This window comes from Streptomyces sp. NPDC037290 (assembly GCF_055603245.1).
Map to the genome: position 1 here is coordinate 1,136,718 of NZ_JBVJVZ010000001.1, position 110,168 is coordinate 1,246,885.

The 110,168-nt window shown below is 72.4% G+C and carries 108 protein-coding genes, 3 pseudogenes and 1 riboswitch (1 of these 112 only partly in view); of the genes and pseudogenes, 53 read left to right on the forward strand and 58 right to left on the reverse strand.

The features are described from left to right. Window positions 1-54 precede the first annotated feature (54 nt). The 3 genes and pseudogenes from ACZ7HQ_RS05200 to ACZ7HQ_RS05210 all read right to left on the reverse strand — a co-directional run. Window positions 55-165, reverse strand: a pseudogene (locus ACZ7HQ_RS05200) (IS5/IS1182 family transposase); the annotation flags it as partial. A gap of 169 nt (window positions 166-334) precedes the next feature. Continuing rightward, window positions 335-856 (reverse strand): hypothetical protein, encoded by a 522-nt coding sequence (locus tag ACZ7HQ_RS05205; RefSeq protein WP_470984829.1) that lies wholly within the window; start codon window positions 854-856, stop codon window positions 335-337. A 37-nt stretch (window positions 857-893) separates the two neighbouring features. Continuing rightward, on the reverse strand, window positions 894-1,397 hold the full coding sequence (locus tag ACZ7HQ_RS05210; protein WP_470984832.1) for an HAD domain-containing protein: 504 nt from the start codon (window positions 1,395-1,397) through the stop codon (window positions 894-896). Between the two features lie 137 nt (window positions 1,398-1,534). Here ACZ7HQ_RS05210 and ACZ7HQ_RS05215 point away from each other — a divergent pair. Next, window positions 1,535-1,642 (forward strand): annotated as a pseudogene (locus ACZ7HQ_RS05215) (SigE family RNA polymerase sigma factor); the annotation flags it as partial. 186 nt (window positions 1,643-1,828) lie between these two features. Here ACZ7HQ_RS05215 and dapA read toward each other — a convergent pair. Beyond that, window positions 1,829-2,731 carry a 4-hydroxy-tetrahydrodipicolinate synthase gene (dapA, locus tag ACZ7HQ_RS05220; protein WP_470984835.1) on the reverse strand — a complete coding sequence of 301 codons (903 nt, stop codon included), beginning with the start codon at window positions 2,729-2,731 and terminating at the stop codon, window positions 1,829-1,831. Window positions 2,732-2,902: 171 nt separating this feature from the next. On the opposite strand from dapA, the gene ACZ7HQ_RS05225 reads away from it, so the two are divergent. The 5 genes from ACZ7HQ_RS05225 (at window position 2,903) to ACZ7HQ_RS05245 (ending at window position 6,184) form a co-directional block, all read left to right on the forward strand. Further along, window positions 2,903-3,115 (forward strand): hypothetical protein, encoded by a 213-nt coding sequence (locus ACZ7HQ_RS05225; RefSeq protein WP_470984837.1) that lies wholly within the window; start codon window positions 2,903-2,905, stop codon window positions 3,113-3,115. After that, window positions 3,112-3,807 (forward strand): hypothetical protein, encoded by a 696-nt coding sequence (locus ACZ7HQ_RS05230; protein ID WP_470984840.1) that lies wholly within the window; start codon window positions 3,112-3,114, stop codon window positions 3,805-3,807. The genes ACZ7HQ_RS05225 and ACZ7HQ_RS05230 overlap by 4 nt, the downstream gene beginning before the upstream one ends. Before the next feature lie 414 nt (window positions 3,808-4,221). After that, window positions 4,222-4,746, forward strand: a complete 525-nt coding sequence (locus ACZ7HQ_RS05235) for a DUF3618 domain-containing protein (protein WP_470984842.1) — start codon at window positions 4,222-4,224, stop codon at window positions 4,744-4,746. Window positions 4,747-4,829: 83 nt separating this feature from the next. Then, window positions 4,830-5,432 carry an ArsR/SmtB family transcription factor gene (locus tag ACZ7HQ_RS05240; RefSeq protein WP_470984845.1) on the forward strand — a complete coding sequence of 201 codons (603 nt, stop codon included), beginning with the start codon at window positions 4,830-4,832 and terminating at the stop codon, window positions 5,430-5,432. Window positions 5,433-5,446: 14 nt separating this feature from the next. Continuing rightward, the gene (locus tag ACZ7HQ_RS05245) at window positions 5,447-6,184 is read left to right on the forward strand and encodes an SRPBCC family protein (RefSeq protein WP_470984847.1); all 738 of its coding nucleotides are present in this window, start codon (window positions 5,447-5,449) and stop codon (window positions 6,182-6,184) included. A gap of 12 nt (window positions 6,185-6,196) precedes the next feature. On the opposite strand, the gene ACZ7HQ_RS05250 is transcribed toward ACZ7HQ_RS05245, so the two are convergent. Next, on the reverse strand, window positions 6,197-8,023 hold the full coding sequence (locus tag ACZ7HQ_RS05250) for an endonuclease/exonuclease/phosphatase family protein (protein WP_470984848.1): 1,827 nt from the start codon (window positions 8,021-8,023) through the stop codon (window positions 6,197-6,199). A gap of 265 nt (window positions 8,024-8,288) precedes the next feature. Between ACZ7HQ_RS05250 and ACZ7HQ_RS05255 the strand changes: the two genes are divergently transcribed. The 5 genes and pseudogenes from ACZ7HQ_RS05255 to ACZ7HQ_RS05275 all read left to right on the forward strand — a co-directional run bounded on the left by ACZ7HQ_RS05255 (window position 8,289) and on the right by ACZ7HQ_RS05275 (window position 12,472). Further along, window positions 8,289-9,716, forward strand: coding sequence for a hypothetical protein (locus ACZ7HQ_RS05255; RefSeq protein WP_470984851.1), 1,428 nt, complete (start codon window positions 8,289-8,291; stop codon window positions 9,714-9,716). A gap of 9 nt (window positions 9,717-9,725) precedes the next feature. Next, window positions 9,726-10,115 (forward strand): annotated as a pseudogene (locus ACZ7HQ_RS05260) (alkaline phosphatase PhoX); the annotation flags it as partial. Window positions 10,116-10,330: 215 nt separating this feature from the next. Then, the gene (locus ACZ7HQ_RS05265; protein ID WP_470984854.1) at window positions 10,331-11,128 is read left to right on the forward strand and encodes a hypothetical protein; all 798 of its coding nucleotides are present in this window, start codon (window positions 10,331-10,333) and stop codon (window positions 11,126-11,128) included. A 167-nt stretch (window positions 11,129-11,295) separates the two neighbouring features. Continuing rightward, on the forward strand, window positions 11,296-11,811 hold the full coding sequence (locus ACZ7HQ_RS05270; RefSeq protein ID WP_470984856.1) for a 2'-5' RNA ligase family protein: 516 nt from the start codon (window positions 11,296-11,298) through the stop codon (window positions 11,809-11,811). Between the two features lie 94 nt (window positions 11,812-11,905). After that, entirely contained in the window at window positions 11,906-12,472 is a 567-nt protein-coding gene (locus ACZ7HQ_RS05275) for a TetR/AcrR family transcriptional regulator (protein WP_470984859.1), read from the forward strand. 9 nt (window positions 12,473-12,481) lie between these two features. Here the strand turns inward: ACZ7HQ_RS05275 and ACZ7HQ_RS05280 are convergent, their stop codons facing one another. The 7 genes from ACZ7HQ_RS05280 to ACZ7HQ_RS05310 form a co-directional block, all read right to left on the reverse strand. Then, window positions 12,482-13,726 (reverse strand): TerD family protein, encoded by a 1,245-nt coding sequence (locus ACZ7HQ_RS05280; RefSeq protein WP_470985217.1) that lies wholly within the window; start codon window positions 13,724-13,726, stop codon window positions 12,482-12,484. Between the two features lie 111 nt (window positions 13,727-13,837). After that, a complete protein-coding gene (locus tag ACZ7HQ_RS05285) occupies window positions 13,838-14,827 on the reverse strand; it encodes a zinc-dependent alcohol dehydrogenase family protein (RefSeq protein WP_470984862.1) in 990 nt (329 codons plus the stop codon). Beyond that, window positions 14,824-15,651, reverse strand: coding sequence for a carbohydrate ABC transporter permease (locus ACZ7HQ_RS05290; RefSeq protein WP_470984865.1), 828 nt, complete (start codon window positions 15,649-15,651; stop codon window positions 14,824-14,826). The genes ACZ7HQ_RS05285 and ACZ7HQ_RS05290 overlap by 4 nt, the downstream gene beginning before the upstream one ends. Further along, window positions 15,648-16,586: a carbohydrate ABC transporter permease gene (locus ACZ7HQ_RS05295; protein WP_470984868.1), complete on the reverse strand. Its 939-nt coding sequence runs from the start codon at window positions 16,584-16,586 to the stop codon at window positions 15,648-15,650. Before ACZ7HQ_RS05295 ends, ACZ7HQ_RS05290 begins: the two co-directional genes overlap by 4 nt. Beyond that, the gene (locus ACZ7HQ_RS05300) at window positions 16,583-17,953 is read right to left on the reverse strand and encodes an ABC transporter substrate-binding protein (protein ID WP_470984871.1); all 1,371 of its coding nucleotides are present in this window, start codon (window positions 17,951-17,953) and stop codon (window positions 16,583-16,585) included. Before ACZ7HQ_RS05300 ends, ACZ7HQ_RS05295 begins: the two co-directional genes overlap by 4 nt. Window positions 17,954-18,031: 78 nt before the next feature. Next, window positions 18,032-18,802 (reverse strand): DeoR/GlpR family DNA-binding transcription regulator, encoded by a 771-nt coding sequence (locus ACZ7HQ_RS05305; protein ID WP_470984873.1) that lies wholly within the window; start codon window positions 18,800-18,802, stop codon window positions 18,032-18,034. Between the two features lie 323 nt (window positions 18,803-19,125). After that, a complete protein-coding gene (locus ACZ7HQ_RS05310) occupies window positions 19,126-19,935 on the reverse strand; it encodes an NAD-dependent epimerase/dehydratase family protein (RefSeq protein WP_470984875.1) in 810 nt (269 codons plus the stop codon). 226 nt (window positions 19,936-20,161) lie between these two features. Here ACZ7HQ_RS05310 and ACZ7HQ_RS05315 point away from each other — a divergent pair, with 226 nt between their 5' ends. The 6 genes from ACZ7HQ_RS05315 (at window position 20,162) to araD (ending at window position 26,744) form a co-directional block, all read left to right on the forward strand. Then, window positions 20,162-21,103: a 5-dehydro-4-deoxyglucarate dehydratase gene (locus ACZ7HQ_RS05315; protein WP_470984877.1), complete on the forward strand. Its 942-nt coding sequence runs from the start codon at window positions 20,162-20,164 to the stop codon at window positions 21,101-21,103. 237 nt (window positions 21,104-21,340) lie between these two features. Beyond that, entirely contained in the window at window positions 21,341-22,504 is a 1,164-nt protein-coding gene (locus ACZ7HQ_RS05320; protein WP_470984880.1) for a hypothetical protein, read from the forward strand. 191 nt (window positions 22,505-22,695) lie between these two features. Continuing rightward, a complete protein-coding gene (locus ACZ7HQ_RS05325) occupies window positions 22,696-23,307 on the forward strand; it encodes a TIGR03086 family metal-binding protein (protein WP_470984883.1) in 612 nt (203 codons plus the stop codon). Between the two features lie 133 nt (window positions 23,308-23,440). After that, window positions 23,441-24,106, forward strand: coding sequence for a GntR family transcriptional regulator (locus tag ACZ7HQ_RS05330; RefSeq protein ID WP_470984886.1), 666 nt, complete (start codon window positions 23,441-23,443; stop codon window positions 24,104-24,106). After that, a complete protein-coding gene (locus ACZ7HQ_RS05335) occupies window positions 24,103-25,014 on the forward strand; it encodes a dihydrodipicolinate synthase family protein (protein WP_470984888.1) in 912 nt (303 codons plus the stop codon). The genes ACZ7HQ_RS05330 and ACZ7HQ_RS05335 overlap by 4 nt, the downstream gene beginning before the upstream one ends. After that, window positions 25,011-26,744, forward strand: coding sequence for an L-arabinonate dehydratase (gene araD, locus ACZ7HQ_RS05340; protein WP_470984891.1), 1,734 nt, complete (start codon window positions 25,011-25,013; stop codon window positions 26,742-26,744). Before ACZ7HQ_RS05335 ends, araD begins: the two co-directional genes overlap by 4 nt. A gap of 137 nt (window positions 26,745-26,881) precedes the next feature. On the opposite strand, the gene ACZ7HQ_RS05345 is transcribed toward araD, so the two are convergent. Beyond that, window positions 26,882-27,184 carry a hypothetical protein gene (locus tag ACZ7HQ_RS05345; protein ID WP_470984893.1) on the reverse strand — a complete coding sequence of 101 codons (303 nt, stop codon included), beginning with the start codon at window positions 27,182-27,184 and terminating at the stop codon, window positions 26,882-26,884. Between the two features lie 134 nt (window positions 27,185-27,318). On the opposite strand from ACZ7HQ_RS05345, the gene ACZ7HQ_RS05350 reads away from it, so the two are divergent. Further along, window positions 27,319-28,116, forward strand: coding sequence for an HAD family acid phosphatase (locus ACZ7HQ_RS05350; RefSeq protein ID WP_470984896.1), 798 nt, complete (start codon window positions 27,319-27,321; stop codon window positions 28,114-28,116). 264 nt (window positions 28,117-28,380) lie between these two features. Further along, the gene (locus ACZ7HQ_RS05355; RefSeq protein WP_470984899.1) at window positions 28,381-29,832 is read left to right on the forward strand and encodes an NCS2 family permease; all 1,452 of its coding nucleotides are present in this window, start codon (window positions 28,381-28,383) and stop codon (window positions 29,830-29,832) included. Window positions 29,833-29,838: 6 nt separating this feature from the next. Here the strand turns inward: ACZ7HQ_RS05355 and ACZ7HQ_RS05360 are convergent, their stop codons facing one another. The 6 genes from ACZ7HQ_RS05360 to ACZ7HQ_RS05385 all read right to left on the reverse strand — a co-directional run bounded on the left by ACZ7HQ_RS05360 (window position 29,839) and on the right by ACZ7HQ_RS05385 (window position 35,596). Continuing rightward, window positions 29,839-31,293, reverse strand: coding sequence for a peptidoglycan D,D-transpeptidase FtsI family protein (locus ACZ7HQ_RS05360; RefSeq protein ID WP_470984901.1), 1,455 nt, complete (start codon window positions 31,291-31,293; stop codon window positions 29,839-29,841). Window positions 31,294-31,347: 54 nt separating this feature from the next. Continuing rightward, the gene (locus ACZ7HQ_RS05365; RefSeq protein ID WP_470985220.1) at window positions 31,348-32,007 is read right to left on the reverse strand and encodes a response regulator; all 660 of its coding nucleotides are present in this window, start codon (window positions 32,005-32,007) and stop codon (window positions 31,348-31,350) included. Between the two features lie 17 nt (window positions 32,008-32,024). After that, window positions 32,025-33,269 (reverse strand): sensor histidine kinase, encoded by a 1,245-nt coding sequence (locus ACZ7HQ_RS05370; RefSeq protein WP_470984904.1) that lies wholly within the window; start codon window positions 33,267-33,269, stop codon window positions 32,025-32,027. Then, complete coding sequence (locus ACZ7HQ_RS05375; RefSeq protein WP_470984906.1) at window positions 33,266-34,243, reverse strand: hypothetical protein; 978 nt, start codon at window positions 34,241-34,243, stop codon at window positions 33,266-33,268. Before ACZ7HQ_RS05375 ends, ACZ7HQ_RS05370 begins: the two co-directional genes overlap by 4 nt. Window positions 34,244-34,327: 84 nt before the next feature. Then, entirely contained in the window at window positions 34,328-34,798 is a 471-nt protein-coding gene (locus ACZ7HQ_RS05380) for a GNAT family N-acetyltransferase (protein ID WP_470984908.1), read from the reverse strand. A 24-nt stretch (window positions 34,799-34,822) separates the two neighbouring features. Continuing rightward, complete coding sequence (locus tag ACZ7HQ_RS05385; protein WP_470984910.1) at window positions 34,823-35,596, reverse strand: IclR family transcriptional regulator; 774 nt, start codon at window positions 35,594-35,596, stop codon at window positions 34,823-34,825. Between the two features lie 156 nt (window positions 35,597-35,752). Between ACZ7HQ_RS05385 and ACZ7HQ_RS05390 the strand changes: the two genes are divergently transcribed. Together ACZ7HQ_RS05390 and ACZ7HQ_RS05395 are read left to right on the forward strand one after the other, a co-directional pair. Then, complete coding sequence (locus tag ACZ7HQ_RS05390) at window positions 35,753-37,282, forward strand: aldehyde dehydrogenase (NADP(+)) (RefSeq protein WP_470984913.1); 1,530 nt, start codon at window positions 35,753-35,755, stop codon at window positions 37,280-37,282. Window positions 37,283-37,332: 50 nt separating this feature from the next. Continuing rightward, window positions 37,333-37,941 carry a DUF1349 domain-containing protein gene (locus ACZ7HQ_RS05395; RefSeq protein WP_470984916.1) on the forward strand — a complete coding sequence of 203 codons (609 nt, stop codon included), beginning with the start codon at window positions 37,333-37,335 and terminating at the stop codon, window positions 37,939-37,941. On the opposite strand, the gene ACZ7HQ_RS05400 is transcribed toward ACZ7HQ_RS05395, so the two are convergent. Further along, window positions 37,901-39,289 carry an MFS transporter gene (locus tag ACZ7HQ_RS05400; protein WP_470984919.1) on the reverse strand — a complete coding sequence of 463 codons (1,389 nt, stop codon included), beginning with the start codon at window positions 39,287-39,289 and terminating at the stop codon, window positions 37,901-37,903. The genes ACZ7HQ_RS05395 and ACZ7HQ_RS05400 overlap by 41 nt on opposite strands. A 70-nt stretch (window positions 39,290-39,359) precedes the next feature. Here ACZ7HQ_RS05400 and ACZ7HQ_RS05405 point away from each other — a divergent pair, with 70 nt between their 5' ends. The 4 genes from ACZ7HQ_RS05405 to ACZ7HQ_RS05420 all read left to right on the forward strand — a co-directional run bounded on the left by ACZ7HQ_RS05405 (window position 39,360) and on the right by ACZ7HQ_RS05420 (window position 42,802). Beyond that, window positions 39,360-40,340 (forward strand): GlxA family transcriptional regulator, encoded by a 981-nt coding sequence (locus ACZ7HQ_RS05405; RefSeq protein WP_470985222.1) that lies wholly within the window; start codon window positions 39,360-39,362, stop codon window positions 40,338-40,340. Next, complete coding sequence (locus ACZ7HQ_RS05410) at window positions 40,337-40,843, forward strand: GNAT family N-acetyltransferase (protein WP_470984921.1); 507 nt, start codon at window positions 40,337-40,339, stop codon at window positions 40,841-40,843. Before ACZ7HQ_RS05405 ends, ACZ7HQ_RS05410 begins: the two co-directional genes overlap by 4 nt. Window positions 40,844-40,916: 73 nt before the next feature. After that, on the forward strand, window positions 40,917-41,645 hold the full coding sequence (locus ACZ7HQ_RS05415; RefSeq protein WP_470985224.1) for a DsbA family oxidoreductase: 729 nt from the start codon (window positions 40,917-40,919) through the stop codon (window positions 41,643-41,645). A 95-nt stretch (window positions 41,646-41,740) separates the two neighbouring features. After that, window positions 41,741-42,802: an aminotransferase class V-fold PLP-dependent enzyme gene (locus ACZ7HQ_RS05420; RefSeq protein WP_470984924.1), complete on the forward strand. Its 1,062-nt coding sequence runs from the start codon at window positions 41,741-41,743 to the stop codon at window positions 42,800-42,802. Between the two features lie 66 nt (window positions 42,803-42,868). On the opposite strand, the gene thpD is transcribed toward ACZ7HQ_RS05420, so the two are convergent. The 6 genes from thpD to ACZ7HQ_RS05450 form a co-directional block, all read right to left on the reverse strand. Further along, window positions 42,869-43,762 carry an ectoine hydroxylase gene (gene thpD / locus ACZ7HQ_RS05425; protein WP_470984927.1) on the reverse strand — a complete coding sequence of 298 codons (894 nt, stop codon included), beginning with the start codon at window positions 43,760-43,762 and terminating at the stop codon, window positions 42,869-42,871. Window positions 43,763-43,768: 6 nt separating this feature from the next. Then, window positions 43,769-44,173, reverse strand: a complete 405-nt coding sequence (locus tag ACZ7HQ_RS05430; RefSeq protein ID WP_208031533.1) for an ectoine synthase — start codon at window positions 44,171-44,173, stop codon at window positions 43,769-43,771. A gap of 33 nt (window positions 44,174-44,206) precedes the next feature. Next, entirely contained in the window at window positions 44,207-45,478 is a 1,272-nt protein-coding gene (ectB, locus tag ACZ7HQ_RS05435; protein ID WP_470984930.1) for a diaminobutyrate--2-oxoglutarate transaminase, read from the reverse strand. A gap of 13 nt (window positions 45,479-45,491) precedes the next feature. Next, entirely contained in the window at window positions 45,492-46,010 is a 519-nt protein-coding gene (ectA, locus tag ACZ7HQ_RS05440) for a diaminobutyrate acetyltransferase (protein WP_470984932.1), read from the reverse strand. Between the two features lie 255 nt (window positions 46,011-46,265). Next, window positions 46,266-46,805, reverse strand: a complete 540-nt coding sequence (locus ACZ7HQ_RS05445; RefSeq protein ID WP_470984935.1) for a DinB family protein — start codon at window positions 46,803-46,805, stop codon at window positions 46,266-46,268. A 57-nt stretch (window positions 46,806-46,862) separates the two neighbouring features. Further along, window positions 46,863-47,906 carry a pyridoxal-phosphate-dependent aminotransferase family protein gene (locus ACZ7HQ_RS05450; protein ID WP_470984938.1) on the reverse strand — a complete coding sequence of 348 codons (1,044 nt, stop codon included), beginning with the start codon at window positions 47,904-47,906 and terminating at the stop codon, window positions 46,863-46,865. A gap of 138 nt (window positions 47,907-48,044) precedes the next feature. On the opposite strand from ACZ7HQ_RS05450, the gene ACZ7HQ_RS05455 reads away from it, so the two are divergent. The 5 genes from ACZ7HQ_RS05455 to ACZ7HQ_RS05475 all read left to right on the forward strand — a co-directional run bounded on the left by ACZ7HQ_RS05455 (window position 48,045) and on the right by ACZ7HQ_RS05475 (window position 52,724). Beyond that, window positions 48,045-48,893, forward strand: a complete 849-nt coding sequence (locus ACZ7HQ_RS05455) for a transporter substrate-binding domain-containing protein (RefSeq protein WP_470984941.1) — start codon at window positions 48,045-48,047, stop codon at window positions 48,891-48,893. Beyond that, window positions 48,890-49,723, forward strand: coding sequence for an amino acid ABC transporter permease (locus ACZ7HQ_RS05460; RefSeq protein WP_470984943.1), 834 nt, complete (start codon window positions 48,890-48,892; stop codon window positions 49,721-49,723). Before ACZ7HQ_RS05455 ends, ACZ7HQ_RS05460 begins: the two co-directional genes overlap by 4 nt. Beyond that, window positions 49,720-50,493: an amino acid ABC transporter ATP-binding protein gene (locus ACZ7HQ_RS05465; RefSeq protein WP_470984946.1), complete on the forward strand. Its 774-nt coding sequence runs from the start codon at window positions 49,720-49,722 to the stop codon at window positions 50,491-50,493. The genes ACZ7HQ_RS05460 and ACZ7HQ_RS05465 overlap by 4 nt, the downstream gene beginning before the upstream one ends. A gap of 42 nt (window positions 50,494-50,535) precedes the next feature. Beyond that, complete coding sequence (locus ACZ7HQ_RS05470) at window positions 50,536-51,627, forward strand: amidohydrolase family protein (protein ID WP_470984949.1); 1,092 nt, start codon at window positions 50,536-50,538, stop codon at window positions 51,625-51,627. A 143-nt stretch (window positions 51,628-51,770) separates the two neighbouring features. Beyond that, window positions 51,771-52,724, forward strand: coding sequence for an SCO1860 family LAETG-anchored protein (locus ACZ7HQ_RS05475; protein WP_470984951.1), 954 nt, complete (start codon window positions 51,771-51,773; stop codon window positions 52,722-52,724). Between the two features lie 238 nt (window positions 52,725-52,962). Here the strand turns inward: ACZ7HQ_RS05475 and cobC are convergent, their stop codons facing one another. From cobC to cobM, 6 genes are read right to left on the reverse strand one after another with little or no spacing between them, the layout of a single operon-like run. After that, on the reverse strand, window positions 52,963-54,027 hold the full coding sequence (cobC, locus tag ACZ7HQ_RS05480; RefSeq protein ID WP_470984954.1) for an Rv2231c family pyridoxal phosphate-dependent protein CobC: 1,065 nt from the start codon (window positions 54,025-54,027) through the stop codon (window positions 52,963-52,965). Beyond that, window positions 54,017-54,934 (reverse strand): sirohydrochlorin chelatase, encoded by a 918-nt coding sequence (locus ACZ7HQ_RS05485; protein WP_470984956.1) that lies wholly within the window; start codon window positions 54,932-54,934, stop codon window positions 54,017-54,019. Before ACZ7HQ_RS05485 ends, cobC begins: the two co-directional genes overlap by 11 nt. Beyond that, window positions 54,931-55,518 carry a precorrin-8X methylmutase gene (locus ACZ7HQ_RS05490; RefSeq protein WP_470984958.1) on the reverse strand — a complete coding sequence of 196 codons (588 nt, stop codon included), beginning with the start codon at window positions 55,516-55,518 and terminating at the stop codon, window positions 54,931-54,933. Before ACZ7HQ_RS05490 ends, ACZ7HQ_RS05485 begins: the two co-directional genes overlap by 4 nt. Then, a complete protein-coding gene (gene cobJ / locus ACZ7HQ_RS05495; protein ID WP_470984959.1) occupies window positions 55,515-57,206 on the reverse strand; it encodes a precorrin-3B C(17)-methyltransferase in 1,692 nt (563 codons plus the stop codon). Before cobJ ends, ACZ7HQ_RS05490 begins: the two co-directional genes overlap by 4 nt. Continuing rightward, window positions 57,203-58,546 (reverse strand): precorrin-6y C5,15-methyltransferase (decarboxylating) subunit CbiE, encoded by a 1,344-nt coding sequence (gene cbiE / locus ACZ7HQ_RS05500; RefSeq protein ID WP_470984962.1) that lies wholly within the window; start codon window positions 58,544-58,546, stop codon window positions 57,203-57,205. Before cbiE ends, cobJ begins: the two co-directional genes overlap by 4 nt. Beyond that, window positions 58,543-59,361, reverse strand: coding sequence for a precorrin-4 C(11)-methyltransferase (gene cobM, locus ACZ7HQ_RS05505; protein ID WP_470984964.1), 819 nt, complete (start codon window positions 59,359-59,361; stop codon window positions 58,543-58,545). Before cobM ends, cbiE begins: the two co-directional genes overlap by 4 nt. Before the next feature lie 118 nt (window positions 59,362-59,479). On the opposite strand from cobM, the gene ACZ7HQ_RS05510 reads away from it, so the two are divergent. Further along, a complete protein-coding gene (locus ACZ7HQ_RS05510) occupies window positions 59,480-60,214 on the forward strand; it encodes a ZIP family metal transporter (RefSeq protein ID WP_470984965.1) in 735 nt (244 codons plus the stop codon). A 125-nt stretch (window positions 60,215-60,339) separates the two neighbouring features. On the opposite strand, the gene cobI is transcribed toward ACZ7HQ_RS05510, so the two are convergent. The 10 genes from cobI to ACZ7HQ_RS05560 all read right to left on the reverse strand — a co-directional run bounded on the left by cobI (window position 60,340) and on the right by ACZ7HQ_RS05560 (window position 73,913). Further along, on the reverse strand, window positions 60,340-61,071 hold the full coding sequence (cobI, locus tag ACZ7HQ_RS05515; RefSeq protein ID WP_470984968.1) for a precorrin-2 C(20)-methyltransferase: 732 nt from the start codon (window positions 61,069-61,071) through the stop codon (window positions 60,340-60,342). Continuing rightward, on the reverse strand, window positions 61,068-62,417 hold the full coding sequence (locus ACZ7HQ_RS05520; RefSeq protein ID WP_470984970.1) for a cobyrinate a,c-diamide synthase: 1,350 nt from the start codon (window positions 62,415-62,417) through the stop codon (window positions 61,068-61,070). The genes cobI and ACZ7HQ_RS05520 overlap by 4 nt, the downstream gene beginning before the upstream one ends. Beyond that, window positions 62,411-63,010, reverse strand: coding sequence for a cob(I)yrinic acid a,c-diamide adenosyltransferase (gene cobO / locus ACZ7HQ_RS05525; RefSeq protein ID WP_470984972.1), 600 nt, complete (start codon window positions 63,008-63,010; stop codon window positions 62,411-62,413). The genes ACZ7HQ_RS05520 and cobO overlap by 7 nt, the downstream gene beginning before the upstream one ends. Continuing rightward, complete coding sequence (locus tag ACZ7HQ_RS05530; RefSeq protein ID WP_470984974.1) at window positions 63,010-65,022, reverse strand: putative cobaltochelatase; 2,013 nt, start codon at window positions 65,020-65,022, stop codon at window positions 63,010-63,012. The genes cobO and ACZ7HQ_RS05530 overlap by 1 nt, the downstream gene beginning before the upstream one ends. Continuing rightward, window positions 65,019-68,672: a cobaltochelatase subunit CobN gene (gene cobN / locus ACZ7HQ_RS05535; protein WP_470984977.1), complete on the reverse strand. Its 3,654-nt coding sequence runs from the start codon at window positions 68,670-68,672 to the stop codon at window positions 65,019-65,021. Before cobN ends, ACZ7HQ_RS05530 begins: the two co-directional genes overlap by 4 nt. Next, window positions 68,669-70,177: a cobyric acid synthase gene (locus tag ACZ7HQ_RS05540; RefSeq protein ID WP_470984979.1), complete on the reverse strand. Its 1,509-nt coding sequence runs from the start codon at window positions 70,175-70,177 to the stop codon at window positions 68,669-68,671. The genes cobN and ACZ7HQ_RS05540 overlap by 4 nt, the downstream gene beginning before the upstream one ends. Then, on the reverse strand, window positions 70,174-71,118 hold the full coding sequence (locus tag ACZ7HQ_RS05545) for a cobalamin biosynthesis protein (RefSeq protein ID WP_470984982.1): 945 nt from the start codon (window positions 71,116-71,118) through the stop codon (window positions 70,174-70,176). The genes ACZ7HQ_RS05540 and ACZ7HQ_RS05545 overlap by 4 nt, the downstream gene beginning before the upstream one ends. 106 nt (window positions 71,119-71,224) lie before the next feature. Continuing rightward, window positions 71,225-71,365, reverse strand: a riboswitch (cobalamin riboswitch). A 139-nt stretch (window positions 71,366-71,504) separates the two neighbouring features. Beyond that, window positions 71,505-71,732, reverse strand: a complete 228-nt coding sequence (locus ACZ7HQ_RS05550) for a hypothetical protein (RefSeq protein WP_470984985.1) — start codon at window positions 71,730-71,732, stop codon at window positions 71,505-71,507. A gap of 34 nt (window positions 71,733-71,766) precedes the next feature. Beyond that, window positions 71,767-73,014 carry an inorganic phosphate transporter gene (locus tag ACZ7HQ_RS05555; RefSeq protein ID WP_470984987.1) on the reverse strand — a complete coding sequence of 416 codons (1,248 nt, stop codon included), beginning with the start codon at window positions 73,012-73,014 and terminating at the stop codon, window positions 71,767-71,769. Between the two features lie 143 nt (window positions 73,015-73,157). Further along, window positions 73,158-73,913 (reverse strand): lysozyme, encoded by a 756-nt coding sequence (locus ACZ7HQ_RS05560; RefSeq protein ID WP_470984989.1) that lies wholly within the window; start codon window positions 73,911-73,913, stop codon window positions 73,158-73,160. Window positions 73,914-74,102: 189 nt separating this feature from the next. Here ACZ7HQ_RS05560 and ACZ7HQ_RS05565 point away from each other — a divergent pair, with 189 nt between their 5' ends. The 3 genes from ACZ7HQ_RS05565 to ACZ7HQ_RS05575 all read left to right on the forward strand — a co-directional run bounded on the left by ACZ7HQ_RS05565 (window position 74,103) and on the right by ACZ7HQ_RS05575 (window position 77,821). Continuing rightward, window positions 74,103-74,765: a class II aldolase/adducin family protein gene (locus ACZ7HQ_RS05565; RefSeq protein ID WP_470984990.1), complete on the forward strand. Its 663-nt coding sequence runs from the start codon at window positions 74,103-74,105 to the stop codon at window positions 74,763-74,765. Window positions 74,766-74,910: 145 nt separating this feature from the next. Next, window positions 74,911-76,038 (forward strand): alpha/beta hydrolase, encoded by a 1,128-nt coding sequence (locus tag ACZ7HQ_RS05570; protein ID WP_470984992.1) that lies wholly within the window; start codon window positions 74,911-74,913, stop codon window positions 76,036-76,038. A gap of 334 nt (window positions 76,039-76,372) precedes the next feature. Then, complete coding sequence (locus tag ACZ7HQ_RS05575) at window positions 76,373-77,821, forward strand: hypothetical protein (protein ID WP_470984994.1); 1,449 nt, start codon at window positions 76,373-76,375, stop codon at window positions 77,819-77,821. A gap of 13 nt (window positions 77,822-77,834) precedes the next feature. Here ACZ7HQ_RS05575 and ACZ7HQ_RS05580 read toward each other — a convergent pair whose 3' ends face one another. After that, a complete protein-coding gene (locus ACZ7HQ_RS05580) occupies window positions 77,835-78,248 on the reverse strand; it encodes a VOC family protein (protein ID WP_470984996.1) in 414 nt (137 codons plus the stop codon). Between the two features lie 228 nt (window positions 78,249-78,476). Here ACZ7HQ_RS05580 and ACZ7HQ_RS05585 point away from each other — a divergent pair, with 228 nt between their 5' ends. The 4 genes from ACZ7HQ_RS05585 (at window position 78,477) to ACZ7HQ_RS05600 (ending at window position 82,363) form a co-directional block, all read left to right on the forward strand. Then, entirely contained in the window at window positions 78,477-79,160 is a 684-nt protein-coding gene (locus ACZ7HQ_RS05585) for a hypothetical protein (RefSeq protein WP_470984999.1), read from the forward strand. 118 nt (window positions 79,161-79,278) lie between these two features. After that, entirely contained in the window at window positions 79,279-80,877 is a 1,599-nt protein-coding gene (gene abc-f / locus ACZ7HQ_RS05590) for a ribosomal protection-like ABC-F family protein (RefSeq protein ID WP_470985000.1), read from the forward strand. A gap of 323 nt (window positions 80,878-81,200) precedes the next feature. Continuing rightward, a complete protein-coding gene (locus ACZ7HQ_RS05595) occupies window positions 81,201-81,422 on the forward strand; it encodes a helix-turn-helix domain-containing protein (protein WP_004002281.1) in 222 nt (73 codons plus the stop codon). A gap of 137 nt (window positions 81,423-81,559) precedes the next feature. After that, window positions 81,560-82,363, forward strand: a complete 804-nt coding sequence (locus ACZ7HQ_RS05600; protein ID WP_470985002.1) for an enoyl-CoA hydratase/isomerase family protein — start codon at window positions 81,560-81,562, stop codon at window positions 82,361-82,363. A 34-nt stretch (window positions 82,364-82,397) separates the two neighbouring features. On the opposite strand, the gene ACZ7HQ_RS05605 is transcribed toward ACZ7HQ_RS05600, so the two are convergent. Continuing rightward, window positions 82,398-83,117: a nucleopolyhedrovirus P10 family protein gene (locus ACZ7HQ_RS05605; RefSeq protein ID WP_470985003.1), complete on the reverse strand. Its 720-nt coding sequence runs from the start codon at window positions 83,115-83,117 to the stop codon at window positions 82,398-82,400. Window positions 83,118-83,217: 100 nt separating this feature from the next. Between ACZ7HQ_RS05605 and ACZ7HQ_RS05610 the strand changes: the two genes are divergently transcribed. The 5 genes from ACZ7HQ_RS05610 to amaP are packed head-to-tail and all read left to right on the forward strand — an operon-like array spanning window position 83,218 to window position 85,497. After that, window positions 83,218-83,691, forward strand: coding sequence for an Asp23/Gls24 family envelope stress response protein (locus tag ACZ7HQ_RS05610; RefSeq protein ID WP_470985005.1), 474 nt, complete (start codon window positions 83,218-83,220; stop codon window positions 83,689-83,691). 48 nt (window positions 83,692-83,739) lie between these two features. Continuing rightward, window positions 83,740-83,934: a hypothetical protein gene (locus tag ACZ7HQ_RS05615; RefSeq protein WP_470985007.1), complete on the forward strand. Its 195-nt coding sequence runs from the start codon at window positions 83,740-83,742 to the stop codon at window positions 83,932-83,934. After that, window positions 83,931-84,296, forward strand: a complete 366-nt coding sequence (locus tag ACZ7HQ_RS05620) for an Asp23/Gls24 family envelope stress response protein (RefSeq protein WP_470985009.1) — start codon at window positions 83,931-83,933, stop codon at window positions 84,294-84,296. Before ACZ7HQ_RS05615 ends, ACZ7HQ_RS05620 begins: the two co-directional genes overlap by 4 nt. Continuing rightward, entirely contained in the window at window positions 84,296-84,910 is a 615-nt protein-coding gene (locus tag ACZ7HQ_RS05625) for a DUF6286 domain-containing protein (protein WP_470985011.1), read from the forward strand. Before ACZ7HQ_RS05620 ends, ACZ7HQ_RS05625 begins: the two co-directional genes overlap by 1 nt. Window positions 84,911-84,915: 5 nt before the next feature. Next, a complete protein-coding gene (gene amaP / locus ACZ7HQ_RS05630) occupies window positions 84,916-85,497 on the forward strand; it encodes an alkaline shock response membrane anchor protein AmaP (RefSeq protein WP_470985013.1) in 582 nt (193 codons plus the stop codon). Window positions 85,498-85,509: 12 nt separating this feature from the next. Here amaP and ACZ7HQ_RS05635 read toward each other — a convergent pair whose 3' ends face one another. The 6 genes from ACZ7HQ_RS05635 to ACZ7HQ_RS05660 form a co-directional block, all read right to left on the reverse strand. Then, complete coding sequence (locus tag ACZ7HQ_RS05635) at window positions 85,510-86,265, reverse strand: SDR family oxidoreductase (RefSeq protein WP_470985016.1); 756 nt, start codon at window positions 86,263-86,265, stop codon at window positions 85,510-85,512. 4 nt (window positions 86,266-86,269) lie between these two features. Continuing rightward, the gene (locus ACZ7HQ_RS05640) at window positions 86,270-88,054 is read right to left on the reverse strand and encodes a glycoside hydrolase family 15 protein (protein ID WP_470985018.1); all 1,785 of its coding nucleotides are present in this window, start codon (window positions 88,052-88,054) and stop codon (window positions 86,270-86,272) included. Between the two features lie 88 nt (window positions 88,055-88,142). Beyond that, window positions 88,143-88,940, reverse strand: a complete 798-nt coding sequence (locus ACZ7HQ_RS05645; RefSeq protein ID WP_470985021.1) for an SURF1 family cytochrome oxidase biogenesis protein — start codon at window positions 88,938-88,940, stop codon at window positions 88,143-88,145. Between the two features lie 49 nt (window positions 88,941-88,989). After that, entirely contained in the window at window positions 88,990-89,223 is a 234-nt protein-coding gene (locus ACZ7HQ_RS05650; RefSeq protein WP_470985024.1) for a hypothetical protein, read from the reverse strand. Between the two features lie 79 nt (window positions 89,224-89,302). Further along, window positions 89,303-90,295: a DEDDh family exonuclease gene (locus ACZ7HQ_RS05655; RefSeq protein ID WP_470985026.1), complete on the reverse strand. Its 993-nt coding sequence runs from the start codon at window positions 90,293-90,295 to the stop codon at window positions 89,303-89,305. Between the two features lie 118 nt (window positions 90,296-90,413). Beyond that, the gene (locus tag ACZ7HQ_RS05660; RefSeq protein WP_470985029.1) at window positions 90,414-91,079 is read right to left on the reverse strand and encodes a TetR/AcrR family transcriptional regulator; all 666 of its coding nucleotides are present in this window, start codon (window positions 91,077-91,079) and stop codon (window positions 90,414-90,416) included. Window positions 91,080-91,194: 115 nt separating this feature from the next. Here ACZ7HQ_RS05660 and ACZ7HQ_RS05665 point away from each other — a divergent pair, with 115 nt between their 5' ends. The 6 genes from ACZ7HQ_RS05665 (at window position 91,195) to ACZ7HQ_RS05690 (ending at window position 97,302) form a co-directional block, all read left to right on the forward strand. After that, window positions 91,195-91,998, forward strand: coding sequence for an acetoacetate decarboxylase family protein (locus ACZ7HQ_RS05665; protein WP_470985030.1), 804 nt, complete (start codon window positions 91,195-91,197; stop codon window positions 91,996-91,998). Beyond that, on the forward strand, window positions 91,998-92,882 hold the full coding sequence (locus tag ACZ7HQ_RS05670) for an SDR family NAD(P)-dependent oxidoreductase (protein ID WP_470985032.1): 885 nt from the start codon (window positions 91,998-92,000) through the stop codon (window positions 92,880-92,882). Before ACZ7HQ_RS05665 ends, ACZ7HQ_RS05670 begins: the two co-directional genes overlap by 1 nt. Before the next feature lie 12 nt (window positions 92,883-92,894). Beyond that, window positions 92,895-94,178 carry an amidohydrolase family protein gene (locus tag ACZ7HQ_RS05675; RefSeq protein WP_470985034.1) on the forward strand — a complete coding sequence of 428 codons (1,284 nt, stop codon included), beginning with the start codon at window positions 92,895-92,897 and terminating at the stop codon, window positions 94,176-94,178. Continuing rightward, complete coding sequence (locus tag ACZ7HQ_RS05680) at window positions 94,175-95,404, forward strand: amidohydrolase family protein (protein WP_470985037.1); 1,230 nt, start codon at window positions 94,175-94,177, stop codon at window positions 95,402-95,404. Before ACZ7HQ_RS05675 ends, ACZ7HQ_RS05680 begins: the two co-directional genes overlap by 4 nt. A 25-nt stretch (window positions 95,405-95,429) precedes the next feature. Continuing rightward, window positions 95,430-96,140: a VIT1/CCC1 transporter family protein gene (locus ACZ7HQ_RS05685; RefSeq protein ID WP_470985039.1), complete on the forward strand. Its 711-nt coding sequence runs from the start codon at window positions 95,430-95,432 to the stop codon at window positions 96,138-96,140. A 112-nt stretch (window positions 96,141-96,252) separates the two neighbouring features. Beyond that, complete coding sequence (locus tag ACZ7HQ_RS05690; protein WP_470985041.1) at window positions 96,253-97,302, forward strand: zinc-dependent alcohol dehydrogenase family protein; 1,050 nt, start codon at window positions 96,253-96,255, stop codon at window positions 97,300-97,302. On the opposite strand, the gene ACZ7HQ_RS05695 is transcribed toward ACZ7HQ_RS05690, so the two are convergent. The 3 genes from ACZ7HQ_RS05695 to ACZ7HQ_RS05705 form a co-directional block, all read right to left on the reverse strand. After that, the gene (locus ACZ7HQ_RS05695; RefSeq protein ID WP_470985043.1) at window positions 97,303-98,307 is read right to left on the reverse strand and encodes a CopD family protein; all 1,005 of its coding nucleotides are present in this window, start codon (window positions 98,305-98,307) and stop codon (window positions 97,303-97,305) included. Window positions 98,308-98,406: 99 nt separating this feature from the next. After that, window positions 98,407-99,783, reverse strand: a complete 1,377-nt coding sequence (locus tag ACZ7HQ_RS05700; protein ID WP_470985046.1) for a CoA transferase — start codon at window positions 99,781-99,783, stop codon at window positions 98,407-98,409. 47 nt (window positions 99,784-99,830) lie between these two features. Then, entirely contained in the window at window positions 99,831-101,363 is a 1,533-nt protein-coding gene (locus tag ACZ7HQ_RS05705; RefSeq protein WP_470985048.1) for a S8 family peptidase, read from the reverse strand. A gap of 260 nt (window positions 101,364-101,623) precedes the next feature. Here ACZ7HQ_RS05705 and ACZ7HQ_RS05710 point away from each other — a divergent pair, with 260 nt between their 5' ends. From ACZ7HQ_RS05710 to moaA, 3 genes are all read left to right on the forward strand, one after another. Continuing rightward, window positions 101,624-101,980, forward strand: a complete 357-nt coding sequence (locus ACZ7HQ_RS05710) for a DUF485 domain-containing protein (protein ID WP_470985050.1) — start codon at window positions 101,624-101,626, stop codon at window positions 101,978-101,980. Then, a complete protein-coding gene (locus ACZ7HQ_RS05715) occupies window positions 101,977-103,602 on the forward strand; it encodes a solute symporter family protein (protein ID WP_470985052.1) in 1,626 nt (541 codons plus the stop codon). Before ACZ7HQ_RS05710 ends, ACZ7HQ_RS05715 begins: the two co-directional genes overlap by 4 nt. Before the next feature lie 183 nt (window positions 103,603-103,785). Then, complete coding sequence (gene moaA, locus ACZ7HQ_RS05720; protein ID WP_470985055.1) at window positions 103,786-104,775, forward strand: GTP 3',8-cyclase MoaA; 990 nt, start codon at window positions 103,786-103,788, stop codon at window positions 104,773-104,775. On the opposite strand, the gene ACZ7HQ_RS05725 is transcribed toward moaA, so the two are convergent. Continuing rightward, the gene (locus tag ACZ7HQ_RS05725) at window positions 104,772-104,984 is read right to left on the reverse strand and encodes a hypothetical protein (RefSeq protein ID WP_470985057.1); all 213 of its coding nucleotides are present in this window, start codon (window positions 104,982-104,984) and stop codon (window positions 104,772-104,774) included. The two genes, moaA and ACZ7HQ_RS05725, sit on opposite strands and share 4 nt — an antisense overlap. Before the next feature lie 224 nt (window positions 104,985-105,208). Continuing rightward, the gene (locus ACZ7HQ_RS05730; RefSeq protein WP_470985059.1) at window positions 105,209-105,604 is read right to left on the reverse strand and encodes a DUF3099 domain-containing protein; all 396 of its coding nucleotides are present in this window, start codon (window positions 105,602-105,604) and stop codon (window positions 105,209-105,211) included. A gap of 205 nt (window positions 105,605-105,809) precedes the next feature. On the opposite strand from ACZ7HQ_RS05730, the gene ACZ7HQ_RS05735 reads away from it, so the two are divergent. Continuing rightward, window positions 105,810-106,097 carry a GlsB/YeaQ/YmgE family stress response membrane protein gene (locus tag ACZ7HQ_RS05735; RefSeq protein ID WP_470985061.1) on the forward strand — a complete coding sequence of 96 codons (288 nt, stop codon included), beginning with the start codon at window positions 105,810-105,812 and terminating at the stop codon, window positions 106,095-106,097. A 69-nt stretch (window positions 106,098-106,166) separates the two neighbouring features. On the opposite strand, the gene tyrS is transcribed toward ACZ7HQ_RS05735, so the two are convergent. The 3 genes in view from tyrS to ACZ7HQ_RS05750 are tightly spaced (at most 56 nt apart) and all read right to left on the reverse strand, a layout consistent with a single transcriptional unit that may run on beyond the window. After that, a complete protein-coding gene (tyrS, locus tag ACZ7HQ_RS05740; protein WP_470985063.1) occupies window positions 106,167-107,435 on the reverse strand; it encodes a tyrosine--tRNA ligase in 1,269 nt (422 codons plus the stop codon). Window positions 107,436-107,491: 56 nt separating this feature from the next. Continuing rightward, window positions 107,492-108,886: a metallopeptidase TldD-related protein gene (locus ACZ7HQ_RS05745; RefSeq protein ID WP_470985066.1), complete on the reverse strand. Its 1,395-nt coding sequence runs from the start codon at window positions 108,884-108,886 to the stop codon at window positions 107,492-107,494. Then, on the reverse strand, window positions 108,883-110,168 hold the 3' portion of the coding sequence (locus ACZ7HQ_RS05750) for a TldD/PmbA family protein (protein ID WP_470985069.1). It continues 238 nt past the right edge of the window; only the last 1,286 of its 1,524 coding nucleotides appear in the window; the start codon falls outside the window, past its right edge — the gene reads right to left on this strand; its stop codon occupies window positions 108,883-108,885. Before ACZ7HQ_RS05750 ends, ACZ7HQ_RS05745 begins: the two co-directional genes overlap by 4 nt.

The following is a 110,168-nucleotide window of genomic DNA, read 5'->3' on the forward strand; positions in this document are numbered from 1 at the left end:
GAGATGGCTTCGGATCGCGCGGGACGCCAATGGCCGTGCACGGTCGTCGCTGACGAGGTGGACTTTCGTGCTCAGGCCGCCGCGCGAGCGTCCCAGCGCGTGGTCCCCGGGTTCGGCCCCGACCTGGCGCCCCTTTTTCCTGGCTCCCGCGGCGTGCTGGTGGGCGGTCCCTAAGCGAATGGGGCCCCGCGGCTTCCGGGTCGGCCGGCATCCCGCTACGACCCCGATGACGTTCGCGCCTGGGTTCAAGCACGCATGGAACCACCGAGCGCCCTCCCACGGCCCGGGAGGGCGCTCTTGTGTCCGGTGTCGTTGGATCCCGGCCGCCGCGGTGTCAGCGTTTCACGGCCACCTTGAAGAGGACGACGATCAGGCCGAGTGCCAGGTTGACCGCCGCAGCGGTCACCACCGCGCGGCCCGTGGCCCCCGCGCTGTGGGCGGCGGCCGTGGACCAGCCGACATGACCGGCCAGTGCTACGCCCAGGGCAAGCCACACCGCCCCGCTCGGGCCGATGCCCAGCAGGGGCGTGACGGCAACGGCCGCGGCCGGTGGGACGGTCGCCGTGAAGATGGGCCACTCGGCCACACACGCTCGCCGGACCTCCTTCGCGCTCATGGGCACGTACTTGATCCGCGCATCGAACAGCCGGGCGTACACGTGGGTCGCCCAGAACACCATCCCGGTGCACAGCAGCAGGAGAACGAGTTCCAGCCGGGGGAAGGAGCCGAGCGAGCCGGCCCCGACCACCACCGAGGCCGCGAGCAGCGAGCCGTACACGGCACCCGCGTAGTCACGCCGCTCGACAGCGTCCGCGTCAGGTGAGGGCGCGCCCCGTGCAGCCGGCCCGTCTTCCATGCTTCCAGTGTGGTCACAACCGGTGGAGGGCGCTCGGTCATGGTCTCGACGCCGCCGCGAACCGACGCAGGGCCGCGAAGTCGGGCTCGCGCAGGCCGAGTCGCGGGTTCACGTGCCGGAGCAGGGCGGGGCCCGGGTGGCGGGCCCGGACGTACCGGCTGTCCGCCGGGCTCTGCTCGTCGTCCACCCAGGCGAACGGGCGGCCCCCGGCGTACTCGACGATCGCCTCCGTCTTCCAGTGGACGCCGTCGGCACGCTCCGCGAACAGGCCCCTGCCGAAGTCGACGTACGGTAGCTCGGGCAGCCCGACGACCGGGGCGATCCAGACGTTGGCCTCGGCCATCCAGCTCGTCGCCCAGCACAGGTCGTAGCCGAGCCGGAGCAGGGCCGGGCCGTGGTCCGGGTTCAGCCACACCCGCAGGGGGCGGCGGGTGTCCAGGGGCACCCGGATCGTCGTATAGCCCTCGGGCCGGCGTTCCGGCTGGGCCGCGTACGGGTTGAGGGGGCCGTCGACGTCCAGGAACAGCAGCGGGCGGATCACGGGGACACCGTACGGCAGGGGAGGCGGCGGGCCGGCGGAATCTTCTTCCGCAGGGAGGCTTGGCGGGCGGCCGGTCCGCGCGCCAGGAGGAGTGCGGGGCCCGGACACCGAGGGGCCCGGGGGAAGGGACGGTGACGATGGATGCCGAGGCGCAGGAGAGGTCTCGACAGTTCGTGGCCGGCGGATCCTCGGCCCTGTTGAAGACGGCCGTCCTGCTGACCGGCGGCGACCGCCACGCCGCCGATCACCAAGGTGCGCGGAGGCCGCCTGCTCGCCTGGGGGCGGGTGACCAGCCCGGAGGAGGAGTACCGGCCCCGGCTCGTGCTGGTCACGGTCGGCAGGGACGAGGTCCTGCCGCTCAGCGGGGTCCGCAAGCCCTCCGAGCCCACGACGTGGTCGAGTCCCGGGAGCCCGTCTTCGCCCGCCGCTGATCAGCCCGCGGCGAGCGCCTCGTACCGCGCCAGCAGCCCGTCGGCCGCCTCCCGGCCGGCGGGTCGCAGCGGTGCGCGCACCGGACCGGCGGGCAGGCCGAGGCGGGCCAGGAGGGCCTTGGCGGTGACCGTTCCCGGCAGGCCCGCGCCCATCATCGCCTCGATCAACGGGACGGCCCGCAACTGGAGTTCGGTGGCTCGCGCGGTGTCACCCGTGTCGAAGGCGTCGAGAATCGCGGCGATGTGGCCGGGGACGGCGCCCGCGACCGTGCTGACGCAGCCTGCGGCGCCGACCGCGTACAGCGCGAGCACGTGCTCGTCGCAGCCCGCGTAGTACGCCAGATCCGTGTGCGCCAGCACCTTCTGGGTGCCGAGGAAGTCGTGGGAGCAGTCCTTGACGGCGACGATCCGCGGGTGCGCGGCCAGGCGGATCATCGTCTCCGGCTCGATCCGGGTGCCGGTGCGGCCAGGGATGTCGTACAGCATCACCGGCAGGTCGCTCGCGTCGGCGACCTCGCGGAAGTGCGCCTCCAGCGCGTCCTGCGGGGGCCTGCTGTAGTACGGCGTCACCACGAGCGCACTGTCGGCGCCCGCCGCCCCGGCCGCGCGGGTCAGCTCGATGGTGTGCCGGGTGTCGGCGGTGCCCACGCCCGCGACCAGGGGCACCCGGCCGCCGACCGCTTCCCGGACGGCCGCGATCAGCTCCGCCTTCTCGGTGTCCGAGGTGGTGGGGGACTCGCCGGTCGTGCCGTTCAGCACCAGGCCGTCGCAGCCCTCGGCCACCAGCCGTACGGCCAGCTTCCGGGCCCCGTCCAGGTCGAGCGCGCCCGTCTCGGTGAACGGCGTGATCATCGCGCAGAGGGTGCGGCCGAAGGGGCGGGGCTTGGTGCGTGTGGTTGCCATGGGAGTAGTCTCGGCAGCCCCATGGTGAAGCTCTACTTAATTCTTCTACGAGGTATTGATAAGCAACTCTGATAGGTGGGGGGTGGTGGTCTTCGACCTGGTGTCCAACTCGGCCCTTCATGGGTCACTATGGCCGGAGGGTCACCGACGTCGTCAGTCATGGGAGGCACCATGAAGCTCGGCAAGGCACTGGCCACCGGAGTCGCCGAGGAGCGGTCGCTCGTCCAGGAAGAGGTCGTCCCGGAAGGGCCCGTCCCGGAAGAGCTCGCCCGGGAAGAACTGGTCACCGAAGGGCCCGTCCGCGGCGAGGGTCTGGCGCCCGGGGAGATCGGCCACGTCGGACCGGCCGGGCCGGCCCGCGAAGAGGTCACGGCCGCCCGATGAGACTGCGGCTCCCGGCGGAACGCCCGACGGAGCCGCCGACCGGATACAAGATCGCCCACCCGGTGCTGTCCCAGGACGGCACCCGGGCCGGGTTCACCGGAGTGTCGCTCGGCGGCGCGCTGCCGTACGGCGTGCTCGACGACGCCTCCTGCGTCTACGGCCGGCGGCACCGCCCGCCCGCGCGCCTGTGCGACTGCGGTTTTCACTGCGTCCATGAACGCGCGGCCGCCGAGGCCATGCTGTGCACCGCCGAGCACCGGACCGCACTGCTGCTGGAGGTGTCCGTGCTCGGCGCCTACATCCGCTTCGAGCGCGGTTTCCGCTATGCCCGGCAGCGGGTGCGCACGGCGACCGCGGGACCGTGCGCCTGCGGTGCCACCGCCGTCGCGTTCGCCGACGCCGGCTGGGGCAGGCCCGGCTGGCTCGGCCTCGTCCCCGTCTGTGCCGGCTGTGTGCGCGGCCGCACGTCCGTCTCGCTCGCCGGCTTCGCGCGGCTGGCCGGGGAGCGGCTGCGGGTGGGGGCTCGGGGCGGTGGTACGGGATTTCCGTCCACCGAGTCGGTGGACGGGGCGGGACCGGGTGTGCCTGAACTCGCCGCCGAGGCCGCGCTGTTGCAGGCTCGCCTCGACTGGTTCCAGAGCCAACTCGCACGTCTGGGCGAGCGTGGTGGCGGGGGCGCCGGGCAGGGCTAAGGGGCTTTCGTCCGGGTACCCGAGCCTTCAGCGGCTCGTGCGGGGCGCGGCGGGGACGCCTGCGGCGGCCCGTGCGGGTGCGCCGTGGCTTGGGTCGCGCCTACGGTGGTCTGTGAGTCGGTGCCGCGCCGGGTGGTGCCCGTCCTCGGTCCGGCGAACTGTTCGTCGCCTTGTGCACGCAGTCTTCGCCGGCCGCTGCGGGCGGGCAGCATCCGGCACGTCCCCTTCCTGCCGTGCGCGGCCTCAGGAGGCAACATGCTCATCGCTACAACGGCGAAGGTGCCTCGGTGCACCGGTGGTCCGAGGCGGAGAAGGCTGAGCCGGGCGGCGCGCCCCGCCGCACCGTGCCGGGCCTCGAAGAGGGGCTCGGCAGCGTCGGACGGACGTTGACGTGATCATGGAAAGGGCACACCGATGACGCACAGGATTCGGCACGGCTCGGGCGCCAAGGGCCCCGACGAGCTGCGGCAGCAGATCGAGCAGACCAGGCACCAACTCGGGCACGCCGTGGCCCAGTTGGTCGAGAAGGCCGATGTCAAGGGGCGGGCCCGGGTGCGGGCCGCCGACCTGAAGGACAAGGCCGGCGCCATGACCGTACAACTGCGTGCGAGCGCCGCCCAGGCCGGCCATGACATGCAGGGCAAGGCCGCCAAGGCGGGGCACGCCGTGCAGGGCAGGGCCGCTCAAGCGGGGCACGCGGTGCAGGGCAGGGCCGCTCAAGCGGGGCACGCGGTGCAGGGCAGGGCGGCCAGTGCCGGGCACGCCGTGCAGGGGCGGGCCGGGCGTGCGGGGCATGCCGTGCAGGGCGCCGTTCCGCAGCCGATGCGCGGCGCGCTGCGCACGGGCATGCGGCACCCGGGTCCGATCATCGCCGTGGGCGTGCTGGGCGCCGCCGCGGTGACCGCCGGTATCGCCTGGCGCAGGATGCATCACCACTGACGCGGCCTCGCCCCAGGGTCCACCCTCTCACCGACAACTGTGTCCGCCTGGACAAAAAAAGTTTTCGGTGGGAGGGTGGACGCATGCTGGACGTGACCGTGATCGAGGACCCCGAGGCGGCGGCGGTGTCGCTGGACCCCGTGCGGGCCCGGCTGCTCGCCGAGCTGGCCGCCGGACCCGCGTCGGCGGCGATGCTCGCCGGCAAGGTCGGACTGCCCCGGCAGAAGGTGAACTACCACCTCAAGACGCTGGAGCGGCACGGCCTGGTCGAGCTCGCCGGAGAGCGCCGCAAGGGCAACGTCACCGAGCGGCTGATGCGCGCGACCGCCGCGTCGTACGTCATCTCGCCGGCCGCGCTGCCCGCCGTGCAGCCGGACCCGGACCGCTTCCGCGATCAGCTTTCCGCGCGCTGGCTGCTCGCGCTCGGCGCCCGCCTGGTGCGGGACGTCGGCGCGTTGATCACCGGGGCCGCGAGAGCCAGGAAGCAGCTGGCGACCTACGCCCTGGACGGGCAGGTCCGCTTCGCCTCCGCCGCCGACCGCGCTGCCTTCGTGCAGGAGCTGACGGCGGGCGTGAGCGCGCTGATCCGCAGGTACGACGCCCCCGACGCCGAGGACGGCCGCGACCACCGGATCGTCGTCGCCCTCCACCCCGCGGTCAAGGACCAGCCGCCCGCCGAAAGCTGAGCAGGAGCCCCGCCATGTCCAAGGAATTCGAGATCGTCCGCGAGTTCGAGGTCGATGTCCCGCCCGAGAAGGTGTGGGAGGCCGTCACCACCGGTACCGGTGGCTATCTGTGGCCCATGGACCCGCCCGAGCCGCGGGAGGGCGGTCAGGGGCCCTTCGGGTCGACGGTCACCGCCTGGGATCCGCCCCGCCGCTACACCAACCGCAGCGAGGACGTCGGCTTCCCGACGCAGTCCGTCAACCAGCTCGACTACACCATCGAGCCCCGCGACGAGGGCCGCCGCGCCTGGGTGCGCTATGTGCACAGCGGCATCTTCACCGACGACTGGAACAACCAGTACGACGGCGCGAGCAAGCACACGAACTTCTATCTGCACACCCTGTGCGAGTACCTCACGCACTTCGCACCCCGGCCGGTCACCTTCGCCCAGCTGAACGGGCCCGCCGGCTCGGCGACCCCGCGGGCGCTCGCCGCCGTCGGCCACGCCCTCGGCCTGGCCGACGACGCGGCCGCCGGCACCAGGACCGGCGTCCGGGGACCCGGCGGGCGGACCCTGGACGCCGTGCTCGACTACCGGAACCCGTACTTCATCGGGCTGCGCACCGACAACGCGCTCATCCGCTTCTTCGGGCGCGGCCACTGGGGCGCCCCGCTCGGCATCAGCGTGCACGACTTCGCGCCGGACGCCGACGCCCAGGCGAACGAGGCCGCCTGGCAGGACTGGCTGAACGGCGTGTTCAGCCAGTCCTGAGCCGGACGACGATCACGGCCGCAAGCGCAGCACCTGCGGGTCGTGGTCGCTGATCTGGTCGTGGAACTCCGAGTTGACGTGCACGCTGTCGTACTCGAAGTCGCAGCCGCGCCGGATCGCCGGGCTGATCAGGATCTGGTCGAGGACCTGCTCGTTGCCCTGGTAGTCGTAGGTGTAACGCTCGCTCCTCGGCAGCGACTTGATCGCCGACCACAGCTCGCCGTCACCCTCGAGGATCTTCGCGGTCTCGGAGAACTCGAAGTCGTTCATGTCACCGAGCGCGATGACGTTCGCGTTCTTCTGGACGTCCAGGATGCTCTTGACGAACGCGTTCACCTCGGTCGCCTGGGCATGGCGCTGGATCTCCGAGCTGCGCACCGGCGGCTGGTACTGCGAGGCCAGACCCTGGTCGCCGCCCTTGGAGTTGAGGTGGTTGGCGATCACGAACACCGTCTTGCCGCGGAAGACGAACTCACCGGCCAGCGGCTTGCGGCTGTTGGTCCAGGCCGCGTTCGCCGGGTCGATCCGGCCCGGGGAGGCCGTCAGCTCGGCCTTGCCGTTCACCTTCGTGACACCGACCGCCGTGGTGGAGTCGCCGCCCGCGCGGTCCACGAAGGACACCCGCTCGGGGTTGAAGAGGAACACCTGGCGGATGTTGCCGCCCGGCTCGCCACCGTCCTGGTCGTTGACCGGGTTGATCGAACGCCATGCGTACTTCGGGCCGCCCGCCGCGACGATCGCGTCGATCAGCTTGTTCACGGTCCCGCTCGCGTCGACCGTGCCGTCGTCCTTGGCGCCGTTGTCGTCCTGGATCTCCTCCAGGGACACGATGTCCGGCGACTGCAGGTTGTTCACGATCGCGGCGGCGTGCTTGTCGAAGGTGGCGTCCGACGGGTCGAGGTTCTCGACGTTGTAGGTCGCGACCGCCAGCTCGCGGCTCGACTGCTTGCGCGTCGTCTCGCGCTCCAGGCCGCCGCTCTCGAGCGTGCCGAGCTTGCTCGCGACCAGGGTGTAGCCGCCGAACTGGTTGAAGTCCAGCGGGCCGGTGGTGGTGCCCTCCAGGGTGTCGCCGACGTCGGCCTTCGGGAAGTCGGCGGTGGCACCCAGCGACTGGATCTGCAGCCGGCCGGTGTTCTGCGAGTCGTAGGAGCCGTAGACCGTGCCGCCGCGGCGGTTGCGGTGCTCCCACGGCTTCACGGTGACCCACAGCTCGCTGTAGGGGTCGGTGGCGGTGACCACGCGGGTGTCGGCCACCTGGACGTTCATGCCCTCCAGGGACTCGTAGTAGTCCAGGGCGTACGTCGACGGGTCCAGGGTGAGGCCGCCCACCGAGCCGCTCGCGGCGGTGTCGCCGGCGGGGGCGTACTCGTCCGGGACGGAGTCCTCGTCGATGACGACCGGCGCCGGGACCGCGTTGCCGCTGGAGACGGTGGTGACCGCCGGCTTGGTGATCTCCGTGACCGACTGGTTGCCCGAGGAGGTGCCGCCCGGGACGTACTCGGAGACCGTGCCGGTCACCGTGACCGAGTCGCCCACCGCGACCTTCGGCGTGGAGCTGGTGAAGACGAACACGCCCTCGCTGGTGGCCGGATCGTCGTCCGGGTTCGGGTCCTGGAGCCAGAAGCCTCTGGACGAGCCGTACGTACGCGTGGCCGTGACGATGCCGGGCACGTCCGTCACCTTCTGCCCGGCGAACGGGGACGTCCGGGTCGTGCCCTGGATGTCGTGGATGCGCACCGTGTCGGCGTGCGCGGGGGAGGTGAGGACGACGGCGGACGCCGCGCTGCAGACGGCGGCGACGGTGAGCGCGGCGAGGCGCGCGGAAGACCTGCTCGGCAAGGGTTCCCTCCGGGGACATACGTGAACGCCGGGACGAGGGTGGAACGGGAGCGTGTGGGGGTCGTAGCCCTCCGTGACACGCGTAGAGCCGAGTGAACAGTTGTCCCCCGAACTTCTACGCGCGTCAATCTCCTGCCTGGCGTGGGGAGTTGTCAAGGTTTCGGCCATGTACGGCCGTTGACGGGGAGATGAACCGGGCGGCATGGGGCGAAATCCGTCTAGGCTGAGCGGCTGAGCCCGTTCACGGTCCGAGGAGAACCAGCCGATGTCAGACAGCTCCCCCCTGCCGCCCGTACGGCTGCACCCCGAAGCGGAGCTGGCACGCGCCGCGCTGTCCACGCCGTTGCTCTCCCGCGCCGCCCGCCTCGCCCGCTGGGCCGGACCCGACACCCGCGTGGACGCCGGTGGCGGACTGGCCGAGGAGCAGCTTCCGGCCGCCGCCGAACTGCTCGGACTGAGCGGCGACGACGCCGCCGCGTACGCCAGTGAGGCCTGGCGGGCCGCCGTGGACGCCGGACTGGTCGAGATCGTGGACGAGGAGGCCGGGACCGTCCGGCCCGGCGAGGAGCTGAAGCTGCTCACCGGTGGCTCCCCGGCCGATGTGCTCGCCGTGTGGCTCGCCGCGCTGGAGACCGTCATCGCCGACGCGAGCGTGCCCGATCTGGATGACCTGGTCGACGCCCTGGACGAGGGCGGCGCGATCGATTTCTCGTCACTCGACTGGGATCCGCAGGCCGAGGCGGACTTCCTCGACGGCGTCCTCGGCAACCTCTATCTGCTGACGGTGAGTGAGGACGGTCCCGGGGGCGGCCCGGTGCCGCTGCCCGCCCTGGCCGCCTCGATGCTCGTCCCCGACGACATGGGCGAGCCCACCAACGACGTCCTGGAGCAGGTCTCCGACGCGATGATGCGGCTCGACGGCCAGTTCCGCACCCTGGAGCCGACCGGGCTCGTGGAGTACCAGCCGGTGGACGAGGCCCTCATGGCCGACGCCGATGAGGAGCCCGCGGCGCCGGTGGACGACACCGACGTCTCCCGCTACGGCATGGTCCGGCTCACCCCGCTCGGTGTGTACGGGCTGCGGGCACGGCTGCTGGAGGCCGGCTTCCAGGCCCCAGCCGTAGGTGAACTCGCCGACAAGGGTGCGGACGCGTTGCTCGACGGTACGGCGGGGTTCGGTCAGGCGGCCGCCCGCGCCGAGATCGAGCAGTGGCTGACGCGGCGTGAAGCCCTGGCGGCCGCACGGGAGTTGCTGGCCGCGGCGCGGGGCGCGGACGCGGGTGCGCCGCTGCGCAGGCTGCGCTGTCAGCAGGCGCTGTCTCTGGTGGGCGCGGAGGCGGAGCCGGCGCTCCGGGAGGTGCTGGACGACCCCGAACTGGGCGGCCTGGCGCGGGTGTGGCTCAGCGAACGGGGCGCCGCCGGGGTGCCGGCGCCGTCCGAGGAACTGGTGTTCTGGCTGACCATCGACACGGTCGCCGCGCAGCTTCAGGCCGAGGGGAACTCCGAGGAGCTCCAGGCGCTGGTGGAAGGGCTGGCGGCGCAGCATAGCGGGTTCTTCTCGGCGGCCTGGCGGGTGGAGCATCCGGCCACCGCCGATGTGCTGGAGGCGATGGGGCGGCTGCACCCGGACAAGAAGGTGGCGAAGGAGGCGCGGAAGGCCGCGTTCAAGGCGCGGTCGCAGCACGGGGGTTGAGCATGTGCGGAGAGCCCCGTCCAGCACGACGGCCAGGTCTGGTTCTACGACCCGAGTCGCCGCACGCTGACGCTCAAGGTGCTGTTCGGCGTGAACCCGGAACCGGGCAAGGACGGCGCCTTCGACGGCCCGGACAACATCACCGTCTCCCCGTACGGCGGCCTGGTCATCGCCGAGGACGGCGAAGGTGTCCAGCACCTGTTCGGCGCCACCGACAGCGGCCGCACCTACCCGATCGCCCGCAACGAGCTGAACATCGGCACCGCGGACGCCCTGGAATACAGCGAGTTCACCGGCGTCACCTTCTCGCCCGACGGCACGACCCTGTTCGCCAACATCCAGACGCCGGGCGTCATGCTGGCGATCACGGGCCCGTGGAAGCGGCAGAAGCGTGGCTGAGAATCCGCCCGCGCATCAATCCATGCGCTCGTCCCGCGGCCACCCTCCTCGAAACGGCCCGCGCCAGCCGCCGGCCGTGGCAGGCCTGAGCGCCATTCGCCGCACTCGACACGGCATCTCGCCTTAGATCACAAATTAGTACGTTCTGTGCATATATTTCTCACGCTGAGTAGTCGAAAGAGAGCTTCTCGGCTCAGGTGAGAAAGGGTCATTCCATGCGCAACTTTCAACGCGCAGCGCTCGTGGCCGCAGTGGTCACGGGGCTGTCCGCCCTTGGCGCCGGCACCGGCTTCGCCGACGGCAGAGACGGTCCGCAGCAGGTCTCGGCGGTGGCCTCCGCGCAGGCCACCGCCGTGGTCACGTGGGGTGCAACGCCCAGCGAATCGCACTCCGACTCGCAGTCCGGCACCCACTCCGACGCGCAGTCGGCCTCGCAGTCGGGCTCGGACTCCGACGCGCAGTCCGATGCGCAGTCCGGCCCCCAGGCTGACTCCCAGTCCGCCTCACACGCGGCTCCGCCGGCGACCAAGCCGACGAAGCAAGACCACAAGAAGCCGACGGAGCAAGACCACAAGAAGCCGACGGAGCAAGACCACAAGGGTGCCGGGAAGAAGCCCGGGCAGAAGCCTTCGAAGCCCCAGCACGAGCAGAAGCCCTCCAAGCAGGAGCATCAGCAGAAGCCTTCGGAAGCGAAGCCTGATCACAAGCAGTCGGCGGGGAAGCCGGACCACAAGAACCAGGGTGGGAAGGGCGAGCACAAGCACGAGGGCGGGAAGGGCGAGCACAAGCACGAGGGCGGGAAGAACGAGCACAAGCAGCACGGCTCGGCGCACATCCACAAGCACCCGGCGGGAAAGCACGAGCACCACGGGCAGGCCGTGAAGCACCCTCACAGGCACCACGCAGAAGAGCAGACCGAGCAGCAGCAGGCCGCGACGGTCAGCGACGAGGACGAAAGTGCTGATGACTTCTGGTCCCACGCTCTGGCCTACCTGCTGGCGACGGTTGATTGAGGAACCGGATCACGGGGCGGGGAGCACGGTGGCGCAGGACGCCACGGGAGTCTGAGGCGGCGGCCGTCGGCGGGCGGGGCCATGATGGCGGTGTGCCCTGCCCCTCGACGCCCGGTGCGGCCGGAGCGTTCGGCCGGCTCGAGTCGGCCCCCACGCCCCGGACCTCCGTGTCGTGGCTTCCCCCGGCCGAACTCTGGCCCGTCATCCAGCGCATTCGCGCCGCGCACGACCCGCAGATCCGTCGCTGGCCACCCCATGTGAACCTGGTCTTCGGTTTCGTACCGGAGGAGGACTTCCCGGTGGCGCTCCCGCTGCTGGCCGCTGCGGCGGCGGAGTGCGAGCCCTTCGACATCCGGCTCAGCGGGGTCCACGCCTTCCGCCATCGGTCCTACGCCACCGTGTGGCTCGACCCCGCCGCGGCCGGCCTCGCACCCTGGACGGAGCTCCGGCGAGCGCTGGCGGAGCCCTTCCCCTCCTGTACGGAGCGCTTCCCGCGTTTCACCCCGCATCTCTCGCTGGGACGCACCCGTGTCCCGCGTGTCCTTACGGCCGAATGTGCCGCCCGGCTCGGCGTGCTGCACGCGCGTGTGGCCGAGATCGACGTGCTCTCCCGCCGCGGTGACGGCCCCATGCGGTCCCGGGCCACCATCGACCTGGGCACCGGCGCCGTACGCCACCACTGACGCCGCCTTGCCCTTGCCTGACCTGCTGGTTGAGGGGAGGGTGGAGCCGCGTCCGCGGTGCGGACGAGAACGGGAACGAGCGGGGAGTGACGGGATGCCGCAGGTGAGACCCATGCGCGCGGACGCTCGGCGCAACTACGAGCGGTTGCTGAAGGTGGCGGCGGAGGCCTTCGCCGAGCATGGGGAGAACGCGTCGCTCGACGACATCGCCAAACGGGCGGGCGTCGGCTCGGGCACGCTCTACCGGCACTTTCCGACGCGGCAGAAGCTGCTGGAGGCCGCGTACGTGGACCGGATCGAGGCGCTGGGGACGCGCGCCGGAGAGCTGGGGCGGGGGCTGCCGCCGGGGGCGGCGCTGATGGAGTGGCTGAACGAGCTGTGTGTCGCCTCGCTTCAGGTGCGCGGGATGAAGGCGCTGCTGGGCAAGGCGGTCACGGACGGCGACGCGGCAGCGCTCACGGCGTGCGGGTCCGTGGTGCAGGGCGCGGTGGGCCCGCTGGTGCGGGCCGCGCAGGCGGAGGGCACCGTGCGGGCCGACCTCGAGCCGATCGAACTGCTCCGGCTGGTCCACGGGGTGGCCACGGCGGTGGAGCTGGCGGACGGTGAGGGGCCGCAGATCCGGCGTTACTTGACGCTGCTGGTGGAGGGACTGCGGCCGTAGACCGGGAAATTACAGGGCCCTTGAGCCTGGTTCCGCCATGTTCCGCACGGTCCGGGCCTTCACGAAGTCGCCCATCGCCGTCATGTCCCACTCGCCGGAGAACTGGCGGATGAGCTTGGCCATCATCACGCCGGTCTGGGGCTCGGCGTGGGTGAGATCGAAGCGGACCAGCTCCTCGCCCGTGGCCGCGTCCACCAGGCGGCAGTAGGCCTTGGCGACCTCGGTGAACTTCTGGCCGGAGAAGGAGTTCACCGTGAAGACCAGGCCGGTGACCTCCTGGGGCAGGCGGCCGAGGTCGACGGTGATCACCTCGTCGTCGCCTCCGCCCTCACCCGTCAGATTGTCCCCGGAGTGCCGGATCGCGCCGTTCAGGATCGTCAGCTTGCCGAAGTAGCAGCTGTCGAGGTGGTTGCGCTGGGGGCCGTAGGCGATGACCGAGGCGTCCAGGTCGATGTCCCTGCCCCGGAACGCCGGTTCCCAGCCGAGCCCCATCTGCACCTGGGAGAGCAGCGGCCGGCCGCCCTTGACCAGGGACACGGTCTGGTTCTTCTGGAGGCTGACCCGGCCTTTGTCGAGGTTGATCTTTCCGGCACCCGGAGCGGGAGCGGCGGGCGGCGCCGGGGGAGCGGACACCGGCGGGGCGGGCGGGGTCTGCAGCGGGGGAGCGGGCGGGGAGACCGGGACCTGCATGGTGGGTGCCGGCGGGGGGACCGGGGCCTGCATGGTGGGCGCCGGGGGAGCCGCAGGCTGTGGCGGCCTCGCGGGCTCCTCCACCGTCACACCGAAGTCGGTCGCGATGCCGGCCAGTCCGTCGGCGTACCCCTGGCCGACGGCGCGGGCCTTCCAGGCGCCGCCCCGGCGGTAGATCTCCACGACGACCAGCGCCGTCTCCGTGCCGAGCTGCGGCGGGGTGAACGTGGCCAGCACCGGGCCGTCCGCGTCGCGGATCGTGGCCGTCGGCTCGATGCCCTGGAAGGTCTGGCCGGCCGCGTCCGGGCTGGCCGTGACCACGATCTTCTCGATGTCCGGCGGGACGGCGGCGGTGTCGACCGTGATCGCGTCAGGGGCCGCGCCGCCACCCGACGCGTAGCTCACGCCGGGGCCCGTCGGCTGGTTGTAGAAGATGAAGTCGTCGTCCGAGCGCACCTTGCCGTCGGCGGTGAGCAGCAGGCCCGACACATCGAGCCGCACCGGCGCGGCCACGTCCACCGTGACACGGGCGGCCGACAGAGGGATGTTCGAGCCAGGGGTCATAGCTGTCATGCCGGGTGAACGAACGACACCGCTTTACCGTTCCCTTACCCGCCCCCCAATCGGGTCGGGGCCCGGACCCCGAGTCCGCTCAGGGCCCGACCCCGAGTCCGCTCAGGGCACGACCACGATCTTCCGCCCCACCCCCGCCGCGAACTGCTCCAGCGCCTGCGGGTACCGCTCCAGCGGGATCCGGTCGCTGATGAACACCTGCGGATCCAGCACCCCGTTCGCGAACAGCTCGGCCGCACGCTCGAAGCTGTGCAGGACGGCCATCGAACCGGTGATCGTGATCTCCTGGTTGTAGATCCGGTACGGATCGATCGTCACCCGGGTCGCGTAGTCGGCCACGCCGAACTGCAGAAACGTGCCCGCCTTCGCCACCCGGTCCAGGCCGTCCTGGATCGCGGCGGCGTTGCCGGTCGCGTCCACGACCACGTCCCAGCCCTGCGGGCGGTCCAGTTCGTCCGCGCTGCCCGCCGCGGCCGAGACGCCGAGCAGGCGGGCCGTCTCCAGGCGCGCCGGGTTCACGTCGACCATGTCCACGCTCGCCGCGCCCGTTCGCTTGGCCAGCTCGAGCATCATCAGGCCCATGGTCCCGGAGCCGTAGACCAGCACGTGGGCGCCCAGGCGGGACCGCAGGACGTCGTAGCCGCGCACCGCGCACGACAGGGGCTCCACCAGCGCCGCGTCCTGCGTGCGGACGTGTTCCGGCAGCTTCACGCAGTTCGCCACCGGGGCGACCGCGTACTGTGCCGCGCCGCCCGCCGTCGTCACGCCGATCGCGGCCCACCGTTCGCACAGGTTGTTGTGGCCGGTGCGGCAGTAGCGGCACTCGTAGCAGTACAGCGAGGGGTCCACGGCCACCCGGTCGCCGATCGCGACCTCGGTGACCTGGCTGCCGACGCCGACCACCTCGCCCGCGAACTCGTGTCCGGGGACGATCGGCAGCTTGGGCGCGAACTCGCCCTGGAGGATGTGCAGGTCGGTGCCGCACAGGCCGCAGGCCGCCACCTCGACGACGACCTCGCGCGGGCCCGGCGTCGGGTCCGGCACCTCGGTGACGACGGCGCGGCCCACGGACTCGATGACGGCGGCCTTCATTTCACGGCTCCCAACGACAGGCCCTGGACCAGCTTGTCCTGGGCGGCGAACCCCGCGGCGAGCACCGGCAGGGAGATGACGAGCGACGCGGCGCACACCTTGGCCAGGAACAGACCCTGGCTGGTGATGAAGCCGGTCAGGAAGACGGGCGCGGTCTCGGCGACCACGCCCGTGAGGACCCGGGCGAACAGCAGCTCGTTCCAGCTGAAGATGAAGCAGATCAGGGCCGTCGCCGCGATCCCGGGCAGGGCGATCGGGGCCACCACGCGCGCGAGGATCGTCGGCAGACGGGCGCCGTCCACGCGGGCCGCCTCGATGACGGCGACCGGGACCTCGGCGAGGAAGGACTGCATCATCCACACCGCGATCGGCAGGTTCATGGAGGTGTAGAGGACGACCAGGAGCCAGATGTTGTCGAGCATCCCGGCGTTCTTGGCGAACAGGTAGATCGGCAGCAGGCCCGCCACGGCCGGCAGCATCTTCGTGGACAGGAAGAAGAACAGCACGTCCGTCCACTTCTTCACCGGCCGCACGGACAGCGCGTACGCCGCCGGGAGGGCCAGCAGCAGGACGCACAGCGTGGAGGCCACCGACGCCACCGTGGAGTTGATCAGCGCGGGCCAGGGGCTCGGCCCGCCGCCGCTGCCGAAGAACTCGCGGTAGCCGTCGAGTGTCAGCGACGCCGCGAAGGACGGCGGGTTGGTCGCCGCGTCCGCCTCGGAGTGGAAGGACGTCAGGGCCATCCAGGCGATCGGCAGGAAGAACACGATCCCGGCCAGCCAGGCCACCAGGCCCAGCCCGTTCCGGCGCAGTACGGCGTTCATGCGCGGGACACCTCCTCGCGGAACAGGGACGACACCACGCGCAGGGCGAAGGTCGCGATGATGATCGAGCCGATGACGACCAGGACGCCGGCGGCCGAGGCGAGGCCGTTCTCGTGGGCCTGGTAGAAGCTCTGGTAGACGGTGTAGGGAAGGTTCGCCGTCCCCAGTCCCCCCGATGTGATCGTGAAGACCGCGTCGAAGTTCTGGACGATGTAGATCGAGCCCAGCAGGGCACCGAGCTCCAGGTAGCGGCGCAGGTGGGGCAGGGTCAGATGGCGGAAGATCTGCCAGTCGTTCGCGCCGTCGACCCGCGCGGCCTCGATCTGCTGCTGGTCGCGGCTCTGCAGGCCGGCGAGCAGGATCAGCATCATGAACGGTGTCCACTGCCACACCAGGGAGGCCTCGACCGCGAGCAGCGGGGTGTGGGAGATCCAGTCGGGCTGTGGGCCACCCACATAGTGCAACAGCCCATTGAGCAGGCCGTATTCAGGGTTGTAGAGCACATGCTTCCAGAGCAGGGCGGCGGCGACCGGCACCACCAGGAAGGGCGCGATGAGCAGGGTGCGCACGACGCCCCGGCCGCGGAACCTCCGGTCCAGCAGCAGCGCCAGTGCCAGCCCCAGCACCAGGCTGGCCAGCACCACCGCCACCGTGAGCAGCACCGTCGTCCACACCGAGTGGCGCAGGCCGGCGTCGGTCAGCACCTGGCGGTAGTTGTCGAGACCGGTGAAGTGCCGGGCTTTGGGGTAGAGGGCGTTCCAGTCGAAGAAGGAGATCACCAGCGTGGCCACGAACGGCAGCTGGGTCACGGCGATCATGAAGACGAGGGCCGGCAGCAGCGGGGCCCGGGTGGCCCAGGCGCGCAGCCGGGCCGAGGGTGGTTTCACCATGCGCGTGGGGGCGGCCGCGAGGGGGGCCGTGGTCGTCGCTGTCATCGTCCCTCGTACTCCTTGGAGATCTTCTCGGCGAGCGCCTGCGAGTTCTTGAGGGCCGAGTCGACGGACTGGCGTCCGGCGATGGCCGCGCTGATCTCCTGGGAGACCTTGGTGCCGAGGTCGGTGAACTCGGGGATGCCGACGAACTGGATGCCGGGCGCGGGCCGCGGCTGCACGCCGGGGTCGTCCGGACGGGCGCTCTCGATGGCCTCCTTGGTCATCTCCTGGAAGGACGCGGCCGACGCGCGGTAGTCGGCGTTCTCGTACGTCGACGCCCGCTTGCCCGCCGGCACGTTCGACCAGCCGCTGGTGTCGCCGACGAGCTGCTCGTAGCCCTTGCCGGAGGCCCAGGAGACGAACTTCCAGGCCTTGTCGGGATTGCGGGAGGCCTTCTGGATGCCCCAGGCCCAGGTGTAGAGCCAGCCGGAGGACCCGGTCCGCTCCACCGGTGCGGGGGCGTACCCGAGCTTGCCCCTCACCGGGGAGTTCGCCGCCTCCAGCAGACCGGCCGCGGAGGTGGCGTCGTACCACATGGCGACCTTGCCCTGGGTCATGTCGTTCAGACACTCGGCGAACCCGGACTGCGCAGCACCGGACTCGCCGTGGGCGCGGACGAGGTCGACATAGAACTTTGTCGCCTTCTCGAACTCCGGGGAGTCCAGGTGGGCCTTCCAGTGCTTGTCGAACCAGGTGCCGCCGAAGGTGTTCACGACCGTCGTCAGCGGGGCCATCAGCTCGCCCCAGCCCGGCAGCCCGCGCAGGCAGATGCCCCGCATGCCGGGCTGCGCGCCGTCCGCCCGTGCGGCCAGGTCGGCGACCTGCTGCCAGGTGGGGTGGGCCGGCATGGTGAGGCCCTTCGCCGCGAACACGTCCTTGCGGTACATGAGGAAGGAGGACTCGCCGTAGAAGGGCTGCCCGTAGAGCTTGCCGTCGTCGCCGGTGAGGGACTGGCGCATCGGCTTCAGGACGTCCTGCTCGTCGTACGCCGGGTCCTTCGCGACGTACGGGTTCATCTCGTGCAGCCAGCCGTTGCGGGCGTAGATCGGTATCTCGTAGTTGGAGAGGGTGGCCACGTCGTACTGGCCGGCCTGGTTGGCGAAGTCCTGGCTGATCTTGTCGCGGACGTCGTTCTCGGGCAGGACGGTGAAGTTGACCCTGATGCCCGTCTCCTTGGTGAAGTGGGCGGCGGTCAGCTTCTGCAGCTCGGTCATCTGGGGGTTGTTGACCATCAGGACGTTGATGGAGTCGCCGCCGGAACCGGTCCCGCCCGCACCGGCCCAGCAGCCGGAGAGCAGCGGGGCGAGCAGCGTCCCTGCGGCGGCCATGGCGAGCGTGGCTCGCGGCCTCCGTCGGCTCGGGATACGCATGGATCGCTCCTGGATATATAGGGATATAAGGGGCGTTCGGAGGTGTGGAACACCCCCCGGGGGGAGTGAGATGGACTGTCAGACCCGGATGACCTGCGGGCCCAGCAGGGAGTAGCGGTGGGCCTCGGAGGCCGGGAGCTGGGTGCTCGTCACGATCGCCTCCAGCGCGCCGATCTCGGCGAACCGGCAGAAGCTGACCGCACCGAACTTGGTGTGCACGCCCACGAACACGGTGCGGCGCGCGGCCCGGATGGCCTGCGCCTTGACCTCGCTGACCGCCGGGTCCGGCGTGGTCAGTCCGTGCTCGCGGGAGATGCCGTTGGCGCCGATGTAGGCGAGGTCGAGGACGAAACCGGCGAGCATCTTCGTCGTCCAGTGGTCGACCGTGGCCAGTGTGCCGGCGCGCACCCGGCCGCCCAGCAGCAGCACGGAGATCTGCTCGGCCTCCGCCAGGGCACCCGCGACCGGCAGGGACGCGGTGACCACGGTCAGCGGCCGGTCGGCCGGCAGGGCCTCGGCGATGAGCTGCGGGGTGAAGCCCTCGTCCACGAAGACCGTCTCCGCATCCCCGAGCAGCCCGGCCGCCGCGGCCGCGATCCGGCGCTTCTCGGGCACATGGCTGGTGGCGCGGAAGGCGAGCGTCGTCTCGAAGCCGGCGCTCTCCACCGGATAGGCGCCGCCGTGCGTCCGGCGGACCAGACCGTGGTCCTCCAGGGCGCGCAGATCGCGCCGGATGGTCTCCTTGGCCACGCCCAGTGCGGCGGCGAGCGCGGTGACGTCGACCGCGCCGCTCGCGCGAGCGGCCCGCACGATCTCGCGCTGACGTTCTTCCGCCGTCCTCGTGCTCATGGTGCCGCCCACCTTCCCACGGAACTGCCCGTTCGGGCCCTTGGGGAAAGTTTCTACCGGGGGTGTGCGCCGCTGACCAGGCCTGTTGGGGGCCCGATACTGCCCGGGTGGGCCCGTTCGCCGGACGGGCTGCCCGGCGCGGACCTGCACCGCCGGGCGGGGCGGGGTGGGAGCGGGCGCCGCCGATGCCCGAATGGGGCGGCGGGCGGGCCCGTTCGGTGCCCGCCCGCGCGCGTGGGGGATCTTTTTCGGCCGCCAGAGGGCTCAAAACCGCTCGGAAACCGTTCGGAAACCGTTTGGCGATTCGCCCGGAACCGGAGAGCTCAGTACGGCCAGATCGGTGGGTCGTTCACGAAGTGCCCGCCGAGGTGGCTGTGTGCCGGGTTGTCCGGGTCCAGCTCGCCCTGCTCGGCGATCAGCTTCTCCGCGTACGGCTCGGAGTCGTCCCGCGGCTCGTAGCCGAGCGCTCGCGCGCCGGTCAGGTCCCACCACAGGCGCGTGTTGGCGGAGGAGCCGTAGACGACCGTGTGGCCGACGTTCTCGGCGGTCAGGGCGGCATGGAAGAGGCGGGCGCCGTCGGCCGGGCTCATCCACACCGAGAGCATGCGCACGCTGGTCGGCTCCGGGAAGCAGGAGCCGATGCGCACGGACACGGTCTCCAGGCCGTGCTTGTCCCAGTACAGCTGGGCGAGATCCTCGCCGAAGGACTTGGACAGGCCGTAGAAGGTGTCCGGGCGGCGCGGGGTGTCGACCGGGATCGGCGGCTCGCCCGGGCGCGGGGCCGGGGTGAAGCCGACGGCGTGGTTGGAGGAGGCGAAGACGATCCGGGGCACGCCCTCCCCGCGGGCGGCCTCGTAGAGGTTGTAGGTGCCCTCGATGTTGGACCTGAGGATCTTCTCGAAGGGGGCTTCCAGGGAGATGCCCGCGAGGTGGAGCACCGCGTCCACGCCCCGCACCGCCTCGCGCAACGCCTCCCTGTCGGCGAGGTCGGCGGTGATCGCGTCCGGCTCGCCCTCGACGGGCCGCACGTCGAGCAGGCGCAGCGTGTAGCCGTACTCCGGCAGCAGGGACCGCATCAGGGTGCCGAGCCCGCCGGCGGCGCCGGTGAGCAGGATGGTGCGGGGAGCGGGCATCCGTGGTCCTCCTTGTGGCCGCTATTCACATACGTGGACACGCTAGAGATGTCGCGCGTGCACCGTCAAGTGTCCCGTGTGGCCGGCGAATTCGCGCCGCGGGTCGGAGCTGCGCCTGCTTGACCTGCCGCAAGAGGGGCCCGTAGCGTGGACGCGTTCAGAAATATGGACGTGGATCAGAAGCGTGGATCGCAAACACGCGTCGGCGTGTCCCAAGGGAGAGCCCGTGACGCCAGCCCCTCTCACCGAACGTCTCAGCGAACCGCGCGGGCCGCTCTTCTTCCCCGTCACGGCCTACGGCCCCGATGGCGCACTCGACCTCGATGTCTACCGCACGCATGTGAGCCGTGGTGTCGCGGCCGGGGCCGCCGCCGTGTTCGCCTGCTGCGGCACGGGCGAGTTCCACGCGCTGCTGCCGGAGGAGTTCGAGACCTGCGTCCGGGTGGCCGTGGAAGCGGCCGAGGGACGCGTCCCGGTCGTCGCGGGCGCCGGCTACGGCACCGCGCTCGCCGTCCGCTACGCGCGCCTCGCCGCGGCGGCGGGCGCCGACGGCCTCCTCGCCATGCCGCCGTATCTCGTGCTCGCCGGCCAGGAGGGGCTGCTGCGGCACTACCGCGAGATCGCCGCGGCCACCGCTCTTCCGGTGATCGTCTACCAGCGGGACAATGCCGTCTTCACCCCGCGGACGGTGGTGGAACTCGCCCGCACCGAGGGGATCGCGGGCCTCAAGGACGGCCTCGGCGACCTCGACCTGATGCAGCGGATCATCAGCGCCGTACGCACCGAGGATCCCGGTGACTTCCTGTACTTCAACGGCCTGCCCACCGCCGAGCAGACCCAGCTCGCCTACCACGCCCTCGGCGTCACCCTGTACTCCTCGGCCGTCTTCTGCTTCGCCCCCGAGATCGCCCTCGCCTACCACCGCGCTCTGACCGTGGGCGACACGGCGACCCTGCGGCGCCTCCTGGACGGCTTCTACCGCCCGTTCGCGGAACTGCGCGCCCAGGGCCGTGGCTACGCCGTCTCGCTCGTCAAGGCGGCCGTGCGGCTGCGCGGCCTGGACGTCGGCGAGGTCCGGCCCCCGCTGCACGAGCCGGCGGATGACCACGTCAAACAACTCGCCCAGCTGATCGAGCGGGGATACGAGCTGCTGGAGACGGACGCGTGAGACAGCGTCGGTCCGGCACGGGGCGGGTGTGGGTACGGCATCGGGGGTGGGGGCGTGAGGGGTCTTCGATCCCGGCGCTGGGGGTGCGGGCGTCGGTGCGGTCGGGGCGCGGGCGTCGGTTGACACGGCGGCGAGCGGGCCCCGGTGTGGCGTCGAGGAGGGGCGTGTGGGTGGGGCTCGGTGTGGATCGAGGGGCGGGCGTGTGAGCGTGTGTCCGTGTGGCTCGAAGGAGGGCGTGTGAAGGCGTCGGCGTTCGTCTATCCGTGGGACGTCAACGGGGACCCCGCGGCCCCGGCGCGCATCGCCGGGCTCGGTGTCGAGCAGGTGACCCTCGCCGCCGCCTACCACTCCACCCGCGCCCTGACCCCCCGCCACCCCCGCCACCGCATCGTCACCGCCGAGTACGCGGCCGTCCTCTACCCGGCGGGCGGGCGCTGGGCGGGCCGCGGACTCAGGCCGTACCCCGCCGGCCGCTGGGCCCCCGGTGACGCCTACGGCGAGGCCGCGCAGGCGCTGGCCGCGGCCGGGCTCGAGGTGCACACCTGGGTCGTCCTCGCCCACAACTCCCGCCTGGGCGCCGAACACCCGGACACCTCGGTGGTCAACGCCTACGGCGACCACTACCCCTGGGCGCCCTGCATCGCCCAGCCCGCCACGCGCGCGTACCTGGTCGACCTCGCCGCGGAGGCCGCCGTACGCCCCGGCGCGCACGGCACCGAGCTGGAGTCCCTCGGCTGGTACGGGCTGCAGCACCTGCACGCCCACGACAAGATCTCCGGGGTGGGGCTGGGAGAGGCGGGGCAGTACCTGATGGCCCTGTGCTTCTGCCCGTCCTGCCGCGCCGGGTACGCCGGACAGGACCTGGACCCGGACGAGCTGGCGGCCTCGGTGCGCACCGCGCTGGAGCCGCTGTGGCGGGGCGCGGCGGACGACGGGGGCTGGCCGACGGTCACGAAGCTGCTCGGCGAGGAGACGGCCGCCCGCACGCGCGCGTGGCGCGACGACACCGCCGGCACCCTCCAGGAGGAGGCCGTAGCCGCCGTACGGGCCGCCGCACCGGCCGGCTTCCAGGTGCTGATGCACGCCGACCCGGTCTCCTACCGCTGCGGCGCCAACGCCGGCGCCGACCCCGCCCGCGTCCTCTCGGTCACCGACGGCGTGGTGGTGCCGTGCACGGGCGGTACGGCCCTGCTGGCGCCCTTCGCCGAACACGCCGGGGAGCGGACGGTGCTGGCCGCCAACTTCACCGTCGTCACGGGGATGGGCGGCAGCCCCCGCACGCTCGCGGCGGACGCGGCACGCGCGCGTGCCCAGGGCGCGACCCAACTGCGGCTCTATCACGCGGGGTTGGCGTCGGACTCGGACCTCGCCGCGGTGCGCGAGGCGCTGCCCGCGCGCTGAACCGGCGAAGCCGCCGTACCGAGCAGGGCGACGCAGGCGCCCGGCCCGATGAGCTGGGCGACGGCCACCGCCACCACGTTTCCCGCAGTTCCCCGCTCCCCTTTGCGGCGCTCCCCATCCGCACCGATGAGTTTCCCCGGCTCGGCCGGTCAGCCCTTCGTACGAGGAGTGCACCAGCGAAGGAGTGAGCGATGACGACCATGGTCGACCTCGGCCCGCAGGCCAGGATCGTGGCGCGGCTCGTCGAGTCCGTGACCGACGAGCAGCTGCCCGCCCCCACACCGTGTCCGGACTGCGCGGTGCGGAATCTGCTGGGCCACCTCCACATGGTGTGCGTGGCCTTCCGTGACGCGGCCCGCAAGGACCTCGGTGCGACGACCGGCACCAGTCCGAACGCCGCCGTCCCGGACATCGGCCCCGACTGGCGCGGCGAGCTGCCCAAGGCGCTGGACGAGCTCGCCGACGCCTGGCGCGATCCGGACGCCTGGACCGGCATGACCCAGGCGGGCGGGGTGACCCTGCCCGGCGAGGTCGCCGGTGCCGTCGTCGCCGACGAACTGGTCATTCACGGCTGGGACCTGGCCCGCGCCACCGGCCGGTCCTACGCTCCCGACCCGGCCGCCCTGGACTCGGCCCACGGATTCCTCCTCGTCGCCGCCGAGGACCCGAACCGCGGAAACGGCCTCTTCGGCCCGGTCGTCCCGGTTCCGCAGGAGGCACCCCTGCTGGACCGGGCGGTGGGACTGAGCGGCCGGAATCCGGAATGGCACCCCTGGAAACCATCGATCGCTCACACCCGGTGACCCGCCCCGTCCCCTCGCCCCTCACCTTCCTTTGTCAGAAGCATTGACGAATCAGCGGCCCGCTCCTAGTTTCATCGCGTCGTACTTCGTACGTCATATATGAGACGCGATATGTGAGATCCGAGAGGGCCGCATGACCTCTGCCCCCACCCCGATCCCGTCCCGCACGCAGTACGTCCTGGACGCGATCAAACACCGCATCCTGACCGGGCGGCTGACCCCCGGTCAGGCCCTGGTCGAGACGGAACTGGCCGCGCAGTTCGGGGTGTCCAAGACCCCGGTGCGGGAGGCGCTGAAGACCCTCGCGGGGACAGGTCTCGTCGTGATGAACCAGTACAAGGGCGTCACGGTGCGCATGGTGGACGCGGACATGGCACGCGAGGTGTACGACGTGCGGCTGCTGCTGGAACCGGAGGCGCTGCGCAGGGCCGTCCGGCGGGGCGCCCCCCTCGACGCCGCGCGCGACGCGCTGACCCGCGCGGACCGCGCCGCCGACACCGCCGAACGCTCCCTCGCCAACCGGGAGTTCCACCGGGCGCTCTACCTGCCCTGCGGCAACCCGCTGCTGGGCCGGATGCTGGACGAGGTCCGCGACCAGGCGGCCCTGGTCTCCGCCGTCGCCTGGGCCGCCGACCCGTCCTGGGAGCGGGAGGCCGCCGAGCACCGGGAGATCCTGCGGCTGGCGCTCGACGGGGACGCCGACGGCGCCGCGAGCGCCCTGCACACCCACATCGCGTCCTTCGTCCGGCGCGCGTTCTGCTCGGACACCGGCCCCCATGCAGAGGAAGGTCATCGATGAGCAGCGTGACGTTCGAGACCCAACGGGCGGCCCTGGCCGACGTGGTGGCCATCCCGGTGACCCCCTTCGCCGCGGACGGCACCGTCGAGCAGGACACCCACCGGGCCCTGCTGCGTCGCCTGCTCGACGGCGGTATCCGCACGCTCACCCCGGGCGGCAACACCGGCGAGTTCTACGCGCTCACCCCCGAAGAGCGCCGACTGGTCACCGAGTTGACCGTCGAGGAGGCCGGCGACCGTGCCGCGGTCCTCGTCGGCGTCGGGCACGACCTGCCCACCGCCGTCGCCGCCGCCCGGCACGCCCGTGACCTCGGCGCCCGGATGGTCATGGTCCACCAGCCCGTCCACCCGTACGTGTCGGCGGCCGGCTGGGTCGACTACCACCGCGCCATCGCCGAGTCCGTGCCCGAACTGGGCGTGGTGCCGTACCTCCGCAACGCGCAGCTGCCCGGCGCCCGGCTCGCCGAACTCGCCGACCACTGCCCGAACGTCATCGGGGTGAAGTACGCCGTACCGGATGCCGCGCGCTTCGCGGGCTTCGCGCGCGACGCGGGCCTGGACCGCTTCGTCTGGGTCGCCGGTCTCGCCGAGCCCTACGCCCCCTCCTACTTCTCGGCGGGCGCCACCGGCTTCACCTCCGGGCTCGTGAACGTCGCCCCGGCCGTTTCGCTGAACATGGTTGACGCGCTTCGATCGGGCGACTACCCGGCCGCCATGAAGATCTGGGAGCAGATCCGCCGCTTCGAGGAACTGCGCGCCGCGCACGGCTCCGCCGACAACGTCACCGTCGTCAAGGAAGCCCTCGCCGCACTCGGCCTGTGCCGCCCCGACGTCCGCCCGCCGAGCAGGCCCCTGCCCGGGGCCGAGCGTGCCGAGGTCGCCGCCATCGTCGCCGGGTGGTCCATATGAGCGCGCCCCGCAAGAAGCCCGGAGAGCTGAGAAGCCACCAGTGGTACGGCACCGACGGGCTGCGGTCGTTCAGTCATCGCGCCCGGACCCGGCAGCTCGGCTACCTGCCCGAGGAGCACCTGGGCAAGCCCGTGATAGCCGTGCTCAACACGTGGTCCGACATCAACCCGTGCCATGTGCACCTGCGGGACCGCGCGCAGGCCGTGAAGCGGGGGGTGTGGCAGGCCGGGGGGTTTCCGCTGGAGTTCCCGGTCTCGACGCTGAGCGAGACCTTCCAGAAGCCGACGCCGATGCTCTACCGCAATCTGCTGGCGATGGAGACCGAGGAACTGCTGCGGTCCTACCCGGTCGACGGGGCCGTGCTGATGGGCGGGTGCGACAAGTCCACACCCGCGCTGCTGATGGGCGCGGCCAGCGCCGACCTGCCCGCCCTCTTCGTGCCCGCCGGGCCCATGCTGCCGGGTCACTGGCGGAGCGAGGTGCTCGGGTCCGGTACGGACATGTGGAAGTACTGGGACGACAAGCGCGCCGGTCTCATCGGCGACTGCGAGATGGCCGAGCTGGAGAGCGGCCTCGCACGCTCCCCGGGGCACTGCATGACCATGGGTACGGCGTCCACGCTGACCGCCGCCGCCGAGGCACTCGGCGTGACCGTGCCGGGCGCGTCGAGCATCCCCGCCGTCGACTCCGGGCACGAACGGATGGCCGCCAGGGCCGGGATGACGGCCGTGCAGCTGGTGCGGACCGGCCGGAGGCTGTCGCGGATCCTGACCCGCGAGGCCTTCGAGGACGCCGTCACCACCGTCCTCGGCCTCGGCGGCTCCACCAACGCCGTGATCCATCTGATCGCCATGGCGGGCCGTGCCGGGGTGAAACTCACCCTGGACGACTTCGACCGCATCGCCCGCACCGTGCCCGTCCTCGCCAACGTCCGCCCCGGCGGACAGAAGTACCTGATGGAGGACTTCCACTTCGCGGGCGGTCTGCCCGGCTTCCTGTCCCGGATCACCGACCTGCTCCACCTGGACCGGCCGACGGTGTCGTACGACACCCTGCGCGAGCAACTGGACGGCGCCCGGGTGCACGACGACGACGTCATCCGCCCGCGCGACAACCCGGTCGCGAGCGAGGGCGGGGTCGCGGTCCTGCGCGGCAACCTCTGCCCGGACGGCGCGGTCATCAAGCACATCGCGGCCGAGCCCCGCCTGCTCGCGCACACCGGCCCGGCCGTCGTCTTCGACGACTACCGGACCATGCAGCGCACCATCAACGACCCCGCCCTCGGCATCAGCGCGGACAGCGTGCTGGTGCTGCGGGGCGCCGGGCCCAAGGGCGGCCCAGGGATGCCCGAGTACGGCATGCTGCCCATCCCCGACCACCTGCTCAAGCAGGGCGTGCGGGACATGGTCCGGATCTCCGACGCCCGGATGAGCGGCACGAGTTACGGCGCCTGCGTGCTGCACGTGGCCCCGGAGTCGTACATCGGCGGCCCGCTGGCCCTCGTGCGCACCGGGGACCTCGTCACCCTGGACGTCGAGGCCCGCAGCCTGCACCTGCACGTGGACGACGAGGAGCTGGAGCGCAGGAGGGTCGCGTGGACCCCGCCGCCGCCCCGGTACGCGCGCGGCTACGGCGTCCTCCACAACGGGCAGATCACCCAGGCCGACACCGGCTGCGACTTCGAGTTCCTGGCCCGGCCGGGCCAGGTGCCGGACCCCTACGCCGGCTGACCGGGCGCACCGGGAGCGCGGCCGGAACGCGGAAGCCGGACGGTTCGGGCCTCCACGGCACCCCCGGCTCCGCCACGTTCACCTCGGCCGCGCCCTGACGAGGGGGGAGCACGACCGTCGGCGCGACGATGAACTGATCAGTTCAGCCGCCACAGTTCGTACGCGGCAAGAAGGGCGACCGCGCCCGCGAGCGCCATCAGCGCCCCCAGGAACCGCAGATAGCCGGCAGACGCGAAGAGCGTGGGCGACCCACCGAGCCGTCCCGCGGCCCCCCACGTCTCCTCGTTCCTGCGCCGGATCCGCTCCGCCCTGCTCGTGGCGATCCCGCGCACGTCGAAAGCCCAGTTCACCCCGCACCACAGGGCGGTCGGGCCGACGACGGCGCAGACGACGAGAAACACCGGCGACGGCCCGTGGGTCCCTGCGGCGAGGTGCTGCATGCGCGTGATGTCCCTGTTCTGCGGAGCGAGAAGTGCGTATCGATCGGATAACACTACTCGCAGGGCAGGGTGTTATGCGCGTAGACATTCTCTGACCTGGTACATCACTCTCATTCACCAGATCCGGAGAATCCATGCGGAAGTCCCACAGAGTCGTCGCCGCCGGTGCCGCCTGTGCCCTTGCCGGCGTCGCCCTCTACGGCGCGGGTGCTGCCACCGCCGGTCAGTCGACGGCGAACTCCACCCACGAGCCCTACAACATCGGGCAGTTGGTGAAGGACATCGACACGTACTACGGCACCACCGCCGACAGCAACGGCGTCTACCAGGCGTCCCCGGACAGCCCCTACGCCAAGGACCTGGCGCAGCTCGACGCCGACGCCAAGCGCTACATCGACAGGGCGGCCCGCAAGGCGCACCGCCACGGTGAGAAGCCGGCCGTCGTCTTCGACATCGACGACACGCTGCTGCTCAGCCTCGACTACGAGAAGCGCTACAACTACACGTACAACCCCACCACGTGGAACGACTACGTGAACCGCGCCGACCGCCCGGCGGTCTTCGGCAGCCCGGAGCTGGTCCAGTACGCCGAGGCCAAGGGCGTCGAGGTCTTCTACAACTCCGGTCTGAGCGAGGCGCAGCGCGCCGCCGCGGTCGCCAACCTGAAGAAGGTCGGCGCCGATGTGAACCTCGACGCCGACCACATGTTCCTCAAGGACAAGGCCAACCCGCCGGCCTACCTGAGCGACTGCGCCACCCCGGGCGCCTGGAACTGCACCACCGTGCAGTACAAGTCCGGCACCCGCCGGCACATCGAGGACGACCTGGGTTACGAGGTCATCGCCAACTTCGGCGACCAGTACTCGGACCTCGACGGCGGCTACGCCGACCGCACCTACAAGCTGCCGAACCCGACGTACTTCGTCAGCTGAGCGCCAGCCGTACGTCCCGAGCAGCCGCTCGTACCCGGCCCCCGTCACCGGCACAACCGTGCCGTGGCGGGGGCCGGCGTTCGTCGTCAGCCTCGGCTGCCGGAACGAGATCCGGAACTGTAGCGGCGATCTGTACGGCGCTTCGAACGGCATATGACCATCCGAACCGCGTTCCGTTACACGTCGTAAACATGCAGGTGCGTTTAACCAGGCCACAATCCGGCCAACATCCGCTCACCCTCATCCGCGATCAGGAGTTGGACCATGTCTCAGACATCCAAGGTGGATCCACGGCCGAGCACCGCCCCACCTGCCCGCAACAGCGTCGACCGGTACTTCCGGATCTCCGAACGGGGATCGACCCTCGGCCGGGAGATACGCGGCGGCATCGCCACGTTCTTCACCATGGCCTACATCCTTGTCCTGAATCCGATCATCCTGGGCAGCGCCAAGGACAAGTTCGGTCACACGCTCGACACCGGGCAACTCGTCACCGCCACCGCCCTGGTGGCCTGTGTGATGACGGTCCTCATGGGCGTCGGCGGCAACCTCCCGCTCGCCATCGCCGCCGGCCTCGGGCTCAACGCTGTCGTCGCCTTCCAGCTGGCGCCGCTGATGAGCTGGGCCGACGCGATGGGTCTGGTGGTCCTGGAGGGTCTCGTCATCTGCCTCCTGGTCCTCACCGGGCTCCGCGAAGCGATCATGAACGCGATCCCGCACCAGCTGAAGCAGGCCATCGGCGTGGGCATCGGTCTGTTCATCGCGTTCATCGGCTTCGTGGACGCCGGGTTCGTCAGCCGCATCCCGGACGCCGCGAACACCACCGTGCCGGTGCAGCTCGGTGCCGTCGGGCGCCTGACCGGCTGGCCCGTGCTTGTCTTCTGTCTCGGTGTGCTGCTGACCATCGCGCTGCTGGCCCGCAGGGTGAAGGGCGCGATCCTCATCAGCATCGTGACGATGACCGTCGTCGCGATCGTCATCAACGCCGTCGCCGACATCAAGAGCTGGGGCCTGACCACACCCAAGGTCCCCGACAAGATCGTCGCCGCTCCGGACTTCGGGCTCATCGGTCACTTCAGCCTGTTCGGCGGCTTCGCCAAGGCCGGTGTCCTCACCGCCGTCCTGCTGGTCTTCACTCTCATCCTGTCCGACTTCTTCGACGCCATGGGCACGATCGTCGGCATCAGCGCCGAGGCCGGGCTGCTGGACGAGCGGGGGAGAGTGCCCGGCATCGGCCGCGTCCTGTTCATCGACGGGGCCGCCGCCGTCGCCGGTGGTCTCGGCTCCGCCTCCTCCAACACCGCCTACGTCGAGTCCGCGGCCGGCGTCGGTGAGGGCGCCCGCACGGGCTTCGCCAACCTCGTCACCGGCGGTCTCTTCGGCCTCGCGCTCTTCGTCGCCCCGCTGCTCACCATCGTCCCGCTCCAGGCGGCGGCGCCCGCGCTGATCGCGGTGGGCTTCCTGATGATGACCCAGGTCAAGCACATCGAGTGGGACACCTACGACATCGCCGTCCCGGCGTTCCTCACCATCGCCGCGATGCCGTTCACCTACTCGATCACGGACGGCATCGGGGCGGGCTTCGTGTCCTACGTCGTCATCAAGACCGTGCTGGGCAAGGCGCGGGAGGTCAACTGGCTGCTGTGGGGCGTCTCGCTGCTGTTCCTGGTGTACTTCGCGATCGACCCCGTGGAGCAGCTCCTCGGGGTCAGGTGAGGACCCTCACTTCAACGCCGCCTGCATCATCGCCCTGGCCACCGGCGCCGCCAGGCCGTTGCCGCTGACCTCCGACCGTGCCGCGTCCGACTGTTCGACCATCACCGCGACGGCGACCTCCTTGCCGTTGCTGTCGGACTTGCCGAAGGACGTGAACCAGGCGTACGGCGTCTTGCTGTTGTTCTCGCCGTGCTGGGCCGTGCCGGTCTTGCCGCCGACGGTGACCCCGTCGATCAGGGCGTTGGTGCCGGTGCCGTCCTTGACCACCGTCTCCATCGCCGACTGGAGCTGCTCGGCGGTGGAGGGGCTGACGATCTCCTTGCTGTCCGCGCTGTCGTCGAGGTTCTGCACCACGTCACAGCCGCTGTCGGTGATCTGGGACACCATGTGCGGCGAGACGAGCTTGCCGCCGTTGGCAATGGCCGCGGACACCATGGCCATCTGCAGCGGCGTCGCGGTGACGTCGAACTGGCCGATGCCGGAGTACGCCGTCTGCGGCTGGTCCATGCCGGAGGGGTACACGCTGGCGTAGGCCCGCACCGGCACGTCCTGCTTGTCGTCGTTGAAGCCGAACTTCTCGGCCATGGCCCTCACCTTGTCCTGGCCGAGCTGGACGGCCATGTGCCCGAAGACGTTGTTGCAGGAGTACTGCAGGGCCTTGCGGATCGGGGCGTTCTTGCACGGCGCCGACCGGTTCTCGTTCACCAGCACGTGCGTCGTGCCCTGCGGGGTGTAGGGGTCCGGGCTGTCGGTCGGGTCGTCCACGTTCTTGTAGAGCCCGTCCTCCAGCGCGGCCGCCGCCACGACCAGCTTGAACGTCGAGCCGGGCGGCAGCGGCTGGCGCAGCGCACGGTTGGTGAGCGGCTTGTCCTTGTCCGCGTTGAGCTGCTTCCAGGCGGACCCGGCCGTGTTGGCGTCGGTGAGCGAGGCGGGGTCGTACGACGGCGTGGACACCACCGCGAGGATCTTGCCGGTCTTCGGGTCCATCGCGACGGCCGCGCCCTTCTTGTCACCGAGCGCGCGGTACGCCGCCTTCTGCACGTCCGGGTCGATCGTGGTGAGCACGTTGCCCGGATCGGCGCGCTGGCCGGTGAGCGTGTCCATCACGGTCTTCAGCTGGGTGTCGGTGCCGTTCAGCAGGTCGTGGTAGATGCCCTCCAGCTGGGTGGGGGCGTAGGCCTGCGAGGCGTAGCCCGTCACCGCGGCGTAGAGCTTGCCGTCCGTGTACGTCCGCTTGTACGCGAGGTCGCTCCCTGTCGTCCGCGTCGAGCCGGTGATCGCGTTTCCGGCCACGATGATGTTCCCCAGCGGCCGCGAGTACGTCTGGATCGCGTTCCGCCGGTTGTCGTTGTCGTCCGCGAGGGCCTTGCCGTCGTAGAACTGCACCCAGGTCGCCCTGACCAGCAGAGCGAGCACGAGCAGCAGCGCGAAGACGGACGCCCGCCTGATCGTCTTGTTCATCCCGCTTCGAAGACGATCGGGAGGCGGTCGATCGTTCCCGTACGCCCGTTTTTCTCAGCGGACGTTCAGAAAACCGGCCTCGTACGCGGCGATCACCGCCTGCGTGCGGTCCCGGGCGCCCGTCTTCGCCAGCACCGCCGCGACGTGCGACTTCACGGTGGCGGGGCCCACGTCCAGGCGCCGGGCGATCTCGGCGTTGGTCAGTCCGTCGGCCATGTGCCGCAGCACGTCCCGCTCGCGTCCGGTGAGTTTGCTCACCCATGGCGCGGCCGGGGCGGTCCTGGGCGCGTGCTCGGCCGCGAGGGACCGCACGGCCGACGGGAACAGCAGGCTGTCGGTGCGCGCGACCAGGCGCACCGCCTGCACCAGGGCGTCGGCGTCGGACCGCTTCAGCAGGAAGCCCGCAGCCCCGGCGCGCAGGGCCTCGTACACGTACGCGTCGTTCTCGAAGGTGGTCACGACCACGACACGGGGTGGCTCGTCGAGGGTGGCGAGGATCTGCTCCGTGGCCCGGATGCCGTCGATCTCGGGCATGCGGACGTCCATCAGGACGACGTCGGGCCGCAGTTCGCGTACGACGGACACCGCCTGCGCACCGGTCGCCGCCTCACCGACCACCACCAGGCCCGGCTCGGCGGAGAGGATGGCGCGCAGGGCGGTGCGGACCATGCGCTCGTCGTCGGCGAGGACGATCCGGATCGCGGGCCGGGTCATGCCGGTCCTTTCCTCGGTCACACGGACCCCTTCAGGGGAAGTCGTACGGACAGGAGCCAGACGCCCCCGGACGGCCCCGCCTGAGCCGTGCCGCCCAGCAGCCGCACCCGGTCGGCGATGCCCCGCAGACCATGGCCGCCGCCGGGGCGCGGGGCCGTCGCCGTGCCCAGGGAGTTCTCCACGGTGATCTCCAGGTGGCCGCCGGAGGCGGAGATGCGCAGGGCGACCGGCGCGCCGGCGTGCTTCAGGGCGTTGCTCAGGCCCTCCTGCACGATCCGGTACGCCTCCCGGGAGACCAGCGGGGGCAGCGTGGCGGGGTCGAGACCGAGGGCGGCCGTCACGGGCTGCCCGGCGGCCCGGGTCCGGCGCAGCAGCCCGTCCAGGTCGGACGTGAGGGTCGGGGCGGGCGCGGTGCCCGGCGCGTCCCCGTCCCGCAGCACGCCCAGCACGGCGTCGAGTTCGCCGACCGTGCGGCGGGTGGTCTCCTCGATGGCGGCGAGCGCCTCGCGGACGAACTCCGGGTCGGTGCCGAGGAGCCGGCGGGCCGCGCCCGCCTGCAGGGTGACCGCGCTCAGGGCGTGGCCGACGGAGTCGTGCAGCTCGCGGGCGAGCCGGTTGCGTACGGCGAGGTCGGCGGCGCGGGCCTCGGCGGCGGCCAGCCGGTCCTGCGGGGTGGGCCCGAGCAGCGCGGGAGCCCAGCGGGCCAGCAGGGCGCCGCAGCCGGCCGCACACGCGGCGAGGGCCAGCAGCATGACCAGGCCGGCGACCGGGCTGAGCGCCAACACCCAGCCGTGGTCGAGGACTTCCGGCAGGGCGAGCCGGGAGTGGCGCAGCCCGGCGGACACGGGCAGCACGATCAGCACCACCGCGAACGGCGGCACGGCCAGCGACATCCCCGCGATGATCCCGCCGAGGCCGAGATGCAGCGTGAACCAGGCCGCCGTACACGCCCGTTCGGCCGCCGTGCGGGCCGGGCCGGTGGCCAGGGCGTCCGCGTCGAGGCCGCACAGGGCCCGTACGGCCGCGGACTCCAGCGGCCGGGTCAGCGGGAACAGCGAGGTGATCGCGGCGATCGGCAACCCCACCGCGAACGAGCCGAGTTGGAGGGGCAGCGAACGGAAGACGTCGTCGACGCCGGTGAGCGGCCCGACGATCACCGAGCCGACGAGGACGTACGGCATGGCGAGCGCGCCGCCCAGGATCAGATGGATCCAGCGGCGCCGCGCCCGCCCGCCGGCAAGGAGCCGCAACGCCTCGGTCACCGTGGGGCCCTGGCGGACCGGTCCATGAGGAATCGGGCGGCGACGGAAGCCACGAGCAGACCGCTGAGCATCTGCACAGCGTAGACGAGGGTCATCAGCGGCGTCGGCCGGTTGAGGTCGTCCGGGACGGCCAGCGCGCTCAGGGACGTCCAGGCGCCCCAGCAGGCCATGGCGCCCGAGCCGGTCCAGGCGAGGGCGAGCGGCACGGTGACGGGGAGCCGGCGGCCGCGGCGGAAGGCAAGCTGCAGGCCGCCGAGGACGGACACGGCGAGGAAGGCGAGGTACATCGCCTCCAGCGCGCGGTCACCGGGATGGTGGCCGCCGCGCAGCCCGGCCGTGACCCCGCACGCCCACAACAGCCGCAGGACGCCAGGGAACAGGGCGGTCAGCGCCGCCGCCGCGGCGGCCGCCCGCATCCCGGCAGCCGGACCCGGCGGGGGGAGCTCGCCCGTCCGGCCCCGCCACAGGTGCCCCCAGCGGTCGCGGGCGTAGCCGGCGAACAGCGCGCCCAGGGCCAGCCCCTGCACGATGAACCCGCCGTACACGACCCCGAACACCCAGTCGGCCAGGAAGCGCCCGTCATCGCCGCCGCCCTGGAGACCGCCGTGGACGGCCGTGGACACCAGCTCCAGCGGAAACCCCACCATGATCGGCGCGAGCAGTCCGGTGGCGGCCCACATCGGTACCGCGAGCAGCCAGGCGGGCACGCGCAGCCCCCACGGCCGGGTCAGCAGCAGGGCGAGGACGGCGACGGCCGCGTCCATCAGGACGGTCAGACCGTTGGCGAGGACCATGGTCAGCCGGTGCGCCAGCAGCGGGCTGCCGTCCGGGATGCCGAGGTGGCTCCCGGCGATCCAGCCGATCTTCAGGGACAGGTAGGGCAGACAGGCGGCGATCGCCACGCCGCGCAGCAGCCGGCGATGCGGGGAGACGGCGGCAACGGCGGCCGGCGCGACGGAGGTCGGAGAGATCATGCCCCAACGCTCCCGCGACGGCGGGCGGTCCACCTCCTGCGCCGAGACGAACCGCGTCCGCCGCACGGGGGAGGCCGCCCCGGCTCACTCCTCCAGGATGAGGACCACCTCGTCGATCTCCTCGCCCCGCCCACTGGCGTACTCCCGCGCCTGCGCGGTCTTGCGGAACCCGCACTTGCCCAGCACCCGCAGCGAGGCGGCGTTGTCGGCCGCGGCCCGGGCGTACAGCGGGCGTTCGGGCACCTCGGCGAGCAGCGCCCGCAACACGGCCGTCGCGACGCCCCGGCCCCAGTACGCGCGGTCGATCCAGTACGTCACCTCGCGCTCGCCGGCCGCTCCGTACACCGCCGCGCCGCCGGCCACGGCCCCGTCGGCCAGGACCGTGCGCAGCACCTCGGAGGAGTCCCTGAGACGCTGCCAGTGGGCCGCGAAGGAGTCCCGGTCGTACGGGTCCGCCGGGCCGAACGCGGCCATCCGGACGGCCTCCGGGTCGGTCATCTGCCGGAAGAACACCGGCAGGTCACTGTCCTGCACGGTACGCAGCGCGATCTCCATGGGCCCCGAGCCTAGGGCTCCGGTTCAGAGCCTCCGGGTAGCCAGGGTCAGCCGGTCGCGCGCGTCGAACAGGGCGTCCTTGATCATCTGCTCGTGGGCGGGGGTCAGCCGGGCCACCGGAACCGAGCAGCTGATCGCGTCCCGGGACGGGGTGCGGTAGGGGATCGCCACGCCGAAGCAGCGCAGGCCCAGCGTGTTCTCCTCGCGGTCGACCGCGAAGCCCTGCTCCCGTACCTGGTGCAGCTCCTCGATGAGCTTCTCCCGGTCGGTGAGGGTGTTCTCGGTGAGCGCGGGCAGGGTCTGAGGCAGCAGCTTGCGCACCTGCTCGTCGGTGTACGTGGCGAGGATCGCCTTGCCGAGGGAGGTGGAGTGGGCGGGCAGCCGGCGCCCGACCCGGGTGAAGGGGCGCAGATAGTGCTGGGACTGCCGGGTGGCCAGATAGACGACGTTGGTGCCGTCGAGCCGGGCCAGGTGGATGGTCTCGGTGGTGTCGTCGGAGAGCCGGTCCAGGGTCGGGCGGGCGGCGGCCACCACCTCGTCGCCGTCGATGTACGACGTGCCGACCAGCAGGGCCCGCACCCCGATGCCGTACCGCGTGCCCGTCGCGTCCGTCTCCACCCAGCCCAGCTCCACCAGGGTGCGCAGCAGCATGTACAGGCTGGACTTGGGGTACCCCACGGCCTCCTGGACGGCCGCGAGGGAGTGCATTCCGGGCCGGCCGGCGAAGTACTCCAGCAGCTCAACGGTCCGTACCGCGGACTTGACCTGCGCCCCGCCGCCTGCGTCGCCTGCCGTCATCGCCCTTGTCCCCTTCGTCCGACGAGGGCCTGGATATTCAGGTCCCGGGATATGTAGTCTCCGAGCAGAATATTCATCATCAGAGACAGCGTTCAGTATATCGAACGCGACTGATGGGTGACCGAGTTATTGCGGCCTTACTGGGAGGGACCCGCGGTGGCAGCAGCACCAGTCTGGAGTGTCGACCCGCGCACCGGGAAGCAGCGTGAGCAGGTTGCGGTGGAGGCCACAGCCCAGGAGGTGGACGCGGCGGTCGGGGCGGCCCACGCCGCGCGCGGCGCCCTCGCCGACCGCGCGGTGCGCTCCGCCTTCCTGCGCACGGCCGCCGCGGGCCTGGACGCGGCCGGGGACGCCCTGGTCGAGACCGCCGACGCCGAGACCGCCCTCGGCCCGGTCCGGCTGACCGGCGAACTCGCCCGCACCAGCTACCAGCTGCGGGCCTTCGCCGACATCGTCGACGAGGGCGCCTTCCTCGACGTCGTCATCAACCACCCCGACGACACCGCGACCCCGCCCGTCCCGGACCTGCGCCGCTACAAGGTCCCGCTCGGCGTCGTCGCCGTCTACTCCGCCTCCAACTTCCCCTTCGCCTTCTCCGTCGCCGGCGGTGACACGGCGAGCGCGCTGGCCGCGGGCTGCCCGGTCGTCGTCAAGGCCCACCCCGACCACCCGGCCCTGTCCGAGCTGGTCGCCGGGGTGCTGCGGCGGGCCGCGGCCGAGCACGGCATCCCCGAGGGCGTCGTCGGTCTCGTGCACGGCTTCGAGGCGGGCGTCGAGCTGATCAGGCACCCGCTGGTCGCCGCGGCCGGCTTCACCGGCTCGGTACGGGGCGGGCGGGCGCTCTTCGACGCCGCCGCGGCTCGTCCGGTGCCGATCCCGTTCCACGGTGAGCTGGGCTCCCTGAACCCGGTCCTGGTGACCGAGGCCGCCGCCGCGGAGCGTGGCGAGGCGATCGGTGCCGGGCTGGCCGGGTCCATGACGCTCGGCGTCGGGCAGTTCTGTGTGAAGCCCGGCCTGGTGCTGGTGCCGTCCGGCGCCGGAGGCGACCGGCTGGTGAAGTCCCTGACCGACGCCGTCGGTGACACCGGGGCGGGGGTGCTGCTCGACCACCGTATGCGGGACAACTTCGTCGCCGGGGTGCGCGAGCGGGCCGCCCTGGACGGTGTGGAGTCGCCGGTCGCGGCGGGCGCGGGCGGCGAACACACGGTCAGCGCCGGGTTCCTCACGGTGCCGGCGCGGCGGCTGGCCGGGCAGGGGGCGCACGACCTGCTGCTCGAGGAGTGCTTCGGGCCGGTCACCGTGGTGGTCCGCTACGACGACGAGGGGGAGGCGGCGGCGGTGCTGTCCCGTCTGCCGGGCAACCTGACGGCCACGGTGCAGCTGTCCGCCGAGGAGGCGGCCGGTGAGGGGCGCGGCGCGGAGATCCTCGCCGAACTGACCCCGCTGGCCGGGCGCGTGGTGGTCAACGCGTGGCCGACCGGCGTCGCGGTGGCACCGGCGCAGCATCACGGGGGGCCCTACCCCGCGACGACCTCCACCTCCACTTCCGTGGGCGGTACGGCCATCGAGCGGTGGCTGCGGCCGGTCGCCTACCAGGGCGCGCCGTCGGCGCTGCTGCCCGCCGAGTTGAGGGACGAGAACCCGCTGGGACTTCCCCGCAGGTTCAACGGGGTCCTGGAGCGGTAGCGCGGACTCGGGCCTCGGACCTTCACAGGGACGGCTGAGACAATCGGAGCATGGACGTGGAACTCCCCGAACTCCCCTTCCGGCTCCGTACGTACGGACCCGGCGGGCACTGGACGTACGAGGACGGTGTGCTCACCGGGTGGGCCGGGCCCCGGCAGGACCGGTTCGTCACGCCCACCGGGGAAGCGCTGGACCCCGCGTCGGACGCCCCCCGGCTGCTGGGGGCGCCGGAAGGGGACTTCCAGCTGATCGCCCGGGTCACCGTCGGGTTCAGCGCGTCCTTCGACGCCGGCGTGCTGTACGTCCACGTCGGTGACCGGGCCTGGGCCAAGCTCTGCCTGGAGTACTCCCCGGACGTGCCCACCGTCTGCACGGTGGTCACCCGGGGACACTCCGACGAAGCCAACTCCTTCACCGTCGAAGGCAGTTCGGTGTGGCTGCGGGTCAGCCGGACCGGGCGCACCCTCGCCTTCCACGCCTCCCGGGACGGCGAGCGCTGGACCTTCGTCCGGCTGTTCACCCTCGGCGACGAGAAGGAGACGGACGCCGCCCTGGTCGGCTTCATGACGCAGTCGCCGATGGGGGAGGGATGCGTGGTGACGTACGACCACCTCGAGTTCAGGACTGCCTGGCCGAGCGACCTGAGAGACGGAAGCTGAGCGCGAACGTCACCGCGAGCAGGGCCGCGCTGACGGCCAGGCTCCAGCGCATACCCGCCTGGAAGCCGTGGCCGAGCAGCGCCCCGAACACCGCGATGCCCAGGCCGCCGGACACCTGCCGGGCCGAGTTGAGCACCCCGGCCGCCAGGCCCGCCCGTTCGGCGGGTACGGCGTCCATCATCGCGGCGGTCAGCGGCGGCACCGTCAGCGCGCAGCCCAGCGCCAGCGGCACCAGCAGCACGGACACCAGGGCCGGGGGTGTGCCGCCGTCGACGTACAGCAGCAGAAGCAGGCCGGCGACGGCGAGCGGCTGGCCCACGAGCATCGGCAGCTTGGGGCCGTAGCGGCCCGCGAGCTTGCCCGCCACCACGTTCGTCACCGCGATCAGGCCCGTCATCGGCAGGAACATCAGCCCCGCGGACAGCGCGGAGTGGTGCTGGACCTGCTGGAAGAAGAGCGAGAAGACGAACACCATGCCGAAGAAGGCCACGCTGCACGCGGAGCCCGCCGCGACCGCCGTGGCCACGGTCCGGTTGCGGAAGAGGCCGAGGGGCACCACCGGGTGCGGCCGGCGCGCCTCGATGCGCAGGAACGCGGCGCCCGCGACGACGGCCACCGCCAGCGCCGTCCAGCCCGTCGGACCGCCCTCGATCACCGCGGACGTCAGGGCCACCAGGGCCACCACCGCGGTCAGCTGGCCCGGCAGGTCCAGCGGCGCCGGGCGGGGTCGCGAGCGCGGAGCGCGGACCAGCAGCACCAGGATCGCCGCGCCCAGGGGCAGGTTGACGAAGAAGATGCCACGCCAGTCCCAGACGGTGGTCAGCGCACCGCCTGCCACCGGGCCGAGAGCCACGGCGAGCGAACCGCCCGCCGCCCAGGCCGCCACCGCGCGGGCCCGCCGCGCCGGTTCCGGGTACGCCTGCCGCACCAGCGCCAGTGAGGCAGGGAGCACCACGGCCGCCGCGACACCCTGCACCACCCGCGCGCCGATCAGGGCCGGCAGGTTCGGCGCCAGCCCGCAGGCCGCCGAGGCGAGCGTGAACACCGTGGTGCCGAGGGCGAAGGCCCGGCTCGCCCCGGCCCGGTCGGAGAAGGCCCCGGTGGACAGCATCAGCGCTGCGAACGCCAGCGTGTAGGCGTCCACCACCCACTGCAGGCCGGACATCCCGCCGCCCAGGGAGGAGCCGATCGCGGGCAGGGCCACATTGACCACCGACGCGTCGAGGCAGATCAGCGCGAAGCCGAGCAGGGCGGCGGTGAGGGTGAGCGCGGCGGAGGACCCGGTGGGATCCAAACCGGCGCGCCGGGGGGCGAGTTGTCCGACCCGGGGTATCTGGTTCGTTGACATGTCCCCATGCTGCGGATCTCCGCTGCCGTACAGTAGTGACCTGAATGCCATGCACCCGGAGGTTCTGGCCATGCCGCACCGTGTCGCCGTCATCGCCCCCTCGCCGGTCTCGATGTTCAACCTCGCGATCCCCGAGATGCTGTTCGGCAAGGTGGAGCTGGACGGCCGGCCCGGCTACGAGGTGTTCGTCTGCGCCGCGGACCCGGGGCCCCTCCCCACCACCGGCGGTCTCGACCTGCACGTACGCCATGGGCTCGACGCCGTGCGGGAGGCGGACACGGTGGTCGTCGCGGGCACCGGCGCCCCGTTCGAGCCGGAGCCCCGGATCGTGGCCGCCGTCCGTGCGGCCGCCGCCGACGGCAAGCGGATCGCCTCGATCTGCACCGGCGCCTTCCAACTCGCCGAGGCGGGCCTGCTGCACGGCCGCAAGGCCACCACGTACTGGGCGCACGCCGGCGAGCTGCGCAAGCGGTACCCCCAGGTGCAACTCCAGGGCGACGTCCTGTACGTGCAGGACGGCCCGTACGTCACCTCCTCCGGCTACGCCGCCGGCATCGACCTGTGCCTGCACATCATCCGCACCGACTACGGCGCCGCCGTCGCCAACGAGGTCGCCCGCCTCGCCCTGGTCGCCCCGGTCCGCCCCGGCGGCCAGACCCAGTTCACCCACACCCCGCTGCCGCCCGAGCGCGGCACGGCCTGCGCCGACACCCGCGGCTGGGCCATGCGCAACCTCGACAAGCCGCTCACCCTCACCGACCTGGCCCGGCACGCCGGGGTCTCCGTGCGCACGCTCACCCGCCGCTTCCACGCGGAGAGCGGCGTCAGCCCCCTGCAGTGGCTCCTCCACCAGCGCATCGAGCGCGCCAGGGAACTCCTGGAGACCACCACACTGCCCATGGACCAGGTGGCCACGGCCTGCGGCCTCGGCACCGCGGACTCGTTGCGTGCCCACATGGTCCGCCGCACCGGCCTCACCCCGAGCGCGTACCGGTCCCAGTTCAGCCGCCTCGGAACCGGCGCGGGGGCGGTCACATCCTCCGTTGCATGATCAGTGGACGTGTGAAGGGCACCCGGGTGATCCGCACCGCCCTGGCGGCCGAAGCCGGGGTCATCGCCGATCTGCATGCCCGGGCCCGCTCGACGTACTACCCGGACGGCCTCCCGCAGGCCGGCTTCGACTGGGTGGAGGCCTGGCGCGGCTCCCTCGAGCGCCCCGACGGACAGGTGCTGTGCGCCGTCGAGCAGGGCCGGATCACCGGCATCGCCTCCTTCCGCACCCCCGATGGCGCGGCCGCCGACACGGTCAAGCTGTTCCAGTTCCACGTGGACCCCGACCACTGGCGCGCCGGCATCGGTACGGCCCTGCACGCGGCCTGTGTGGAGCAGTGGCGGGCCGACGGCAGGCGGACGGCGGTGCTCGACGTCCACGTGGACAACGCGCGCGCCCAGGCCTTCTACGCCCGCCAGGGCTGGGTCCCCGACCCCGGGAAGCCGCCCGCCGAGGGTGACCATCACCTCTTCCTGCGCCTCGCCGTGCCGCCGCGGGAATGAGCCAGCCTGTTTGAACGTTCACGTACTGGCCCGGGGAGAGCCCCCGCAGCCGTACGACCTGGAGAGCCGAAGCATGCGCGTCGAGATCTGGAGCGACATCGCCTGCCCCTGGTGCTACGTGGGCAAGGCCCGCTTCGAGAAGGCGATGGCTGCCTTCCCGCACCGTGACGACGTCGAGGTGGTGCACCGCTCCTTCGAGCTGGACCCGGGCCGCGCCAAGGACGACACGCAGCCGGTGATCACCATGCTGACCAGGAAGTACGGCATGAGCGAGGCACAGGCTCAGGCCGGCGAGGACAACCTGGGCGCCCAGGCCGCCGCCGAGGGCCTGGACTACCGCACCCGGGGCCGGGACCACGGCAACACCTTCGACCTGCACCGCCTGCTGCACTTCGCCAAGGAGCAGGGCAGCCAGGACGCGCTGATCCAGATCCTGTACCGGGCCAACTTCGCCGAGGAACGGTCCCTCTTCACCGAGGGTGCGGAGCGGGTCGTCGAGCTGGCCGTCGAGGCCGGTCTCGACGCCGAGGCCGCCCGCGCGGTGCTCACGGACCCGTCCCGGTACGCCGACGAGGTCCGCGCCGACGAGCGCGAGGCCGCCCAGCTCGGTGCGACCGGCGTGCCGTTCTTCGTCCTCGACCGGAAGTACGGTGTCTCCGGGGCCCAGCCCGCCGAGGTGTTCACCCAGGCACTGACCCAGGCCTGGGGCGAGCGTTCCCCGCTGAAGCCGGTCGAGCAGGCGGACCGAGGGCAGGCCGAGGCCTGCGGTCCGGACGGGTGCGCGGTGCCTCAGCAGGGCTGAAACCGCAGGTCGGGGCCGACCTATAAGCGGTCCTAAGCGGATCCACGTAAAAATCGGCAATGGACGGGGACTGCGCGGGGCCGCAGAGTGGACCCATGGAGACCACGGAGACGTTCGACAGCCTCGTCCGCGCCGAGTTCGCCCCGAAGAACACCTATCTGAACACCGCGAGCAGCGGCCTGCTCCCGGCCCGTACGGTCGCCGCGTTGCACGAGGCGGTCGCCGTCCGGGCCGAGGGCCGGCCCCTCGATCCGCTGTTCGACGACGTCGAGGGCGCCCGCGCCGCCTTCGCCCGGCTGGCCGGGGTGCCGGTCACCCGGGTCGCGGCCGGCCCGTCGGTCTCCGCCCAGACCGGACTGATCGCCGCCTCGCTGCCCCCTGGCGCCGAAGTGCTCACCGCCGAGGACGACTTCACCTCCGTGCTGAACCCGTTCCACGTGCGCGGCGACCTCAAGGTGCGGGCGGTCCCGCTGGAACGGCTCGCCGAGTCGGTCCGGCCGGGTACCGCGCTGGTCGCGGTCAGCGCCGCCCAGTCCGCCGACGGCCGGATCGCCGACCTGCCCGCCCTGCGCGAGGCGGCCCGCACCCACGGGGCGCGCACGTACGTCGACTTCTCCCAGGCGGCCGGGTGGCTGCCGATGGAGGCGGGCGCGTACGACTTCACCGTCTCCACCACCTTCAAGTGGCTGCTCGGCCCGCACGGGGCGGCCTTCCTCGTCGTCCCCGAGGACTTCGGCGGGCTGTCCCCCCTGCTGGCGGGCTGGGTCGCGGCGGAGGAACCGTGGAACAGCTGCTACGGCCCGGTCGCCGAACTCGCCCACTCCGCACGGCGGTTCGACGTCAGCCCCGCGCTGTTCACGTACGCCGGGGTGCGCCGCTCGCTCGCCCTGATCGAGGAGCTGGGCGTGGCCGCCGTGCGGGCGCACGACCTGGCGCTGGCCGACCGGTTCCGCACCGGACTCACCTCGCTCGGCCACGAGCCCCTGCCCGCCCCCGGCTCGGCGATCGTCTCCGTTCCCGGACTGGGCGCGCGGCAGCAGGAGTTGAGCCGCGCGGGCATCGAGGTCTCCGACCGGGCCGGCAACCTGCGGGCCTCGTTCCACCTCTACAACACCCCGGCGGACGTGGACCGTCTGCTGGACGTGCTGGCCGGCTGAGGACATGACCGGGCCGGAGCCCCCCGTCCCACACGAGGAGGCCCCGGCCCGGTGCCGGTGAGGGCGCTACTTCACCGGAGTGAAGTCCCGCGCCCCGATGAACTCCGGCCGTCGGACCGGAGCCGCGAACGGCTCGACGGCGGTGTTCTCCACGCTGTTGAACACGATGAAGACGTTGCTGCGCGGGAACGGCGTGATGTTGTCCCCGGAGCCGTGCATGCAATTGCAGTCGAACCAGGTCGCCGAGCCGGCCCTGCCGGTGAACAGCCGGATGCCGTGTTCGCCGGCCAGCGCGGTCAGCGCCTCGTCGGACGGGGTGCCCGCGTCCTGCATCTGCAGCGACTTCTTGTAGTTGTCCTTGGGCGTGGCTCCGGCGCAGCCCAGGAACGTCCGATGCGAACCCGGCATGATCATCAGGCCGCCGTTGGTGTCGTGGTTCTCGGTCAGCGCGATCGAGACGGACACCGTGCGCATGTTCGGCAGGCCGTCCTCGGCGTGCCAGGTCTCGAAGTCCGAGTGCCAGTAGAACCCGCTCGCGCCGAAGCCCGGCTTGACGTTGATCCGGGACTGGTGGACGTACACGTCCGAGCCGAGGATCTGCCGGGCGCGCCCGACCACCCGCGGATCCCGCACCAGGTTCGCGAACACCTCGCTGATCCGGTGCACTTCGAAGACCGAGCGGATCTCCTTCGACTTCGGCTCCACGATGGAGCGCTCGTCGGCGCGGATCGCCGGGTCGGCGACCAGCCGGTCCAGCTCGCGCTTGTAGACCTCGACCTCGTCCGGGGTGATCAGCTGGTCGATGGCCAGGAAGCCGTCACGCTCGAAGCACTGCAGATCGGCCGCCGGGATCGGGCCCGGCGTGTCCGGGGAACCCCACACGACCGGGTCCTGGCGCGGGACGGTCACCTCGGTGGTGCCGCGGGTCGGGTAGAGATCCTTCACGGGTGCGGTGGTCATGGGTTCTCACACCTCCTCGGGCTCGGTGAGCAGCGGGTAGACGCCGTTCTCGTCGTGGTCCTCCCGTCCGGTGACCGGCGGGTTGAACACGCAGATGCAGTGGAAGTCCTCCTTGACGCGCAGCGTGTGCCGCTCGTGCCCGTCGAGGAGGTACATGGTGCCGGGCGTGATGGTGTACGTCTTCCCGGCCTCGTGGTCGGTGAGTTCGGCCTCGCCCCTGGTGCAGACGACGGCCTCGATGTGGTTGGCGTACCACATCGACGTCTCGGTCCCGGCGTACAGGATGGTCTCGTGCAGGGAGAAGCCGACCCGCTCCTTGGCGAGGACGATCCGCTTGCTCTCCCAGGTGCCGGACTTCGCCCGGACGTGCCGGTCGGTGCCTTCGATGTCCTTGAACGATCGGACGATCACGTGCTGCTCTTCCTCCTGGTCGGCTTGCGTGGTTCAGACGGTTTCCCGGACGGCACGGGCGAGGACGCTCAGGCCCTCGTCCAGCTCGTCGGGGGTGACGGTGAGCGCGGGCAGCATCTTCACGACCTCGCCCTCCGGGCCGGACGTCTCGATCAGCAGCCCCAGCTCGAAGGCGCGCCGGGCCACCCGCGAGGCCCGCCCCTTGTCGTGGAACTCCAGGCCCCACACCAGCCCGCGCCCGCGGTACTCCTTCACGTCGGCGAGGTTCTCCTCGGTGACGGAGATCAGCGCCTGCTCGACCTGCTCACCACGGGAGCGGGTCTGCTTCTCCATGGCCGAGCCGTCGGTCCAGTACGTCTCCAGCGCGGCCGTCGCCGTGACGAACGCGGGGTTGTTGCCGCGGAAGGTGCCGTTGTGCTCGCCGGGCTCCCAGACGTCCAGCTCGGGCTTGAACAGGCACAGCGACATCGGCAGCCCGTAGCCGCTGATGGACTTCGAGACGGTGACGATGTCAGGGGTGATGCCCGACTCCTCGAAGGAGAAGAAGGCGCCGGTACGGCCGCAGCCCATCTGGATGTCGTCGACGATCAGCAGCATGTCCTGCCGCTCGCACAACTCCTTGAGCGCGCGCAGCCATTCGGGCCGGGCCACGTTGATGCCGCCCTCGCCCTGGACGGTCTCCACGATCACGGCGGCGGGCTTGTTCAGTCCGGAGCCCTGGTCCTCCAGCAGCCGCTCGAACCACAGGAAGTCCGGGACCGTGCCGTCGAAGTAGTTGTCGAACGGCATCGGCGTGCCGTGCACCAGCGGGATGCCGGCACCGGCCCGCTTGAAGGCGTTCCCGGTGACGGCGAGCGCGCCCAGGGACATCCCGTGGAAGGCGTTCGTGAACGACACGATCGACTCCCGGCCCTTCACCTTCCGGGCCAGCTTGAGCGCCGACTCCACGGCGTTGGCGCCGGTCGGCCCCGGGAACATCACCTTGTACGGCAGGTCCCGCGGGCGCAGCACCAGGTCCTGGAAGGCCTGCAGGAAGGACCGCTTGGCCGTGGTCGACATGTCGAGCCCGTGGGTCACCCCGTCCCGGGACAGATAGTCGATCAACGCCCGTTTGAGTACGGGGTTGTTGTGGCCGTAGTTGAGTGAGCCGGCACCGGCGAAGAAGTCGAGGTACGCATGACCGTCCTCGTCGTACATCCGGCTGCCCTGCGCGCGGTCGAAGACGGTGGGCCAGCCGCGGCAGTAGCTGCGCACCTCGGACTCGAGGGTCTCGAAGACGCTGAGGTCGGGCTGGGTGATGGTCACGGTGAATCGCTCCTCAGTGGGCGGTGGACTCGGTCAGCGGACCGATGCGGTAGAGGACTTCGGGATCGTGCGGGCCGTCCGGGAACAGCTCGGCGGGGAACAGCACCTCGCGGGTGAGGTTCGCCCCGTGCCGGGCGGCGAACGAGGTGAACAGCCGCTCCGACGCGGTGTTGCCGGGCGTGATGGTGGTCTCCACGTCGGTGATGCCGTGCTCGGCGCGGAGCCGTGCCACCAGCCCGTCCAGCAGCGCGGCGGCGATGCCGTGCCCCCGGTGGGCGGAGTCGACGGCGACCTGCCAGACGAGCAGGGTGCCGGGGCGGTCCGGCCGCACGTAGCCGGTGACGAAACCGACCGGCTCCCCGTCCGCACCGCGCGCCACCGCCGAGGTGCCCGCGAAGTCCCGGCACCACAGCAGATAGCTGTACGAGGAGTTCAGGTCGAGGGTTTTCGAGTCCTTGGCGAGACGCCAGAGCGTGGCTCCGTCGGTCACCGCCGGCTGGTCGATGAGCAGGTCTGCGGGTGCGGCAGTCATGCGGCACGAATTTAGCGAGGCGAATTAGGAAATGCACGGGCGTCGTCACTGTGCCGCGCAGAGGCCACAGGGATATGCCCGAATTAACCCACGGCAAATCGGGACAAAAGTGCCGCGCTGTGGAGTGTGTCACACAGCGGAAACCGCCAGAAAACCGCCACGAAACTTCCCTGTTTAGCCTTGCAAAAAGCGGGCAGAAGAAGACGGGAAGCTACCACCAAAGGAATTGGCGGAAATTGTGAAGCTAAATTGAATTCAGGCTCCTGTGGTGCCGTCGATTCGTTCACGCAGAATGTCGGCGTGGCCGTTGTGCCGGGCGTACTCCTCGATGAGATGGATCAGCACCCAGCGCACGCTCACCTCGACGCCGGTCATCGGCGCGTCGACGATCCGCCCGGTGTCCTCCAGCGCCCGCCCGGCCAGCAGTTCCCGGCCGCGCGCGATCTCCCGCCGCCACACGTCCAGCGCCGCCTCGAGGCCCCGCTCCGGATCGAGGGCGTACCCCGTCTCCTCCTCGAACACCGGCGGCACGTCCAGCCCGGCCAGCACCCGCTGGAACCAGGTCCGTTCCACCTCGGCGAGATGCTGGACGAGCCCGAGCAGCGTCAGCGACGACGGCTCCGCCGGGGCGAGCCGCACCTGCGCCTCGTCCAGCCCCCGGCACTTCAGTTCCAGCGTGGCCCGGTGAAAGTCCAGCCAGCTCTCCAGCATGGGGCGCTCGGGGCCGGTCAAGAGGGGGACGGGGCGGCCGTCGGGGAGGGTGCGGGGAGCCTGGGGTGTCTCTGCGCCGGTCATGCGGGGAGGATGACACGGGCCACTGACATCGACGCGGGCGGGAAGCGCAGGACCCCGTCAGACGCCGAGCGCCGCCCCGAGCGCCGCCAGACACCTCTCCACGGTCTCCGGCGAAGCGTCCGCCCCGTAATGGTTGACCCGGATCATCTCCTTGGCCAGCGCACCCCCGCCCGCGGCCAGCGGCAGCGCGGGGTCGTCCGCCAGCGCCCGCGCCACCAGCTCCGAGGCGACGACGCCGGACGGCACCCGCAGGGTCGTGGCCACCGGGGCCGCGTCCTTCTCCTCGTACACATACGGTTCGAGCCCACCGCCCAGGGCGACCGCGCCCGCCCGCGTGGCCAGCGAGGCGCTCCGGTGCCGGTCCATCACCGCCTCCAGCCCGACCGACTCGATCCGCTCCAGGCACGCCTCGAGCGCCAGCATCTCCAGCTGGGCCGGAGCGTGCGGCAGCACCGCGCGGCCGGCGTCGATCCAGCGCTCCTTCCAGTCCAGCAGGGACAGGTAGGAGCGGCGCGGGGCGTTCGGGTTCGCCGCCATCCGGGCCCAGGCCCGCTCGCTCACCGAGATCGCCGACACACCCGCCGGGCCGCCCATCGCCTTCTGCGCGCCGATCACACACAGGTCCACCCCCCACGTGTCCGGCAGCACCGGCTCCGCGCCCACGGAGGCGACCGCGTCCAGATAGAACAGCGCGCCCTGCTCCCGTACCGCCTCACCGATCTCCGCGACCGGGTTGGTGTTCCCGGTCGCCGCCTCCGCGTGCACCAGCGAGACGAAGTCGATCTCCGGGTGCTCGGCGAAGGCCTCCCGGACCTGCTCGGCGGTGACGGCCGTGTGGAAGGGGACCGGGAGGTCGTGCACCGTCGCGCCGCTGTCCCGGAGCCAGTTCCCGAAGGTCTGCCCGTACGGGCCGGTGATCACGTTCAGGGCCACCGTGCCCGGGCCGGCCGCCGCACGGATCGCGCCCTCCAGCGGCAGCAGCGCCTCACCCTGTGTGATCAGCACGTCCTGCCGGGTGTCCAGCAGCCGGGCGACGGCGTCCTCGACGGCGGCGAAGCGCTCGGCACTCAGCGGGGGCAGATCGAGGAAAGGGTGGCTCACGGCGGTGCTCTCTTCGGTCGCGGACGTCGGGACTCCCTCGATCTTAGGTCCAGCCGCTCGGTAACCATCGGTTTGATTTGAGAGACTCAAACTCTTCCTTATAATCGGAACCCTCAGTTCCCCCACAGGGAGATCCCCATGAAAACGCTCCTCGGACGCCGGACCCGCCTCCTGGCTGCCACCACCGCCACCGCCGGGCTGGTCCTCGTCGTGGCCGGCTGCTCCTCGGACAACGGGGGGAGCGGCAAGACCACCGTCAAGGGGGTCCACCTCGTCAAGGGCGGTCAGCTGACCACCTGCACCCACCTGCCGTACCCGCCGTTCCAGTCGGAGATCAACGGCAAGGTGCAGGGCTTCGACGTCTCCCTGATCGACCTCGTCGCCAAGAACCTCGGCGTCAAGCAGCAGATCCTCGACACGCCGTTCGAGAACTTCAAGACGGGCGCCTTCCTGAACTCCGGCGAGTGCGACCTCGCCGCCGCCGGCATGACGATCACGCCCGAGCGCAAGAAGAACGTCGACTTCTCCGACCCGTACTTCGATGCCACCCAGGCCGTCCTCGTCGACAAGAGCAGCGGCGTCAACTCGCTCGCCGACGTCAAGGCCAAGGGCAAGAAGCTCGGCGCGCAGGCGCAGACCACCGGCGAGGACTACGTCAAGGGCAAGGGCTACGACCCGATCTCCTTCGAATCCTCCGACGCGGTCCTCAACGGCCTGCGCACCGGCCAGGTCCAGGCCGTCGTCATCGACTACCCGGTCGTCCAGGGCTGGCTGAAGGACAGGGCCAACGCCGGCAAGTTCCAGGTCGTCGACAACCTCAAGACCGGTGAGCAGTACGGCTTCACCGTGAAGAAGGGCAACAAGGCGCTGCTCGACGCCATCAACAAGGCCCTGGCGGACGCCAAGGCCGACGGCACCTACAAGAAGATCTACGAGAAGTGGATCGGCCCGTACAACGCGTCCGTGGCCTCCCCCGCCGCCTCATGACCGATCTCGACGTACCACTCCAGCCGAAGAAAAAGGGACTGACCCGGCGTCAGAAGCGCGGTGTCTCGCGCGGCATCCAGTACGCCGTCTTCGTCGCCGCCGTGATCGCCTTCGCGGTCACGGCGGACTGGGGCCGGCTGCAGAACCAGTTCGCCCAGGCGGACATCGCCAAGCAGATGTTCCCGGACGTCATCACGCTGGCGCTGAAGAACACCGTGCTCTACACGCTGTCCGGCTTTGTCGTCGGACTCGTCCTGGGCATGGTCATCGCGCTGATGCGGCTGTCCTCCGTGGGCCCGTACCGCTGGCTGGCGGGCATCTACATCGAGATCTTCCGGGGCCTGCCCGCCCTGCTGATCTTCATCTTCGTCGGCGTGGCCGTCCCGCTCGCCTTCCCCGGCACGGAGATCCCCGGCGGCACCTACGGCAAGGTCGCGCTCGCGCTCGGCCTGGTCTCGGCCGCGTACATGGCGGAGACCATCCGCGCCGGCATCCAGGCCGTGCCCAAGGGACAGATGGAGGCGGCCCGCTCGCTCGGCTTCTCGCCCGCGAAGGCCATGGTCTCGATCATCATCCCGCAGGCCTTCCGGATCATCCTGCCGCCGCTCACCAACGAACTCGTCCTGCTGTTCAAGGACTCCTCGCTGGTGCTGTTCCTCGGTGTCACCCTGGAGGAGCGCGAGCTGTCCAAGTTCGGCCGCGACCTGGCCAGTACGACCGCCAACTCCACGCCGATCCTGGTCGCGGGGCTGTGCTACCTGCTGGTGACCATCCCGCTCAGCTACGTCGTCAGGCGCATGGAGTCCAAGGCCCAGGAGGCGATCCGGTGAGCCGTCCGGAGATTCAGGTACGGGACCTGCACAAGTCCTTCGGCGACAACCACGTCCTGCGCGGCATCGACCTGGAGATCGGCCAGGGCGAGGTCGTCTGCGTCATCGGCCCCTCCGGCTCCGGCAAGTCGACGCTGCTGCGCTGCGTCAACCTGCTGGAGGAGCCCAGCAAGGGACAGGTCTTCGTCGGCGGCACCGAGATCACCGACCCGGACGTCGACATCGACGCCGTACGCCGCCGGATCGGCATGGTCTTCCAGCAGTTCAACCTCTTCCCGCACCTGAGCGTCACCGAGAACCTCACCCTGCCCCAGCGCAGGGTCCTCGGCCGGGACAGGGCGACGGCCGCGAGGACCGCCGCCGAGAACCTCGCCCGGGTCGGCCTGTCCGAGAAGGCGGAGGCCTACCCCTCCTCGCTCTCCGGCGGGCAGCAGCAGCGCGTGGCCATCGCCCGGGCGCTGGCGATGGGCCCCGAGGTGATGCTCTTCGACGAGCCCACGTCCGCACTCGACCCCGAACTGGTCGGCGACGTCCTCGCGGTGATGCGCAGGCTCGCCGAGGAGGGCATGACGATGATGGTCGTCACCCACGAGATGACCTTCGCCCGCGAGGTCGCCGACCGGGTCGTCTTCATGGACGGCGGCGTGATCGTCGAGGACGGCAGCCCCGAGCAGGTCATCGGCAACCCGGGCCATGAACGGACCCGGCACTTCCTGTCGCGGCTCCTGGACCCGGCGATGGCCGAGGTGGAGGAGAACGGCGCCCCGTAGCCGGCGAACGGCCCGCGCGGCGGACCGATTATCGTGCAGTGCATGAGCGATGGTGCGGTGCTGCGCGTGAAGGGCCGGGTCCTGGCCGGGCCGGACGACGTCCGTGACGAGCTGTGGGTGGTCGGGGGCCGGGTGTCCTACGACCGCCCCGCCGGGGCCCGTGACGTCACCACCGTCGAGGGCTGGGCGCTGCCCGGCCTGGTCGACGCGCACTGCCACGTCGGCCTCGGCCCGCACGGCCCGGTCGACAAGGACGTGGCCGAGAAGCAGGCGCTCACCGACCGGGAGGCGGGCACCCTGCTGATCCGGGACGCCGGTTCGCCCTCCGACACCCGCTGGGTCGACGACCGCAAGGACCTGCCGAAGATCATCCGGGCCGGCCGGCACATCGCCCGCACCCGCCGCTACATCCGCAACTACGCCTGGGAGATCGAACCGGACGACCTCGTCGCGTACGTCGCCCAGGAGGCCCGGCGCGGCGACGGCTGGGTCAAGCTGGTCGGCGACTGGATCGACCGCGACCTCGGCCACCTCGCGCCCTGCTGGCCCCGCGAGGCGACCGTGGCGGCCATCGCCGAGGCCCACCGGCTCGGCGCCCGCGTCACCGCGCACTGCTTCGCCGAGAGTTCCCTGCGCGACCTGGTCGAGGCGGGCATCGACTGCATCGAGCACGCGACCGGCCTGACCGACGACCTGATCCCGCTGTTCGCCGAGCACGGCGTGGCGATCGTCCCGACCCTCGTCAACATCGCCACCTTCCCGCAGCTCGCGGCCGGCGGCGACACCCGGTTCCCGAACTGGGCGGCGCACATGCGCCGGCTGCACGCGCGCCGCTACGACACCGTGCGCGGCGCCTACGACGCGGGGATCCCGGTGTACGTCGGCACGGACGCCGGCGGCTCGCTGGCCCACGGCCTTGTCGCGGCCGAGGTGGCGGAACTGGTCACCGCCGGCATCCCCGCCGTGGACGCCGTGTCGGCCACGAGCTGGGGCGCCCGCGCCTGGCTCGGCCGCCCCGGTCTGGAGGAGGGCGCTCCGGCCGACCTGGTGGTGTACGAGGGCGACCCGCGGGCGGACGTACGGGTGCTGGCGGCGCCGCGCCGGGTGGTGCTGAACGGGCGGATCGTGCAGTAGAGGAACGCCTGTGCCCGGTGATTCGAAGAGGTGTGCAGGGAATCCACGTTTGAGTGAAGTGACCCAGGATTGCTGACCGTTCACCCACAGGGCGTACAAGGTTGACGGGTCCCAAGCACGTTTTCTCTGGGGGTCCCACCACCTTGAACAGCAACGACTTCCGCATGCCCGCACGCCGTCTCGCCACCGTCGCGACGGTCACCGCCCTCGCCGTGGCGCCCGCGGCCCTGGGCGCGGGCGCCGCGCACGCGACCGGTGACCACGGTCGCGCCTCCGCCGTCGTCCTGCGCACCGGGCTCGACGTGTCCCTGCTCGACAAGACCGTCGACGTCCCGCTGACGGTCTCCCTCAACGAGGTCCAGGCACCGCGGAGTGCCGACAGGACCGCGTTGTCCGCCCGGCTCGACGGCGTGGCCGGCGGCAGGCCGTTCACGGTCCTCGGCGCGCGCGTCGCCTCGGCGAAGGCCACCGTGACCTCCCGGGGCGCCGAGGGCTCGGTCCGGCTGGTCGACGCCAGGCTGCACGTCCCCGGCCTGCCCCTGCTGTCCCTGATCGAGGTCGGCACGGTCACCGCCAAGGCGACCTGTGAGGCCGGCAGGGCACCGGCCGCCTCCGCGAACGTCCTCGGCGCCGTCACCGTCCTCGGCAAGCGGGTCACGCTCACCGCCGGTGGCCCGGCCGAGGTGAAGGTGCCCGGCGTCGGCGAGGTCCGCCTCGACCTCGCCCAGCGGCGCACCACCACCCGCACGGCCGCCGCCACCGCCCTCGAACTCAAGGTCTCCGTCAACCCTTTGAAGCTCAACGTGGCCGACGTCGAGGGCACGGTCACCCTGGCCCGGGCGACCTGCGAGTCCCCGACGGGCCGGCCCACCGGGCACCCGGTGCCGAGCCACGATCCCGCCGCCGGCACCAAGGCCCAGGACGCCCCCGCGAAGACCGACACCGCCGCCGACGTGAAGCCCCAGGGCGGCGCATCGACGTCCGACCTCGCGGAGACCGGTGGCAGCTCCGCCACCCCGTACGTCGCGGGCGGCGCGCTGGCGCTGGTGCTGATCGGCGGGGGAGCGGTGACGGTGGCGCGACGCCGCAAGGGCTGAATCCTTGTCTCCCGGGTCGGGTCGGTCCCGGTGGACGGCGCATCCTGGCCGGCGCCGGCCCGATCGAAGGAGGTCCCGAGGCCTGGGTGGCCGTCACGCCGGGCAGGGTGCGGCCTCCCGGCCCGCCCGGGCGCGTACCTGACGGCGGACGACGAGACGGCCGAGACCCTGGCCGGACTCCGGGCACGTTCCCGGGGCCGGCTCAGGGCGCTCTCGTCACCGCACCGGCAGCCGAGAGTTACGGCAGGGCAGCCGACAGCGCCTGCAGGAACTCGCCCACCGTCCCCCGGTCCCGCACAGCGATCCGCACCCATTCCCCGCCGAGCCCCGGAAACGTGTCCCCGCGCCGCACCGCGTAACCAAGCTCGCGCAACCGGTGCCGTACAGCGGCCGCACCCGGCATGCGGACCAGCACGAACGGCCCCTCCGCGGGCTCCACCACCCGCACGCCCCGCGAGGCGAACGCGGACAACCCGGCCACCAGGTGGCCCCGGTCCGCAGCGATGCGGTGCGCCGCGTGACCCGCCTCCGCCAGTGCCCGTGGCGTCACGCACGCCTCGGCCGCGGCGAGCGCGGGAGTCGACACCGGCCACAGAGGCTGAGCCCGCTCCAGCGCGGCGACGATCTCCGAAGGAGCCAGCACGTACCCGATCCGCAGCCCGGCCAGCCCCCAGGTCTTGGTCAGGCTCCGCAGCACCACGAGACCCGGCACATCCGTCCGCCCGGCCAGCGCCTCCCGCTCGCCCGGCACCGCGTCCATGAACGCCTCGTCGACCACCAGCACGCGCCCAGGGCGGGCGAGCCGGGTGATCGCCCCCGCCGGATGCAGCACGGACGTGGGGTTGGTCGGATTCCCGATCACCACCAGGTCGGCCCCCTCCGGCACCGCCGCCGGATCCAGCCGGAACCCGTCCTCCTCGCGCAGCAGCACCCGGTCCACGGTGTGCCCCGCGTCCCTGAGCGCCGCCTCCGGCTCGGTGAACTGGGGATGCACGACGACCGGTCGCTGCACCCTCAGCGCCCGCGCCAGCAGCACGAACGCCTCCGCCGCGCCCGCGGTCAGCAGCACCCGTTCCACCGGCAGCCCGTGCCGTGCCGCCACCGCCGCCCGCGCGGCCCGCCCGTCCGGGTAGGCCGCGAGGGACGACAGCGAGGCGGCGATCTCGTCCCGCAGCCACGGCGGGGGCGTGTCCGCGCGGACGTTGACGGCGAGGTCGACCAACGCGGCCCCGCCGTCCCGCACTTCGGCGTCCCCGTGATGCCGCAGATCGTGCCCGGACCCGCCGGTGTCGTCAGTGCGCATGGCTGTGCGAGTGCCCCCCGTGATGGTGGTGCCCGTGGCCGTGGTGATGGTCGTCGTCGTCCGGGTGGAAGTGCGGCTGCTGCGGCAGGCCCACCTTGTCCCCGAAGCCCGGCAGCGCGATCCGGTACACGCACGAGTCGCAGTTCATGCGCAGATCACCCTTGACGGCCTCCTCGTACCGCTCCATCACCAGGTCCAGCAGCTCCGGCTCGGGCCCGATGACGTCGGCCGAGCGGACGTCGGCCTCGGGGTGCCCGGCCGCCCACTCCCCGGTCTGCTGCCGCACCCGGTCCGGCAGGATGCCGGTGAAGAGGAAGTAGGGGAGGACGACGATCCGCCGCGCCCCCAGCCTCACACACCGGTCCAGGCCGCTCGGCACGTCCGGCGCCGCGAGGGACACGAACGCCGTCTCCACACCGGCGTACCCGCGCCCCTCCCACAGCAGCCGCGCCGCCTTGAACACCTCGGCGTTGGCATCGGGGTCGGTCGAGCCGCGCCCGACCAGCAGCACGGTCACCTCCGAGCGGTCCGTGTCGCCCAGTACCTCGTCAAGCCGCCGTTCCAGCACATTCAGCAGCGCCGGGTGCGGGCCCAGCGGGCGGCCGTAGGTGTACGAGATGCCCGGGTGCCGCTCCTTCTCGCGGGCCAGCGCCGCCGGGATGTCCCCCTTGGCGTGTCCGGCGGACACCAGCATCAGCGGTACGGCGGCGAACCGGCGCACGCCCCGCTCGACCAGCTCGGTGACGGCCTCGCCGAGCGGTGGCGGGGACAGTTCGATGAAGCCGCCCGCGACGGGCAGCCCGGGGTGGCGGCGACCCAGCTCGCGGACGAAGTCGCGGAACGCCTCGGCTCCGGCGTCGTCACGGGTGCCGTGTCCGGCGATCAGCAGGGCAGGCGGGGTGGTCACGAGGTCTCCTCAGACGAAAGGGGGTGGTACAGCAGGGCGTTGAGCGCGGCGGCGGCGACCGCCGAGCCGCCCTTCTCGGACACGTTGCTCACGGCGGGCAGCCCGCTCTCGCGCAGCGCGGCCTTGGACTCGGCCGCGCCGACGAAACCGACGGGCAGGCCGATGACGAGCGCGGGGGAGGCGTCCAGGGTGAGCAGCTCCTCCAGGGCGGTCGGCGCACAGCCGATCACCCACAGGGCCCCGGGGCCGACCTCCTCGTACGCGAGCCGGACGGCATGGGCCGAACGGGTCAGCCCGGGACCGGACCTCGCCTCCTTCAGCCGGCAGACGGTCTCCCGCCGGGTGATGCCGGCCGCGACCATCTCCACGTCCGCCACCACCGGCGCCCCCGCGTGCAGCGCCGCGTGGGCCTTCACCAGGTCGCCCTCCGCCATGACGAGATCGGTCGCGTACTCCAGGTCGGCGGCGGAGTGGATGACCCGCTCCACCACCGCCCGGGTCAGCGGCGGGAAGTGCGAGGTGTCCAGGCGGGCGCGCAGCCGGCGGAAGGACTCCTGCTCGATGGGGTGCACGATCCGGTTCACCGGTCGCCCTCCTGCCAGCGGTAGCCGCGCGGGGTCACCATGCGCCCCGCGATGATCCGGGTGGCCGTGTTGCCCACGGTGACGACCGTCATCATGTCGACCGTCGCCGGGTCCAGTTCGGCGAGGGTCGTGACCCGGCCGGACTCGTCCGGGCGGGACGCGTTGCGGACGACGCCGACCGGCGTGCCCGCCTCCCGGTGCTCGGCGAGGATGCCGAGCGCCTTCGGCAGCTGCCAGTCACGGCCCCGGGACCGCGGGTTGTAGAAGGTGACGACGAGGTCCGCCTCGGCCGCCGCCCGCACCCGCCGCTCGATGACCTCCCACGGCGTGTGCAGGTCGGACAGGCTGATGGAGACGTGGTCGTGGCCGAGCGGCGCGCCCAGGATCGCCCCGGCGGCCAGCGCGGCCGTCACCCCGGGCACCCCGGCCACGTCGATGTCGTCCGACGCCTCGGCGAGCGCCGGGGAGGCCATGGCGTACACGCCCGCGTCCCCGCTGCCGATCAGCGCCACCGCATGCCCCTTACGGGCCTCCGCGACCGCCGTACGGGCCCGCTGCTCCTCGGCGCCGAGCCCCGACTCCAGCACCCGGGTGCCCGGCCTGAGCAGATCGCGGATCTGGTCGACGTACTGGTCGAGCCCGACCAGCACCGAGGCACGGCGCAGCTCGGCCGCCGCGCGCGGGGTCAGCAGGTCCCGGGCGCCGGGTCCGAGCCCGACCACCGCGAGCCGCCCGCGCCCGGGACGCCGTACGACCGCACAGGTCGCCATCGCGGGCCGCCCGTCGGCGCGCTCCGACTTCCGCTTGGGGACCAGCAGTTCACCGCCGCGCACCAGCGCGGCGGCCTCCGCCACCGACGGCGTGCCGACGGCCGTGAGCGGCGCGTGTGACGGGTTGGGCACCTCGACCGCCGCCAACTCCTCGGCGGAGTACGTCACCAGGGGCACCCCGAGCCGTTCGGCCGCGGCCACGAGGCCCGGCTCGTCGGACTTGGCGTCCACCGTGGCGAGTTCGGCCACGGACCGCACCGACAGGCCCGCCTGCGCCAGCGCCGCCCCGATCAGTGCGAGCACCTCCTCGGCGGGCGCCCCCTTGGACGCGCCGACGCCGACCACCAGGGACGGCGGACGCAACAGCACCTCACGCTCGCCCGGTGCGACGTCCCGGTCGGTGAGCCGGATCGTGTACGTCCCCTGCGCCGAGACCGGCAGCGGCGGCAGCGGCCACGGCACCTCCGCCTCCAGCGCGACCGGTTCGCCGTCCAGCAGGGCGCGGGAGACCAGGGCGACCGAGCCCTCGCAGGGGAGGCCCAGCGTGTCCAGGCCCGCGAGTCCGACGGAGTCCGTCGCGGTCGTCACCACCGGCTCCGCCCCGAGCAACCCGCCCACTTCCCCGGCGAGTTCGTTGGCGCCGCCCCCGTGTCCGCCGACCAGCGACACCGCGAACCGGCCGCCCTCGTCCACGCAGACCACACCCGGATCGGCCGACTTGTCGCCGAGCAGCGGCGCCAGCAGCCGGACCGTCGCGCCCGTCGCCAGGAAGCACACCAGCTGCTCGCACTCCGCGAACGCGGCCCGTACCGCCTCCCCGACGGGACCCTCGTACACCCGCGTGCGGTCCGGCCAGGCCGCGGCCAGCCGGTCCCGCGCCACCGCCCCCGCCGCGGTGGCGGAAATCAGGCCGATCACTGAGCAACTCCCTCACTCGATACCGGGGTTCTCTCGCCCCAGAGCAGAAACACAGGATTGGTCGCCGCGAGCCGGGTCACATCGCCCGGCAGCGGCGCCAGCCGCGACGACTGCAGCAGCACCCCGTCGCAGCCGAACCCGGCGGCCATGAGCGCCTCGCGCGCCGCCGGGACCCGGTCCAGGGCGGCCATGGCGACGACCACGGCCCGCCGGGCCCGCCGCGCGCACGCGCCGACGATGGCGGGCAGCTCACGCCCGCCGCCCCCGATGAAGACGGCGTCCGGATCGTCCAGCCCCGCCAGGGCGGCGGGTGCCGAGCCGTGCACCACGCGCACGTCCACGCCGTGGGCGCGCGCGTTGGCGTGGATCCGCTCCACCCCGTCCGCCGCCTTCTCCACCGCGACGACGGCCGCGCCGAGCCGCGCGCACTCCACGGCCACCGAGCCCGAGCCGGCTCCCACGTCCCACACCAGGTCGCCGAGCCGGGGGCCCAGCCGGGCCAGCGCCAGCGCCCGCACCTCGAACTTGGTGATCATCGAGTCGCGGTGCGCGAACGCGCCCTCGTCCAGGGCCCAGCCGGCGGGTCCGGCCGGCGCCCCGGCGACCGTCCGCACTCCGCCAAGGGCACGTGTCCCGTCGAGGCACAGCACCACGCTGACGTCCGAGCCCCAGTCCCGGGAGGCGGCCTCGGCGGGCGTGACCCGTTCGACACGCTCCTCCTCGGAGCCGAGAGCGGAGGCGACGACGAGCACACGGCCGCCGGGCGCGGGAGCCGCCGCGCTCACCGGTGCGGTCCCCGGCACGGCGGACTCGGAGGCGGGCGCGGCGAGCGGCCCCGGTGACGTGCCCTCCGGCACGCACGGGTCGTGCAGCAGCGCCGCCCCCAGTTCCGCCGGCCCGGCTCCCGGCCCCGTCAGCACCGCCACCTTCGGCCGCGCCCGGCAGACGTTGACCGCCGTACGCAGGTCCCGGCCGTGCGCGCTGACGACCACCGCGTCGTCCCACGGCAGCCCCACCCGCGCGAACGCGGCGGCGACGGACGAGATCCCGGGCCGCACCTCCAGCCGCCGCGCCCCGAACCGCTCGGCCAGCACCCGCACGATCCCGAAGAACCCCGGGTCACCGGAGGCCAGCACGACGACCCGGCTCTCCTTCTCCAGATGCCGCTCGATGACGTCCAGCGCCGGCGCCAGCGGCCCGAGCACGACCCGCTCGGCGCCCTCGGGCAGCCGTACCGCGTCCAGATGCCGGCGGCCGCCGACGACCAGAGCGGCACCCGCGAGGACGTCCTCGGGCACGGGCGTCCCGGCCACCGTCCCCGTACCGACGACCGTGATCAACTCTTGGCCCTCTGCTCGCGCAGGGCCCGCCGGGCCTCCGGGTCGGCCTTGCGGTACCCGTGGAAATGACCCGGGTGGTACAGGTGCGAGCGGGTGCCGTGCGCGTCCAGCGCCGGGCCGACCAGGAAGAGTGTGTGCTTCCAGAGCTTGTGCTCCTTGACCGTCTCCTCCAGCGTGCCCACCGTGCACCTCACGAGCAGCTCCTCCGGCCAGGTCGCCTGGTAGGCGATGATCACCGGGGTGTCCGTCGGGTAGCCGCCCTCCAGCAGCTCGCGCACCAGCTGCCCGCTGCGCGCCGCCGACAGGAAGATCGCCATGGTGGTGCCGTGCCGGGCGAACTCGCGCACCTCCTCGCCGGGCGGCATCGGCGTCTTGCCGCCGCCCAGCCGGGTCAGGACGACGGACTGCGCGACCTCCGGGATGGTGAGCTCACGCTGTGCGAGAGCGGCGACGGCGGAGAAGGACGAGACCCCCGGAACGACCTCCGTCGCGATCCCGGCCTCCGCGCACCGGTCCAGCTGCTCCTGCGTGCCGCCCCACAGCGCCGGGTCACCGGAGTGGATCCGGGCCACCTTCAGTCCCTCGGCGTGGGCGCGCCGGTAGACGGCGACGACGTCCTCCAGGGACATGGTCGCCGAGTCCAGGATCTCCGCGTCCTCGCGCGCGTGCTCGAGGACTTCCGCCTGGACCAGGCTCGCCGCCCAGATCACCACGTCCGCCTCCGCGATCGCGCGCGCGGCACGGAACGTCAGCAGATCGGCGGCGCCGGGGCCGGCACCGACGAACGTCACCTTGCCGGTGGGGGCATCGGCCATGGGATGGGTCCTCTCGTACGGAATCACGACATGAAATGCAGGGGAAATATCAGCTTCTGCGCCGATGTGGGCGTGGCCGGATGTGCGCGAAGGCGCCCTCATCGGATAGCAAGGGCCTATGGCGGTCTTCGTCGCGCTCGGCGCGTTCCTGATGACGCTGGCCGGCGGCTGGACGGCACAGCGCGTGACCGACCGTCGGCATCTCGTCCTGGGACTCGCCGGCGGTCTGATGCTGGGCGTGGTCGGCCTGGACCTGCTGCCGGAGGCGCTGCACGCGGCCCACCGCCAGGTCTTCGGCGTACCTGCCGCCCTGCTGCTGTTCGTGGCCGGATTCCTGCTGGCCCACCTGGTCGAGCGCACGCTGGCCGCGCGGCAGGCCGCGCACGGAGGCGCCGAGGGACACAACCACCGGGCGCCCGAGGTGGGCCTGACGGCGGCCGGCGCGATGGTCGGGCACAGCGCCATGGACGGCGTGGCGATCGGCGCGGCCTTCCAGGTGGGCAGTGGCATGGGCACCGCCGTCGCGCTCGCCGTGATCGCGCACGACTTCGCCGACGGCTTCAACACCTTCACCATCACGAGCCTGTACGGCAACGCCCGCCGCCGCGCGATCGCGATGCTGGTGGCCGACGCCTGCGCACCCCTGCTGGGCGCGCTGTCGACCGCGTTCTTCCGCATCCCCGAAGTGGTGCTCGGCGGCTATCTGGGCCTCTTCGGCGGCGTCCTGCTGTACCTGGCCGCCGCCGAGATCCTCCCCGAGGCCCACCACGAGCACCCCGCGCGCTCCACCCTGCTGTGCACGGTGGCGGGCGCGGCCTTCATCTGGCTGGTGGTCGGCCTCTCCGGCGGCTGACCCGGCGACCGCCTGGTAACGGCTTTCCCCGGCGGCTCCCCCAACCGCCTGCCATACCATTTCCCGCCCCGGCCGCCGCACGGCATCCCGCCCCGGCCGCCGCCAGGCATCGCGCCCCGGCCCCCTCACAGTTTCCCGCCCCGGCCGGTGTCCCGGCGTGGTGGTGCGATCAGGGTCGACAGGTACGGCAGCGGCGCCCCGTCCAGTTCGGCGGCCGGCCGTACCGACTCCTCCGGCAGCCCGAGCGCCGAACCCCACACGGCGTTCCCGAGCCGCCCGGTCTCCCGCAGCGCCTCGGCGACCTCGGCGGCCTGCCTGCCGAACTTGTAGGCGACGACGGTCCCCGGCCCGGCCAGGGCCTCCTTGAGCACGGTGGACCCGGCGGTGACCGGCACGAGGGTCAGCGGCTCGGTGCCCTCGGTCAGTACGGCACCGGACCTCGCCGCCAAGTCCTGCATGGCGGTGATCCCCGGCACGGTCTCCACGACCACGTCCGGCACCAGCTCCACGATGGTCTGCGCGAGATACGTGAACGTGGAGTACACGTTCGGATCGCCGATGGTGGCGAAGGCGACGCAACCGTGCGTCCCGAGAAGCCGGGCGACCCGCTCGCCCGCCGCGTCCCAGGCCGCCTCACGGCGCGCCCGGTCCGTCCGCTCGTTCAGCGCGAACACCACCCGGACGACCTTGTCCTCGGGCACGTAGTGCAGAACGGTCGCCTCGGCCCGACCGCGCTCCCCGGTGTCCATGACGGGTACGACGACGACCTCGGCGGCCCGCAGGGCGTTGACCCCCTTGACGGTCACCAGCTCCGGATCACCGGGACCGACCCCGACTCCGACCAGCCTGCTGCTCATGACGTCCGGCACCTCTCCACGAACCGACGGGCGACACCGGGCTCGGACGCCCAGTGCGTGTGCAGATAACTCGCGTGCACGCCCTGCTGTACGAAACCTTCGACCCGCCGGACGGGCGCCCGTACGCCCCAGGCGGGAGCGTCACCGGCGCCCGGCTCGACGACCGTGCGATGGAACTCGTGCCCCCGCAGCCGGGTCCCGGCAGCGGCAAGCACACTGTCACCGACGGCCACGGCGTCCCGGTAGCCGAGGGTGAGCCGTTCGGTCATCCGCGCCGTGGCATCCAGCACGCCGCACATGGGCCGCCCGTCCAGCTCCCGGCAGAGGTACAGCAGCCCGGCACACTCGGCGGCCACGGGCGCGCCGCTCAGGGCGAGTTCGGCGACGGCCTCGCGCAGGCGCTTGTTGGCGGACAGCTCGGCGGCGTACACCTCGGGGAAACCACCCCCGATGACCAACCCGGCGGTGTTCTCGGGCAGTTGCTCGTCCCGCAGCGGGTCGAAGGGGACGACTTCGGCACCGGCGGCGCTGAGCAGCTCGGTGTGCTCGGCGTACGAGAAGGTGAAAGCGGGCCCACCGGCGACGGCGACCACCGCAGGCTGCTCCGTGGGGGCGACGGGAGCTTCCCAAGGGGCACAGGACAACGCTCCCGCGCTCCGGGCCAGTCCCAGCAGAGCCTCGAGATCGCACCCTCGCTCGACCTGTGCGGCCATGGCCGTCACCGCGTTCACGGCGTCGTCGCGACGCTCGGCGACCGGCACGAGCCCGAGGTGCCGCGACGGGGTGTCCACCTGGGGGACTCTCCGCAGCACCCCCAGCACCGGCACCCCTGCCTGGTCCAACGCCTCTCGCAGCAGCTCCTCGTGCCGGTCGGAGCCCACCTTGTTCAGGATCACGCCCCCGACCCGCACCTCCGGGTCCCAGGAAGCGAACCCGTGCACCAGTGCCGCCACCGACCGCGACTGCGACGACGCGTCGACCACCAGCACCACCGGCGCCCGCAGCAGCTTGGCGACATGCGCGGTGGACGCCAGTTCACCCTCCCCGGCCGCACCGTCGTACAGCCCCATCACACCCTCGACCACGGCGAGGTCGCACCCTCGTGCCCCGTGCAGGAACAGCGGAGCGACCAGCTGCGGCCCGCACAGGTACGCGTCCAGGTTGCGCCCCGGCCGCCCGGTCGCGAGCGTGTGGTACCCGGGGTCGATGTAGTCCGGTCCGACCTTGTGCGGGGACACGGCGAGCCCCCGCGCGGCGAACGCGGCCATCAGCCCCGTGGCGACGGTGGTCTTGCCGCTGCCGGACGACGGCGCGGCGATGACCAGCCGGGGAACGGACGTCACCACTCGATGCCCTTCTGGCCCTTCTGCCCCGCGTCCATGGGGTGCTTGACCTTGGACATGTCGGTCACGAGATCCGCGAACTCCACCAGCTTCCCGGGTGCGTTCCGGCCGGTGATCACCACGTGCTGGGTGCCCGGCCGGTTCCGCAGCACCTCCACGACCTCATCGGTGTCCACCCATCCCCAGTGCATCGGGTAGGCGAACTCGTCCAGCACGTAGAGCCGGTACGTCTCGGCGGCCAGGTCCCGCTTGACCTGCTCCCAGCCCTCCCGGGCCTTCTCCTCGTTGTCCATCTGCTGATCGCGCTGCACCCACGACCAGCCCTCACCCATCTTGTGCCAGGCGACCGAACCGCCTTCGCCGCTGTCGCCCAGCACCCGCAGCGCGTTCTCCTCGCCGACCTTCCACTTCGCCGACTTGACGAACTGGAACACTCCGATCGGCCACCCCTGGTTCCAGGCGCGCAGCGCGAGCCCGAACGCGGCGGTCGACTTGCCCTTGCCGACGCCCGTGTGCACGACGACCAGCGGACGGTTGCGGCGCTGGCGGGTCGTCAGACCGTCGTCCGGTACGACACTCGGCTGTCCCTGCGGCATTACGCGGCCCTCCTCGACGTCCCGTACGTCCCCTGCACATCCCTGACCAGCCCGGCGATCGAGTCGGCCCGCAGCTCGTCCAGCGTCACAGCCGTACCGCCCAGCTCACCCGCGAGCTGCTCGGCGAGCCCGAGCCGCACCGGACCCGACTCGCAGTCCACGACCACCGAGGCGACGCCCTCGGCCGCGAACAGCCGCGCCGCACGCCCGGCGAGCGCGACCGGCTCGGGGCCGCCGGTGGCCCGCCCGTCGGTCACCACGACCACGAGCGCCCGCCGCGCCGGATCCCGCAGCCGCTCCACGCGCAGCACCTCGTGCGCCTTGAGCAGCCCGGCGGCCAGCGGGGTACGGCCACCGGTCGGCAGCGACTCCAGCCGCGCCGCGGCCGCGTCGACCGACGAGGTCGGCGGCAGGGCGACATCGGCGCCCGCCCCCCGGAACGTCACCAGCCCCACCTTGTCGCGCCGCTGGTAGGCGTCCAGCAGCAGCGACAGCACGGCCCCCTTCACGGCGCTCATCCGCTGCCGCGCCGCCATCGACCCGGAGGCGTCCACGACGAACAGCACGAGGTTGCCCTCGCGGCCCTCCCGGGTCGCCTGCCGCAGATCGTCCCGGCGGACCACCAGCCCCGGTCCGGACCGTCCGCGCGCCCGCTGGTGCGGAGCGGCGGCCTGCACGGTGGCGGCCAGGTGCAGCTTGGTCAGCGCGCCCCGGGGCCGCCGGGCGCCGGTCGTCCGCCCGTGCTCGGTGCGCGCCCGCGACCGACGGCCCGCGGCACCCTCACCGATCCCGGGCACGCTCAGCACCTTGGTCCTGAACGGCTCGGCGGCTCCCACGGCCGACTGCTCCCGCGCGCCGGACGCCTGCGGTTCCCCGCCCTCGCCGGTCTCGGGCCGCGCGGAGCCGTCCGCGTCGCCCTGCGGCCCGGCGTCGGGCGCCGGCTGCCCACCGCCGCCGCCGGGACCGTCGGGATCGGGATCCTCGTCACCCTCGGAGCCGTCCCCCGAGAACTGTTCCAGCGTCTCGTCCAGCTTGTCCTCGTCCAGCCCCGGCGCGTCGAAGGGATTGCGGCGCCGGCGGTGCGGCAGCGCCAGCAGCGCCGCCTGCCGTACGTCCTCGGCCAGCACGTCCGTCCGCCCCGCCCAGGCGGCCAGCGCGGTCGCCGTACGCGCCATCACGATGTCGGCCCGCATGCCGTCCACCTCGAAGGCCGCGCAGGTCGCCGCGATCTGCCGCAGGGCGCCGTCGCCCAGCCGCACCTGCGGCAGCAACTCCCGCGCCGCCACGATCCGGCCGCGCACGGAGGCCTCCTCCTCGGCCCACCGCGCGGCGAAACCGGCCGGGTCGTCGTCGTACGCCAGCCGGCGCCGCACCACCTCGACCCGCTGGTCCGGTTCCCGGGAGGCCGCGACCTCCACGGTCAGTCCGAACCGGTCCAGCAACTGCGGCCGCAGCTCGCCCTCTTCGGGGTTCATGGTGCCGACGAGCAGGAACTTCGAGGCGTGCCGCACCGAGACACCCTCGCGCTCCACGTACGAGGCGCCCATCGCCGCCGCGTCCAGCAGCAGGTCGACCAGGTGGTCGTGGAGGAGGTTGACCTCATCGACGTACAGGATCCCGCGGTGCGCGTCGGCCAGCAGGCCCGGCTCGAACGCCTTCACGCCCTCGGCGAGCGCCCGCTCGATGTCCAGGGCGCCGACCAGCCGGTCCTCGGAGGCGCCGACGGGCAGCTCGACCATCCGCGCGGGCCGGTGCGCGCCCGGCCCCGGCTCGTGCGGGCCGTCGGGGCACGACGGGTCCGGTGCCGCCGGATCGCACGAGAAGCGGCAGCCGGGCACCACGGCGACCTGAGGCAGCAGCGCCGAGAGGGCGCGTACGGCCGTCGACTTGGCCGTGCCCTTCTCGCCGCGCACCAGCACACCGCCGACCGCCGGGGACACGGCGTTCAGCAGCAGCGCGAGCCGCAGGTCGTCCTGGCCGACAACGGCCGTGAAAGGAAAGGGAGTTGTCACTGGTCGTCGCCCTCCAAGTCGCCTTCCAGCTCCAGGTAGGTGGCACGCAGCCGCTCCAGCGTGTCCGCGTCCGGCTCGGCCCACAGGCCCCGGTCCGCCGCCTCCAGCAGCCGTTCCGTGATGCCGCGCAGCGCCCACGGGTTGGACTTCTTCATGAAGTCCCGGTTCTCCGGGTCGAAGACGTACTCCGCGCTGAGCTTCTCGTACATCCAGTCGTCGACCACGCCGGCCGTGGCGTCGTAGCCGAACAGGTAGTCCACGGTGGCCGCCATCTCGAAGGCGCCCTTGTAGCCGTGCCGCCGCATGGCCGCCATCCAGCGCGGGTTGACCACCCGGGCCCGGAAGACGCGGTGGGTCTCCTCGCCCAGCGTGCGGGTCCTCACCTGGTCCGGTACGGCGGAGTCACCCACGTACGCCTCGGGGTTGGCGCCGGTCAGGTGCCGGACCATGGCGACCATGCCGCCGTGGTACTGGAAGTAGTCGTCGGCGTCGACCAGGTCGTGTTCCCGCGTGTCGACGTTCTTCGCGGCGACGGCGATCCGCTTGAACGCGGTCTCCATGTCCCCGCGCGCCGGCCGTCCGTCCAGCCCGCGCCCGTAGGCGTAGCCGCCCCAGACCGCGTACACCTCGGCCAGATCCGCGTCGCTGCGCCAGTTCCGGGCGTCGATCAGCGGCAGCAGACCGGCGCCGTACGCGCCCGGCTTCGAGCCGAAGACACGGGCGGTGGCGCGCCGCCGGTCACCGTGTGCGGCGGTGTCCTCGTCGGCGTGTGCCCGCACGTAGTTGGAGGCCGCCGGCTCCTCCAGCTCCGCCACCGCCCGCACCGCGTCGTCGATCAGCCCGACCACGTGCGGGAACGCGTCCCGGAAGAACCCGGAGATACGGACCGTGACGTCGATGCGCGGCCGCCCCAGCTCCTGCAGCGGGACCACCTCGAAGCCGGTGACCCGGCGCGAGGCGTCGTCCCACACCGGACGGCAGCCCAGCAGCGCCAGGATCTCGGCGATGTCGTCGCCCTGGGTGCGCATCGCGGACGTGCCCCACACCGTGAGGCCCACGGACTTCGGGTACGCGCCGGTGTCCTGCAGGTACCTCTGCACGAGCGAGTCGGCCAGCGACTGCCCGACCTCCCAGCTCAGCCGGGACGGAATCGCCTTGGGGTCGACGGAGTAGAAGTTCCGGCCGGTCGGCAGGACGTTCACCAGGCCGCGGGTCGGGGAGCCGGACGGACCCGCCGGGACGTAACCGCCGTTCAGGGCCCGCAGGATGTGCCCGATCTCGTCCGTGGTCCGCGCGAGCCGCGGCACGACCTCGTCACAGGCGAACTCCAGCACGGCCACGCCCTCGGGAAGTTCGGTGCCGAGCACACCGCGCAGAACGGCGGGGACGACGCTGCGGTCCCAGCCCCGCGCCTCCATCGCCTCCGCGGCCCGCCGGCACAGCTGCTCCAGCAGGTCGATGGCGTCGGAGGCCGTCCGCGCCGGACCCTCGACCAGGTCCGTCAGCTCCGCCGGCACCTTCACCGGCGCGCCCGGCTCCGCGAGCAACTCCTTCTCGATGAGCCCGAAATGGGCGGCGAAGGAGGCCCTGAGCCCCGGCAGCGCGTTCGCCTGTCCACCCCACACCTGGGACGCCCGCAGCACGGCCAGCACCAGGTTCACACGGGGCTCGCCGACCGGGCCGCCGCCCAGGATGTGCAGACCGTCGCGGATCTGCACGTCCTTGATCTCACACAGGTAGCCGTCGATGTGCATGACGAACTCGTCGAACTCGTCGTCGTCCGGCTGCTCGGCCACATGCAGGTCGTGGTGCAGCTCGGCGGCCTTGACGAGGGTCCAGATCTGGGCGCGGACGGCCGGGGCCTTCACCGGGTCCAGGTCGGAGACGAGCGCGTACTCGTCCAGCAGCTGCTCCAGCTTGGCCAGGTCGCCGTAGGTGTCGGCGCGGGCCATCGGCGGCACCAGGTGGTCGACCACCGTGGCGTGCCCGCGCCGCTTGGCCTGGGTGCCCTCACCGGGGTCGTTGACGATGAACGGGTAGACGAGGGGGAGGTCACCGAGGACGGCGTCCGGAGCGCATCCGCGCGACAGACCCAGCCCCTTGCCCGGCAGCCACTCCATCGTGCCGTGCTTGCCCATGTGCACGATCGCGTCCGCGCCGAACGAGTTCTCCAGCCACCGGTAGGCCGCCATGTAGTGGTGCGAGGGCGGCATGTCGGGATCGTGGTAGATCGCGATCGGGTTCTCGCCGAAGCCGCGCGGCGGCTGGATCATCACGACGACGTTCCCGAACTGCAGGGAGGCGAGCACGATGTCCTCGCCGTCGACGTACAGACCGCCCGGCGGCTCGCCCCACGCCTCGGTCATCGCGTCCCGCAGCTCCGGGTCCAGCTTCTCGAACCAGGCCCGGTAGTCGGCCAGCGGCACGCGCGCGGGCGCCGCCGCCAGCTGCTCCTCCGTGAGCCACTCCACGTCGTGGCCGCCGGCCTCGATCAGCCGGTGGATCAGCTCGTCGCCACCGGCGGGGTAGTCGGTGAGCGCGTACCCGGCGTCGCGGAGCGCGTCCAGCACCCGCACCGCCGAGGCGGGCGTGTCCAGACCGACGGCGTTGCCGACCCGGGAGTGCTTGGTCGGGTACGCCGTGAAGACCAGCGCGACCTTCTTCTCGGCGTTCGGCCTGTGCTTCAACCGGGCGTGGCGCAGGGCGATCCCGGCCACCCGCGCGGCCCGTTCCGGGTCGGCGAGGTACACCGGGACCCCGTCCGGTCCCTGCTCCTTGAACGAGAACGGCACGGTGATCAGCCGGCCGTCGAACTCCGGGATCGCGACCTGCATCGCCGCGTCCATGGGGGACAGGGCGGCATTCGACTCCTCCCACGCGGCCCGCGAGGAGGTGAGGCAGAGCCCCTGCAGCACCGGGATGTCCAGATCCGCGAGCGCGCCGATGTCCCAGGCCTCCTCGTCGCCGCCCGCCGAGGCCTGTGAGGCGTGCGTGCCGCCGGCCGCGAGCACCGTGGCGACCAGCGCGTCGGCCTTCGCCAGCAGCTCGTACAGCCCGGCGTCCGCGCCGCGCAGCGAACCGCAGTACACGGGCAGGGCGTTCGCGCCCTTCGCCTCGATCGCCGCGCACAGGGTGTCCACGAAGGCGGTGTTGCCGCTCAGTTCGTGCGCCCGGTAGAAGAGCACGCCCACCGTCGGCCGGCCGCCCCGGACCTCGTACGAGCCGTGGACGCCGTACTCCGGCATCTTCCGCGGCTCCTCGAAGCCCTCGCCGGTCAGCAGCACGGTGTCCGACAGGAACCGGGACAGCTCCAGCAGGTTCGCGGGACCGCCCTCGACCAGGTACTTCAGCGCCTCCGCCACCACACCGGCCGGCACCGACGACTCGGCCATCAGCTCTGCGTCGGGGACGGCCTCGCCGCCCAGCAGCACGGTCGGGATCCCGGCCGCCCTCAGCGCGGCCAGCCCCTCCTCCCAGGCCCGCTTGCCGCCCAGCAGCCGTACGACGGCCAGGTCCGCGCCGTCGAGCAGCTCCGGCAGCTCCTGCCCGACGTCCACCCGGGTCGGGTTGCCGATCCGGTAGTCCGCGCCGGAGGCCCGGGCCGCCAGCAGATCCGTGTCGGCGGTCGACAACAACAACACTGTGCTCATGCGGGCGCTCCCGGTGGAATGAAAGGCAGTCCTTGCGGCGCGCCCGACTCGATGAGCCGCCACAGCGCGTCCGTGTCCGCGTGCTGTTCGATCAGGTCGCCGAGCCGGTCGAGCTGCTCCTCGCGCAGCGCGGCGAAGGAGGTGTCCGGCGCCGGCACGAAGCGGCGGCCCGCGGCGGCGGCCACCTCGCGCAGAAAGGCCCGCCGGAAGCCGTCCGACTCCAGCGAACCGTGCCAGTGCGTGCCCCACGTCCGGCCGACCCGGCAGCCGTCGAGGAAGGCCTCCCCGCCCTCGATCGTGGCCACGCCGTGGTGGATCTCGTACCCCTCGACCGGCTCGCCGAGGGCTTCCCCGACCGGCCGGGTCAGGGTCTTCTCACGGGCGAACCGCACCCGCACGGGCAGCACACCGAGCCCGTCGACCGCGCCGGCCCGCGACTCGACCTCGTCCTCGATGTGCCCGCCGAGGATCTGGAAGCCGCCGCAGATGCCGAGGACGGGGCGTCCTTCGGCGGCCCGCCCTACCAGCGCGTCGGCCAGCCCGCGCTCGCGCAGCCACTGAAGGGCCCGTACGGTCCCGCGCGTGCCCGGGACGACGACCAGGTCCGCGTCGGCCAGCTCCTCCGGGCGGTCCACGAACCGCACCACGACCCCCGGTTCGGCGGCCAGCGCGTCCACGTCCGTGAAGTTGGACATCAGCGGGATCGCGCACACGGCGACGCGCAGCACGTCCGCACCCAGGGGCGGGGTCACGGCGGACTCGCGGACCGTGCCGCGCAGCGACACCCGCAGTCCGTCCTCCTCGTCGATGCCCAGCCCGTGCCGGAACGGCAGCACGCCGTACGTCCGCCGCCCGGTCAGGCCCTGGAGCATGTCCAGCCCGGGCTCCAGCAGGCTGACATCCCCCCGGAACTTGTTCACCAGGAACCCGGCGACCAGTTCCTGGTCCTCGGGCGAGAGCAGGGCGAGGGTCCCGAAGAAGGACGCGAAGACGCCCCCGCGGTCGATGTCCCCCACCACCAGCACGGGCAGCCGCGCGTTCCGTGCGATCCCCATGTTCACGATGTCGGTCCGGCGCAGATTGATCTCGGCCGGGCTGCCCGCACCCTCACAGATCACCGCGTCATACGTGCCCCGCAACTCGGCCAGACAGTCCAGCACCGTGCCCAGGAGCTTCTGCTGGCGCCCCCCGTGGTAGCCGCGCGCGCTCAGCTCGCCCACCGGCCTGCCCAGCAGCACCACCTGGCTGCTCTGTTCGCCGCCCGGCTTGAGCAGCACCGGGTTCATCAGCGCCGTCGGCTCGATCCGGCACGCCTGGGCCTGCATGGCCTGCGCCCGCCCGATCTCCGCGCCCTCACGGGTCACGAAGGAGTTGAGCGACATGTTCTGCGCCTTGAACGGCGCGACCTTCACACCCTGGCGCACCAGCCACCGGCAGATCCCGGCCGTCACGACGCTCTTTCCGGCGTCGGAGGTGGTGCCGGCGACGAGGAGACCCCCGCTCACTTGCCACGTCCCTTCACGAGTCGGCGCGCGGCGAGGGTGACGCCGAGCGCGAGCAGGCCGACGCGGCGGGAGAGCCGTACGGCCCGGTCGATGTCGGTGACCTGGACGGCGCGTCCGGCCCTGCCGTTGAGCACGGGGCGGTGCTCGACCCGGCCGCCGTACGACAGCGTGCCGCCCAGCCGCACCCCCAGCGCCCCCGCGAACGACGCCTCGACGGGCCCGGCGTTGGGGCTCGGGTGCCTGCGGGCGTCGGCCTTCCAGGCGCGCAGGGCGCCTCGGGGGTCGGCCCCGGCCGCGGCGGCGAGTACGGCGGTCAGCCGGGCCCCCGGCCAGCCGGCGAGGTCGTCCAGCCGGGCGGAGGCCCAGCCGTAGCGCCGGTAGCGGGGGGACTTGTGACCGACCATCGCGTCCAGGGTGTTGACGGCCCGGAAGCCCAGCAGCCCCGGCACCCCGGCCACCGCCCCCCACACCAGGGCGCCCACGACGGCGTCGGAGGTGTTCTCGGCGACCGACTCGACCACGGCCCGGGCGATCCCGTCGGCGTCCAGCGCCTGCGGGTCCCGGCCGCACAGGTGCGGCAGCCGCGCCCGTGCCGCCGCGACGTCCCCGCGTTCGAGGGCGCGTCCGACGGCGCGGGCCTCGCGGGCGAGTGACGTACCGCCGACGACCGACCAGGTGGCGGCGGCGGTCAGCGCGAGGGAGGCGGTGGGGGAGCGGCGTACGGCGCGTGCGGCCGCCGTGCCGAGTGCGACGGCGCCTCCGGCGCACACGACGGTGTGCAGGGCGCCCCAGCCACGGTGGTCGTGCCACAACGCGCGGTCCACGGCAGCGGCCGCTCGCCCGAACACGGCGACCGGATGCCCGCGGCGCGGATCGCCGAGGAGGAGGTCACCGAGAAGGCCGGCGGCGGCGCCGTACGCGTAAGTGCGATCGGCACCCATGGGCTCAGCCGGCCGTGGGTACAGGAGCGGGCCTGGTGCGGGTCCTTGTCCTTCGGCAGCCGAGCATGGCGATCCGTGTCCTCACTCAGGGTATCCGCGCCCTGGTTCGACGAGAGTCGGCGGTGAGAGTTCCTGGCTCCCGGGGGTTCTTCCCCGGTGACAGTGGCGGGACCGCGCCGGATTCACACCGGCTTCCTCTCCTGTCGCCGTACATGGCCTGGGCAGTCCACCACGCGCCCGGAACGGCCGTCAACTTGCCGTTGACCTGCGCGGGGAGAGTGTGCCGATCCCCACACCGTGGCGCCCGTGGCCCCTGGGTACGGCGAAGGCTCCCTTCCGCAACGGACGGAGGGGAGCCTTGGTACCGCCTGGTTCCTGGCGCTTGGTCAGGCCTTGGCGACGATCAGGTAGATGCCGTACCCCACCGCCGCCGCGCACGCGGCGAAGCAGACGTAGGCGCCCGTGACGGCGAGGCCGGCGGAGCCGCCCTGGGCCGCGGCCTTCTCGCGCCGGGCCAGACCGTTGATGCCGAGGGTGAACAGGGCCACCAGGCCCACCGTGAAGGCGAGGCTGACGCCGAAGACGGAGCCGAGGGCCGCCCAGTCGATCTTCATGGGGATGCTTCCTTCAGTAACCGGGGTGACCGGGTCAGACGGTGGCCGGCGGCGCGGCCGGAGTCGCGGGCTCGGCTGCGGCCGGGGAGGCGATCGTCGCCGTCAGGTCCTCGACGATCGTGCCCGCCGGGGGCGGGGTCACCGCGGCGATGGCGGTGGTCACCACGCCGGCCGGCTCCTCGGTGTCGGTGACGACGTTGGTGTGGTCGACGACCTCGCGGCGGGAGATCTTCCAGATCGCGGCGCTCGCGGCGACGAGGAAGACGGCGACGGCGGCGGTGCCCCAGTCACCGAGGTCGGTGACGGACTCGGCGCCCGCGCCGACCAGCGCGGCGGCCGGCAGCGTGAGCACCCAGGCGACGGCCATGCGGGTCGCGGTGGACCAGCGGACGACGCCGCCCTTGCGGCCGAGGCCCGCGCCCATCACGGAGCCGGAGACGACGTGCGTGGTGGAGAGGGAGAAGCCGAGGTGGGAGGAGGCCAGGATGGCGGTCGCGGCGCTGGTCTGGGCGGCGAAGCCCTGGCGCGGCTCCAGCTCGGTCAGGCCCGTGCCCATGGTGCGGATGATGCGCCAGCCGCCGATGTAGGTGCCGAGCGCGATGGCCAGGCCGGCGGAGAGGATGACCCAGGTGGGAGGGTTGGACCCCGGGGCGATGGCACCGCCCGCGATCAGCGCGAGGGTGATGATGCCCATCGTCTTCTGGGCGTCGTTGGTGCCGTGGGCGAGGGAGACCAGTCCGGCCGAGGCGATCTGGCCGGCGCGGTAGCCCTTGCGGGTGGCCTCGCCCTCGGCCTTGCCGCCGATGCCGTAGGAGAAACGGGTGGCGAGCATCGACGCGAGGCCCGCCACGACCGGAGCGGCCACCGCCGGAAGCAGCACCTTGGTGACCAGCACGTCGCCGTGCACGGCACCGAAGCCGGCGGAGGCGACGGTGGCGCCGACCAGGCCGCCCATCAGGGCGTGCGAGGAGCTGGAGGGCAGGCCCATCAGCCAGGTCACGAGGTTCCAGAGGATCGCGCCGACCAGGGCGGCGAAGATGACCTCGGGACGGATGCCGGTCTCGTCGACGAGACCCTTGGAGATCGTGTTCGCGACCTCCACGGAGAGGAAGGCGCCCACCAGATTGAGAGCGGCGGACATGACCACCGCGATCTTGGGCTTCAGGGCGCCTGTCGAGATGGTGGTGGCCATCGCGTTGGCGGTGTCGTGGAAACCGTTCGTGAAATCAAACGCGAGTGCGGTTACCACCACAATCGCGAGGATCAGCGAGAAGCTTTCCATTTACCCAGGCAATCGTTCGAGGTCATTGGCTGGATGAACGTAGGCAACCTGGGTGAACGGAAGATGAACTGAGGCGGGCGTGGCGGTGTCCGGAGGGAGTGGGTGCCGTTCCGTTTCGCTCCCGCGACCCAGGCGTCCCTTGGCTACCGGCCCCGCGCGAGGGTCCGCAGCCGGCTCTTGGGGCCGTTGAAGAGATTCTGGTCACCCGGCAGCCGGCCCTTGCTGCCGTACTGCCAGATCGTCCAGTACTGCCATCCACCGGGCAGCTTCCCCGGACGCGAGGTGCCGTGGCGGGCGATCCACAGGGGGTTGCTGGAGAACGCGTGGCTGTTGCCGGTGCACAGCTTCCACCACTGGGCCGTCGTGTAGATCACGGGGCGGCGGCCGGTCTTCCGCTTGACCTCGTTGCTGAAGGACCGGATCCAGCGGACCATCCGCTTCTTGCCCAGCCCGTAGCACTTGTGCTTCTTGTTGTACGGGTTGTACTCGATGTCGAGCGCCGGCGGCAGGGTCCAGCCGTCCGCCCGCCAGTCGCCGCCGTGCCGCACGAAGAACGCGGCCTGCTGGGCGCCGGAGGACTTGTCCGGCAGGGCGAAGTGGTACGCGCCCCGGATCAGGCCCGCCCTGCGCGCCCCGTCGTACTGCTGGGAGAAGTAGGGGTTGCGGTAGGTGGTGGACTCGGTCGCCTTGACGTAGACGAACCGCGCGCCCTTGGACCGGGCGGCCGGCCAGTTCACGCGCTTCTGATGGGACGAGACGTCGTGTCCGCGGGGCTTGCCCGGGGCGGCCGGCGGCGGAGGCCCCGCCGCGGCGGGCGCGGTGCCCGCGAGGGCGAGCGCCACCGTGGCCGCCACGAGGACACCGGCGCGGCGACGGAGGCGAGTGCGTTCACGGGCCATGTGTCTCCCCGGGTCGGCGGACGAGGTCTCGTCCGGCGGACAAGGCAGACCATTGAAGGCTCGGCGATCACCGAATCGGCGCCCACACGGGGTGATTCCCGATCATTTCCACCCGGATGGGTGTGCGCACTTCCGGCCGGAAGCCACCGCCCGCCCCCTGCCCGCGGGTGCGGCTGGCAGGATCGCGGCATGGCTGAACAGCGGCGGGACGCGGAACAGGAACGGATCTGGGCGGAACTGGTCGCGACGGCGCGGCGGACCGTAGCCGACGGGCTGGTGGTCGGCACCTCGGGGAACGTCTCGGCGCGCGCCGGCGACCTGGTGCTGGTCACCCCCTCGGGCGTGCCCTACGACCGGCTCACCCCGGACGACATCACCGGCGTCGACCTCACCGGACGCCAGGTGCTGGGCACACTGGCGCCGACCAGCGAGCTGCCCATGCACCTCGCCGTCTACCGCACCACCGACGCCCGCGCGGTCGTCCACACCCACGCCGTGCACGCAACGGCGGTCTCCACGCTCGTGCCCGAGCTGCCGCTGGTCCACTACATGGCCGCAGCCCTCGGCGGCCCCGTCCGCGTCGCCCCCTACGCAACGTACGGCACCGACGAGCTGGCCCGGAACATGCTCCGCGCCCTGGCCGGCCGCTCCGGCTGCCTCCTGCAGAACCACGGCACGATCACCTACGGCGCGACCCTCGACCAGGCCTACGACCGCACCGCCCAGCTGGAGTGGATGTGCCGGCTGTGGCTGACGGCGTCCTCGGCACCGGGTCTGACCCCGTCCTTGCTCACCGAGGCACAACTCGCCGAGGTCGGGGAACGCTTGAAGGGGTACGGCCAACGGAGGTGACCCAGTGCCGCCCAACCCTTCGCTCCCACCCTTCCTCGCACGTCTCGCCCGCCTCTTCACCCCGGCCCCCGCCGCACCCCGAGGCTCCTCACCCGGCCCCGCCCTCCGGCTGGCCGGTGACGGCAACCCCCTGGACACTGGACGCGTGCGCCCCGTCAGAGCGACCGCCACCGCGGTCACCGCCGTCCTGGCCGCCGGCGCGGCGTCCGTGGCCGCCGGCCGGCTCGCCAGTGACGCCGCCCTGAAGGCGCCCGCGGGCCGTCCGCTGCCCACCGAGCCCCGCCTCACCGTGCACGGCACGGCCGCCGGCCAGATCATGCTCACCCGCGACCTGGCCGCGCTGCGCCCCGGCACCTACGGCCTCGCCGGCGACGGCTCCCACGCGGTCGTCGGACCCGTCCTGGAGGCGGCCCAGCACGCGGCCGACACCGTCGTACGCCGCCTGGAACGCGTCACGCACGGCACGTTCGCCCCCGGCGACGCGGTGTGGCTCACCCCGAACCTGTACGTCGGCAATCCCTCCGCCGCCCTCGGCCTCGACCACGCGGACATCGACGTGCCCGGCGAACTCGGCGAGCTGCCCGCCTGGTTCGTGCCCGGCCACCGGGACACCTGGGTGATCGCCGTACACGGCCTGGGCGCCACCCGCGAACAGGCCATGAACCTCATGGGCTTCCTGCACGGCCGCCGGCTCCCGGTCCTCGCCCTGGCCTACCGGGGTGACCTCGGCGCCCCGCGCCCGCCGGACGGCCTGAACCACCTCGGCGAGACCGAGTGGCGGGACCTGGACGCGGCGATCCGCTACGCCGTCCGCTACGGCGCCCGCCGGGTCGTCCTGCTCGGCTGGTCCACCGGCGCCACCATGGCCCTGCGCGCCGCCGAGCACTCCGCGGTGCGCGAGCGCATCGCCGGACTGGTCCTCGACTCGCCGGTGCTCAGCTGGGAGGCCACACTGCGCGCCCTCGCCCAGGCCCGCCACACCCCGCAGCCGCTGCTGCCGCTCGCCGTGCGGGCCGCACAGGGCCGGGCCGGCCTGCACGCCGACCGGGTCGCCGAGATCACCGGCCCCGACCGGCTCGCCGTACCGACCCTGATCTTCCACGGCCCCGACGACCGGGTGGCCCCCTGGGAGTTCTCCCGCCGGCTCGCCCACCGCAACCCCGAGCTGGTCGCCCTGCACACCGTGGCGCAGGCCCCGCACGCGGCGATGTGGAACGCCGACCCCAAGGAGTACGAGGAGCGGCTGCGCCGCTTCCTGACCCCGTTGATGTGAGGCGCCCGGCCGCCGGGACGCGGGGCCCCCGGGCCGCCCCGGTGCCGGGCATTCCGTTTAAGGGTGTACGACTGGCTTGATCACCCCTCCTCGTCCCACACCCGACCCCGTGCCTTGGCCAGCCCCGTCGCCCCCCGTGACATTCCGTTTGGGTTTTCGGACCGTCAACCGGAAGACTGCACCCGTGACGTCCCGTATCCCGCGCGACTCCAGGCTCCGACTCGTCCGACCGCGACCCCTGGCCGCCGCCCCCAGAGCTGTGAACCAGCGGCGCCCGCGCCGCCCCGCACCCCGGCCGCCGGAGGGCACCCCCGCCCCCGCCGAACTGGCGAGAATGGCACGCACCGGGCTGGCCGGCCCGGTCCGCGTGGCCCGCTGGGCCGACGCCGCACTCGGCCCCGGCAGTGACGGCGCCACCGCCGACGGCAAGGCCACGCTCTCCGCCGCCACCGCCGAACGGGCCGCCGCCGACCTGGGCCTGAGCGCCGCTCAGGTCCGCGCCGACTGGGACACCGCACGCCTCGCCGGACTCGTCGAGGTGCACGGCGACAGCGCGCGCCCCGGCTGGCGGCTGCGTGCCTGGGACCGTGACGAGAGCGCCGTGCTGCGCGGCTGGGTCGCCCTCTTCGACGCCTGGTCGCTCGCCTCCCCGGAACCCGAGGAGTACGAGCCGGCCGCCGTCGCCGAGGTCGTCTCGGCCATGCCTCAGGTGCTGTCCTTCCTGCAGCTGTCCGCCGGTCCCGTCCCGGTCGAGCAACTGCTCGACCTGCTCCAGCAGCGGGTCACCGAACTACGCACCGAGCGCTGCGAGGTTCCCTACGGGCCAAGCCCCGAGCACCCCGACGGCTCCGGCCCCATGCACCCGACCGTGCCGGGTGCACGACAGCCGGCCGACCCTGACGCGGGACAGCCGGTTGGCTCCGGGGCTGCGCAGCCGACCGTGCCGGGGGCGCGGCAGCTGACCGAACCCGGTCCGGGAGAGCCCGCTGGGGTCGCCCTCGCCCAGCCGACCGCGACCGGCCCGGGACAGCCGGACGTGGCCGGAGCCGGGCAGCCGGTCGACGCCCCGCTCGCCCCGCTCCTCGACTGGGCGCTGCGGGCGCTCGCCTCCGTGGGCGCGCTGACCTACGGCGACGGCCAGGCCACCCTCACGCCGCTGGGCAGCTGGGCGGTGTGGGTCAAACTGGAGCAGATCTGCGTGGCCGCGCAGAGCCCGGCCGGCAACATCGAGCAGTCCGCCGAGGACATGCTCCGCGGCTGCGCCCAGCTGCGCCCCAACGCCGCCCGCGCCGAGTACCGCGCCTGGCTCGCCGCCCGCCCCGTCGGCAGCGCCGTCACCGAGCTGATCAGCGCCTCGCGCGGCGAGGACGCCCTGCTGCGCGGCCTGGCCTTCGAGGCGCTGCGCGTCGTCGGCGCCCCGGCCGAGCCCGACGTACGCGCCGTCGTGGACGAGCCCGCCGTCCGGCCGTACGCCCTGCTGTGGCTCGCCGAGCACGACGGGATCGACCCGGAGGACGCGCACGAGGTGCTGACCCGTGAGGAGGCGACCTGGCTGTGGGTGGACACCGCGGCGGCCGTCGCCGACCACGGCGAGGCGCCGATGCTGGTCCGGCATCTGGAGTCCGCGGTGCAGCCCACGGTCCCCCAGCTGCTCGACGAGGTCCGCGCCGTCGGCCACCCGCGCACCGTTCAGGTCCTGGTCGCCCTCGCCGCCGCCCACCCCGACCCGGCCCTCGCCAAGGCCGTGCGCCGGGCCGCGTTCCAGGTCCACACCGGAGGGTGAGCCGGCCCGGAGGTCAGACGCCGAGCTCCGGGGCGTACGTCCCGAAGCTCCAGATGTTGCCCTCGGCGTCGCGCGCCATGTAGTCCCGCGAACCGTAGTCCTGGTCGGTCGGGGGCATCAGGATCTCCACGCCGTGCTCCAGGGCCCGCTGGTGGTGGGCATCCACGTCGTCCACGACGACGTACACCCCGGCGGGGCCCGCGTCCTTCATCGCCGTGTCGAACAGGCCGCCGCAGCCCTTGGAGCCGATCATCACCGCGCCGTTGCCCTGGACCAGCTCGGCGTGCATCACCTTGCCGTCCTGCGTCTCGTACACCGACAGCTCGGTGAAGCCGAGGGCCTCGGTGAGCTGCCGTATCGCCGCCTTGGCGTCCGCGTACAGCAGTGTGGGGTAGAGACTCGGCCGTCCGCCGCCCGTACCTGCCATGCCGATCACTCCTTCATGCGTCGGGTCCATGGCGCCTCGTCCAGTCTTGCAGCCGCCTCTGACAACGCCCCGGCGAAGGCCCGCGCCGCCCCCTCCCCCCGAGCCGCCCCCGAACACCCGAACGGGCGACTTCCCGTCCGGGCCCGCCCCGGCACCGGGCCCCGCCGGCCGCCCGTGACTACGCTCTGCGCCTGATCCGCGGCCGAGGACACCGAAGGGGGACCGTGCGTGCGCCGTGTTCCCCCTCCACCCCACGTGCTCTGCGTCCTCTGCGGGCTTCTCCTCGCCGTCGCCCTGCTCGGCGTCGCCCGTCACGTGCGGCCGGCCCCGTACGGGGACCGTTTCGCGCCGGCCGTGCCCGGGGAGCGGGAGCCGGGCACCGGAGCGTGGACGTCCCGGGCGCGGGGAGCCGCGGTGGTCGCCTATGACACCCGCACCGGTGTGCCACGCTGGCGGTACGCGCGCGTGGGGCATCGGCCGGTCGCCGTGCTGACCGAGCGCGGGCAGGCGGTCGTGCTGTGGGAGGACGGGCTGCTCACCGGCGCCGACGGCCGCTCGGTGCGCTGGCACCGCGCGCTGCCCGACGCGGCCGAGTGGCTCCCCGCCCAGGGCGGCACCGGCGTCCTGCGCTCCCTCGGGCACGGCATCCTCGGCGTCGTCACCCCGCACCGCGTCTCCGCGTACCGCCTCGCCGACGGTGATCTGCGCTGGGTGCTGCCCGCCCCCGCAAGCTGCGCGTTCCGGCCCGAGGGCGCCGTACGGCGCAGCGTGGTCCTGCTGATCGCCCAGCCCTGTGCGCGGGGCTCCTGGACCGGACAGCTCGTGGCCCTCGACGACCTCGGGCGGATCACCCCGGACCGCACGCCCCTGGGCAACGATCTTCCGCTGCGGACTCCGAACGCGCGGACGTAGAAAAACCGCTTGCACGGCCCCGTTAGACTTGGCCCATGGCCATTCTCCTCGCGCATTAGACGGCGGGAACGTCCTCAGCCGCCCACCCGCCAACCCCTGTACGCCCTGGAGTCTGTCCTTGATCTCCGCCTCCGGTATCGAGCTGCGCGCCGGTGCGCGCGTCCTCATCGAGAACGCCAGCTTCCGTGTCGCCAAGGGCGACCGCATCGGCCTCGTCGGCCGCAACGGCGCCGGCAAGACCACCCTCACCAAGTGCCTCGCGGGCGAGGGCATCCCCGCCGCCGGCCAGATCACCCGCTCCGGCGAGGTCGGCTACCTCCCGCAGGACCCCCGCACCGGCGACCTGGACGTGCTCGCCCGTGACCGCATCCTGTCCGCGCGCGGCCTGGACGTACTGATCCGCAAGATGCGCGAGAACGAGGAGCGCATCGCGACCGGCAAGGGCGGCACCCGCGAGAAGGCCCTCAAGCAGTACGAGCGCCAGGAGACGGAGTTCCTCACCAAGGGCGGGTACGCCGCCGAGGCCGAGGCCGCCACCATCGCCGCCGCGCTGAACCTGCCCGACCGCGTGCTCGGCCAGCCGCTGCACACGCTCTCCGGTGGCCAGCGACGCCGTATCGAGCTGGCCCGGATCCTGTTCTCGGACGCGGACACCCTGCTCCTCGACGAGCCGACGAACCACCTCGACGCGGACTCGATCACCTGGCTGCGGGACTACCTGAAGACCTACCGCGGCGGCTTCATCGTGATCTCCCACGACGTCGACCTGGTGGACACGGTCGTCAACAAGGTGTTCTACCTGGACGCGAACCGCGCCCAGATCGACGTCTACAACATGGGCTGGAAGCTCTACCAGCAGCAGCGCGAGGCCGACGAGAAGCGCCGCAAGCGTGAACGCGCCAACGCCGAGAAGAAGGCCGCCGCCCTCAACGCCCAGGCCGACAAGATGCGCGCCAAGGCCACCAAGACGGTCGCCGCGCAGAACATGGCCCGCCGCGCCGACAAGCTGCTCTCCGGCCTGGATGCGGTCCGCCAGTCCGACAAGGTCGCCAAGCTCCGTTTCCCGGAGCCCGCGCCCTGCGGCAAGACCCCGCTGATGGCCGAGGGCCTGTCGAAGTCGTACGGCTCGCTGGAGATCTTCACCGACGTCGACCTGGCCATCGACAAGGGTTCGAGGGTCGTCATCCTCGGCCTCAACGGCGCCGGCAAGACCACCCTGCTGCGGCTGCTCGGCGGGGTGGAGCAGCCCGACACCGGCGCGGTCGTGCCCGGTCACGGTCTCAAGCTCGGCTACTACGCCCAGGAGCACGAGACCCTGGACGCCGACCGCACGGTCCTGGAGAACATGCGCTCGGCCGCCCCCGACATGGACCTGGTCGAGGTGCGCAAGGTGCTGGGCTCGTTCCTGTTCTCCGGCGACGACGTCGACAAGCCGGCCGGTGTCCTCTCGGGCGGTGAGAAGACCCGGCTCGCCCTGGCGACCCTGGTCGTCTCGTCGGCCAACGTGCTCCTCCTCGACGAGCCCACCAACAACCTCGACCCCGCCAGCCGCGAGGAGATCCTCGGTGCGCTGCGCACCTACAAGGGCGCGGTCGTCCTCGTCACCCACGACGAGGGCGCCGTCGAGGCGCTCCAGCCCGAGCGGATCATCCTGCTCCCCGACGGCGTCGAGGACCTGTGGGGCTCCGACTACGCCGATCTCGTCGCGCTCGCGTGATCAACTGCGTATGGATCATTCGGCCCATCGGTGATCCATCATCTGTGTGAGATCTCCTCGTATCGGGGTGTGTCGTACACGGATTTTCCGGCCGATCCCTTGCGGGCCAAGGGGTCGGCCGTCTCGCGTCGCTGACCTGGCACTTCGTGAATCCACCCGTTCGGCTGTGTCGACACCACTCCTTGGAATCCTTGATTCCGCTTGTGGGGATCGACTCCTGTCGTCACAACGATGTCTCACGGACCTTGCCGAATGGGTGGCCATCACGCCCGAGAGGGGTGATCATGAGGAGACCAGAGCGCACTTCCCATGAGGAGGCACGGGTGGCCGAGACTCTGAAGAAGGGCAGCCGGGTGACCGGCGCCGCGCGCGACAAGCTCGCGGCAGACCTGAAGAAGAAGTACGACTCCGGTGCGAGCATCCGGGCGCTGGCCGAAGAGACCGGCCGCTCGTATGGCTTCGTACACCGGATGCTCAGCGAGTCGGGCGTCACGCTCCGTGGGCGTGGCGGAGCGACCCGGGGCAAGAAGGCCGCATCGTCCTGACTCCGGGCGGCCCACCGGCTTCGATGGTGGCCACCCGGTCGGCGATCTGACCGGCCGGGTGGTTACTGTGCAGTCACTTAGCATGTCGTGCACGTCGTACGGCATCCCATGATGACCGCACCCATCGGAGGCGCCCCATGGCTTCGCCCGACCAGGACCTCGCTCCTGTACTCGACAAGGACGGCGTACGGCTCACCGTCGACGACGCGCTCGCCACGGTGACGCTGACCAACCCGGCCAGGCGCAACGCGCAGAGCCCCGCCCTGTGGCGGGCGCTCACCGAGGCCGGGCGGCTGTTGCCGGGTTCCGTCCGTGTCGTCGTGCTGCGCGGCGAGGGCAGGTCCTTCTCCGCCGGGCTGGACCGGCAGATGTTCACCCCGGAGGGGATCCCGGGCGAGCCGACCTTCATCGAACTCGCGCGCCGTGACGACGCCGGGCTCGACGCGACCATCGCCGAGTTCCAGGAGGCGTTCACCTGGTGGCGGCGGAACGACATCGTGTCCATCGCCGCCGTCCAAGGGCACGCCATCGGGGCCGGTTTCCAGCTCGCGCTCGCGTGCGATCTGCGGGTCGTCGCGGACGACGTGCAGTTCGCCATGCGCGAGACCAGCCTCGGCCTCGTACCCGACCTGACCGGCACGCACCCGCTGGTCGGTCTCGTCGGGTACGCCCGCGCGCTCGAGATCTGCGCGACCGGGCGGTTCGTCGGGGCGGAGGAGGCGGTGGCGTCCGGGCTGGCCAGCGTCGCCGTGCCCGGCGGTCAACTGGACGACGCGGTGCGGGACTTGGCCGCGGCGCTGCTGGCGGCACCGCGCGATGCCGTCGTGGAGACCAAGGCGCTGCTCCGTGGCGCCGCTGACCGTACCTACGACGAGCAGCGTGCGGCGGAGCGTGCCGCCCAGGCACGCCGGCTCAGGGACCTCGCCGGCGCCGGCGAGTGAACCCGTCGCCGCCGAGGAGCCTCGCGCCGACCGGCTAACCGACCGCGGTGATCAACACCGCCACCGTCGGCCGGTCCTCCAGCGTGGCACGTACGACCTCGCGGACCCGCCGGGCCACGTCCACGGCCCGGTGGTCCGTGCTCGTCGACAGCTCCACGCGCACGTGCCGGTGCGGCAGTGCCGAGTCGGCCGTGCGCCGCTCCAGATGCACCGGCCGGCCGAGACCGCCCAGCGACCCCGTCAGGCCGTTCACCCCGGGCACGCCCAGCGCGGCCTGGGCCACCCGGGCCTCGTCCGGGTCCGTGGCCTCCCGCGCGGGCACCGGCCGCGGCGTACGCACCTCAGGGGCCGGCTCCTCCGTCTCCAGCAGGCCGGTCACCCGCAGGTCCACCTCCGTCACCGCGAGCCCGAGCCGCTCCGTCGCGGCCGTGGCCAGCGCCAGCCGCACCCGGGACGCGACCGCCGGCAGCGGTCCGGTGGCCATCGCGGCGAAGTCCGCCGTCAGCCGCAGCGCGCCCGGCGGCAGGGCGCCCGGCGGTGCCGGTACGACGGGCTCGCACACCTCCTCCGGGTCGGCGAGCGTGATCCGCAGCGCGCCCAGCCGCACCCCGGGCACCGCCGCCATCGCACGTTCCAGTACCGCCCCGGCCGCGCCCTCCGCGATCCAGGCCCCGTCGCGTGGCCCGCCCAGCGGCAGCAGCCGGCCCGGTCCGACCTGGTGCCGCACGCCCCGTGCCCATCGCTGCGCCGTCATTCCACCAGCCTGCCGTATCACCGGCGCGCGACCCGGGAACCTTGCATACGGTGGTCGCAGGACGATCGGAGGGGACGACGACCGAAAGGGACGTACGGCGATGACCGACATGACGACGACCCCCGAGGGCGACCACGAGCCGCAGGTGACGACCCGTAAGGCCACCCGGCGCGGTGGCGGCGACCCGGCGGCGCGCGGACGGACGACCATCGCCGACGGCGTCGTGGAGAAGATCGCGGGTCTCGCGGCCCGGGACGTGGTCGGCGTGCATGCCATGGGCAGTGGCCTGGCCCGCACCTTCGGCGCCGTGCGCGACCGGGTGCCCGGCGGCTCCAAATCGGTGACGCGGGGTGTGAAGGCCGAGGTCGGCGAGGTGCAGACGGCGCTGGACCTGGAGATCGTCGTGGACTACGGCGTCTCGATCGCCGATGTCGCCCGTGCCGTACGGGAGAACGTGATCGCAGCAGTGGAACGCATGACCGGACTCGAGGTGGTCGAGGTCAACATCGCGGTCAGCGACGTCAAACTGCCCGACGAAGAGGACGAGGAGCCGGAGCCGCCCCGCATCCAGTGACGCGCCGGCGACCCGACACGGCACACCCGACGAGCTGAGGAGCGCCGCATGAGCATGGCAGTGATCGGCATGATCGCTGGAATGGCGCTGGGCTTCGCCGGGTACTTCGGCGGCTTCGCCGCCTTCCTGCTGGTGGCGGCGCTGGGTGCGATCGGGTTCGTCCTCGGCCGGTTCGCCGACGGCGACCTGGAACCGGGTGAGTTCTTCCGCACCCGTGGCGACCGGCGCGACCGGCGGCGGTGACCGGGGTGACCGCCGGGACCGGGGTGGTGCGCCCGGCGTCGGCCCTCGTGCCGCCGGGCGAGCGCGGCGCCACCCGGATCGCCGACCGGGTCGTGGCGAAGACCGCCGCGCAGGCCGCCCGCGAGGCGCTGCCGCCGTTGCCCGCCGACGCGGCCGCCCCGCACGCCACGGTCGTCGTGCACCAGGGGACGGCCCGCCTGCGTGTGCACCTCGAACTCGGCTACCCCTGCGACATCGGCGCCCACTGCGCCGCCGTGCGTCGCCATGTCGCCGAGCGGGTATGCGCCTGGGTGGGCCTGGCGGTGCCCGAGGTCGCCGTCCAGGTCGAACGGCTGCACCCGGCACCGCACGGGAGGGCGTGATGAGCGAGTCCCGGACGACCACCCCGACCCTCGACAAGGACGCCGGCGCCACTCCGGCCACCGCCGCCGGGGGCAGCGGCCGCTTCTGGTCGCCGCGCCGTGTCCCGGCGGCCGTCGTCGCGGTCCTGCTGCTGGCCGGGGCCGGCCTCCTGCTCTACGACATCGCCGCCGTACGCGTGCACCACCCCGCGATGCACTGGCGCCGGGCGCTGGCCCGGCAACTGGCCGAACGCCCCCTGGACGACACCTGGGTGCTGACCGGCGCGGCCGTCGTCGCCGCCCTCGGGCTCTGGCTGATCGTCCTCGCGGTCACTCCCGGCCTGCGTGACCTCCTGCCCATGCGGCGCCCGCACCCCGACGTCCGGGCCGCGCACCGGCGCGACGCGGCGGCGCTCCTGCTGCGCGACCGGGCCATGGACGTGTCCGGGGTCCGCTCGGTCCGGGTGCGGGTACGCCGTACGAAGGCCGACGTCCGTGCCGTCTCGCACTTCCGCGACCTGGACGAGGTACACGCCGATCTGGTCACCGTGCTCACGGACGCGATCCGGGGCCTCGGCCTGACCCGGCCGCCCACGCTGTCCGTGCGGGTGAGCCGGCCCGGACGGAAGGGGTGACCGCGATGCGCGGGGGCGGTCTCCACCGCGTCGTCCTGGCACTCGCCGGCCTGCTGCTTTTCACGCTCGGCGGCGCCGTGCTGGCCGTGGGCCTGGGCGTGCCGCCGCCTTCCTGGTGGATCCACACCGGCCCGCACGACGTCCTGCTCACCCGGGCCGAACGCACGCGCTGGCGGGGCACCGACTGGTGGTGGGCAACGGTCGTCGGCGGACTGGCCGTCGTGGTCCTGCTCGCCCTGTGGTGGCTCACGACGGTCCTGCGCCGTCACCGGCTGACCGAGGTCCTGATCGACACCGGCGCCGACGAGTCCGCCCTGCTGCGCGCCGGGGCCCTGGAGTCGGCCCTGGCCCGGACAGCCGTCCAGCAGCCGGGCGTGGCCCACGCCGGGATCCTGCTGCACGGCCGCCGTACGGCACCGACGGCACGGGTCTGGCTCGAACTGGAGCCAGGGGTGGATCCGGCGGCGGCCCTGGCCGGGTTCACGGCCGGGGCGCTGGCTCAGGCGCGCGAGTCGGCGGGGCTGGTGTCGCTTCCGGCGGAGGTGCGCATCAGGGCGGTCAAGCACCGTGCGGAGCGGGTCACCTGAGGCGGCAGGCCGTCAGAACCCGTGCCGCATCCCGCCGTCCACGGGCAACATGACCCCGGACAGGTAGGAGGCCGCCGGAGACAGCAGGAACGCCGCGATCCGCCCGAACTCCTCCGGCGCCCCGTACCTCCGCAACGGAATCCGGGACTCGTTGGCGGCCCGAGTGGCCTCGGGGTCGGCAGACAGCGCGTCCAGCTCGCGCACGCGGTCCGTGTCGATGCGCGACGGCAGCAGCCCCAGCACCCGGATGCCCCGCGGCCCCAGCTCGTCCGCGAGGGACTTGGCGAACCCGGCGAGCCCCGGCCGCAGCCCGTTGGAGATGGTCAGCCCCGGAACCGGCTCGTACACCGACGACGACAGCACGAACGCGATGACGCCGCCCTCCTCCAGCTCGGAAGCCGCCGTCCGCGCGAGCCGCACCGCCCCGAGGAACACCGACTCGAACGCGTTCCGCCACTGCTCGTCGGTGTTGTCCGCGACGAACCCCGGCGCCGGTCCGCCCACGCTCACCAGCACGCCGTGGAACGCGCCGAAGTGCTCACGGGCGGCCGCGACGAGCCGCTCCGGAGCCTGCGGGTCGGCGTTGTCGACGGCGACGCCGACCGCGTTCGGGCCCAGTCCGGCGGCGGCGTCGGCCACCCGCTCGTCGTCCCGGCCGCTGATCACGACCTTCGCCCCGTCGGCGACGAGTTCCCGCGCGGCGGCGTTGCCCAGCCCGCGGGTCGCCCCGGTGACGACATACACCCGGTCCTTCAGTCCAAGATCCATGGCCCTATCCTGCCTGGTCGTCCCCGAACAGCGTGAGGGCGGTGTTCACCAGCCCGACGTGGCTGAAGGCCTGCGGGAAGTTGCCCAGCTGGCGGCCGCGGACGGGGTCGTACTCCTCGGCCAGCAGCCCCACGTCGTTGACCAGGCCCACCAGCCGGTCGAACAGCTCCCGCGCCTCCTTGGTCCGGCCGGTCATGTGCAGCGCGTCGGCCAGCCAGAACGAGCAGGCCAGGAAGGCGCCCTCGCCACTGGGCAGCCCGTCGACCGTCGAGTCCTCGGTGTCGTACCGGCGCAGGAAGCCGCCGTGCCCGAGGTCGTGGCCGACCGCGTCCACCGTGCCGGCCACCCGCGGGTCGTCCGGGGGCAGGAAGCCGACGCGCGGGATCAGCAGCAACGCCGCGTCGAGTTCACGGGAGCCGTAGTACTGCGTGAAGGTGTTGCGCTCGGGGTCGAAGCCCTTCTCGCACACCTCCCGGTGGACCTCGTCGCGCAGCCGGCGCCAGCCCTCCAGGTCACCGTCCAGCTCCTTGTGGTGCTCAAGCGTCCGCACGGCCCGGTCGGCGGCCACCCACACCATCACCTTGGAGTGCACGAACTGGCGCCTCCCGCCGCGCACCTCCCACAGGCCCTCGTCCGGCTGCCGCCACGCCGACCGCAGGAACTCCATCAGCGAGCGCTGTATGGCCCACATGTGCGGCCGGGTCGGCAGGCCCGACGCGCGGGCCAGCGACAGCGAGTCCATCACCTCGCCGTACACGTCGAGCTGGAGCTGGTCGACGGCGCCGTTGCCGATGCGTACGGGGCGGGAGCCGGCGAAGCCGGGCAGCCAGGGCAGCTCCGTCTCCGGCAGCCGGCGCTCGCCCGCGACGCCGTACATGATCCGCAGGTCGGCCGGGTCGCCCGCGACCGCGCGCACCAGCCAGTCGCGCCACGCCCCGGCCTCCTTGTGGTAGCCCGCGGTGAGCAGCGCGCCGAGGGTGAGGGTGGAGTCGCGCAGCCAGCAGTACCGGTAGTCCCAGTTGCGCACGCCGCCCGGCTGTTCCGGCAGTGAGGTGGTGGCCGCGGCGACGATCCCGCCGGTCGGGACGTAGGTGAGGGCCTTCAGGGTGATCAGGGACCGTACGACCACGTCCCGGTGGGGCCCGTCGTAACGGCACGCCCGGGCCCAGCGCCGCCAGTCGGTGACGCTGCTCTCCAGGGCCTCGTAGGGGTCGGTCGGCGGCGGCCGGCGCTCGTGCGAGGGGTGCCAGGTGAGCACGAACGCGACCCGGTCGCCCCCGCCGACCGTGAACTCGCCGTGGGTGCCGTAGTCCTCGCCCCACGTGCGCACGGCCGGCTCGGAGCGCAGCCAGACCGAGTCCGGCCCCGCGACGGCCACCCGGTGCCCGTCCGAGCGGCGCACCCACGGCATGATCGAGCCGTAGTCGAAGCGCAGGCGGAGGGTGCTGCGCACGGTGACCCGTCCGCTGACCCCTTCGACGATGCGTACGACGTCGGGGGCGCGGTCGCGCTGCGGCATCAGGTCGGTGACGCGGACCGTGCCGCCGGCGGTCTCCCACTCGGTGTCGAGGACGAGGGTGTCGGAGCGGTAGGCGCGCCGCGTGCAGGTGCCGGCGCCCTCGGGGGCGATCCGCCAGTAGCCGTGGTTCTCGTCGCCCAGCAGCTTCGCGAAGCAGGCGCCGGAGTCGAAGCGGGGCAGGCACAGCCAGTCGATGGAGCCGTTCGTGCCGACCAGCGCGGCGGTCTGCTCGTCACCGATGAGGGCGTAGTCCTCGATGCGCGCGTCCACGGGATGCGGCTTCCCGGCGGGCCAGGAGGCCAATCAGGTGGTGCGCCGGGGGAGTGGGGGAGTGGAGCCACCCGGGGGAAGCCCGGGGTCAGACCGAGGCCGGTTCCGTCTCCTGCGGCGTCGCCTCCGCCGCGGCCTCCTCCCGGTCGCGGATCTCCCGCTTGACCAGGAACCACCAGCCGACCGGGACGGCCGCGGCGAACAGCCACCACTGGATCATGTACGCGTAGTTGAGCGGCGCGTCCTCGCTGCCGGGGTCGGAGATCTGTTCCGGGGAGCCGCCCCTGGGCATGGGGGCCGTCTGCTCGACGTAGCCGCCGAGCACCTGCGCGCCGAGCCGGTGCGCCTCCTCCGCGCTGTTGATCAGCATGATCTGCCGGTCGGGGAGGCCCTTGACGTTCTTGATGCCGCTGGCCGCGGTCGTCTCGTCGGCCATCAGCCGCCCCGTGACGGTGGTGCGGCCGGAAGGCGGTGCGGGGATCTTCGGGAAGGCGGTCTGGACTCCGTCGGCGGGGATCCAGCCGCGGTTGACGAGCACCACCTTGCCGTCCGTGAGGACGAACGGGGTGAGCACGTGGAAGCCGACCTCGTCGTCGGAGTTGGTCCGGCGCCGGACCACGACCTCCCTGGCGGTGTCGAAGGTGCCGGTCGCGGTGACCGTGCGGTACCTCTCGGTGCGGGTCACGGTGTGCCCGGGGGAGGACAGCCGCTCGACCGGGACGGGCCTCGCGTGCAGCGCCGCGGAGACCAGGTCGTTGCGCGCGGTGCGCTCCTCGTAGCGGTGCTTCTGCCAGAAACCCAGCCTGATCATCGTCGGGATCAGCGCGATCGCGACGAGCGTGAGGATCACCCACTGGCGGGACAACAGGAAGCGGTAGCGGTGCACCCCACGACGGTACCTCTGCGCCGTGGGGTGCATTCGGGCGGGTACCGGGTCACACCCGGTCGACGATGCCCGTCTTCCCCTCGGCCCGGGCGCAGTGGGCGCCGCAGAACCACGCGCCGTCGGCTTCCACGCCCTGGCCGATGATCTGCACCCGGCAGTGCTCGCAGAGGGGAGCCATGCGGTGGATCGCACAGGAGAAGCAGTCGAACACATGCACAGCGCCCTGTGCGTGGACCTCGAAGGTCATTCCGTAGTCGTTGCCGCAGACTTCACATTTCGCCATGCGCCACAGGGTGAGCCGTCGCAGGGGCCAGGGCGAGCGGGTTCCGGGTGAGTCGTGTGCCAATCACTCATCCGTACGATCACTCGCCGGCCGGCTCGACGTCCCGCAGCAGCTGGCCGAACGCGGCCTCGTCGACGACCGGCGTGCCGAACTGGCGTGCCTTGACCACCTTGGACGTGCCCGAGTCGGGGTCGTTGGTCACCAGCAGGCTGGTCAGCCGGGAGATGCTGGACGCCACGTGCAGACCCGCCTCGGTGGCCCGGTCCTCCAGCAGCTCGCGCTCGACGGACGTGTCCCCGGAGAACGCCACACGCATGCCCTGTTTGAGAGGTTTGCCGTCTTCGTACCGGCCTGGGTTGGGATAGCGGCAAGCGGGCCTTTTACGGGAGGGGCGCCAACTGGCGGACCGGTAGCCGCCGTAGCCTCCCTGTCCGCCGGACGCCTGCCGGGGCACCGGGCGGTCCGACCACTCCGTCAGCGGCCGGCACTCCAGCAGCGGCAGCCGTACGCCGCCCGCCGCCGCGGCCCGCAGGCTGGGCCGGAACGCCTCCGCCAGCACCCGCGCGTCGTCCAGCGCGTGGTGCGCCCGCTGCTGTACGACCCCGTAGTGCGCCGCCAGCGACTCCAGCTTGAAGTTGGGCAGCGGGAGCCCCAGCTCCTTCGACAGCGCGATCGTGCACAGCCGCTGACGCACCGGCGCCTCGCGCTGCGCGCGCGCGTACTCCCGCGCGATCATCTGCCAGTCGAAGACGGCGTTGTGCGCGACCAGCACCCGCCCGTCCAGCCGGGCGGCGAACTCCTCGGCGATGTCCGTGAACAGCGGCGCCCCTTCGAGCACCTCGCTCGTCAGACCGTGTATCCACACGGGGCCCGGATCGCGCTCCGGGTTGACCAGCGTGTACCAGTGGTCCTCGACCTCACCCTGCTCGTCCAGCCGGTAGACGGCCGCCGAGATGATCCGGTCGTCCCGGGCCAGGCCGGTGGTCTCCACGTCAACGACCGCGTATCCCTTCGGATACGCGGCCGGCCACTGGGTGGGGGAGGACACTGCGGTCGCACGGTCTTCGAGCATGGTCACTGAGGATACGGGCCACGACTGACACTCCCGACCTTCAGGGCGGTCCACGGGCCCGCCGGGCCGCTCGGCCGCTCGAACCCCGCACGCGCGTGCGGGGTCGTACCCGGGCCTCTCAGCCGGCCGGGCCGGGCGGTCGCGCGGGCGAGCGGTCGGCCGGCGCCAGCAGGGCACGTACCAGCGCCCGTACGGACGTCTCGAACAGTCGCCCGGTGTCCGCCGGCCGGGCCAGCGCGCGCGTCAGCGCGGGGTCGTCCCCGGCGGTCTCGGCGCCCCACAGCTCCTGTTCGCCGGGATGCTGCACCGGCGCCCGCTCGCGGTTGCGTTCCACCAGCACATGGCCGACGACCTGGAACTGCACGGCCCGCACGAACTCGGCGGCCCGGGCGCCGCGCAGCCCGGCGGCGTGCGCCTCGCGCACCAGGACCCGCTGGGCGGGCAGGAACATCCGCTCGGTCAGTCCCCGTTCGTGCACCAGGGCCACCAGGTGCGGATGGTCGCGCAGTTGCCGGCGCAGCTCGCGGGCGACGCCGGCCACGCGCTGCTCGGGTGTGCGTCCGGCCGGGCGGATCTCGCCGAGCTCGGCCACGGTCCGCTCCACGAGCGCGTCGAGCAGCGCCTCACGGCCGCCGACATGCCAGTAGATCGACGTCACGGCGGTGCCCAGTTCCGCGGCGAGCCCCCGCATGGTGAGCGCGTCGGGCCCGTGCCGCTTCACCAGTGCGGCGGCGGCGTCCAGCACCGCCTCCCGGGTCAGCGCGCTTCTCGTGCCGCTCGTCATGGTCCCCCCACCTCCCGTCCGCACGCGTGTCTTTACCCCGCACGGAGTTGGCTGTAACAGTGTTACAGGTGACGGTCCGTCAGAAAGCTCTGTCGGCAGAAGGGCGGTACGGCGTATGGCACGCGCACGCGTACGGTACGGCGCACGGACCGAGCGGGAGATCGCCGCGACGCGCACCGCGGGCGCACGGCTCCCCGCCGTCTGGTCCACCGGCGTGGTGGCCGTCTGGGAGACCGACCCGGACGCGGTCGCCGCGGTCCTGCCACCACCCCTGAAACCCACCGGACGTCCACTCGTCCGGGTGACCGTCAGCAAGGTCGACCTGCCCGGATACCCGCTGGGCGCCGGCTCGTTCGCGGTCGCCGCCGCGCACGGCACGGTCGAGGGCTGGTACCCGCTGGTCATGCCGATGACCCACGAGCGTGCCCTCACCGGCGGGCGCGAGGTCTTCGGTGAGCCCAAGAAGCTCGGCGCGGTGACGGTCGAGCGCGACGGCGGCGGCGTGCGCGCGGCGCTGGCCCGCAACGGCATCGCGTTCGTCGAGGTGCGCGGCACGGTCGGTGCCGGACTGCCTCTGCCGGAGCCGAGCCGCAGGACCGACTTCTACTTCAAGTTCCTGCCCGCCGTGGACGGTTCGGGCTTCGACACCGACCCGGTGCTGGTGCACTGCGTCCGCCACGAGAAGGTGCGCCGGCTGGAACGCGTCACCGGCGAGGTCGTCCTGCGCGAGTCGCCGTACGACCCCGTGGCCGACCTCCCGGTGCTGCGCCTGCGCGAGATCACCCTCGGTGAGAAGACCAGCGACCAGAGCGGCCGGGTCGTCGAACGGGTCGACGCCCGGGCCCTGCTGCCCTACGTCCACCAGCGCTACGACGACCCGCTGCAGGTCCTCGACGCGCCGCCCGAGGGGAGCAGCTGATGGACCTCGAAGCCGGACAGGTCGCCGTCGTCACCGGCGCGGCGAGCGGGATCGGGCTCGCGATGGCCCGGCGGTTCGCCGCCGAGGGCCTGAAGGTGGTCCTCGCCGACGTGGAGGAGGCCGCACTCGGCAAGGCCGCGGCCGGTCTGCGCGCCGAGGGCGCCGACGTGCACGCGCGCGTGGTCGACGTCGGCGAACGCGCCCAGGTCATGGAGCTGGCCGAGGCGGTGTACGACACCTACGGCGCCGTACACGCCCTGTGCAACAACGCGGGCGTCGGCTCGGGCGCCGAGGGCCGGATGTGGGAGCACGACCCGAACGACTGGCGGTGGGCCTTCGCCGTCAATGTGTGGGGCGTCTTCCACGGTGTCCAGGCGTTCGTGCCCAGGATGATCAACTCGGGTCAACCCGGTCATGTGGTCAACACATCCAGCGGCGACGGCAGTATCGCACCCCTGCCGACCGCCTCCGTGTACGCCGTCACGAAGGCGGCCGTCGTCACCCTCACCGAGTCCCTGTACGCGCACCTGAAGGCCGAGCACGCGCGCGTGGGCGCCTCCGTGCTCTTCCCCGGCCCGCACATGCTGCGCACCGGCCTGTGGGAGTCGCACCGCAACCGCCCCGCCCGCTATGCCAAACAGCGCCCGCGCAGGACCCCGTACCGCAGCCTCGACCAGTGGGAGGCGGCGATGCGCGCGGCCGGTGAGGAGGTCCGCTTCACGCCCGTCGAGGAGGTCGCGGACCTCGTCGTGGCCGGGATCCGGGCGGACCGCTTCTGGCTGCTGCCGGCGAGTGAGCACAGCGACACGCAGATCCGCGCGCGGGCCCGGTCGATGCTGGACCGGGTGAACCCGTCGTACCTCGAAAGCTTCGTCCTGGACTGAGAGGGGGCCGTGATGAGCACCGACGACCCGTACCTGATCATCTCCTCCGACTGCCACGCCGGGCTGCCCACCGAGGAGTACCGGCCCTATCTGGAGAGCCGTTTCCACCGGGACTTCGACGAGTTCCTCGCGGGCCAGGGGCGGCGCCGCGAGGAGATGACCCGGCTCGGCATCCGCAACGAGGCCTTCGCCGACCGGTGGTTCCGTGACAACGAACAGGGCCTGCGCGGTGGCTGGGACACCGCGCAGCGCCTGAAGGAGCTGGACGGTGACGGCGTGGCCGCCGAGGTGGTCTTCCCGGACGCCGACGCCGTCGACAGCCGCACCGCGGCCCCCTTCGGCGTGGGCCTCGGCCTGACCGGCGACCAGGACCCGGAACTGGGCATGGCCGGCGCGCGGGCGCACAACCGCTGGCTCGCGGACTTCGTCTCCGAGCACCCCGAACGGCACTGCGGAGTGGCCCTGCTGCCGATCACCGGTGAGGTGTCCGAGGTCGTCGCCGAGGTCCGGCGGGCCCGTGAGTCCGGCCTCGGCGCCCTGATGATCCCGGCCCTGTGGGCGGACAAGGAGCCCTACCACGACCGCCGCTACGACCCCGTGTGGGCGGCCGCCGCCGAGTGCGGCATGCCGGTGCTCACCCACTCCGGCGCCGCCCCGCGCGAGGAGTACGGCGACCACCTCGGCATCTATGTGAGCGAGGTGACCTGGTGGCCGGCCCGGCCCCTGTGGTTCCTGCTCTGGTCCGGCGTCTTCGAACGCCACCCGTCCCTGCGCTTCGGCGTCGCCGAGTCCGGCTGCTGGTGGCTGCCGAACCTGCTGTGGTTCATGGACCGCCTCTACCTCGGCGCGCACGGCGGCAAGAAACTCTCCCCGTTCCAGGAGCTGAAACGCCCGCCGCACGAGTACCTCGACCGGCAGGTGTTCGTCTGCGCCACCAACACCAAGCGGCGCGAGCTGGCCCAGCGCTACGAGATCGGCGTCGACAACATCCTCTGGGGCAGCGACTTCCCGCACCCCGAGGGCACCTGGCCGGACACGCGCGCGTGGCTGCGCCGTACCTTCCACGACATCCCGGTGGACGAGACCCGCCGGATGCTGGGCCTCGCGGCGGCGGAGGTCTTCGGCTTCGACGCCGAGAAGCTGACGCCGCTGGCCCGCCGCATCGGCCCGACCCCCGCCGACCTCGGCCAGCCCGCCGGCCAGGCGGCCGTGGAGGCGTCCTGGGCGCACTCGCGCGAGGTGGGCCGGCACTGGCTGACCGACCACGACTTCCCGGTCCTGGGGGTGACCCGATGAACGACGACCGCTACACGGTGATCTACGCCGACTGCCACGCGGGGGCCGACCTCCTGGACTACAAGCCCTACCTGGAGAAGCGGTACCACGACGACTTCGACCTCTGGGCGGCCACCTACGTCAACCCCTACGAGGACCTGCTGGCCGACTCCGCCGACCGCAACTGGAACTCCGAGCGGCGCCTCGCCGAACTGGAGGCGGACGGGATCGTGGCGGAGGTGATCTTTCCCAACACCATCCCGCCGTTCTTCCCGTCCGGCTCCCTCATGGCCCCGCCGCCGACCACCGAGGACTTCGAGCGGCGCTGGGCCGGACTGCGCGCCCACAACCGCTGGCTCGCGGACTTCTGCGCGGCCGCGCCGGGCCGCCGGGCCGGTGTCTTCCAGATCCTGCTCGGGGACGTCGGGGAGGCCGTCAAGGAGATCCGGTGGGCCGCGTCGGCGGGCCTGAAGGGCGGCCTCATGCTGCCCGGCACCCCGCCAGGCTCCGGCCTGCCCGAGCTGTACTCGCGCACCTACGACCCGATCTGGGCCGCCTGCGCGGAACTCGGCGTCCCCGTCAACCACCACGCCGGCTCGGCCTCCCCGCCGCTCGGCGAGGAACCGGCCGCCCGCGCGGTGTTCATGGTGGAGACGACCTGGTTCTCCCACCGCGCCCTGTGGCACCTGGTGTTCGGCGGCGCCTTCCGCCGTCACCCGGAGCTGAGACTGGTCCTCACCGAACAGGGCTCCGGCTGGATCCCCGGAGTGCTCGGCATGCTGGACTACTACCACGGCCGCCTGGTCGCCGCGGCCACGAAGGCGGACACGGCCGAGGCCAAGTTCGGCGCCGGACTCGCCGCCGGCATGGGCGCGCCGCCCTCCCGGGTCTGGCAGGACAACTGCTTCGTCGGCGCCAGCTTCATGCGCCCGCACGAGGTGCCGCTGCGCGACCGCATCGGCGTCGACAAGATCATGTGGGGCAGTGACTACCCGCACGACGAGGGCACCCACCCCTACACCCGCGAGGCCCTCCGCTTCGCCTGCGCGGGCGTTCCCCCCGCCGAACTCGCGGCCATGCTCGGCGGCAACGCAGCCCGTGTCTACGGCTTCGACCTGGCCCTCCTCGACCCCATAGCGGCGAAGGTGGGCCCCACCGTGAGCGAGATCGCCGCGCCCCTGACCCAGCCCCCGGCGGACGCGACCAGCCCGGTCTTCGCGCGGGGGGCGTCGGTGCGGGTGTGGTGACGGCGGGGGTGCGATCCTCCCTGCTGTGACGGAACCAACCCATGACGAGGCGCACCGCGGTGCGCTGGGCTCCCGCCTGAACTGGCTGCGGGCGGCCGTCCTCGGGGCGAACGACGGCATCGTGTCCACCGCCGGACTGGTCGTCGGCGTGGCCGGTGCGACGGACTCCCGCGCCGCCCTGCTCACGGCCGGTCTGGCCGGCCTGCTCGCCGGGTCCATGTCGATGGCGGCGGGGGAGTACGTGTCCGTGTCGACCCAGCGGGACTCGGAGATGGCCGCGCTGGCCCTGGAGCGCCGGGAACTGCGCGAGCAGCCGGAACTGGAGCTGGAGGAGCTGACCGAGCTGCTCCGGCAGCGCGGTCTGTCCCGGCAGGTCGCCCGAGAGGCCGCCGAGCAGCTCACCGCACGGGACGCGCTGAAGGCACACGCACGCGTGGAGCTCGGTATCGACCCGGACGAGCTGACCAACCCCTGGCACGCGGCCTGGGCGAGCTTCCTGGCCTTCACCGTCGGCGCGCTGCTGCCCCTGCTGGCCATCGTGCTGCCCCCGGCCGCCTGGCGGCTCCCGGTCACCGTGGCGTCCGTACTGGCCGCGCTCGTCCTCACCGGGTGGAGCAGCGCGCGACTGGGAGCGGCCGACCCCAGGCGCGCGTTGCTGCGGAACGTGCTGGGCGGGGCGCTCGCGATGGGCGTGACGTACGCGGCGGGGAGCCTGCTGGGGGCGGCGGGGGTGTAGCGGACCGACCGGCACCCTGGCCGCGCGGCCCGCGCACGCGACGTCGTACCGTGAGGTGTGCCCGACCACCCCCTGGGCACACCGCACGTACCGCACGAGAAGGACCCTCGCCATGCGCGCCACCACCATCCACGCTCCCTACGACATGCGCGTGGAGGACGTTCCCGAGCCCGGGGTGCAGCTGCCCACCGACGCCGTGGTGCGGGTGCTGCGCGCCTGCATCTGCGGCAGCGACCTGTGGGCCTACCGCGGCGAGGCGGCCCGGCAGCCGGGCCAGCGCATCGGGCACGAGTTCCTCGGGATCGTCGAGGAGACCGGCACCGAGGTGAGCACCGTCAAGCGCGGTGACCTGGTGGTCGCGCCCTTCATGTGGTCCGACGGCGTCTGCGACTACTGCCGTGAGGGCCTGACGACGTCCTGCGAGCACGGCGGCTTCTGGGGCTCCGTCGGCTACGACGGCGGCCAGGGCGAGGCCGTGCGCGTGCCCTTCGCCGACGGCACCCTCGTCCAGCTCCCCAAGGACGCGGCCTCCGACGACCACCTGCTGTCGGCCCTGCTGACCCTCTCCGACGTCCTGGGCACCGGACACCACGCCGCCCTCGGCGCGGGCGCCCGCCCCGGTGCCACGGTCGCCGTCGTCGGTGACGGCGCCGTCGGACTGTGCGCCGTCCTGGCCGCCAAGCGGCTCGGCGCCGAGCGGATCATCGCGCTGGGCCGGCACGAGGTCCGTACCGACATCGCGCGCCGCTTCGGCGCCACCGACGTGGTGGCCGAGCGCGGGGACGCGGCCGTCGAGGCGGTCCGTGAACTCACCCGCGGCCAGGGCGCGCACGCCGTCGTGGAGGCGGTCGGCACCGAGCAGTCCATGCGGACGGCCGTCAGCGTCACCCGCGACGGCGGTGCCATCGGTTTCGTGGGCGTGCCGCACGGCAGCGGCACCGGCCTCGACCTCGGCGTCATGTTCGACCGGAACATCGCCCTGCGCGGCGGCGTCGCCCCGGTCCGCGCCTACATCCCGGACCTGCTGCCGGACGTCCTCGACGGCACGATCGACCCCTCCCCGGTGTTCGACATGACCGTCGGCATCGAGGGCGTGCCCGACGGCTACAAGGCGATGGACGAACGCACCGCCCTCAAGGTGCTCGTCACCAACGACCGGTAGTCACGACCAGCGGATCGGCAGCGGCAGTGCCGTGAGCAGGCCGGAGACCGCGACCACCGCGCCCAGCGCGGCCACCTCGGCACGCGCGGGCACGGACGCGGTCAGCGGGTCGGCGGCGCGGCGCAGCCGGATCCGCGCCCACAGGGCGAGCAGCGCGACGGCGGCGACCAGGATCACCTTGGCCAGCAGGGTGCGTCCGTACGCCGTCGTCGTCAGCTGGTCCAGGATCGTGGCCGACGGCATCCGGCGCAGCGAGCTGCACACGCCCGTCGTGGCGATGGCCGCGAGCAGTACGGCCGCCACGCGCGCGTAGCGGCCCAGCAGCGCGGCCCCGGCCGGCCCCCCGCGCCACAGCCCGATCAGCCGCAGGACGTGCGGCAGGCCGCCGGCCCACAGGGCCGCGCACGTCAGGTGGACCAGCGTCAGTCCGGAGCCGGCCGACGGGCCCTGTTCCGTCGCGGGGTGGGCCCGCAGCGCCTCCGCGACCACGACCGCCGCGAGCGGCCACACCTGGGCCGCCGGACGCCTGGCGAGCACCGTTGCCAGGAGGAAGGCGTTGACCTCCAGCAGGGCCAGTTCTCCGTCGCGGGAGCCGTACAGGCCGCCGACGTCGATCTGACCGAGGCGGTGCGGGATCAGGTTGCCGGTGGACACCACCGAGGCGAGCGCCAGTGCGGCGACGCACCCGGCCGCGTTCGCGAACGGCGCCCAGCTGCGCGGCCGTTCGGCCGGCACGCCGGGCAGGCTCCGGGCGAGCCGGTGCACGAACAGCTCGCCCAGGGACACGCTGAGCGCGGCGAACAGCACCGCGCGCAGCAGCCCGACACCGCCCACGCCCGGCGCGGCGGCCTCCCCGGTGCCGTGCAGTGCCGCCGAGGGCCCGAGCAGCGGGATCAGGGCGCCCAGCGCCACCAGGACCAGCAGGGCGGCGGCCCGACCGGTGCCCTGCCGCCGGGCGGGCCGGCATTCCCGGGGCACTTTCGCGGACGGTCGTGTCAAGCGCACCCTGTGATCTTCGCCAGCCGCCGCAGAACCGGGCAAGTCCCCGAAAACAACTGGCAGTACTGCATTCCGCCCCTACGTACGATCCCGGCCGCCCGCGCCTCACCGCCAGCGGGCGCTCTGCGACCCCCAGGGCACCGGAGGCCGCGCCCAGTCGCTCGGGCCGCCCGTGAAGGACACCGCCGGCAGCGCGTGCCGCAGCCGGCCGAGCGGGCTGCCGGTCTCGGCCAGCCAGGCGTCCGGCCCCGCGTACGGCGCACCCGTGGTCGTGGCCGGCCGGATCCCGTCCGTCAGCCAGTGCGCGGTCCGGGCCAGCGCCAGCCGCACCAACCGGCCGCCCCCGTCGTACGACTGCTCGGTCAGCGCCCGCAGGACGGCTGCCGCGAGCAGATAGCCGGTGCCGTGGTCCAGCGCCTGCGCGGGCAGCGCACCGGGCTCCTCGGGCGAACCCTCGGTCGCCGCGATACCGGTCGCGACCTGCACCAGACTGTCGAAGCCGCGCCGCCCGCCCCAGGGGCCGTACGCGCCCCACGCCGAGACCTGCGCCACGACCAGCCCTGGCCGGCGGGCGAACAGCGCCTCGGGGGAGAGCCCCAACCGGTCCATGGCGCCCGGCCGGTAGCCGGTGACGACGACGTCGGCCGAGTCCAGCAGCTCCTCCCAGGTGCCCCGGTCCGTGCGCAGGTCGAGCGTGGCGGACCGCTTCCCGAAGCCCGTGTCGGCGTGCAGGTCGGGGAGTTCGGGCAGCCAGGGGGCGTCCAGGCGCAGCACCTCCGCGCCCAGGAGGGCGAGGGTGCGGGTGGCGACCGGACCGGCGAGGACCCGGGTCAGGTCCAGTACGCGCAGCCCCGCGGCGGGCAGCAGGGGAGCGGCGGCCGGGTCCAGGGGCGCGAGCACGCGCGCGGGTGCCGAGGCCGGGCGTTCGCGCTCGACCAGCGGGCGCGCGGTCACCTCGGCGGCCTGCTCGTGCGCCTGCCACTCCTTCGGGGTGCGCAGGGCCACGGCGAGGCCGCCGGCGCCGTATACAGCCTCCTCGACCTCCAGTGCCGGGCGTTGTGCGAGCAGGTCGGTCACCGCCTCCACCGAGGCGTCCGCCGGCAGGCCCAGCGCACCGAGCAACCGGGCCCGGTGGTGGGGGTAGTTGGTGTGGGTGCGCACCCAGCCGTCAGCCGTCCGCCAGAACCGCGACAGCGGCGCGAAGGCGACCGGTGCGCGCCCGTCGACCTGCAGGTGCCGTTCACTGTGGAAGGCGGCCGCGACGGCGCCGTCGTCGACCCGGACGCCGGGCACCTCGGAGAGACCGGCCCGTCGCGCCGCCAGCTCCGCGGCGGCCAGCGCGCATGCGCCGACGCAGGCACGGGCGAGCTCCCGCACGGGAAGGCGCGCGTGGAGCGCGCCCTCCCGCGGCACGGTGGTGACCTCTTCCGCGAGGGCGGGATCGCCGCCCAGCGCGGACCAAGCAAACTTGATTTCAGTCATGACTATACTATGCAGTATTGACTGAATCAACCTTTATGTGTGCACGTTCACCCGGTGACCGCGGCCAGGGCGTCGACGACACCGAAGCCGTAGAAGCCGTTGACGCGCGGGCCGCCGACGCAGGTCGCGTCCACGACCCCGTCCCCGTCGCCGTCGTAGGGCCCGCTCGGGCAGCCCGGGTTGTCCGCCTCGGCCTTCAGCAGCGCCTGCAACTGGGCCGGAGTGGCGTGCGGATGCGCCGACTTCAGCAGCGCGGCCACCGCGGCCACGTGCGGCGAGGCCATCGAGGTGCCCTGCAGGAAGCCGTACTGGTCGTTCGGCAGCGTGGACAGGATGCGCCCGTTCTTCGACGGCGTGTCCGGGATCTGGAACTTGTCGCCGCCCGGCCCGGCCACGTCGATCACGCCCTGGCCGTAACTGGAGTAGTACGACTTGGCACCCTTCACACCCACCGCGCTCACGGTCACCACACCCGGCAGCTGGGTCGGCACGTCGAAGCACTTGTGCGGGTCGACCGTGCGGGTCGTGGCGGTCGAGTCGTCGGGGCTGGAGTCGTCCGTGAGCGCGTCCGCGTCCAGGTCCTCGTTTGAGTTGCCCGCGGAGGCCACATTGAGCGTGCCCTTGCGCTGTGCGTACAGCTGGGCCCTGTTGACCGCGTCAACGATGGCACGTTGATCGGGATCATCCATGCAGTTGTACAGCCACGGATCAACGTAGTAGCTGTTGTTGGTGATCTGTATGCCGTGGTCGGCGGCGAACACGAACGCGCAGACCACGCTCTCCGGGTAGAACAGCGAGGTCGCGTCCGGCTGGGCCACGGTGATGCCCGCGACCTTCACGCCCGGCGCCACACCGGCCACGCCGATGCCGTTGCGGGCCGCGGCTATCTCCCCGGCCACATGGGTGCCGTGGTAGTGACCGGCGTCCACCGGCCGCCACGCGCCGTACGTCGTGTCCGCCTTGCCGCTCACGCAGTTCGCCGACTGCGAGGCGGAGAAGTTCGGGGCTATGTCCGGGTGGGTGTCGTCCACGCCCGTGTCGATGACACCGACGGTCACGTTCCTGCTGCCCGGGTTGATCCGCGCGGCACGGTCGGCGCCGATCGCGCGCAGGTCCCACTGGTCGGCCTCCAGCGGCTCCTCGCCCGCCGTCGCACTCCTGGCGAGCTTCGCGGCCTCCGCCTTCGACAGGACCTGCACTGCGCCCTCGTCGGTCGTCCCCGCCGCGCTCAACGGCGCGGTACGCGTGGCGCCCGCCGAGTCGACCCCGCGCACCGAGCGCATCAGCGCGCCGAAGCCGGGGTTCGCCGAGTGGACGACGATCACGCCGATCCGGTCGTAACTGGCCACGACGGTGCCGCCGTTGCGGGTGATCTCCCGCTGCACCGACTCGATCGTGCGGTGATCCGTACGGGTGTTGACCACGTACGCGAGGTTCGGTCCGTCGCCGGCCGCCCGCGCCGCCCGGGCAGTGACAGGTGCGGCCGAGGCCGCCGCCGGCAGGAAACCGAGCGAGGCGGTCAGCGACAGCACGACCGGCACGGCGAGCGCGAGCCGGCGTCTGGAACGCAGATGAGCCATGGGATCTCCACATCGTCCGGATACAGAACCGCCCGAGACCAGGATGGTGCTCGGGCGGGTACATGACGGGTGGTGCAGGCAGAAGCTATCCCCCCGGCTCACCGCTCAGCAATGACTTGGCAATGACTCACCCAGACCGCTCGCGGATGAACTCATAGGACTTGAACCGGTCCTCGCGTGGCGCCGTGGACCTTGGGCAGGGAGCACGAGCACCATCGAGCCCCCGTCCACTCACAGCATCCGCAACGCGAGGAGACTCCGTGGCCACCGAGACACCGCCCCCCGCGACACCGGGGGCGCCCCTTCCCTCCACCGAGGAGTTCGCCGATGTGCAGCAGAGCGCGGAGTTCGGTGAACTGCGCCGCGCCCACCGCTCCTTCGCCTTCCCGCTGACCATCGCCTTCATCGCCTGGTACCTGCTGTACGTCCTGCTCTCCAACTACGCGGGCGGCTTCATGGGCACCAAGGTGGCCGGCAACATCAACGTGGCCCTCGTCCTGGGCCTCGCCCAGTTCCTCACCACCTTCCTCATCGCCTGGTGGTACGCCCGGCACGCCGCCGCCAAGCTCGACCCCAAGGCGGAGGCCATCAAGTCCCGGATGGAGGGCGGCGCATGAGCCCCGCCCAGCACACCCTGCTGGCCGCCGGCGAGGCGAGCGAGCACCGGCCGCTGATCATCACCCTGTTCGCGGTGTTCGTCGCCGCGACTCTCGTCATCACCGTCTGGGCCGGCCGCCAGACCAAGAACGCCGCCGACTTCTACGCCGGCGGACGGCAGTTCAGCGGCTTCCAGAACGGCCTCGCCGTCTCCGGCGACTACATGTCCGCCGCGTCCTTCCTCGGGATCGCGGGCGCCATCGCCCTGTTCGGCTACGACGGCTTCCTGTACTCCATCGGCTTCCTCGTCGCCTGGCTCGTCGCGCTGCTTCTGGTCGCCGAGCCACTGCGCAACTCCGGCCGCTACACCATGGGCGACGTCCTGGCCTACCGCATGCGCCAGCGCCCCGTCCGCACCGCCGCCGGCACCTCCACCATCGTCGTGTCGATCTTCTACCTGCTCGCCCAGATGGCGGGCGCCGGCGTCCTCGTCTCGCTGCTGCTGGGCATCACCAGCGACGGCGGCAAGATCGGCATCGTCGCCCTGGTCGGCCTCCTGATGATCGTGTACGTCACCATCGGCGGCATGAAGGGCACCACCTGGGTCCAGATGGTCAAGGCCGTACTGCTGATCGCCGGTGCCCTGCTGCTGACCTTCCTGGTCCTGCTGAAGTTCCACTTCAACGTCTCCGATCTGCTCGGCAAGGCCGCCGACAACAGCGGCAAGGGAGCGGCCTTCCTCGAGCCGGGCCTCAAGTACGGGGCGACCGGCACCACCAAGCTGGACTTCATCTCGCTCGGCATCGCCCTGGTCCTCGGCACCGCGGGCCTGCCGCACATCCTGATCCGCTTCTACACCGTGCCCACGGCCAAGGCCGCCCGTAAGTCGGTCATCTGGGCGATCGGCCTGATCGGCGCCTTCTACCTGATGACCCTCGCCCTCGGCTTCGGCGCGGCCGCCCTCATCAAGCCGGGCGAGATCATCGCCTCCAACAAGGCGGGCAACACCGCCGCCCCCCTCCTGGCGCTGCACCTGGGCGGCGTCGGCTCCGACTGGGGCGCCGTCCTGCTCGCGACCATCTCGGCGGTCGCCTTCGCCACGATCCTCGCGGTCGTCGCGGGTCTGACCCTGGCCTCGTCGTCCTCCTTCGCGCACGACATCTACGCCAACGTCATCAGGAAGGGCCAGGCGACCGAGAAGCAGGAGATCGGCGCGGCCCGCTGGGCGACCGTCGGCATCGGCGCCGTCTCGATCGTCCTCGGCGCCCTGGCCCGCGACCTGAACGTGGCCGGTCTGGTGGCCCTCGCCTTCGCGGTCGCGGCCTCCGCCAACCTGCCGACCATCCTCTACAGCCTCTTCTGGAAGCGGTTCACCACCTCGGGCGCCCTGTGGTCGATCTACGGCGGCCTGGTCACCGCGGTCGGCCTGGTGCTGTTCTCCCCGGTGGTCTCCGGCAAGCCGGCCTCGATGTTCCCCGGCGTCGACTTCCACTGGTTCCCGCTGGAGAACCCCGGCATCATCTCCATCCCCGTCGGATTCCTGCTCGGCGCCGTGGGCACCCTCCTGTCGAAGGAGGTCCCGGACGCCGGCAAGTACGCCGAACTGGAGGTGCGGTCCCTGACCGGCACCGGAGCGCACTGAGGGAAGCACACTGGGGGGTGCTCTGACGTTCGTACGACGGCCGCGTCGTCCGGGGCTGTACGGTCCTACGACGCGGCCTCGTCGTACCTCGTCGGATCAGGTCGCTGTCGTTGTCAGTGGCGTCACGTAGGCTCGCAAGTGACGGAGGACAACTGCTCCGGGATTCCGAGGGAGGGGGCCCACGTGCTCATCGACACCTACGGCCGAGTGGCCACCGACCTGAGGGTCTCGCTGACCGACCGCTGCAATCTGCGCTGCACGTACTGCATGCCCGAGGAGGGCCTGCAGTGGCTGGCCAAGCCCGACCTGCTCACGGACGACGAGATCGTCCACCTCATCGACATCGCCGTGCGGACGCTCGGCATCGAGGAGGTCCGCTTCACCGGCGGCGAGCCCCTGCTGCGCCCCGGTCTGGTGGGCATCGTCGAGCGCGTCGCGGCCCTCGCCCCGCGCCCCCAGATGTCCCTCACCACCAACGGCATCGGCCTCAGGCGCACCGCGACCGCCCTGAAGGCCGCGGGCCTCGACCGGGTGAACGTCTCCCTGGACACCCTGCGCCCGGACGTCTTCAAGACCCTGACCCGCCGCGACCGCCACAAGGACGTCCTCGAAGGTCTCCAGGCCGCCCGCGAGGCCGGCCTCAGCCCGGTCAAGGTCAACACCGTCCTGATGCCGGGCCTGAACGAGGACGAGGCCCCCGACCTGCTGGCCTGGGCCGTGGAGCACGACTACGAACTCCGGTTCATCGAGCAGATGCCCCTCGACGCCCAGCACGGCTGGAAGCGCGACAGCATGGTCACCGCCGGGGACATCCTCACCTCCCTGCGCACCCGCTTCGACCTCACCCCCGAGGGCGCCGGCACCCGCGGCGCGGCCCCGGCGGAGCGCTGGCTGGTGAACGGCGGTCCGCACCGGGTCGGCGTCATCGCCTCGGTCACCCGCCCCTTCTGCGCCGCCTGCGACCGCACCCGCCTCACGGCCGACGGTCAGATACGGACCTGCCTGTTCGCGACCGAGGAGACCGACCTGCGCACCGCCCTGCGCTCGGGAGCACCGGACGAGGAGATCGCCCGCATCTGGCGGCTTGCGATGTGGGGCAAGAAGGCGGGAGCGGGCCTGGACGACCCGTCGTTCGTGCAGCCGGACCGACCCATGTCGGCGATCGGCGGCTAGGCGGGCTCCTGCCAGTCCGCGAACCTCACCACGTCCTTCAGCAAGCCCCGCACCCCGAGGAACTGCGACAGATGCTCGCGGTGTTCCTCGCAGGCCAGCCACGTCTTCCGTCGCTCCGGCGGATGGATCTTCGGGTTGTTCCACGCCAGCACCCACACGGCGTCGGCGCGGCAACCCTTGGCGGAGCAGATCGGGGTCTCGTCACTCACTGGTTCGTCTCGGGTTCGTCTCACAGAAGGCCGTAAACAAGGCGACGCCGAGCAGCCACGGGGGGAGCTGCCCGGCGTCGGTCCGTCGCTCCGACGGGGGATGCGGAGCGCGTACGCAGTATGTCACGGCTACCCCGCCGCCCGGCACTGGAACTACACGATTGATCTGAGCTTTTCTTGAGCTTGACGGGGGGCGGCGTTCCGCTTCCACCGTGTCCGCCTGGTCATACGGGGTCGGCCCGCTCGCCGCTCGCCCCCGCCGGGCGAGCCGCCTCGTCCGGCGGAACGGACCCCGCCTGCGCGTCCTGCGCCCGCGGCGGTGTGATCATGGGCCGTGCCGGCGCGGTGATGAACGTCGACGGAAGCGACGGCGGCCGCTCCCGGCCCGCGTTCGCGATCACCACGGCGACATAGGGGAGAAGCGCACCGAGCACGAGCGCCACGAGGGCGACGTACCGCTCGACGTTCCACAGGGCGACAGCGAGAATCACCGACGCCGTGCGGATCGTCATCGAGATGACATACCGCCGCTGCCGGCCCCGTACGTCCTCGGCGAGTCCGGTCCGGGCCCCGGTGATCCGGAACACCTGGACGCTGCCGCCACCGTGCTGTTTCCGCATCACATTCCACCATCCGCCCGCATCGGACTCCGCCCCGACGTCCCACGTTACGCCGCGGTCACGCCGCCCACGAGACCGGGTCGCCCACCGCCTGCGGTAACGCCGCCGGCCTGCCGCGCACAGGGGGGAGTCCCGACATGCGCCGTACGGCCCACCGACCCACACTGGCCCTAATGCTCACGTCGAGCCGTACGAGGAGGCAGCCATGGGCTGGTTGTGGGCGATCATCGTGGGATTCGTGCTCGGCATCATCGCCAAGGCGGTCATCCCGGGGAAGCAGCACAGCCCGCTGTGGCTGACCACCATCTGCGGCATGCTCGGCGCCATCGTCGGCAACGCGGTCGCCCGCGCCGTGGGGGTCGCAGCGACCCGCGGTATCGACTGGAGCCGGCACATCTTCCAGCTGGTGGCCGCGATCATCATCGTCGCAGCCGTCGACGCCCTCTACATGGCGACGCTGGGAAAGAGGAAGCAGCAGCGGGTCGGGGCCTGAGAAGCGGGGCGTGGGCACGACCGGCCACGGACGAGCCGCGACCGCCGGTCCACCCGCGCCCCTGCGTCGCTACCCGGCGACAACCTCCACCGCGGCCAGGTTCTTCTTCCCCCGCCGCAGCACCAGCCACCGCCCGTCCAGCAGTTCCCCGGAGGAGGGCACCGCGTCCTCGGACGTGACCTTCACGTTGTTCACGTAGGCCCCGCCCTCCTTGACCGTCCGCCGCGCGGCGGACTTGCTGGCCACCAGACCGACCTCGGCGAACAGGTCGACCACCGGACCGAGCTCCGCGACCTGGATGTGCGGCACCTCGGACAACGCGGCCGACAGTGTCCGCCCGTCCAGTTCCGACAGCTCACCCTGCCCGAAAAGGGCGCGGGACGCGGCGATGACCGCGGCCGTCTGGCCGGCGCCGTGCACCAGCGTCGTCAGCTCCTCGGCGAGCGCACGCTGCGCGGCCCGGGCCTGCGGCCGCTCCTCGGTCTGCCGCTCCAGCTCCTCGATCTCCTCACGGGACCGGAAGCTGAAGATGCGCAGGAACTTGGAGACGTCCCGGTCGTCCGCGTTGACCCAGAACTGGTAGAACGCGTACGGCGTGGTCATCTCGGGGTCGAGCCACACCGTGCCGGACTCGGTCTTGCCGAACTTGGTGCCGTCCGCCTTGGTGATCAGCGGCGTGCCCAGCGCGTGCACCACCGCCTCCGGCTGGACCCGGTGGATCAGGTCGGTGCCCGAGGTCAGGTTGCCCCACTGGTCACTGCCGCCGGTCTGCAGCGTGCAGCCATGGCGGCGGTACAACTCCAGGAAGTCCATGCCCTGCAGGATCTGGTAGCTGAACTCGGTGTAGCTGATGCCCGCGTCGGAGTTGAGCCGCCGGGAGACGGCCTCCTTGGCGATCATCTTGTTGACCCGGAAGTGCTTGCCGATGTCCCGCAGGAACTCGATGGCCGACAGGCCCTGGGTCCAGTCCAGGTTGTTGACCATCACCGCGGCGTTCGGCCCGTCGAAGTGGAGCAGCGGCTCGATCTGGGCGCGCAGCCGCTCCACCCAGCCGGCCACGACCTCCGGAGCGTTCAGCGTGCGCTCGGCCGTGGGCTTCGGGTCGCCGATCAGGCCCGTGGCACCCCCGACCAGCGCCAGCGGACGGTTGCCCGCCTCCTGGATGCGGCGCATGGTCAGGATCTGCACGAGGTTGCCGAGGTGCAGGCTGGGCGCGGTCGGGTCGAAGCCGCAATAGAACGTGACGGGACCGTCCGCGAACGCCTTGCGCAGCGCGTCTTCGTCCGTGGAGAGGGCGATGAGCCCACGCCACTTCAGCTCGTCGACGATGTCCGTCACGGTTCTCGTGTCTCCTCGGTGGTCTTCGGGCAGTCGGGTGACAGCCGACTACGAGGTTATACGCCCTGACTGACAGAGCTCATGTTGAAATCGGGGATACGCAGCGCGGGCATCGCGGCCCGGGTGAACCAGTCGCTCCACTCGCGCGGCAGCGTCCGCTCCGTCCGGCCCGCCTCCGTGGCCCGCCGCAGCAGGCCCACCGGCGACTCGTTGAACCGGAAGTTGTTCACCTGAGCGGTCACCTCGCCGTGCTCCACGAGGTAGACGCCGTCCCGGGTCAGGCCCGTGAGCAGCAGCGTCGCCGGGTCGACCTCACGGATGTACCACAGGCAGGTCAGCAGCAGACCCCGCTCGGTGGCCGCCACCATGTCCTGAAGCGAACGGTCGTCCCCGCCGTCCAGGATCAGGTTCCCGAGCGCCGGGGCGACCGGTAGCCCGGTCAGGCCCGCGCTGTGCCGGGTGGTCGTCAGATGCCGGAGCACCCCCTCGCCGATCCACTCGGTGCGGTGGGTCGGCAGACCGTTGTCGAACACCGACTGGTCACCGCCGGAGGAGTGGGCGACCACGAAGGGCGGGCACTCCAGGCCCGGCTCGTTGGGGTCGCTGCGGAGCGTCAGCGGCAGCTCGGTGAGCCTCTCGCCGACGCGCGTGCCGCCGCCCGGCTTCGAGAACACCGTCCGGCCCTCGGCGGCGTCCCGGCCCGATGCCGACCACAGCTGGTAGATCAGCAGGTCCGCGACCGCGGTCGGCGGCAGCAGCGTCTCGTACCGGCCCGCGGGCAGTTCCACCCGCCGCTCGGCCCAGCCGAGCCGTACGGCCAGGTCGGCGTCCAGCGCGCCCGGGTCGATGTCCTTGAAGTCCCGCGTGGCGCGGCCCGCCCAGGCCGAGCGCGTGCGGTCGGGCGACTTGGCGTTCAGCTCCAGCGTGCCGGTGGGCTGGTCGTGCCGCAGGCGCAGCCCCGTGGACGTACCCAGGTACGTCGACACCAGTTCGTGGTTGGCGAAGCCGTACAGCTCACGTCCGCCCGCACGCGCGCGTGCGAACGCCTCGCCCAGCGCGGGCGCGAATTCGGCGAACACCGCGGAGGAGGTCTCGGCCGGCGCGTCCGTGAAGTCCGGCGACTGCGGCACATCGCCGACCAGCGGCTGCGCGTCCTCGGCGGGCCTGGCACCGCGCGCGGCGGCCTCGGCGGCCCGCACCAGCGGCTCCAGCTCCTCAGCGGTGACCGCCGAGCGCGACACGACACCGGAGGCGGTGCCCTCCTTGCCGTCCACGGTCGCGATCACGGTGAGCGTACGACCGCGCGTCACACCGTTCGTGGTGAGCGCGTTGCCCGCCCAGCGCAGGTTGGCGGTCGAGTGCTCGTCGGCGATGACGACGCAGCCGTCGGCCCGGGACAGCCCGAGCGCCTGCTCGACGATCTCGTGCGGCTTGTGGGTACGGGCGCTCATCGACCGGCCTCCTGCGTGGTGTTCAGAATGTTGACGCCCTTGAAGAGGGCGGAGGGGCACCCGTGCGACACCGCGGCCACCTGCCCGGGCTGGGCCTTGCCACAGTTGAAGGCGCCGCCGAGGACGTAGGTCTGCGGACCGCCCACGGCGGCCATCGAGCCCCAGAAGTCGGTCGTCGTCGCCTGGTAGGCCACGTCCTTCAGCTGCCCGGTGATCCGCCCGTTCTCGATCCTGAAGAAGCGCTGCCCGGTGAACTGGAAGTTGTACCGCTGCATGTCGATCGACCAGGACCGGTCGCCGACGACGTAGATGCCCCGGTCGACACCGCCGATCAGGTCCTCGGTGGACAGTCCGGCGGGATCCGGCTGCAGGGACACGTTGGCCATGCGCTGCACCGGCACATGCGCGGGGGAGTCGGCGAACGCACACCCGTTGGACCGGTCGAACCCGGTGAGCCGCGCGATCCGCCGGTCCAGCTGGTAGCCGACCAGGGTGCCGTCCTTGACCAGGTCCCAGGACTGCGCCTCGACGCCCTCGTCGTCGTACCCGACGGTCGCGAGGCCGTGCTCGGCGGTGCGGTCCCCGGTGACGTTCATCAGCTCGGAGCCGTACCTCAGCTTGCCCAGCTGGTCGAAGGTGGCGAACGAGGTGCCGGCGTACGCGGCCTCGTACCCGAGCGCCCGGTCCAGCTCCGTCGCGTGCCCGATGGACTCGTGGATGGTCAGCCACAGGTTGGACGGGTCGACCACCAGGTCGTACAGGCCCGGCTCCACGCTCGGCGCCCGCATCTTCTCGGCGAGCAGCTCGGGGATCCGCTCCAGCTCCGCGTCCCAGTCCCAGCCGGTCCCGGTCAGGTACTCCCAGCCGCGGCCCACGGGCGGCGCGATGGTCCGCATGGAGTCGAACTCGCCGCTGGACTCGTCGACCGACACGGCGGTCAGCTGCGGATGCAGCCGCACCCGCTGCTGGGTCGTCACGGTCCCGGCGGTGTCGGCGTAGAACTTGTTCTCATGGACGGTGAGCAGCGAGGCGTCCACATGGTTCACGCCGTTCGCCGCCAGCAGCCGTGCGCTCCACTGCGCGAGCAGCGCCGACTTCTCCTCGTCGGGCACCGAGAACGGATCGATCTCGTACGACGAGACCCACGTCCTGTCGGCGTGCACCGGCTCGTCGGCCAGCTCCACCCTCTCGTCCGCCCCGGCGGCCTTGATGACCTGCGCGGACAGCTTGGCCATGGCGACCGCCTGCGAGGCGACCCTGGCGGCGGCGTCGAGGGTCAGGT

What these genes read in the sequence shown, in the direction of transcription:
- ACZ7HQ_RS05205 (WP_470984829.1), bottom strand. Translation starts at nt 856, where the DNA reads ATGGAAGACGGGCCGGCTGCACGGGGCGCGCCCTCACCTGACGCGGAC.
- dapA (WP_470984835.1), bottom strand. Translation starts at nt 2,731, where the DNA reads ATGGCAACCACACGCACCAAGCCCCGCCCCTTCGGCCGCACCCTCTGC.
- ACZ7HQ_RS05225 (WP_470984837.1), top strand. Translation starts at nt 2,903, where the DNA reads ATGAAGCTCGGCAAGGCACTGGCCACCGGAGTCGCCGAGGAGCGGTCG.
- ACZ7HQ_RS05230 (WP_470984840.1), top strand. Translation starts at nt 3,112, where the DNA reads ATGAGACTGCGGCTCCCGGCGGAACGCCCGACGGAGCCGCCGACCGGA.
- ACZ7HQ_RS05235 (WP_470984842.1), top strand. Translation starts at nt 4,222, where the DNA reads ATGACGCACAGGATTCGGCACGGCTCGGGCGCCAAGGGCCCCGACGAG.
- ACZ7HQ_RS05240 (WP_470984845.1), top strand. Translation starts at nt 4,830, where the DNA reads ATGCTGGACGTGACCGTGATCGAGGACCCCGAGGCGGCGGCGGTGTCG.
- ACZ7HQ_RS05245 (WP_470984847.1), top strand. Translation starts at nt 5,447, where the DNA reads ATGTCCAAGGAATTCGAGATCGTCCGCGAGTTCGAGGTCGATGTCCCG.
- ACZ7HQ_RS05255 (WP_470984851.1), top strand. Translation starts at nt 8,289, where the DNA reads ATGTCAGACAGCTCCCCCCTGCCGCCCGTACGGCTGCACCCCGAAGCG.
- ACZ7HQ_RS05265 (WP_470984854.1), top strand. Translation starts at nt 10,331, where the DNA reads ATGCGCAACTTTCAACGCGCAGCGCTCGTGGCCGCAGTGGTCACGGGG.
- ACZ7HQ_RS05275 (WP_470984859.1), top strand. Translation starts at nt 11,906, where the DNA reads ATGCCGCAGGTGAGACCCATGCGCGCGGACGCTCGGCGCAACTACGAG.
- ACZ7HQ_RS05280 (WP_470985217.1), bottom strand. Translation starts at nt 13,726, where the DNA reads ATGACCCCTGGCTCGAACATCCCTCTGTCGGCCGCCCGTGTCACGGTG.
- ACZ7HQ_RS05285 (WP_470984862.1), bottom strand. Translation starts at nt 14,827, where the DNA reads ATGAAGGCCGCCGTCATCGAGTCCGTGGGCCGCGCCGTCGTCACCGAG.
- ACZ7HQ_RS05290 (WP_470984865.1), bottom strand. Translation starts at nt 15,651, where the DNA reads ATGAACGCCGTACTGCGCCGGAACGGGCTGGGCCTGGTGGCCTGGCTG.
- ACZ7HQ_RS05295 (WP_470984868.1), bottom strand. Translation starts at nt 16,586, where the DNA reads ATGACAGCGACGACCACGGCCCCCCTCGCGGCCGCCCCCACGCGCATG.
- ACZ7HQ_RS05300 (WP_470984871.1), bottom strand. Translation starts at nt 17,953, where the DNA reads ATGCGTATCCCGAGCCGACGGAGGCCGCGAGCCACGCTCGCCATGGCC.
- ACZ7HQ_RS05305 (WP_470984873.1), bottom strand. Translation starts at nt 18,802, where the DNA reads ATGAGCACGAGGACGGCGGAAGAACGTCAGCGCGAGATCGTGCGGGCC.
- ACZ7HQ_RS05310 (WP_470984875.1), bottom strand. Translation starts at nt 19,935, where the DNA reads ATGCCCGCTCCCCGCACCATCCTGCTCACCGGCGCCGCCGGCGGGCTC.
- ACZ7HQ_RS05325 (WP_470984883.1), top strand. Translation starts at nt 22,696, where the DNA reads ATGACGACCATGGTCGACCTCGGCCCGCAGGCCAGGATCGTGGCGCGG.
- ACZ7HQ_RS05330 (WP_470984886.1), top strand. Translation starts at nt 23,441, where the DNA reads ATGACCTCTGCCCCCACCCCGATCCCGTCCCGCACGCAGTACGTCCTG.
- ACZ7HQ_RS05335 (WP_470984888.1), top strand. Translation starts at nt 24,103, where the DNA reads ATGAGCAGCGTGACGTTCGAGACCCAACGGGCGGCCCTGGCCGACGTG.
- araD (WP_470984891.1), top strand. Translation starts at nt 25,011, where the DNA reads ATGAGCGCGCCCCGCAAGAAGCCCGGAGAGCTGAGAAGCCACCAGTGG.
- ACZ7HQ_RS05345 (WP_470984893.1), bottom strand. Translation starts at nt 27,184, where the DNA reads ATGCAGCACCTCGCCGCAGGGACCCACGGGCCGTCGCCGGTGTTTCTC.
- ACZ7HQ_RS05350 (WP_470984896.1), top strand. Translation starts at nt 27,319, where the DNA reads ATGCGGAAGTCCCACAGAGTCGTCGCCGCCGGTGCCGCCTGTGCCCTT.
- ACZ7HQ_RS05355 (WP_470984899.1), top strand. Translation starts at nt 28,381, where the DNA reads ATGTCTCAGACATCCAAGGTGGATCCACGGCCGAGCACCGCCCCACCT.
- ACZ7HQ_RS05360 (WP_470984901.1), bottom strand. Translation starts at nt 31,293, where the DNA reads ATGAACAAGACGATCAGGCGGGCGTCCGTCTTCGCGCTGCTGCTCGTG.
- ACZ7HQ_RS05365 (WP_470985220.1), bottom strand. Translation starts at nt 32,007, where the DNA reads ATGACCCGGCCCGCGATCCGGATCGTCCTCGCCGACGACGAGCGCATG.
- ACZ7HQ_RS05375 (WP_470984906.1), bottom strand. Translation starts at nt 34,243, where the DNA reads ATGATCTCTCCGACCTCCGTCGCGCCGGCCGCCGTTGCCGCCGTCTCC.
- ACZ7HQ_RS05380 (WP_470984908.1), bottom strand. Translation starts at nt 34,798, where the DNA reads ATGGAGATCGCGCTGCGTACCGTGCAGGACAGTGACCTGCCGGTGTTC.
- ACZ7HQ_RS05385 (WP_470984910.1), bottom strand. Translation starts at nt 35,596, where the DNA reads ATGACGGCAGGCGACGCAGGCGGCGGGGCGCAGGTCAAGTCCGCGGTA.
- ACZ7HQ_RS05395 (WP_470984916.1), top strand. Translation starts at nt 37,333, where the DNA reads ATGGACGTGGAACTCCCCGAACTCCCCTTCCGGCTCCGTACGTACGGA.
- ACZ7HQ_RS05400 (WP_470984919.1), bottom strand. Translation starts at nt 39,289, where the DNA reads ATGTCAACGAACCAGATACCCCGGGTCGGACAACTCGCCCCCCGGCGC.
- ACZ7HQ_RS05405 (WP_470985222.1), top strand. Translation starts at nt 39,360, where the DNA reads ATGCCGCACCGTGTCGCCGTCATCGCCCCCTCGCCGGTCTCGATGTTC.
- ACZ7HQ_RS05410 (WP_470984921.1), top strand. Translation starts at nt 40,337, where the DNA reads ATGATCAGTGGACGTGTGAAGGGCACCCGGGTGATCCGCACCGCCCTG.
- ACZ7HQ_RS05415 (WP_470985224.1), top strand. Translation starts at nt 40,917, where the DNA reads ATGCGCGTCGAGATCTGGAGCGACATCGCCTGCCCCTGGTGCTACGTG.
- ACZ7HQ_RS05420 (WP_470984924.1), top strand. Translation starts at nt 41,741, where the DNA reads ATGGAGACCACGGAGACGTTCGACAGCCTCGTCCGCGCCGAGTTCGCC.
- thpD (WP_470984927.1), bottom strand. Translation starts at nt 43,762, where the DNA reads ATGACCACCGCACCCGTGAAGGATCTCTACCCGACCCGCGGCACCACC.
- ectA (WP_470984932.1), bottom strand. Translation starts at nt 46,010, where the DNA reads ATGACTGCCGCACCCGCAGACCTGCTCATCGACCAGCCGGCGGTGACC.
- ACZ7HQ_RS05445 (WP_470984935.1), bottom strand. Translation starts at nt 46,805, where the DNA reads ATGACCGGCGCAGAGACACCCCAGGCTCCCCGCACCCTCCCCGACGGC.
- ACZ7HQ_RS05455 (WP_470984941.1), top strand. Translation starts at nt 48,045, where the DNA reads ATGAAAACGCTCCTCGGACGCCGGACCCGCCTCCTGGCTGCCACCACC.
- ACZ7HQ_RS05460 (WP_470984943.1), top strand. Translation starts at nt 48,890, where the DNA reads ATGACCGATCTCGACGTACCACTCCAGCCGAAGAAAAAGGGACTGACC.
- ACZ7HQ_RS05470 (WP_470984949.1), top strand. Translation starts at nt 50,536, where the DNA reads ATGAGCGATGGTGCGGTGCTGCGCGTGAAGGGCCGGGTCCTGGCCGGG.
- cobC (WP_470984954.1), bottom strand. Translation starts at nt 54,027, where the DNA reads ATGCGCACTGACGACACCGGCGGGTCCGGGCACGATCTGCGGCATCAC.
- cobM (WP_470984964.1), bottom strand. Translation starts at nt 59,361, where the DNA reads ATGGCCGATGCCCCCACCGGCAAGGTGACGTTCGTCGGTGCCGGCCCC.
- ACZ7HQ_RS05510 (WP_470984965.1), top strand. Translation starts at nt 59,480, where the DNA reads ATGGCGGTCTTCGTCGCGCTCGGCGCGTTCCTGATGACGCTGGCCGGC.
- cobI (WP_470984968.1), bottom strand. Translation starts at nt 61,071, where the DNA reads ATGAGCAGCAGGCTGGTCGGAGTCGGGGTCGGTCCCGGTGATCCGGAG.
- cobO (WP_470984972.1), bottom strand. Translation starts at nt 63,010, where the DNA reads ATGCCGCAGGGACAGCCGAGTGTCGTACCGGACGACGGTCTGACGACC.
- cobN (WP_470984977.1), bottom strand. Translation starts at nt 68,672, where the DNA reads ATGAGCACAGTGTTGTTGTTGTCGACCGCCGACACGGATCTGCTGGCG.
- ACZ7HQ_RS05545 (WP_470984982.1), bottom strand. Translation starts at nt 71,118, where the DNA reads ATGGGTGCCGATCGCACTTACGCGTACGGCGCCGCCGCCGGCCTTCTC.
- ACZ7HQ_RS05550 (WP_470984985.1), bottom strand. Translation starts at nt 71,732, where the DNA reads ATGAAGATCGACTGGGCGGCCCTCGGCTCCGTCTTCGGCGTCAGCCTC.
- ACZ7HQ_RS05555 (WP_470984987.1), bottom strand. Translation starts at nt 73,014, where the DNA reads ATGGAAAGCTTCTCGCTGATCCTCGCGATTGTGGTGGTAACCGCACTC.
- ACZ7HQ_RS05560 (WP_470984989.1), bottom strand. Translation starts at nt 73,913, where the DNA reads ATGGCCCGTGAACGCACTCGCCTCCGTCGCCGCGCCGGTGTCCTCGTG.
- ACZ7HQ_RS05565 (WP_470984990.1), top strand. Translation starts at nt 74,103, where the DNA reads ATGGCTGAACAGCGGCGGGACGCGGAACAGGAACGGATCTGGGCGGAA.
- ACZ7HQ_RS05575 (WP_470984994.1), top strand. Translation starts at nt 76,373, where the DNA reads ATGGCACGCACCGGGCTGGCCGGCCCGGTCCGCGTGGCCCGCTGGGCC.
- ACZ7HQ_RS05580 (WP_470984996.1), bottom strand. Translation starts at nt 78,248, where the DNA reads ATGGCAGGTACGGGCGGCGGACGGCCGAGTCTCTACCCCACACTGCTG.
- ACZ7HQ_RS05600 (WP_470985002.1), top strand. Translation starts at nt 81,560, where the DNA reads ATGGCTTCGCCCGACCAGGACCTCGCTCCTGTACTCGACAAGGACGGC.
- ACZ7HQ_RS05605 (WP_470985003.1), bottom strand. Translation starts at nt 83,117, where the DNA reads ATGACGGCGCAGCGATGGGCACGGGGCGTGCGGCACCAGGTCGGACCG.
- ACZ7HQ_RS05610 (WP_470985005.1), top strand. Translation starts at nt 83,218, where the DNA reads ATGACCGACATGACGACGACCCCCGAGGGCGACCACGAGCCGCAGGTG.
- ACZ7HQ_RS05615 (WP_470985007.1), top strand. Translation starts at nt 83,740, where the DNA reads ATGAGCATGGCAGTGATCGGCATGATCGCTGGAATGGCGCTGGGCTTC.
- ACZ7HQ_RS05625 (WP_470985011.1), top strand. Translation starts at nt 84,296, where the DNA reads ATGAGCGAGTCCCGGACGACCACCCCGACCCTCGACAAGGACGCCGGC.
- amaP (WP_470985013.1), top strand. Translation starts at nt 84,916, where the DNA reads ATGCGCGGGGGCGGTCTCCACCGCGTCGTCCTGGCACTCGCCGGCCTG.
- ACZ7HQ_RS05635 (WP_470985016.1), bottom strand. Translation starts at nt 86,265, where the DNA reads ATGGATCTTGGACTGAAGGACCGGGTGTATGTCGTCACCGGGGCGACC.
- ACZ7HQ_RS05650 (WP_470985024.1), bottom strand. Translation starts at nt 89,223, where the DNA reads ATGGCGAAATGTGAAGTCTGCGGCAACGACTACGGAATGACCTTCGAG.
- ACZ7HQ_RS05655 (WP_470985026.1), bottom strand. Translation starts at nt 90,295, where the DNA reads ATGCTCGAAGACCGTGCGACCGCAGTGTCCTCCCCCACCCAGTGGCCG.
- ACZ7HQ_RS05660 (WP_470985029.1), bottom strand. Translation starts at nt 91,079, where the DNA reads ATGACGAGCGGCACGAGAAGCGCGCTGACCCGGGAGGCGGTGCTGGAC.
- ACZ7HQ_RS05665 (WP_470985030.1), top strand. Translation starts at nt 91,195, where the DNA reads ATGGCACGCGCACGCGTACGGTACGGCGCACGGACCGAGCGGGAGATC.
- ACZ7HQ_RS05670 (WP_470985032.1), top strand. Translation starts at nt 91,998, where the DNA reads ATGGACCTCGAAGCCGGACAGGTCGCCGTCGTCACCGGCGCGGCGAGC.
- ACZ7HQ_RS05675 (WP_470985034.1), top strand. Translation starts at nt 92,895, where the DNA reads ATGAGCACCGACGACCCGTACCTGATCATCTCCTCCGACTGCCACGCC.
- ACZ7HQ_RS05680 (WP_470985037.1), top strand. Translation starts at nt 94,175, where the DNA reads ATGAACGACGACCGCTACACGGTGATCTACGCCGACTGCCACGCGGGG.
- ACZ7HQ_RS05690 (WP_470985041.1), top strand. Translation starts at nt 96,253, where the DNA reads ATGCGCGCCACCACCATCCACGCTCCCTACGACATGCGCGTGGAGGAC.
- ACZ7HQ_RS05700 (WP_470985046.1), bottom strand. Translation starts at nt 99,783, where the DNA reads ATGACTGAAATCAAGTTTGCTTGGTCCGCGCTGGGCGGCGATCCCGCC.
- ACZ7HQ_RS05705 (WP_470985048.1), bottom strand. Translation starts at nt 101,363, where the DNA reads ATGGCTCATCTGCGTTCCAGACGCCGGCTCGCGCTCGCCGTGCCGGTC.
- ACZ7HQ_RS05715 (WP_470985052.1), top strand. Translation starts at nt 101,977, where the DNA reads ATGAGCCCCGCCCAGCACACCCTGCTGGCCGCCGGCGAGGCGAGCGAG.
- ACZ7HQ_RS05730 (WP_470985059.1), bottom strand. Translation starts at nt 105,604, where the DNA reads ATGCGGAAACAGCACGGTGGCGGCAGCGTCCAGGTGTTCCGGATCACC.
- ACZ7HQ_RS05735 (WP_470985061.1), top strand. Translation starts at nt 105,810, where the DNA reads ATGGGCTGGTTGTGGGCGATCATCGTGGGATTCGTGCTCGGCATCATC.
- ACZ7HQ_RS05745 (WP_470985066.1), bottom strand. Translation starts at nt 108,886, where the DNA reads ATGAGCGCCCGTACCCACAAGCCGCACGAGATCGTCGAGCAGGCGCTC.